Origin of the sequence: Albirhodobacter sp. R86504 (assembly GCF_042466415.1) — a bacterium.
Lineage (GTDB): Bacteria > Pseudomonadota > Alphaproteobacteria > Rhodobacterales > Rhodobacteraceae > Albirhodobacter.
In genome coordinates this window covers 117,844-232,406 of the sequence record NZ_JAXHCH010000001.1, presented here as the reverse complement: position 1 = coordinate 232,406, position 114,563 = coordinate 117,844, and the positions used below count along the sequence as shown (strand labels likewise).

Genomic DNA, 114,563 nt, shown 5'->3' with positions numbered 1-114,563 from the left:
CAAGAGAAGCCCGAACTCACCTTGGCTGATATCGGTGCGCAGGTCGAACGGGCCGTGCAGGTCAACCAACCCTATGCCGCGCAATTCGATGTGACCTATACAATCAACGGCGATCTTCCATCGGCAAATGTTCTGATTGAAGAAAACCGTTTCCAACAGGTTATGACAAATCTCCTTTCCAATGGCGCGAAATTCTCTCCCGTTGGTGGGGTCGTCTCTGTCGAGGTCGTCCAAGAGGGCGAGCAGATCGTGATCCGTGTCACCGATAACGGCGAAGGCATTCCGCCGCAGTTCCACGACAAGATTTTCAAACCATTCTCCCAAGTCGATAGCACTTCTATCCGCAAACGTGAGGGCACGGGCCTCGGGCTGCACATCGCCAAACGCACCATCGATCAAATGGGCGGTGAAATCGGCTTCGACTCCGAGCCGGGCGTAAAGACGACATTCTGGATCAAGGTGCCGCTGCAATCTGGAACGGTTCCCGCGCCCGCCGACCCCGATCTGGCGCCCGATACCTCGGATCTCGAGACGCTCCGCATTTTGCATGTTGAGGCGGATCATGACGTGGCGGAGGTGCTTGCCGCCGCCTTTGCGCCCTCTGCGGAACTTGTCCACGCGCATAACGATGAAGCGGCGCGCTACATGCTCTCGCTGGAACCCTACGCGATGGTGATTTTGGGGCGCGATACCGGACGTCCTGCCGAACAGGCGTTGCTGGATCAAATCATCACCTTGCAGCCCAACGCGAAAATCGTCGCGCTGACCTCGAACGAGGGGCCGCGCCCTGACCCAAGGCTTGTGGTGCATTTCACAAAATCCAAGATACAACTTGAGGATGTGGCGAAGCAATGCCTTGAAATCATATGGAAAAATAAAGATACGTGATGGCGGTCGGGTTGAATATCCGGCTGCCCGCATACCGTCGTTATCGTGCCATACATTTTCCTTATAGCTAAATCATACAATCCATATGTCCCGTTTTAAGGCGCCGAATTATAGGCGCTTTCGGCCCGCTTTTCTCTCATGAGAACGGCGAAATGTGTTGTACGAGGAAGTTCGATGTTTGATTTAGTGACTTATGCGCGGCTTATTATGCCCGATAGTGAAACATCAACCGACGTTGCGTCGGTCTTGGTGGCGTCTATGGTTTTGATGTCGTTGATCGCCTTTGAACGTCGAAAGACGCTTTCGCCGGCGGGCCGACGGGCGTATCAAGCCCCCATGCTCACGGCGCCCAGTCCAACCGACACAGTCGACACATATCCGCACCCGCAGCAAGACCCTGCCTACGGCATTCTGGCTGCGCTGCCCGACGAGGTCTACGTTATTGACGCGGCCTCGTTAGAAATTGCCTATCTCAATCCGGCGGCCTCCATGTCGAGTGGTCTTCGCATGGAAGACGCTGTCGGCAAGCCGCTGAATGCGGTTTTCGACGGATTCGATTTGCCCTCAATTCAAACGCGGATCGGGCGCTTGGTCGCGGGCGCGTCGCAAACCGAGCTATGTGAGGTGTCTCACGGAGATCGTCCGTTCGAGGTGAAGCTCGCGCTCCAACCCTTCCCGAATGCGCAGCCAAGGATTATCGCGGCGATGCGCGATATATCCGAGCGCAAGCGTGCAGAGCAGGAAATGGCGGATTTCGTCAGCACCGTCAGCCATGAGCTGCGCTCGCCAATGACCTCTGTAAAGGGCGCGCTCAATCTGATCAGCTCCGGCGTGGCGGGCCCGATCACCGACCGTGCCGAAGCGATGGTTGATATGGCGCAGCGTAACGTGGATCGTTTGCTACGACTGATCAATGATGTGCTTGATTTGCAAAAGCTGGATGCGGGCATGATGGATATGTCCTTGGAACGCGTTGATGTTTTGGCGTTTTGCCAAGATGTGATTGTGGCGAATGCGGGATATGGCCACGAGTTTGGTGTCGGCCTGTCTTGCTCCGGCCCGCGCGAGCCGATCTACGCCGCAATTCACCGTGACGGGATGACGCAAGTTTTGACGAATTTGCTCTCGAACGCGGTCAAGTTTTCGCCGCAGGGACAATCGGTTGAACTGATCGTCGCGCGGCACGAAACGGGTGTGCGTTTGTCCGTCACGGATCACGGCATCGGGATTCCGCCCGAGGCGCATGACAAGCTCTTTGCTCGGTTTGTTCAAGCCCACACGAAAATCGATCGCCAGCGGGTGGGGACGGGCCTTGGCCTGAATATCGCCAAGACACTTGTTGAAAAACATGGCGGAAATATCGGCTTCACAAGCGAAATCGGGGTGGGGACCACTTTCTTCATCGACTTGCCGACCGAAGATGTAACACTGTCACCTGCATCGCCATAGCTGGCCTGCGCGGAGCGGGCGTTCAAGACCTTGAGGAGGGATCATGAGCAATAATCCGAAGGTCGTCCATGTGGACGACGATCCTGATATCCGCGAGATCGCGCGCATCGCGTTAGAGCTCGTGGGCGGGTTGGAAGTTGTTCAGTTCGTCTCCGGACAAGATGCGATAGAGGGGGCCCGTGAGGCGGCGCCTGATATTTTGCTGCTCGATGTGATGATGCCAGGGATGAACGGCGAGCAAACGCTCGCGGCGCTGCGCGCCTACCCTGAATTTGCCGAAACGCCAGCGATCTTCATGACCGCGAAGGCGCAGAATTCGGATGTTGATAAGCTGATCGAGGCTGGTGCAGTCGCTGTGATCGTGAAGCCGTTTGACCCGATGACGTTGGCTGGCGAATTGCTCGGCATATGGACCCGTCTGAAAGCAGGTCAAGCGGCGCAAAGCACCGCTTGACCTTTGTTTCGCGCCTCACTCCGCCCGATCCGCAGGGCGGCGTGTCAGATGCTCCGATCCGCCCAGCCTGCGAAGGTTTTTTCCAGCGCAACGACGATATAGTAGAGCACGATCCCCAAAAACGCTAAGGCGATGAGCACGGCGAACATCAGCGGGTAATCCGAATTGGTTTTGCCGCTGTCAAACAACGCCCCCAGTCCGCGCCCATGCGGCGAGACGATTTCCATCAGGTTGGTCCCGATAAAGGCGAGGGTCACGGAGACTTTCAACGCGCCGAAGAACTCCGGCAAAGTCTTGGGAAGGGCGATTTTCCAGAAAGTCGTCGCCTGTGACGCGCCCAGTGAGCGCAAAATGTCGCGGTATTCTGGCTCCAAGGTCGACAGGCCCAGTGATATCGACACCGCAATCGGGAAGAAGCTGATCATGAAGGCGATCAGAACGGTGTTGAAATCGTGCCATCCGACAAACATCAAGGCAACGATCGGGACGACGGTCGCCTTCGGGATCGCGTTAAAGCCAACCAGCAATGGATAGAGCGCGTCGCGCATCGTTCGCGAAAAGCCCATGACCATTCCGAGCGCGGTGCCGAACACAACCGCGAGCAGTAGCCCCGCAATGGTGCGCCACAAAGTTTGCCACCCCATAATCAGGAACAACGACCAATGTTTTTCATAAGCGGGCAGAAGGTCACTCGGGGAGGCCATCTTGTAATTTGGCCAGCCCATGACCCAAACGAGCGCCTCCCAAAGGAGTAAAAACACAATCACCGCGGCGGTGGGCACCAGAACTTTCTGGGCATTCATCTTTGCGCTCATGCTGCCGCCCCTTGCGGCGCACGGCCTTGCGCGATTTCGATCTGGTGTCGCAGCGTGTTGAGCATGGTCGAAGCTTCCGGCGTGTAGAGATGGTTGAGCGTGCGCACCCCTGTATCCGGAATGTCGAGGGTGAACTGCGTGCGCGCAGGGCGGCCCGACAGCACAACAACCTGATCCGCGAGGAAAATTGACTCCCGCAGATCGTGGGTGATCAACACGCCCGTGAAGGGCTCCTCGGCTTTGATCCGGTGCATAATTTGCCACAGATCCTCGCGGGTGAAGGCGTCCAGCGCGCCGAAAGGTTCATCCAGAATAAGCACTTCGGGCGAATGGATCAGCGCGCGGCACAGCGAGGCACGTTGCTTCATCCCGCCCGAAAGTTCGGAGGGGCGTTTGGATTCGAAACCTTCCAAACCGACCAGCGCCAAAAGTTTGCGCGCGCGCTCCTCGGCTTGGGATTTGGTCAGGGAATGCGGCACGATTTCCAACGGCAAGAGCACGTTTTGCAGGATCGTCCGCCATTCCAGCAAAACCGGATTTTGAAAGGCCATCCCGACATTCGAGCGTGGGCGTGTGACGCGTTCGCCGTGAACGCGCACTTCGCCCTCATCTGGGATCAGCAGCCCTGCGACCAATCGGGTCAGGGTGGATTTGCCGCAACCCGATGGGCCAACCACCGCGACAAACCCGCCTTCGGGAACGGCGAGTTCCAGCCCACCCAAAACGGGCAGCGGGCCGGAGGCCGTGCGGTAGGAATGCCGCACGGCTTTGAGTTCAATCAGGTTTTCCACACTCATTCCGCCAGTTTGAAGCCGCCATCGGGCAGATAGGCATCCGTGAAATAGGTGGCGGCATCTGGTGTGGTCGCGAAGTCATAGGTGGTGGCGATTTGGGTCAAGGCCGTCTCCATCCGATCTGCGTCAATAATGCCGAAGCCATTGGCTTTTACCCAATCCGTGGCGACGTTATCCTCGATCGAGAGTTCCAAGCGGCGCTGTTCCAACTCGGCATCTGCGGCGGGGTTGCGCTCGATCAGCATTGGGATGACGGATGCCGGATCGGCGATCGAGGCTTTCCAGCCTTCGGCGACACCTGCGAGGAAGCCTTTGATTTCCTCGGGGTTCTCGGCCGCGTATTCGGTGTTGACGATGATGACGTTGCTATAGAGCTCGACGCCATAATCGGCCATCAGGAGGGTGACGAGGTCTTCTTCCGGTACGCCAAGGCGCGCGGCGTTGAGATACGAGGTAAACGAGAAGCCGGTGATCGCATCCACCGCACCCTCCGCGAGCATCGGTTCACGCGTTGGGAAGCCAACGGGCTCGACAGTGATTTTGGAGACATCGAGGTCGTTCTCGGCGGCGAAGATCGGGAATTGCGCCCATGCGCCATCCGGCGGCGGGGCGCCCAGCTTTTTGCCTTCCAAGCTCTTGGGAGTATCGATGCCTTGCGATTTCCGACCAATGATCGCGAAGGGAGGCTTGTCATAGACCATCATCGCCCCGATCACGGGCGCGCCTGGGTTTTGATCGAGGAATTTGATGAGGCTGTTGATATCGGCCATCCCCACGGGGAAGGCGCCGGTCGCCACTTTCGGGATCGCGTCGAGCGACCCGTTGCCGGCTTCAACGGTGACGTTCAAATCATGCGCTTTGAAATAGCCGTTGTCGATTGCGGCGAAGTAAGGCGCGGCAGGGCCCTCGAATTTCCAATCCAGCGCGAAGGGCATTTGCGTCTCCGCGTAGGCGGCGGAGGTGCCGAGTAAGGCAATCGAAAGCAGTGAACGGTAGAACATAAAAGGGCCCCCTGTGAGCATCGTGATATCGGTCTGCCTCAATCATAGGCATTGCGGGGCGGCGTGAACCAAGGGGAAGTGGCGGCAAAACAAGGGGGATGTCGAAAGCTGTAATCGTTTGGTCAAAAAATAGACAAGAGGCATAAAAATGATGCGGCGAAAGGTTTGACGCCCCCAGATTAGCCCCGAAAATAGCGCAACAAACTCATGCCGGCATCCGAGAGATCCGCCACACGGGCGAGGATATGTTCTGGCGCGAGGCCTGCGGTGTCGCCTTGCGTGAGGGCAAGCCGATCAAGGAGTTTCATCAGGCGTCGGCGGTGAATCCCGAGCACGGCTTGTACCGGATCCGCGAGGAGCCCCGCGAATGTCGTGATGAGCGACGCAATCATGGCGAGTATGACGCCGGTCAGCACAACGAAAGAGACGGGCATTGAGACGGGAAATATGCCGTACCAAATGCCGCCAAGCCACGACCCCAAGGGAAATCCTGTGACGGCGGAGGCGTGCCCGACGTAGGTCGACACGGTGGGCGCGAGAGACGCGATCCCCGGTGTTGGGGTCCCGAAGAGGGCGTAGCCTGTCAGGAGCACGATGAGTGATGTCGTGATTTCGGCCACTGCGGAGCGGACGGCGGTATAATCGTCGATCAGCTTGCGGCTACGCTCGGTCAAGGGTGCGCCTTGCAATAGGTCCTGCGCGATCTCGGCCTCAAGGCGTTGCGCAACACTCGTTTTTAAAAACAGGCGCCGCCCGAGCAACCAAGCGCCAAATCGTTTGAGCTTGGCGAGACGCGCGAGCAATGCCACCAAAGCCATCAGCAAAAAGACCGGCGCTAGAAGCACGTTTACCGGGGCGCGCAGCAGATCCCAGCCGATCGCCGCTCGGTGCAAGTCAAACGCGCCGCGCGGGTAAAAGTGTCGGCGGACGAACGCGTCCACCTTGTGCTTCACGGCTTGAGCCGCATCGGTATGAGACGTGTCCATGGTCACTGCCAGTTAGGGACGAGGATCGCAGTATCGTTCATTCGCACGGCTACGAAAAGGGCCCGCCATGCCAAGACATGGCGGCGCCGGATTTTATTGTGCGGGATGCATGTTTTGGCGGCGGTTGCGCAGCGCAATGACGAGTTCCACCAGCGCGAGCAAGATCATGCTGAGCCCGACGAGCGGGAAGAACACGCCCGCGACAACCGACATGACCAGCAATGTGCGTGGAATCCGCCAATCAGATGGCATCGTCGGTGTGCCGAGCGCGCCGGCGGGGCGGCGTTTCCACCACATCAGCCCGCCCGCAACCGACATCGCCACCATCGCGATGCAGGCAAGTGTGAGGATGATCTGGTTGGCGAGGCCGAAAGCTTGGCCCATATGCAAGCTGATGCCCCATTCGGCGGCTTTGCCGAAGGTCCCCAAACCGTCCAACCCGACATCGAACAAGATCTCGCCGCTGTATTGATCGATGTGGATCACACGCTCAAACGAGATATCGTCGGGGTAAACCGAGGCTGTGAAAACGCCCTCGGGGGAGGATGGCACATTGAGGGCGTAACCCGGATGGATGCCAGCGTCCTCGACGATCCGGACGACTTGATCCAACCCCGCCGGAACGCCTTCGGATGTGGTCGAATTCAGCATCGGCTGTTTTTCCATGATCCACGCTGTTTTATCCAGCGCCTCGCCCAGCGGGACGGTCGAGGATGGGTATTTCCCCCAATACCCGTCTGGCATCCCCATGCCCATCGCGTAGGTAATATCGTAGAATTTCCCGCCCCAAACCGAGGACCATGGCAGGCCCGTCAGCGCGAGGAACACGATGAAGCCTGCGGTGTAGATGCCGGTGACGGCGTGGAGATCGCGCCAGAAGCCGCGCCCCGTTTTGCGTTTGATCGTGGTTGTGCCAACATTGCGTCCGCGCGGCCACCAAAGGTAGACGCCCGATGCAACGAGCAGGATCATCCACCCAGCGGCGGCCTCAATGAGGCGGTTGCCGAACCAGCCGATATATTCAAGGCTATGCAGCTTGCGTACGATATACATGAATTTGGAGCCGGAAGGCCCGGCATCCCACAGCGTCCCCAGCACCTCCGCAGTGTAGGGGTTCACGTAAACGATGTCCTTGCCGCCGTCCGAATTGACGATTTTGACTTGGGCGGAGGCGTCAGGCGCGGCGGGGGGGAGGTAGCTGTGCAGGCGGCCTTCATGCGCGGCGAGCGCGGCGGCGGTGAGGGTGGAGGGGGCTTGCGTGCCGCCGTCTTGCGGCGTGACGATGCGCAGTTCCGGTTGGAAAACGGCATTCACCTCGTCTTTGTAGAGGTAGATGCCGCCCGTTACGGCAAGCAAGATCATGAACGGCAGGACGATGAGCCCTGCGATAAAGTGCCAGCGCCAGACGGCGCGGTACAGCGCAGAGCTTGGCGCTGCGCGGGTTGGGGTGGTGGTCATTGTGACTCCGAAAACAGAAAGTGAGCCGCTGGTCGCACCCCTATTGAGCCCGGTCATCGGACCACGGAAGCCTCAGGCAGGGGAGCAGCGGGCAAACATCGCGCGGCGCTCGGCGCCACCGCGACAGGACATCGGGAGATCAGATCACAATGGGGGGAGCGCGCGCGAAGCCGGTGGAGCGGGCAACCTGCCAGCGAAGTAGCAGATCGCGTTGCAATATCGGCGTTGCATGGAGCGCCAGTCGTGAGATGCCTTCAGGAACTTTCGCCGTTTGGGTGGCGGGAAGCTGATGACAAAACGGGCAGCGATGCTCGTGGTGCGGATCAATCTGGCCGCACAGCTCAAGTTCGGTGCTGCCAAATACGCTGAGAACGACGGCGCGCGCTTCGCGGTCTCTGTCCGGTGTCATCGACACGGTGGACACAACGCTGGACGCCGCGAGGAGAATCGCGAGTGTTAGAGTTGCTAAAAAGGGTGCGATGCGCCGAAACATGGCGGCATGTAGCCCAATGTTAACGCCGTTGTGAAGGGGGATTGGCGCGCAATGCTTCCCCGCGGGGAAGGCCGGTCAGCCTTTTTTCCGGCGGACGTAGAGCTCCATCCGGTGGTGCACGATTTCATAGCCGAGTTCGGCGGCGATTTCCATTTGTAGGCGCTCGATCTTGTCGGAGCAAAACTCGACGACCTTGCCCGTTTCAATGTCGATCATATGATCATGGTGATCGGATTCGGCATGTTCGAACCGCGCGGAGGCACCGTCGAACTGATGGCGGTGGATCACGCCTTGCGTCTCGAGTTCCGTCAGCGTGCGATAGACCGTCGACAGGGAAATTCCCGGCGCTTCGATTTGCGCGCGGCGTTGCAGCTCGTGGGCGTCGGGGTGATCGTTCGACTCGGCCAGCACCGCGAGCAGCGCCGCGCGTTGCCGCGTGATGCGAACGCCCGCCGTCTTCAGCGCGCCTACGAGTTGGTCAATGCGATGTGTGTCTTGCGTCATCCCTCTGATCTAGCGCGATCCGAGGCGGGCGATCAAGTCGCTTTATGCAAATCATTCGCAAGTGGCTTGACAGTTGCAAATCATTCCTAGATGCATGTGACGAGATATCCATGCATCCTTTCAGGAGACCGCAATGTATAGCCGCCGTCAAAGCCTCTCGCAGATCGCCGCCGTCGTGACAGGCGCCTTTGCCGCCCTCGCATTGCAGGCCGCGCCTGCCTTTGCGCAAGACAAGATCAAGGTCGTCACCAGTTTCACCATCATCGCAGATATGGCGCAAAATGTGGCTGGCGAGGCCGCTGACGTGGTATCGATCACCAAGCCGGGGGCGGAAATCCACGGCTATCAGCCGACGCCGCGTGATCTGGTGCGGGCGCAGGGGGCGGATCTGATTTTGTGGAACGGATTGAATCTGGAGCGCTGGTTCGAGCAGTTCTTCGGCAATCTGCGCGACGTTCCTGCGGTCGTTGTGAGTGACGGGATCGTGCCGATGGCGATTGCGGGGGGCGAGTATGATGGCAAGCCCAACCCGCACGGGTGGATGGCGTTGAGTTCGGCGGTGATCTATGTGGATAATATCCGCGATGCGTTGAGCGCGGCCGATCCTGCCAATGCGCAGACCTACGCCGCCAATGCCGCGCGGTATAAAGACGAGATCGCACAGGTGATCGCGCCGTTGGTTGAGGAGGCGAAAGCCTTGCCGGACAATCGCCGCTGGCTGGTGACGTCGGAGGGTGCGTTCTCCTATCTGGCGCGGGATTTCGGGCTGAGCGAAGTCTACCTCTGGCCAATCAACGCCGATGCGCAAGGCACGCCGCAGCAGGTGAAGGCGGTTATCGATGCGGTGCGGGAGAATGACATTCCCGCGGTATTCTCGGAATCGACGGTCTCGGATAAGCCTGCGAAACAAGTCGTTCGAGAGACTGGCGCGCGCTACGGCGGCGTGCTCTATGTGGATAGCTTGAGCGCGCAAGACGGGCCGGTTCCAACCTATCTCGATTTGCTGCGCGTCACATCGGAGACGATCGTAAAGGGTCTGCAAGAATGATGGATAAACCGCGCGAAGACGGCGTCACGGGTCAGCAAGATGAGGGCGCAGGGATCCGCGCGCGCGGCCTCACTGTCACCTATCGCAACGGCCATACCGCTTTGCGCGACGCGTCTTTTGAAATCCCGACCGGAACAATCGCGGGGCTTGTCGGCGTTAACGGGGCCGGAAAGTCGACCCTGTTCAAGGCCCTCATGGGGTTTGTTCCGGCATCGCGGGGCGAGATCGAAATTCTCGGGAAGCCAGTTAAAGAAGTCTTGAAGGCGCAATCTGTCGCCTACGTCCCGCAGGCGGAGGAGGTCGATTGGTCTTTCCCTGTGTTGGTCGAAGATGTCGTGATGATGGGGCGCTACGGGCATATGGGCTTTTTGCGGCGCGCGCGCGCGGCGGATCATGAGGCCGTGACCTCTGCTCTGGCGCGGGTGAGCATGTTGGAGTTTCGCAAGCGGCAGATTGGTGAGCTTTCGGGGGGGCAGAAGAAGCGCGTCTTCCTCGCGCGGGCCCTCGCGCAAAACGCGCAAGTGATCTTACTTGATGAGCCGTTCACGGGCGTGGATGTGAAAACGGAGGATCAAATTATCGACCTGTTGCGGGATCTGCGCGACGAGGGACGAGTGATGCTTGTGGCGACGCATAATCTGGGGTCGGTGCCCGAATTTTGTGACCGCGTCGTTTTAGTGAACGGGACGGTGCTGGCTTACGGGCCCACGAGCGAGGTGTTCACCGCCGAAAATCTGCGCGAAACGTTCGGCGGCGTGTTGCGGCATTTCATGTTGGAAGGTGCGCAGCTGCATGATGATGAGGATCCCCGCAAGCTCGAAGTCTACACCGATGACGAGCGCGCCTTGGTCATCTACGATGATCGCACCCATACAGCAGAGGCGCGAAAATGATCCTGCTGGAACCCTTTCAATACGGCTATATGACGAATGCGATATGGGTATCGGCGTTGGTCGGGGCCGTTTGCGCGTTCCTGTCCGCCTATTTGATGCTGAAGGGGTGGTCGTTGATCGGAGACGCTTTGTCTCACGCGATCGTACCTGGCGTGGCCGGTGCCTATATGTTGGGCCTGCCGTTTGCGTTCGGGGCCTTTTTGTCTGGCGGATTGGCGGCGATGGCGATGCTGTTTTTGCGGCAACGCACGGGGTTGAAAGAAGATGCGGTGATCGGATTGATCTTCACCTCCTTCTTTGGATTGGGGCTGTTTATGGTCTCGCTCAATCCGATGGCCGTTTCGATCCAGACGATCACGATGGGCAATATTCTGGCGATCTCGCCCGGTGATACGTTGCAGCTTGCGATTATTGGCGGGGTGTCCGGTGTCATCTTACTGGCCAAATGGCGCGATCTGTTGGCGGTCTTTTTTGACGAGGCACATGCGCGCACGATTGGTTTGAATGTGGGCGGGCTGCGGATCATGTTCTTCACCTTGCTATCGGCGTGCACCGTTGCGGCGATGCAAACTGTCGGCGCGTTTCTTGTCATCGCGCTTGTGGTGACGCCGGGGGCGACGGCCTATCTGCTCACCGACCGGTTTCCGCTCCTTATCGCGCTCTCCGTTGCCATCGGCGCCGGCACCTCTGCGCTCGGCGCTTATCTAAGCTATTTTCTGGATGGCGCGACCGGCGGGATCATCGTGTGTATGCAAACGGGATTGTTCTTGTTGGCCTTCATCTTCGCGCCCAATCACGGCACTTTGGCGGCGCGGCGCAGGACACGGGCGGCGATGGCGGAGCAGGGGGGGAAAGGCTGATGGAGACTCTTCTGCTGCCGCTGCAATTTCCGTTTATGCAGAACGCCTTTTTGATCGTCGCGCTGATTGCGCCAGCGGCGGCGATGCTGAGCTGCTTTCTTGTCCTCAAAGGCTGGTCTTTGATGGGTGACGCGACGAGCCACGCAGTGCTCCCGGGCGTGGTCTTGGCCTACCTGGCAGGTATCCCCTTGATTATAGGCGCATTTCTGGCGGGGCTTTTATGCGCGCTGTCCACGGGGTTTATCAAGGATCATTCGCGGGTGAAGCAGGATACGGTGATGGGGGTGATTTTCTCGGGCATGTTTGGCTTCGGGATTGTCATCTATACGCAGATCGAGAGCGCGCTTCATCTCGATCATATCTTGTTTGGAAATATGCTCGGCGTGCAACGCGCGGATTTGTGGACGACGGGCCTTATCGCGGGGTTGGTCACGATTATCCTTGGGCTGAAATGGCGCGATATTCTGGCGCATGCGTTTGATCCTGTGCAGGCAGAGATGATCGGCCTACCGGTTAAGGTCATCCATTACGGCCTGCTAGCAATTCTCTCGGCGGTGATTGTGGCGATGTTATCGTCTGTGGGCATCATCCTATCGATCGCGTATCTCATCGCGCCTGGGGCGATCGCGTTTCTTGTGACGCGACGTTTCGCGGCAATGATGACGGTGTCAGTGCTTGTCGCCCTCTCCGCTGGCGTGCTTGGGACCTATGCCAGTTTCTGGTTGGATAGTGATACGGCCCCGACAATTGTCCTCGTGCTCACGGCTATGTTTTTGATTGCGCTTGGATTTAAAACCATCAAGCAAAACGCACCGCGCTCTGCGTAACGGTGCCACCCAACTGATAGGTGAAAATTCGCGTAATTCGATCACGCCGCCTCACAATTGCGCATGATCCATTTGACACCCCCGCAATGAGACACTAGCCTTTACCTATTCTCAGGGCGGGGTGAAATTCCCCACCGGCGGTGATAGCCCGCGAGCGCCTGTCCTTTCGGTGAAAGGCAGGGTCAGCAGATTTCGGTGGAATTCCGGAGCCGACGGTTAAAGTCCGGATGGTAGAGAATGTGACGGACGGGAGTATTCCGTGCGTTGCTTGCGCTCTGGGGATCTTGTCATTTTGAAAGGATCACGAGCTATGACAAAATCCCTCAAATTCGCCTTCATTAAGGCACGTTGGCATGCCGATATCGTCGATCAGGCGTATCTCGGTTTTAAACAGCGGATCGCCGAATTGGATCCGACGGCAGTTGTGGAAGCCTTTGATGTTCCCGGCGCCTTCGAGATGCCTTTGGTGGCACAAAAACTCGCAAAAACTGGAAAATATGCTGGTATTGCGGCCTCGGCTTTGGTGGTTGATGGCGGTATCTATCGCCATGACTTCGTCGCGGCAGCCGTCGTCACAGGGTTGATGGATGTTCAGCTGAAGACGGAAGTTCCGGTCTTCTCCGTGTCGTTGACGCCGCACCATTTCCAGCCGAAATCGGAGCATGAAACCTTCTACTTCAATCACTTCCTTGGCAAAGGCCGCGAAGCCGCAGACGCTGCGATGCAAATCGTCGAGCTGAACGCCAGCATGGAAGATGAGGGTGTCATCACCCGCGCGGCCTAATCGCGCCAGCCCTGAACGGGCCGATTGATATGTTTTAAGCCCCGCCGGTTTGGCGGGGCTTTTTCTATGTGTTCATCGGCCTTAAATATATATCCACCTTGCAGATTTACGACGCTTGACGTTAGGGTATGGCCTAGATGTTCGTCCCGCATTTTCGGGCGGCGGGAGATGAAGATGGATGAATTCGACCGGAAGATTCTCAATTTAATGCAGCGCGATTGCACATTGCGCGCCGAATTCATTGCGGATCAGATCGGTCTCTCAGCCTCGGCGGTACAACGACGTATCCGCAATCTACGTCACGAACAGATTATTACGGCGGAAGTCGCGGTGGTGGATGCCGAGAGGCTTGGCCCAACAATGACGTTCATCGCGGGATTGGAAATCGCGCGAGAGTTGCCCGACGCCGTCGGAAGCTTGCGTGCTTGGGCGAAGGAATGTGAAAACATCCAACAATTATACTATGTTACCGGATCGGTTGACCTGATTGCGGTAATTAAGGCGCGCGATGTCGTCGCCTATGACGCGCTCGCAACGCGGTTGATGGCGGAGAACCCGCAAATCCGGCGGATCAATACAAATGTTGTGCTTGATCCGGTCAAGACGGGGCTCGTCGTCCCGACCGGAGCGTAGGCACTCAAGCCCAGTTCAGAACGACCTTGCCCGATTTTCCGGATTTCATCGCCGCGAACCCGTCTTGGAAATCGGCAACGTCGAAGCGATGCGTGATCACGCGCGAAACATCGAGGCCGTTTTGCAACATGGCGATCATCTTATACCACGTCTCAAACATCTCGCGCCCGTAGACACCTTTCAGGGTGATGGCCTTGAACACGATGCGGCTCCAATCGACGGGTGATTTGCCGGGAGGAATACCGAGAAGCGCGATTTTGCCGCCCATCACCAGCGCTTCGATCATTTGATCGAGGGCCGCCTGACTGCCTGACATTTCCAAGCCGACGTCGAAGCCTTGCTTCATCCCCAAGGAGTGGATCACATCGCGCAGATCTTCTTGGGCGACGTTCACGGTGCGGACTGTTGGCGCAACTTGCGCGGCGAGTTCCAGTCGATCGGCATTCAGGTCCGTGAGCACGACATTGCGCGCGCCAGCGTGCCGAGCGACGGCGGCTGCCATGATGCCGATCGGGCCTGCGCCGGTGATCAACACGTCTTCGCCCAAGAGATTGAAGCTTAGCGCCGTGTGGACGGCGTTGCCCAAAGGATCAAGGATCGCGCCGATGTCATCCGTGATATCTTCGGGCAAGGGGATCACGTTGAATGCCGGCAGGCGCAGATATTCCGCGAAGGCGCCTTGCACATTCACGCCAATGCCGCGCGTGCCGGGATCGAGATGGAACTTGCCCGCCCGCGATTGCCGGCTTGCCGAGCCGATCAGATGCCCCTCGCCGGAGCAACGCTGCCCAATCTCCAACCCCGTGACATTGCGCCCGATCTCGACGATCTCGCCCGCAAATTCGTGACCTGTGATCATCGGCGTCGGCACCGTATGAGCCGCCCAATCATCCCAATTCCAGATGTGAATATCCGTGCCGCAGATCCCCGTTTTTTTGACGCGGATCAGCACATCATCGGGGCCTATCTCGGGCGCAGGGGCTTGAACGGCCCACAGCCCTTCTTCGGGGCGGGATTTTTCCAAGGCGCGCATGGTGTTTCGAGGGCTGGTCATTTGATCACTCCCAATTCGCGTCCTGCGAGCGCGAAAGCGTTGAGCGCGGCGTCGAGATCATCGCGCGTGAGGGCGGCACTCATCTGCGTGCGGATGCGGGCTTGGCCTTTTGGAACAACGGGGAAGAAGAACCCCGCGACGAAAACACCCAATTCGTCAAGGCGGGCGGCCATGTCTTGCGCGAGCTTGGCATCATAAAGCATGACCGGAACAATCGCATGCTCGCCCGCCAGCAAATCGAAGCCAAGCGCCGTCAGACCTGCGCGCCAGTAGGTGGTATTCTCGACGAGCTGCGCGCGTAAATCGTCGCCTTCGCGAACCAGACGCAGCGCCTCAAGCCCCGCCGCCGTGATCGCAGGCGGGAGCGCGTTTGAGAACAGATAGGGGCGGGCGCGTTGCCGGAGAAGATCAATGACCGATTGCGGACCAGCGACGTAGCCCCCTAAAGCGCCCCCCAAGGCCTTTCCCAAAGTTCCCGTCAAAATATCGACATCGACCCCGAAATAGGCGGGGGTTCCGGCGCCGTGCGGCCCCATAAACCCTGTCGAATGGCAATCATCCACCATCACGACAGCGTCAAATTCCTGCGCGAGCGCGGTGATCTCGGGGAGATTGGCAAGATAGCCATCCATCGAGAACACGCCGTCGGTTGCGATCATGATATGACGCGCGCCATCCGCCCGTGCGGCCATAAGCTGCGCCCGCAGATCGTCCATATCGGAGTTGGCATAGCGGTAGCGTTTCGCCTTGCACAGCCGGATACCGTCAATGATCGACGCGTGATTCAGCGCATCCGAAATGATCGCATCCTCAGGCCCGAGGAGGGGTTCAAACAGGCCGCCGTTCGCGTCGAAGCAGGCCGCGAACAAGATGGAATCGTCTTTCCCGAGGAAGTCCGCGAGCGATTTTTCCAAAGATCGGTGCAACTCTTGTGTCCCGCAGATAAAGCGGACAGAGGCCATGCCAAATCCGTTATCTTGCATGGCTTGCGTGGCCGCGCGGATCAAATCGGGATGATCCGCCAATCCGAGATAGTTATTCGCACATAAATTGATCATCGGACGGTCTTGCGCCCCGACCGTTATCCGCCCCGATTGGGGCGAGGTGATCATTCGTTCGCGTTTGTAGAGCCCGTCTTGCTCGATCTCGTTGAGCGTTGCGGTGAGATGGGTCAGGAACGCGGTCGACATGATAGCCCTCACTTCGCGCGGGATGCGCCTCAGATTGGAGCGCGGAGTTTGCGCCGGTAAGGATGCGGCAGAACGCCGTGCATCCGGTTTAGCGGCACATTAATCCGTTATATTGTCATGCGTCAAGAGATGCTTTTACGATCAGTAACGCGCGCGAAGGGGCGAGCGCGCGGATCGTATGCGCGAGATCGGCGCGATACCGGATCGTGTCGCCGAGGGATGCGGTCACGGTTTGGTCCGCGGAGGTGACAAGCAAGCTGCCCTCGAGCACGGTCAGATGCTCGATCGTGCCCGTTTCATGCGGCGCACTATCCAATGTGGCGTCCTGGCCAAAGCGGATATCGTAGACTTCCGTCTCGCCCACAGCATCGACACTGCTCAAAATGCGGATCTCGCAATCGGCTTCGTGATTGCGGATCACGGGCGTATTATGCGCGGTCAGGACCTCAAGGATAGGTTGCGAAGATTGCGCGCTCTGATCCAAGAGGGTGGAAAAATCAATATTCAGGGCGCGCGTGAGGTTCCACAAAATCGCGACAGTCGGGCTGGATTCGCCGCGCTCAATCTGGCTCAGCATGGATCGCGAGACACCGGAGAGTTTCGAGAGGGCATCAAGGCTCAGCCCTTTTGACGCGCGCTCGTCTTTAAGGCGCGTGGCAAGTCTTTCCGCGAGTTCAGCCCGATCTTTCATGGTGTAACCTCTCTATCCGCCCGCAACCGCTATAAGTGAAACGAGACACGGCGGCCAGAACATGTGCCGATCGCAGAGATCACGACCCTGCCTGCGCGGCACGATACCAGCGGATGATCGCGAGACGCTCCTCGGCCTCCATGAAGCTGGCATTTGCAGGAGGCATCGCATTAGTCACACCCGCCTGAAGGTAGATCACCTTAGCAGCTCGCGCGATATCGGCGGGTGTTTCCAGCAACACACCGCGCGGCGCGCGGTGGATGCCGTCGAAGGCAGGTTCACGCGCGTGGCACATTGAACACCGCCCCATAGTGATATCGGCAACGGTTTCGAACCCCTCCGCCTGCGCGAAGAGTTGCTCTTGTGTGGACAGGGCGCGGGCCTCCGAGGCCTCCAAACTTTCATAGTTGAGGGGTGCGGTCGAGATCCACATCACAGCGATGAGCAAGAAAGCGGCGATGGCCAGAGCCCAATGCGGCGCGGGTTTTCCGGCGTGTTTGGTGTTGAAGAAATGTCGGATGCTCACCCCCATGAGGAACACCAGACCTGCAATCACCCAATTATAGGGGGAAGAAAACGCGAGCGGCGCGTGGTTTGACAGCATCAGAAACACGACCGGCAGCGTGAGGTAATTGTTATGCGTCGAGCGCAGTTTGGCGATTTTGCCGTATTTGGCATCGGGCGTGCGGCCCGCTTGTAGATCCGCGACCACGATCCGTTGGTTCGGCATGATGATGAAAAACACGTTGCCAGTCATGATCGTCGCGGTGAATGCGCCGAGGTGCAAGAGTGTCGCACGCCCCGAGAAGATCTGATCATACCCGTAGCCCATCGCGAGCAGCAGGATGAACAGCAAGATCATCAGGGCGGTGGGGTGGTTCCCGAGGCGGGATTTGCACAGCCTGTCATAGATCAGCCAGCCAAGCGTCAGCGAGCCCGCCGAAAGTGCAACGCCCTGCCACAGCGCGAGATCGGCCTTCGCCGGATCCAGTAGGAACAGATCCCCCCCCAGCCAATAAACCACCATCAACAGCGCGGCGCCGGACAGCCATGTGCTGTAGCTTTCCCATTTGAACCAAATCAGATGCTCGGGCATTGCGGCGGGGGCCACGTTGTATTTACGGATGTGGTAGAACCCGCCGCCATGAACTTGCCATTCCTCGCCCTGCGCACCGGCGGGAAGGTCAGGCGCTTTACGCAGTCCGAGATCGAGAGCGATGAAGTAAAACGACGAGCCGATCCACGCCATCGCCGTGATGACATGAAGCCAGCGGATCGCGAAACCAATCCAATCCCAAATCAGTGGAAAATCTTGCATCGGTCCTCCTGATGCGCGGAATGTTTAAGGGGGCGGATCAACTGCCGCGGTAGGTGGAATATCCGAACGGCGAGAGCAACAGCGGCACATGATAATGCTGGTTTTCCGACAACCCGAAGCGGATCGGTATGAGATCGAGGAAGGGGATCTCCGAGGGGGCGCCGTGCCGCGCGAGATACGCGCCCGCGTGGAAGACAAGCTCATAAGTGCCGCGCGCGAAAGCCTCAGCAGGTAGAATTGGTGTATCGGTGCGGCCGTCGGCATTCGTCCGGACGCGGCAGATATCCTCACGTGTTTCGCCCGTAATACGGACGAGGGTGATCTCAAGCCCGTCCGCAGGACAACCGCGAGCAGTATCAAGGACATGCGTGGTAAGGTAACCGGTCAATTTATGTCTCCGTTGCGCTTGAAAGCGTCTCTTGGCCGCCAGTCTATGCACCATTCCCGCGGTATGAAAAGCCCTTGCGCGGCAATCACGTAGGGTGACACGCGCAGTTTAGGGGCTCTGTGGGCGATTGGCCTCGCGCAGACGCAAAAGCGCCGAAAAACGCGGCTATTTGCGGAGAACTCCGCGCGCGCCGCCCGCAATCAGCAGCGCGACATCCGTCATTGCCACCATAGGTGAGACCGAGGGCGGCAGCGCGATGTAGCGGGGGCGCCAATCGGGCCGGAATTTCTGTTTGAAAGCGCGTAGCCCTGCGAAGTTGTAGAACGCGCCGCCGTGGCGGAACATCAGATGCCCGAAACGATCCCATATCGCGGCGGTTTTGCGTTCGCTCAACCCTGCCAACGGGGCGATGCCGAGGCTGAACTCTGCTGCGCCTTTGCTCTTATAGTGCTCGATCAGCGCGAGGAATAGAAACTCCATCACGCCAGAGGCTTGCGCGGGTTGGTACCGCATGAGGTCGATGGCGACACGTGAGCCGTCGCCGGGCGCAAGGATATTGGCGAAGGCGATGATCGGGCCTTTGTTCTGGCGCAGAACCGCAATCGGGAAGTGCGCAAGATAGGCGGGATCAAAGCGCCCGACCGAGAACCCCTTTTCCGCACCTGCCTTGCCTGTCAGCCACGCGTCTGAAACCGTTTGCAACTGGGCGATCAGATCGGGCGAATGGGGTGGCGATAGAATCTCCATCGCCATGCCTTCGCGCTCTGATTTGTTAAAGGCCGCGCGCATTGACTTGAATTTGGCCCCTGCCAGAGAAAACGCGCGCAAAGGAACGACCGCCTCCTCGCCTACTTTGTGCAAAATCAGGCCCATTTCGATCCATAGCGGGAGATGGGCCGCGCTGACTTCGTAAAAGATTGGCCTGCCGCCCGCGCGCAATGCTTCTTCTTGAAACCCCCATGCGAGATCGGGAACAGCTGACGGCGCGCCGACAGGATCGCCCAATGCGACCCAATTCGCCCGCTGGCGGCCATACATGATGAAGGCATCGTCTTTTCCTGCCAGCATCACTTGCTTGTCGCCTGACAGGGCCACGCAGGCTTGTGGATCGTTCTGGGCGCCGATGATCCGTGCGGCTTGCTCCAAGCTTTCGGCGGCAGGGGTGCTGGGTTTGCGCCGTGCGGGTAGCAAAGCGAGGTATATTGAGAAGGCTAAGAAAATCGCGGAGCCAAGCAGCCCCGCACGGAAAGCGCGGGGGGTGTTGGCGTCATGCGTGAACTCCGTCCAGAACGCTTGTGAATAGGGCGTTGCCTCGTGAACGAAGAAGAAAAAGCTGGCCGTTGCAAGGATGACAGCGGAGATCGTTGCAAACCACGAGGCGCTAAAGACACCTTCGGTTATTTTCGCGTGGCGATGGAACTCAGGCCGGAAGGGCAGTAGGGCGACAGCGGCGACACTCAGGAGAGCTGCGCTGCTGAGATCGAGATCGTTGAGCAGGGCCGCAATTGCGCCCCCGCCGAGGGCGGCGACCGTTAGCCAAAACGCGCCCTCGATCCGGCGGATCAGGCCGTGTGACAAAATCAAAAGAACGATCCCCATCACGGCTGAGACCATCGTCCCACCCTCCAGCAAAATCGCGCGGATCAAGTCGGCGTCGGTGTCATCGGGCGCTGCAGAAGGGATCATCGCGAGGAGAAGGAGATAGCCCCCAAAGCCAAGCGCCCAAAGCGCGGCGAGCCACGGCACGGCGCCGCCCAGAGCGCTAATCGCGGGTCGCATCGGCTCGGAGATATCGCCGAACACCCGCGCGACCCACCCTCCGGCGAGACGCGCCTCGTTGAGAGAAACGATCAAGAACGCGATGCCGAAGGGCAGCAGGAAATACACCATGCGGAACATCAAAAGTGCAGCGGCGAGCTCGGTTACGGGGATGTCTTTGGGCATCGCCGCGAGCACGACGCTTTCAAATACACCGACCCCGCCCGGGACATGCGAGAGAACCCCGACCATCGTTGCGGCGGCGTAGATTGCGAGGAACGACCCAAAATCAGGCGCGCCTGCGGGCAGCAAGATCCAAAGGGCGAGTGCGGCCATCGTGGAATTGACAAGGGCGACAAACAATTGCCCTGCGAGGATTTGCGGCGAGGGCATCGTGATTTTTCGGGCGCCGAGTGTCAGGCTGCGTTTGCTGATCGAAAGGGCGAGAAGCCCGCCCATCGTCGTAAAGGCGCCAACCAATGCGCCCCAACGGATCATCGTCTCGGGTAAGGGCAAAACCGCAGCAAGCGCCGCGGGGTGCACGCCAAGCGCGAGCAGGCCGACAAGGGTAAGGCCCGTTCCCATGGCGAGGGCGATGTAGGAGGACAGCGTCGCAACATCAAAGGCGTTGAGGCCGAAGGCGGAGTAAATCCGGTAGCGCACCGCGCCCCCCGAAATCACGCTGATCCCGATGGTGTTGCCGAATGCGTAACCGAGAAAGCCGCCCAAGACGACGGTGCGCGGGGGGAGCTTTTTGTCCAGATAGCGGAGCGCCCACCAATCGTAGCCAATCAATGCGAGGTAGGCGAGGGCGGTCGCGGCAATCGCAATTAGCATCACGGAGAGCGGCAAGGCCCGGATTTGCGCGATGACATCTTGCGCATCCACGGGCCGCAAAAGCCGGTACATTGCCCAAAGGCCAGCCCCGAATAGCGCGAGGCCAAGAACGATCGGGGCGAAGCCGCGCAATCGAGACAAACCGGCACGGCTCATATGGCCACCTTCATTCTAACCACGGAACACGCCCGCTGAGGCGTCCTATATCTGAGGGTGAACGCGCGTCACAGCGAAACGTTGCGGCCAAGCGCGTGGATGAAGCCCAAGCCGCAAGAAGCCGTGTCGAAACGCGAGTGCGCCCCCGATCCCCGAATGGAGGGGGGAGCGAGGGCGCATAGCGAGCGTGATGGATTAGACGCCGAGGCGGTCGCGCAGCTCATACCACCACGAGCCGATGACCGAGTAAGGCACGCGCAGCGTCCGGCCACCAGGGAACGGATACCATGGCAGGGCGGCGAATGTATCGAAGCGGGTCAGATCCCCGTTGATCGCCTCGGACAAAATGCGCCCGAATGTATGCGACCCCGTGACGCCGTGGCCGGAATAGCCATGCGCGAAATAGGTATTTGCGCCGATCCGGCCCATCTGCGGGACACGCGAGAAGGAGAGCGCGAAGTTGCCGCTCCAAGCGTGGTCGATTTTGACATTACCGAGCTGCGGATACACTTTGATCATGTTCTTCCAAAGCTTGGCCTTGATATCTTTCGGGTCCGCCCCGCCGTAAACAGTGCCGCCGCCAAACAGCAGGCGATTGTCGGCAGACAGGCGGAAGTAATCGAGGATATAGCGCACGTCTTCGACGCAGACATCATTCGGGATCAACTCGCGCGCGAGGCGCGGGCCGAGCGGCTCCGTCGCCATCATCTGCGTCGAGACAGGCATAACGCGTGAGGTCAGCGTGGGGACGACATTCCCGAGATAGGCATTGCCGCAAAGCACGAGAACCCGCGCGTTAATCTCGCCTTGCGCCGTTTTGACCACAGGGCGCGCGGCTTCGGTATCGACCGAAAGCACGGGCGACATCTCGAAGATTGTCCCGCCGAGGCTTTCAAACGCATCCGCCTCGCCAAGCGCAAGATTGAGCGGGTGCATATGGCCGCCGAGATGATCAATCATACCGCCGACATAGAGCGGCGAGTTGACTTGCCCGCGCATTTTTTCGGCGTCGAGCATATCCATATTCGTCATGCCGAAGCGCGCCCAAAGATCGCGTTTGGCTTCCAGATCTTTCATATGCTTCGGCGTGAGGGCCGCGAAGACATTGCCCTCTTTCAGATCGCATTGAATATTATAGGTTTTCACGCGCTCACGGATAATGTGACCGCCTTCCAGCACGAGCCCCGCGACGAAGGTTGCGGTATCGTGGCCGTAGCGACGCTCGATCGTGTCGAGGCCGGCGTTGAGGCCGTTGACGATTTGTCCGCCGTTCCGGCCAGAGGCGCCCCAACCGATCCGTGCGCCCTCAATCAAGGTGACGGTATAGCCTTTCTCAACCAGATGTAGCGCGGTTGATAGGCCCGAATACCCTGCGCCGACGACGCAGATATCTGTCTCGTGAATGCCCGAGAGTGACGGGCGCAACGGGGCGGGATTGGCGGAGGCGGCGTAGTAACTGGTCGTGTGCTCGCCATTGCCTGCGTAAGGGTGTGACATCAGACGGACTCCAGATAGCTGTGATATTCGAAATCGGTGACATGGCGCGTAAAGCGGCGCAGCTCTTGTTGTTTGCATTGCACAAACATCCGCTGAAGACGACGGGAGAAGATCTGGCTCACATGCGCGCCCTTTGCGAAAGCATCGATTGCCGAGGCCCAGTCGAGAGGCAACTGATCGAGCTGCAAGGAATAGGCATCCCCCTCGATTGGGGGGGGCGGCGTGAGTTTATTCTCGATTCCCACGAGCGCGCCGCCCAAGATCGATCCAAGCACGAGATATGGATTAGCATCGGCGCCCGCAACGCGGTGTTCGATCCGGCGGGCTTTATGGCTGCCGCCGGGAATCCGGATGGCGGCTGTGCGGTTCTCATAGCCCCACGCCACGGAGGACGGCGCATGCGCACCGGGAAGCAATCGGCGGAACGAGTTCTCATGCGGTGCGAAGACGAGCGCGTTTTCTTGCATCGTGGTGAGCAAACCCGCGACCGCATGGCGCAGCAAATCCGTGCCCATCTCGCCGCCATCGTCAAAGACATTGTTCCCGTCTTTATCGATGAGCGAGAAATGGACATGCATCCCCGATCCGGCGCGGTCGCCGTAGGGTTTGGCCATGAACGTCGCGGCAAACCCGTGTTTACGCGCGATGCCGCGCACAAGCATCTTGAACAAAAGCGCATCGTCGGCGGCTTCGAGCGGGTCAGCCACATGCAGCAAGTTGATTTCGAATTGACCCGCGCCGTTTTCCGAGATCGCGGCATCGGCGGGGATGCCTTGCGCGCGGCAACCGTCGTAAACCTCGTTCAGGAACGCGTCGAAGTGTTGCAACTCGTCAAGCGATAGCGCGCCATCGGAATCGAGGCGCTTCCCTGTGACGGGCGAACAGGGCGGTTGCGGTTGCGATTGCGACGGATCAACGACGTAGAATTCCATCTCGGTGGCCACGACGGGCGTCAGGCCAAGCGCCTTGAAGCGGTCGACGATATTGGCCAAGGCGCGGCGCGGATCACCGGGGAACGCTTCGCCATTCTCTTGACGCATCCAGAGCTGCGCGAAGGCGGCAGGGCGGGATGTCCAGCTGATGGGCGAGAGCGAACGGCCGGTAAAATCACAAAGACCGTCGGCATCGCCGGTATCGAAGACGAGTTCGTTGCCCTCAATATCCTCGCCCCAGATATCCATTCCCAAAAGCGACAACGGCATACGCAGCCCGCCCTCGACGATCTTCTCAAGCTGGTCGACGGGGACGCGCTTGCCGCGCATCACGCCGTTGAGGTCGCAGATGCAGGCGAAAATCTTATCAATTTCGGGCCGTTCCGCGATCCATTGTGTCGCTTGGTCTTGATCCATCTTACGGCCCTCTTTTTGTGATACCATTTACTGATATGTGATATATTTTTCGCTTGTGTCAACTCCGTTTGCACGGCAAGTTGAGCGCTACCCGATTATGAGCCAGCCTTGCGCCCTATGAATAGCCATCACCTTCCAGAAATTGAGCGTTCCGATGCGATGACAACGCAGGACTACGCCTATGCGCGGCTCCGGAATGCGATCATGTTGGGCGCGATCGCGCCGGGCACGGCACTGACGTTCCGCGGCTTGGCGCAGGATCTGGACCTCAGCCCGACACCGATCCGCGAGGCGGTGCGGCGGCTGAGTTCGGAGAATGCGATCGAGGTTCTCGGCAATCGCAGGCTGATGGTGCCGCAGATGTCGGCGGGTCGGTTTGAAGAACTTGTGCAGTTGCGCATCGTATTGGAAACCTTCGCGGCGGAGCGTGCATTCCCGTATATATCTGAAGTTCATATAGAAACGATGACGGCGTTGGATGACCGGATGGATGCGGCTATCGACGCGTCCGATCTCGATGCGCTGACATGGATGAATCAGGAATTTCACACGCTGCTCTATCGCCTCAACCCCGATCAGGCGGTCATGCCGTTGATTGAAAGCGTTTGGCTGCAACTCGGCCCGTTCCGGCGTCAGGTTCTGGAAGATCTGGAAACCATCACGACCGTTGACCGCCATAAGGAGATGCTGGCGGCCTTGCGCGCGCGTGATGTCTTGGCGCTGTGCACGGCGATTGAAAGCGACATTCGCGACGGATCGATCCGGTCGGGGCGGAAAATGCTGCGTGAGTCGCGCCTCGGCCCTCAATGATCCGCTTTTGCAGACCCGGCCCGCTTGTCAAAATGTGATAGAGTTTTGCCGGATGCGCCGTCTGCGCAAGGGGTTGAACGTGGGCGCTTCGCGGCCTAACGCTTTGGAATGTTGATTTTAGAGAATATCATTTCCGACCGTGGTTCGAAATACGCGGTCAGTGGTGCGCCTTGCGCGCATGAGGCCGATGCGAAGGCCCTCGTCAAATCCCTCAAACGGGATAAGAAATTCGCCAAGGCGACACATAATACTTGGGCGATGATTTCGCCCGACGGGCCGATCAAAAATGATGATGGCGAAGCCGGTGCGGGGATGGTGATTGTTCGGATGCTGGAGCGCGCGGAGCTTCATGGGCACCTGATCGTTGTCACACGATGGTTCGGCGGCAAGCATTTGGGTGGCGACAGGTTTCGTCACGTGCAGGATGCTGTGCGAATTTATTTAGACGCGCTGGACGCCTCGCCCAAGTGAAAAGGCCGCCCGATTTGGGCGGCCAATCTCGATTTTGGGGAGCTTACTTCGCGTCCCATGCAGTCCTGTCGATGTTCAGATCTTTGAAGTCATCTGGGTTGAACACCGGCATATCGTTGCCCGCCTTCAGCTGCTTGCGGAAGTCATCGACGACGCGCATCGCGACAGGGAACAGCATGAGCACGGCAATGAGATTGACCACCGCAAGGAGGCCCATCATTGGGTCCGCGAAGAAGAAGACCGAGGTCGCATCTGGCGCGACCGCGCCAAGGAACACCACACCAATCACCGCCGCGCGAAGGACATAGATCGCCTTCGGGGATTTTGTGATGGCCGCGAGTGCATTCTCGCCCAAGTAATAGTTGTAGATCACCGAGGAGAACGCAAACAGTAAGATCGCGAGCGTCAGAACGTATTTGGTCCAATCGCCCAGATGGCTCGCGAGGGCTTGCTGGGTGAGGACCACGCCATCTACGCCTTCCGCGCCGGGCACATACACATCCGACAGCAAAATGATGAAAGCGGTGCAAGAGCAAATGATCATCGTGTCGATGAACACCGAGAGCGACTGCGTGATGCCTTGGCTCACCGGATGACGGACATAGGCCGTCGCCGCGACATTCGGCGCAGAGCCAAGTCCCGCCTCATTTGAAAACAACCCGCGACGCAAGCCCTGCGCGATCGCCGCGCCCATGCCCCCTGCGATGGCCTCGTTAAAGCCGAAAGCGGAGGAGACGATGTCGGAGATCAATGCCGGAATTTCCGTAATGTGAAGGATAATGACAAGGCCGGCGGCACCGAGGTACAAGAAGGCCATCACCGGCACGACGACATCCGCCGCTTTCGCGATCCGGCGGATCCCGCCGAAAATGACAAGCGCGGTGATGATGGTGACGACGACACCCGTCACCATCCGGTCAACGCCCAAGGATTCCTGGACAGCGCCGGCCATCGTGTTGCCTTGGAATGCGTTAAAGCCAAGGCCGAACGCAGCAAGCAAGCAAATGCCATACACAATCGCGAGCCAGTTGTAGCGCGCGCCCAAGCCGCGACGGATGTAATCGGCAGGACCGCCGCGGAACGTGCCATCTGCGGCAGGGCGCTTATACACCTGCGCAAGCGTACATTCGATGAGCGAGGTCGCCATGCCCACCAGAGCGATGAGCCACATCCAAAACACAGCGCCCGGACCACCCAGAGAAATGGCAACCGCCACACCCGCGATGTTACCGCCGCCGACACGCCCGCCGACCGACACAAGCAGCGCCTCACGCGCCGAAATTGTGTTGGGGTCGTTGCTTTCATCCGTGCCCGTCAGAACGCGAAACATCCGCCGGAAGAAGGTGAATTGAACGAAACCGGACATAACCGTCATAAAAACGCCGAAAATAACGAGGATCGGGATCAACGCCCATCCCCATGTCAGGCTTTCCATCAGCCCGAAGAATGATTTGATAAATTCCATTCGTCCCTCCTAGAATCGCGGCGGATGCCGCATGACGGCCCGCCGCGCCAGATGCGCGCGAGCTCTTATCAAGTGTCGAGCTTGGTGCACGACTGTGTACCAATTGATCCTTTATGGCCGTTGCAAAAGTCCAATGCGGAAAATGCATGAGCGATGCAGAATTTGCATCCCCTTAACCGAACACGGACCACCCTGTAAACTTGATAAGGCGCTCGGCGGCATATGTTCCGACCTGTGAATTGCCGTATGCATTTAACCCGGGCGACCAGATCGCGATGGAGGCGCGGCCCGGTGCGATGACGAGAATACCGCCGCCAACGCCGCTTTTTCCCGGCAAGCCGACACGAAAAGCGAAATCCCCCGATCCGTCGTAGTGACCGCATGTCATCATCAACGCGTTGAGGCGTCGTGCTTTGGCGCGGGTCATCACGTATGGCGCCTGCGGTAGCTGCGCGATGGCGCGGCCCGCCATGGCGAGCTGATCGGTGGTCATCTCGATCGCGCATTGATGGAAATAAGTGCCCAATGTCAGGGCAGGATCGTTGCGCATATTGCCGTAGGATTGCAGGTAATTCGCGAGCGCGATATTGCGAAAGCCTGTGCGTTCTTCGGATTGTGCCACGTCGCGGTCGATATGGATATCGTCATCCTCGCAGGCCGCGCAGATGAAGCCGATAATCTCGCTCAGCGCGTCTTTGGGCGCACGATGTTCAAGTAGCGCATCGGTTGTCACCAAGGCGCCTGCGTTGATGAACGGGTTGCGCGGGCGGCCATGCTCTTGTTCCAGCAGGAGGATCGAATCGAACCGCGTGCCTGAAGGCTCTCGCCCGACGCGCGTCCAGATTTGTTCCCCGACGCGCCCCAAGACGCAGGCCAATGTGAAGACCTTGGACACACTTTGGATCGAGAAGCGCTTGTGATGGGCGCCCGCCGCGACTTTGGTGCCATCTGCCAGCACGATTGAAATGGCGAATTGTGCGGGATCGACCTGCGCCAGTTCGGGGATGTAATCGGCCACCTTGCCCCAGTCGGCCTGCGCGTGGATCTCTTGCGTGAGGGTATCGACGAAGGCTTGCAACTTTTGCGGATCGACGGGCTTGGGATCAACGAACATGGGCGGCCTCAAGCTGCAAGGCCGACCAGACGGCATCAAGATCGGGGCTTATGCTGCGAGCGGGGCGAAAGACGCAGATATCGAGATCCAGCCCCCAATGGGCCTCGTCAATCGGGCCGATGCTTTGCGCACTCATCGCATCGACCGCGCTTTGGGGCAACCAGCCGACCCCGTATCCGGCGGCGATCACCTCCTTGATGACGTCCGACATGTCGCATTGCACCTTTACCTTATAGCTGGGGCGGATTTCGGCGCGCTCCAACACATGCTCGAACAACCCGCCGAAATAGGCGCGGTGTGAATATGCAACGAGGGGAAAGGGCGCGCGCGGGCTGCCGGGAAAGCCGAACGCGGCGCGTTTTTCGGGGTTAAGCGTCGCATAGGGCATGAATCTGTCATGCCGCAGCTTAAGCCGCTCATGGCCCGCGAGGCTGGTGTTCATCGGCAAGGCCGGTGAATCATGCGCAAACAAGATATCCGCATCCCCTGCGAGATAGCGCGCGATGACGTCGTTCGTTGTGCCAACCGTGACCGAAAAAGAGGATTTCACCTGTCCTTCGAGCACCTCCAATATGCGCCGGAATTCCGACCGTGCGAGGACATTCGGCATCGCGATGCGCACCTGCGACATGACCTCAAACTGGTTGCCGCGAATGGAGGAGCGCGCCTCAAGGAGCTTGGCGACCGAAGCGGCGGCGCTCTCGATAAACTGTTCGCCCGCATCCGTGAGCCGGACGGGCACCGCGCCTTTCACGATCAGCGCAGTGCCGAGCCAATGCTCCAATGACTGGATCCGGCGACTGAAGGCCGCTTGTGATACGTTTCGAAACTCCGCCGCACGGGTAAAGTTTCGCAACTCAACCAATGCGAGGAAATCCTCCAGCCATTTGATATCCATAGTACCGCGCTTTCAAAGTCCGATCGCGCGATAATATTCTGCTATGCGCGCGATGGAAACGGCATAAGCTGCGGTGCGAAGGCTGGCCTCGGGGAGCGTGGCGTGACGAGCGAGAATATCGTCAAGCGCGCGCACCATGATTTCTTCCAGACCGGAACGAACGAGATCAAGCTCACTCGTCTCGCGCGTGATTTCCAATCGCATCGCATCGGTCAGCGGGCGGCCGGAGACCTGTTCCAACGCGGCGGCGAAAACACCCCCCGTGTGCGCTTTTTGTCGTTTATCCATAAGGCCGAATGGCAGATGGGTGATGTTTTTGACCCATTCGAAATAGCTCACCACCACACCACCCGCATTGATAAACAGATCAGGTAGAACGGTGATGCCGCGCTGTGTGAGGATCTGCTCCGCGCCCGCCGACACAGGCCCGTTCGCGGCCTCGACGATCAGCGCGTAATTCACCAAATCGCAATTTGCTTCGGTGATCGCATTCTCCTTTGCCGCCGGAATCAGAATGTCAGCCGCCATGTATGTGAGGCCTTCGTCCGCGGTGCGCGTCTCGGCTTGCGCGAAGTTCATGATCGAGCCTGTCGCACGGCGGTGTGCTGCCACGGCCTCAACATCGAGGCCCGCGGGCGCGAAAATCGCGCAGTCATGCTCAACGATGCCGATGATTTTCGCGCCGTCTTCGCGCAGAAATTTCGCGGCGTGGTAGCCGACATTGCCAAAGCCCTGCACGACGACCGTCATATCTTTCAAACTCTTGCGACCTGCGATCATCGGTGTCGCCGGATGGGCGAGATAGGCGCGCAACGCATATTGCAGACCGCGCCCCGTCGCCTCGACGCGGCCCTCAATTCCCCCGCGCGACACCGGTTTTCCGGTCACACAGGCAAGCGAGTTGAGCGCATCGGCATGGCCCATCTTGCGGTATTCATCCGCCATCCATGCCATTTCGCGCTCGCCCGTCCCCATATCGGGCGCGGGGACGTTGCGGCCGGGATGGATGAGGGCGCGGCGTGCGAGCTCTTGGGTAAAGCGACGGGTGATCCGCTCGAGCTCGTCTTCCGTCCACTCTGATGGATCAATTTTTAAAGCGCCTTTGGAGCCGCCAAAGGGCACGTTGACCAAGGCGCATTTCAAACTCATCAATGCGGCGAGGGCTTCAACCTCCTGCAGGTTCGCATCGGGGGCGTAGCGGATGCCGCCTTTTGCCGGCTCGATATGTTCGGAATGAACCGATCGCCAGCCCTCAAAGCTAAAGATCCGGCCGCGCAATTTCACACCAAATCGCACGGTGTAGGTCGAGTTGCACTGCGTGATGCGCTCGGCCAACCCCTCTGGCAGGGCGAGATACTGCGCGGCGTCCCCGATGAAGGTTTCGACACTTTGGGAAAATTGATGGTGGGCCATGCGGCGTTCCTATGCTGTCGCGGTTGGTTCGATCTTCCTTGATGGTGATGCGCGGGGGGGAAAGTCCAATGCGTTTCTCGCATGGGCGATGCGGGCTTTGATGTTACCGCAAACAATCGGGCGGGCGCATAAGGGGGGCAGGAAAGATGCCTGTTTCATGGTGCAAAGGATCAGGCTATCGTCGCGAAGTTAGCGCGTAGCCCTTGATATTCCGGCGGTATTTCCTTGATCAAACTCTTACACACAGCCGATCTTCACCTCGATTCTCCGTTGCGATCATTGGCCCTGCGGGATGATGTTCTGCGCGAACAGGTCCAGACCGCGAGCCGGATCGCCCTCGCGCGGATGGTGCAATTCGCACTTGATGAGGAAGTTGCCGCGTTTTTGATCTCGGGCGATCTGTTTGACGGGCAAGAGCGCAGCGCCAAGACGGCAGCTTATCTCGCCACGCAAATGGAGCGGTTGTCGGCGGCGGGGATTGCCGTGTTCTATATCAAAGGCAATCACGATGCCGAAAATCCCGTGACGGGGGACATTTCTCTGCCCGCGAATGTTCATATTTTTGATGGGCGGGGTGGTAAGGTGCAGCTTGGCGAGCATGATATCTGGATTCACGGCGTTAGTTTCCGTGGCAAGCATGCCCCCGAAAGCCTGTTGCCGAAATTCGACGCGCCCGTTCGCGGCGCAGTGAATATCGCGATGCTGCATAGCTCTCTCATGGGGGCGGCAGGGCACGATCCCTATGCGCCGTGCTCCGTTGCCGATCTGAAGGCGATGGGCTTTGACTATTGGGCGTTGGGGCATGTTCACAAGCGGCAAGTCCATAGCGATGCGCCCTTTGTCGTGATGCCGGGCATGCCGCAAGGGCGCGATATTGGCGAAGCGGGCCCTAAATCCGCAACATTGTTGAGGATTGACGCAGGGCAGATCAACATCAGCGAGGTGCCGACATCGGCGGTAGAGTTCCGGCTGAGTGCGTTAGACGTAACGGAGCTTGCCGACACGGACGCGCTGCGGCGGGCGCTTCAAAGCCATGTCGATGCGGAAGCGCGCGCGACCGTGTCTGACGCGGGGATTTTGCGCCTCACGCTGCGCGGCCTTCATGATCAGGCTTGGCAGATCCGGCGCGACGCCGATATGTGGGCCGAAACCGCGCAAAGTTGCGCCGCGCAAACGGGCCGACTGTGGATCGAGAAATTCAGCATAGAAATTGAGCCACCGCGGGCGTCGGTTGGCCGCACGGATGCGGTGGCGGAATTGGCGCAGCTGATGGACGAGCTGCGCACCGATGAGGGCTTCGTCGCGGTTGCGCGCGCCGAGGTCGAGCAAATGATGAACCTGCTGCCGCCCGATCGCAAGCGCGAAATCATTCCCGACGAGCACGCGTTTAATGCCCTGACGCAAGACCTCCTAAGGCAGGCGGCTCTTAAAATGATCGCGGCGATGAAGGGGGTGTCTATATGATGCGCCTTCGCCGCCTTGATCTGGATTTTTTCGGTCATTTCACAGAAAAATCATATGATTTCGGGCCTTCATCGCCTGAAATGTCTGATTTTCATATCATCTACGGCCAAAATGAAGCCGGCAAAACCACGACGATGGAGGCTTTCTTACGCCTTCTTTACGGTTTTCCCAATCGCGAGCCCTACGCTTTCAAACACACGCGCTCGAATTTGCGTGTCACGGGTTTGTTGGAGATTGACGGCCGCGCGGAACAGTTCACGCGGATCTCCACCCGTGCCAATAGTTTGCTGAACGCGCAGGGCGATGCCGTGCCCGAGGCCGCTCTGCAATCGGTTTTGGGTGGGCTTGGCGTTGAGGATTACCGCAAGCTTTTATGCCTTGACGATGAAACGATCGAAAGAGGCGGCGAAGAGATCGCGCAGAGCAAGGGCGATATCGGGCGGTTGCTTTTTTCGGCCGCCGCGGGGGTCAGTGACCTCAGCGCGGTGCTAGAGACGTTTGACGCGCGCGCGGGCGAGTTTTACAAAAAAGGCGGAAGCAAATCACAGTTTGCGCATTTGAAACGTCAGCTCGAGGCGATCGGCACCGCCATCAAGGAGGGCGATGTATCCGCCAGCGATTATCGCAAACTCAAACAGGATTTCGAGACCGCCGCGCAACAAGAGGCTGGGCTGCGCGAAACGCGTCGCGCGACCTTGCAGCATCAGTCGCGCCTCAATGCGATTGCGTCGGCGTTGCCGAAGCTGCGCCGGCTCGACGAACTTGCACCCGACATCGAGCGTTTGCGAGACTATCCCCCCCAATTGGAGATCGACCCCGAAGACCTCGTGAGGCTTGCGACCGATCGCGCGCAATGGGCGGCGCGGGCGCGCGGACATGAGGAGAAAATCGCCGCCTATGAGCAAACGATGGCTCAATTGCCGCGCCAACCGGCCTTGGTTGAGGCGCTCAACCGTCTTGAGAGGCTGAATGCCGCCAGGATGCGTTTTGAGACGGCGCAGATTGATCTGCCAAAACGTATCGATGCGCGGAATGCGGCGCGCGACGAGATGCGCCAGCGCCTCAAAGACATTGGCTTGCCGCATGACGCGCCCGAAACCTTCGTCCTCGCGGAGCCTGATTTGGCGGCTTTAGAGGCAGCCATATCCTCGTTGCAAAGGTCCGAGCTGGCCGCGATCACCGCGCAGGGAGAAGCGTTGGAGGCTTCGGAAAAACACAAACGGGTTCTTAATGAGGCGCAGAGCAAAACCTCGGATGATGTCGGGTCGGATCTTAAATCGGTGATGGTCCGTTTGGACGCGGCACGGGTTTATGAGGCATATTCGGGCGCTATGAGCGCGCTTAAACTCGCGCGGCGGGCAGCGGCAGAGGCGCTTTTGGCAACGGAGTTCAAAGGCCAACGCTTTGAACAGATACCAGAAGTCGGCGTGTCTGTTGCCACGGCGACAAAGATCGCGGCGGCGTTGGAAGGGGCGCGTAAACAGGTTGAGATTTGTGCCGCGCGCCACGACGAGGCAGGCGATTTCGTTGCCGCTATCGAGCGAAAGATTGCGGTGTTGCGAGGGGCCGGCGATCTCGTGAGTGACGCGCAGGCGCAAGACCTCCGCGCGGAACGTGAGGCGGGCTGGCAGTCGCATCTCAACGCGTTGGACCGTCAATCGGCAGATCATTTCGAGGCGTTGTTGCGGGCGGATGACGCCGCTGGGGCCGCGCGTTTGCGCAACGCAAAAGACCTTGGCGAGCTGCGCCAGATGCAACTCAGCGCCGCCGAAGCAAGTGTAACGTATGAGAGCGCCTTGCGAGCATCAAAGGCCGCGGCCCTCGCACTTGCGGATCAAGAGGCGGCGTTTGCACAGCTTGTGGCGCAAGCGGGGCTTGAGACCAATCCCGACGCAGAGGAATTTGCGGAGTGGCTGCGCCATGTTGAAATCGCGCGTAAAGCGGGTGGGGCGCTGCGGCTGGCGCAAGACGAGGCCGCCCCTGCTTTGGCCGCAGGGGCGGTGTTGCAGGCAGAGCTGGCTGACGCATTGAGGGCGGATGCCCAACAGGCCTTACCGCAAGACCTTGCCGCGCTGATGGAATTGGCGCGTGCAAAAGCGGAGGCGCAATCGCAAGCGGCGCATGAGGCGGCCTCGCTTCAACATCTCGTTGGACTGGCCGAGCAAGAACGAACCATGCGCCACGCACGCGCGCTTGCGGCGGATGAGACGCTTGCGCAGGCACAAGATGTCTGGCGTCGCTGCGTCACGGAATGTTTCGGGGGGGCGGTGCCATCCGACCGCGTGCGCGGTGCGCTGCCGCATTTGCACAAGCTGCGCGAGTTGGACGGCGCGCGCGCAGCGGCCGAGCGGCAAATCAGGGGTATGGAGGCTGACCTCAGTCTGTTCTCCGAGCAACTTCACGATATTTGCGACTATATTCGACAAGCGGGCGAAGCCGTTGATTGCGAGACGACCCCAGCGGCGCAGCTCGCGTGGATTGAAACACAGGGGCGTATTGCGCGGGCAGCGGAGACGCGTTCGGCCGATGTCACCGTAGAGTTGGGAGCCGCGCGCTCCGCGCTGGAGGAGGCTACAGGCGCGCTGAAGGATCTTGATTTGAAGGTCCAGCAGATCGCAGCTTTGTTTCCCGCGCAGATCGCCACGCAGGATATCGAGGCCTTGCGCGCCGCTGTGCGTGAGGCGAAACGCGCGATCAGCCTACGAGCGGAGGCTGATTTGCTCGTTCGGGAGATTGTGACGGGGCTTGGTTGTGAGGATATGACGGCCGCACGTCTTCTTTTGGCCGACAACTCAATTGAGGGGGTGGATGCCGCGCTAGCGGAGGCGGCGCATGATCTTGCGCCCATCGATGCCGCGTTGACCCTCGCGATTGAGACACGCACCCGCAGCGAGACGGCGCTCAACACCGTGACGGGGGGAGATGATATCGCGGCTTTGGTCGCGCGCCGCCGCAGTGTTGAGGCCGAAGTAGAAGCCGGATCAATGAGTTATCTGGAAGATAAGCTCGGTCACCTTCTCGCAGAGCGCGCGATCCGCCGATACCGTGATACGCATCGCAGCGGGATGATGACGGGAGCGGAGGGCGCTTTCGCGAAAATCACATCGGGGGCGTATAACCGCCTGACCACGCAGCCTGACGGCGCGGCCGAGAGCCTGATTGCGATTACGGCTGATGGGTCATCCAAGCTGGCCGAGGCGATGTCGAAGGGCACTCGTTTTCAACTGTATCTGGCGCTGCGTGCGGCGGCCTATGCGCAGATGGCAGAAAATGGAACGGTGCTACCGTTCTTTTGCGACGATATCTTCGAGACATTTGATGATCGCCGTACCCGCGCCGCCTGTAGCGTAATGCAAGATTTGGGGCGCTACGGGCAGGCCATCTACCTCACGCATCACAGACACGTGGTTGAGATCGCTCAGGAGATGTGCGGCGAAAACGTTACCGTCCATATGGTTTAACGCAGTGCGCGCCCTGCGTTGCGGGGTGCTTGCGTTCGTTACTGGGGGCGCGCTCCGGTCTGTGCCAGCCGCTCCAGATCGCGCGCAATATCTTCTGCCAAAGCTTCGATTTTATCTTGCGAGTCCGTGCGTTGCGCATAGGCCCGCATCCCGAAAATCGCCGCTTGCAGACGGCAGGCGAGGCGCTCTGGATCGGCATCGGCGGCGATTTCGCCCGCAGATTGCGCGGCCCGGAAAGCGGCGGCGAACTCGCGTTCGATGCCTTGCATCATTTCTTCTGTTTGGCGGCGCAAAACCGGATCATTGTCCGGCGTCTCCAGCAAGGTTTTCACCAACATGCAGGCGCGGGATGGCGCGGGATCGGCCGGTGTGCACCCGAAGGCGCGCACCTGTGCGGCCAAGCCAGCGAGTGGCGAGGGGGCTTCCTTCTGAAACTGCTGTAACAGCGCGAGAGAGCGTTCGCCGTAGCGTTGCAATGTTTCAGCAAAAAGCGCTTCTTTCGATCCAAATGCGGCGTAAATCGACCCCGGTCGCATATCGAGCGCAGACTCCAGATCTTTGAGGGAGGTCGCGTGATATCCCTTCGCCCAGAACAACGCCTGCGCCTTTGCGAGAACATCGTCCCGATTGTAATTGGCTTGTCTCGCCATGGGGTCTCGCGCCTCTGTGTCTTGAAATCTTGAGCGGATGGTGGTCTGGATATAAGTTGAACGGTTGCTCAAGTAAAGCTTTGCGCGGGGCAAACGGGGTTGAGGGGGGTATTTAAAAGGAAAGGCGCCCCGAATAGGGCGCCGTGATGGTCTAGCGGGAAAGGGGCGAGCTTAGCTGCCGATGGCTTTTGAAGCCCCTTTGACGGCGAGCTTGCCAGCGCCATATGCGCCTTTGACGGCCGTTTTCGCCACGAAGCCGGTAGCATCAGCCGTGTTGCCTGCGACTTGATCGGTCGAGCAAGCGGAAAGGGCAACGGTTGCGCCCAACAGGATCGCGGCGATTTTTTTGTTAAGCTTCATCATAGTTACACTCCTTTTACACATTGCGCGGTGACCGGAGGGGAAGGCTTTATCAAGGGGCGCGACGCCCTCCGACCTTCGATGGACACGCGTTGGTGTCTCATCCCGTTGAAAGCGTTATAGCGCTTGCGTAGCCAACAGAAAAACGAATAGCATTAATATTTGATACGAGTTTTGCGAATGGATAGAAGATGGACATCACACTGATCAAGACGTTTCTCGAAGTCTCCAATACAGGATCGTTTGTCGCGGCCTGTGACCGTCTGTTTGTCACGCAATCGGCGGTAAGCCTTCGCATCCAACGCTTGGAAGACAGTCTCGGCCATCCTTTATTCATCCGCTCGAAAGCCGGCGCGATTTTGACGGCGGAGGGGCGCCAGTTTGAGCCTTACGCGTTGAGCATGCTGAAACTCTGGCAAGAAGCGAAGCAGCAGATCGCGATTCCCGACGGGTATAGCCGTGCGATCTCGATCGGGGCGCAAAACTCGCTTTGGCCGCGTCTCGGGTTCCGGTGGCTGGATAAGATGCAAACGGCTATGCCGGAACTCAGCGTGCATTGCGAACTGGGGATGAGCGACCGGATCATGCGCTACCTTGTGGAAGGGGTGATTCACGCGGGGCTTTTATATACCCCCCAATTGCGCCCGGGATTGATCGCGGAACATGCTCTCGATGATGAGCTGATTCTTGTTGCCTCATTTCCCGATGCGACCCTCGATCTGAAAGACACTTACGTCGCGGTGGATTGGGGGCCCGAATTTACCCATGCCCTCACCGTGTCTGTTCCGCATCTCACGGATGCGGGGCGCTCTATGGCCCTTGGTGCACTGGCGATGGAGTATATCGTGAACCGACATGCGGCCGCTTACCTGCCCGCTAGGGCCGTTCAACGCTATGTCAATATCGGCAAGCTGCACATTGTTGCGGATGCGCCACGGTTTCATTACCCGTCGTGGGTTGTTTGGCGCGAAGACCTTGATCCGGAACTAAGGGCGCTCGCGCGGAGTTGTCTTTTCGATGTCGTGAAAGACGCTGAAATAGAACAAAAAATTCTGACAGCGCCCCTCAATCCGATGGAAAATAGCGCCGCTGATCACGACTTGAACACATATAAGTGAGAAATACTCACGATATCTACAACTAAAACGAACTTCACTCATCTGTTCGAAGGTTCTATACCAAACTCACAACGACGGCTTCTGATCGATGGCAAAGTGCCGGATGACAGACCTCTCAAATGAGAAAGGTTCAAACGATGAACACATTCATGAAACTGGCGACCGCTTCAGCACTCGCAATCGTTGCAGGCGCTCCGCTCTACGCTCAGCAACGCGCTTTGGGCATCGAAGACCTGAACGACCAAATCGACGACATCGCAGAAATCGCGACCGACGACATCGCTGATGGCCAAGACGCAGAGCGCTACGGCGCAAACGGTGTAGAACAAGGCTGGGGCGGTTCGTTCGCTCTCTCCGCGTCGGGCACCAACGGCAACACCGACAACGGTGAGCTTTCGGGCGCTGGTCGTCTGACCTACGGCATGGGTGACTGGAGCCACCTCGTTGGTTTCGCAGTTGAGTACGGCGAAGCAAACGGCGAAAAGAACGAAGAAAAATTCTTCGGTACATACGAAGGTAGCCGCTATTTCACGCCTGAACTCTACGCGTTCGGCTTGGCGCGTTACCAGTATGATGGCTACCTGACCGATTCCGATGGCAATGGCATCGACGGTTCGGAAACAGACGCCTTCCTCGGCTTCGGTCCTGGTTACCGCGTGTTGAACCAGCCTAACCAAACATGGCGCGTGCAAGCGGGCCCAGGCGCACGTTACTTCAAAGACGCAACTGGCGCTTCGGATACCGAACTCGGCTTCATCGCGTCGTCGCGCTACTTCTACGCGTTCAACGAAACTGTTTCGTTCACGATGGATACCGATATCGTCGGCTCGAAAGTTAACACCGTTGTGTCGAACGACGCTGGCTTCAACATGAAGCTCTCCGATAGCCTTTCGACCCGCGTAAGCTACACGACAGACTACAACACCGATCCGTCCGAAGGCCTGAAGTCCTCGGATAACACGCTCGGCCTGTCGCTGGTGCTCGGCTTCTAATCAAACGTGCCGGTCTCGGGGTGCAGATCTTGAGACCGGCGCATTTAGATAAAGTCAAAATCGTAAATACGGGCATGTTTTGACATCGTGTGTCGTGCTTGGATTACGGGAAAGGAGGAGGGGCAACCTTCCTCCTTTTTCTATGTCGCGCGTCACGGCAAGAAGCGCACGCGCCTTCACAATACCGCACGAACCGCGTCATGCTCGGGGACATCACCTTAAGATCGCGACGTTTCTGGCGCGCCATCTTCGGCGGTTGTCCATGACGTGCCGCCGCAGATATCGCACCGTTCCGGCAGCGCGGTCCCCCCGCTGAGGGTGGAGCCGCATCCGCAACAGCACATTTGCCCTAACGCTGTTACGTCATCGCCATGATAATAAAATGGGGGCGGGGCGACATCCCAAGCCGGCTCAAACCGCAGGCCAGCGCGGGGCGGTTCCGCGCGAAAGACGCTGAACTGTCCTGATGTCTCGATATAGGCGCTGCGTACCTCGCCCAGATTTGTGACTCCGTGGGTGCGCAGGCTCATGAATAGCTCGCTTTTGCCAATACTGCTATTGCCGAGGGTTTTCATCACGATAACCCCGTCGCGCACAATTTCGGCCGTTGCGCCATCGATCGCTTTCTCGACGAGGTCATAGCGTTGGATCAACCAGTCCAGACATTTGTTGATGATCACGACGATGGTGATGACCAGCATCGCGTGGAGTATCGGCACCTCGGGGTAGAACATCGCGTCCCCTACGGCCGAGCCAAGCGCGATGACCAGCAAAAATTCCACGGTCGACATCTGGGCGATCCCGCGGCCGCCGACCCAGCGTATCAACGCCAAGGCATAGGCATAGACGAGGCATGTTCGGAACACGATTTCCAAATAGAACAGGTTGGGGTCATCCCCCAAAAACATGCGCGCCCAGTCGAATGGGACAATTGGATCTTCCATGTTGGAATTCTCTATAATTCAGGAATTTTCGAAAAAAGGGCGCGGCCGGCGCCGCACCCTCTCCTGTTCACTGCAGTTTAGGACTTGGTCGAAGACGCCGTGTCTGACTCGTCGTCGTCCTCATCGTATTCGGATGCCGCCTCGTTAATGGATCCGTCGGCCAGATCGTCCAGCTTGGTATGGGCCGAGGATTCTTGATCCAGAATCTCTTTGAGCATATCGCGAACCTTATCCAAGCCCAATGCGTCGGCAAAACCGACCATGCTGGTGTAGCGTGCGATCTCGTAATGCTCGACTGCTTGGCACGAGAAGATGATCGCCGCATCGCCGGCGAAGGTGCCGCCAAAATCATCGAGGATGGAGTCGGATTCGGCCAAGATCCCGTCGATGGCTTCACATTTCTCGCCCTTGGCTTTGAGGCCCATCTCTTCAAAGACTTTTTCTAAGGTCTCGATCTGCCCCGAGGTTTCCTCGCGATGCTCGGTCAATGCCTCCACGAGCTGCTCGTCATCCGCAGCTTTGATCATCTTGGGCAGGGCGCGGTAGATCTTCTTTTCCGCGTAGTAGATATCTTTCACGCCGTGCTCCAAGAGATCTGCGAGGCCTTTCTCCTCGGATTTGTTCGCTTTGGCGGATGATTTGGCCTTTGTGGAGGTTTTGCGCGCGACGGTATTCGCCCGTTTTGAACGTGCTGTCGCATCGGGCTTGGATTTGCTGACGGTGCGGGTTTTCCCGCCGCGGCTCGTCTTGGATTTCGCAGCAGGTTTCGACTTGGTATCGTCAGTTTTCGCGGTGCTTTTAGCTGAGTTTGAAGTTGCCATAATACTCTCTCAATGTTGGGGTGCAAAACTTGGATATGCCCCCCGAAAGGGGGCATCCGAAAATTCTGATATCGATCCGAAATATTACGAAAAAATAACGAGTTACCTCCAAGATCTAGCTTGGCTTAGCGGCTCGAAATCACGTGACAGTAACGCCGTGAAACGTCATTGGGTTCCCGAAATTCGCGCAGCTCCGCAGCCGAAAATTTCACTGACACGTCGGGAACTTTTCATCCGAATGCGGGTTGAGAAAACCTAACTTGCATTGAGGATTTTGACATGCCCGATTGCCCAGAACGACGCGCTAATAAAGATCGAGCCGGCAAAGATTTGTCGCCTGACGATATGCGCCATCCCGAACCGCATGTGATTGATCAGCGCCAGCAGCGTATTGATCCGGCCAACGAGCACACGCGTGACCCGAATGATCGGCCAACGCCCAACTCCAAACAGCCCGGCACACCGAAAGATGATCCAGACCCGTAAGGGGTCAGCCGTTCTTCGCATCACTTTCTTCGGTCGATTTTTGCCATAGCCCATCCCGCCGTGAACCCGTGCAGGATGGTTGATCCGAAGATTGTGAGCCCTGTGATGATCCACAAGTCGGACGCGTCGGCCAGATTTGCATGTGCGCCTGCGAAGGCGAGATAGTAAATCGATCCGATCCCGCGTACTCCGTAGACGGCCACAAACATTCTGCGATCGGAGGTGAGTGTCGTCCCATACAGCGATAGCCAACCCGCCACAGGCCGCACGAAAACTAACGCGATGAGCGCCGTTCCGAGATGGAACCATTCCATGTCCGCCATCAAGCGAGGCAGTATGCCGCCCAGTAAGATGAGCAGGATAGCCGTCAGAGCGTGTTCGATTGCTTGAGAGAAATCATGCAAGTGGCGGTGGTACGCGTGATTGCTTTCGACACGGCGCAAGGAGAGGCCCATCACCGCAACCGCGATGAAGCCGTACCCCTCGAGTAATTCGGTTGAACCATAACACAAAAAGACACCGGCGAGTGCGATGACGCCAAACTCAGTATCCGCGAGGCGCGTGGCTTTGGGCAAGTTGAACAGGATTTGCCCCAAAAGCCATCCGCCAACCCACCCCATCAAGCAGCCAATGCCGATGCGGTAGATAATGTCTTGAAACACCCAGCTCAGCCCCCAATCGGTAACCGATAGGCCCTGCGCCGCGATGATTAAACCCAGATAGACAAAGGGAAATGCCAATCCGTCGTTCAGCGCGGCCTCGGTCGTGAGTGCAAATCGGACGGGATGTTCGTCGCCCTCTTGCGGCGGTGCAATTTGCACATCGGCGGCCAGTACAGGATCGGTAGGCGCCAGCACGGCCGCCAGTAAAACTGCACCAGCCGCCGTCAAACCAGCCATTGTGATCCCGAGGAAAAAGATCGCCAAAATCGTCAACGGCATAGCCACCAACAAAAGCCGTATTGTTGGCACCCATTTTTTGAAGGGTCCAATTTTATCAACGCGCATTCCTGTGCCGAACAGCGCGACGATCACCGTAATCTCGGCAACGATTTCCCATAGTTTCGGCTCGATCCGGGGATCAGGAAGGGCGGGAAGCGATGGAAAGAACATCACCGCAAGGGCACCAAATCCGATCATTAAAGGCGCGGCGGCGGGTTCGTGTGACGAGATCAGCCGCGGAAACCAACGGGACAGAATGACGATCACGCCGACGACGGCGAGCGTCATATGATAGGGGGCGAAATGGTAAAACGTATCGTCTGTCATGCAACTCTCTGATGAAAATATGAAGTATTAGACGCGGGTGACACCTCGGAGCAGGCGATCTTCCAAGGTCTGACCATGTAACACCGAAAGGTTGCCTGTGGTTTCCAACACCACGGCGCGCACGCTCGCAAAATGATGCACATTCGCCTCACGCAGTTTGGAGATCAAATCTTCTTCTGACACACGCGTTTTTGCCAATGCTTCGTGCAGAATATGCCCGTCTTTCATCAAAAGAACTGGCGTATTTTGCACCAGTTGATCAAAGGCTTCCGATTTTCGGCGCAGGGCCGATACAAAATATTGCACAGCAAAGAGACAGCCCATCGCCGTGAGGGTTTGAAGAAAACCAATCCAGTTTTCAGATTGTGAGGCGCCGGCGAGCAGGGACCCCATTGCAATCGTTATCACGAAATCAAATTTGGTCATTTTCGAGAAAGACCTGAGCCCGACGACACGAACAAGCATGATGACCCATGCTAAGGCGAGGCCACTTAACATAACGCCTTTGGCCAAGGCGTCGACGACAGGTTGATCAAAGAACATATTCTTTCCCCAGTTTCGTATCGTCAAAAGGTCGGGTCGCGACGGAGTTGTCAGACCCTTCGTCAAGAATATGGGGCAGAAATTTCAGAGTGACACCCGCGCGAACGGCAAACTGACAAGTCGTAGCTTGAGGGAGCACATCATATTCACGGCAAGAAGGAACCTTTCTGAGCTTGGCGCGTTAAGGAAGCGGGCTTCCGGATCGCGTAAAACATATAGGAATGTAACTGTATGTAATTGCTAGGTCTTTTGTCGCCAGCGTTTTTGCCAGATCGCCTTTGTGAGAGGTGTTATGAACGAGATAAAAAAATTTCCGACAGCGGGAGGCGCGATGGATGACTATGACATGTGCGCAAGCGACGTTTGCGCCCCTGCAGGGCAGCTACCTGACGCCAATTGCGGAGACTGGCGCCAAGCCGACAGTCGGCGTTGTTCATGATCGGGTTTCGACAGGCTTTAAGATACGCGCTACGTAAACCTTTACATATATATGAGAGTTCACCAAGACTTGGGGACTTAACGATATTCACCCCCTCATTCGGCATAAAAGTATGAAAATAGATATCGACACGCTTTTTGCGAGAGTGCCTTCAGCCTATGTGCTGCTCGATCCAGAGCTGAGAATAGTCTGGGTGAATGATGCCTATTTGAAGACGGTTGGCCGAGCACGCGAGACGCTTATCGGTCGTTTTCTGCTCGAAGAATTTCCCGCCGATGAGGATACAGTTTCCGATCAGATGCTGCGCGCGTCTTTCAATCGGGTTTTAACCACCGCGCAGACAGATCATCTGCCGCTTATTCCTTACCCGATCCGCGATCAGGACGGAAATCTCGAAGATCGTTTTTGGAGCGCAACCCATACGCCGTTGCTCGATTCCGGCGGCGCCATTGAATATATTTTGCAAAACACGATGGACGTCACTGATCTCTACCAAAGTGACCTGCCGGTGGGGGCCGACCGCTTGCCGAAACATGCGGCACTTCTACAGCGCGCTGAAGCCGTCGCGAGCGAGAACCTTGAGCTTGAAGCTATGAGCGCGTTCTTCAAATCAGCCTTCGATCAAGCGCCGAGCTTTATGGCGATTGTGGACGGGCCGTCGCATATCTTCAAAATTATAAACCAAGCTTATTATGACCTCGTTGGAGATCGTGATCTCATCGGGCGCGCCGTGCGCGAAGGGCTGCCGGATCTCGAAGGTCAGGGGTTTTTCGAGCTGTTAGATCAGGTCTACGAGACCGGAGAGCCGATTTCGATCACGGGCATGCGTGCGACACTTAAAGCCCCCGCTGACGGTAGCCCCGCGCAGCGCTACATCGATTTTATCTACCATCCGCTAAAAGACGATAGCGGGAAATGCACCGGCATCTTTGTTCAGGGGCATGACGTCACAGGCCAGAAGCTTGCGGAAGACGAGCTTAACGTAACGCGTGAGAAATTCCGCACCATGGCGCAGACGATGCCAAACCACGTTTGGACGGCCCAACCCGATGGAAAGCTCGACTGGCTGAGCGACCAATTGTATGACTTCACGGGGATGCAGGAGGGGGATCTTTACGGCGATGCTTGGGGGCGCGCCGTGCATCCGGACGATTTATCCGAGGCCGCTGCGAGCTGGACTGATGCGATAGCGAATGCGCGCACCTATGCCACAGAATTTCGCCTCCGCAAGGCCGACGGCAGCTACCATTGGCATCTCGTCCGTGCCACCCCGTTGCGATCCGCGGACGGCGTGTTGATTGGGTGGGTCGGCACAAATACCGATATTCAGGAGCGCAAAACCGCTGAGGACCAGATCGCGGAGTTAAACGAGACCTTGGAGCGGCGTGTCGAGGCCCGGAACCGAGAGCTTGAAGATGTGCATAACACCCTGAGGCAAAGCCAGAAGATGGAAGCGATTGGCAGCCTCGCTGGCGGGATTGCGCATGACTTTAACAATCTGTTGCAAGTCATCACGGGCAACTTGCAGATGGCGATGCGCACGATCGAGGCGGGATCGCCCGCCCAATCACGGATCGCTCTCGCGATGAAAAGCGTTGGGCGGGGCGCGAAGCTTTCATCCCAACTCCTGTCCTTCGCGCGCAAGCAACCGCTTGAGCCCATCGTGGTGGATCTGACGTCTGTGATTGGGCAGATGGTGGGTATCTTGCAAAGCGCCGTTGGGGAAGGCGTGGAGCTGAAAACCCAGTTTGCGCCGGATCTGTGGAATTGCAGCGTTGATGTCAACAGTTTGGAAAATGCGATCCTCAATCTGTCCATCAACGCGCGAGATGCGATGGATCGCCTTGGGACCCTTTCGATCGAGGTCGAGAATACAGACCTGTCGCAGTCCCGTTCACGAACATACCGTAGCGTGCCGCCCGGAAAGTATGTGGTGATCAAAATCACCGACACAGGAAGCGGTATGGCGCCTGATGTGATCGACCGGATTTTCGAACCCTTCTTCACCACGAAGCTCGACGGCAATGGAACCGGCCTTGGTCTGTCCATGGTGTACGGGTTTGCAAAACAATCCGGCGGCCACATCACCATCGAAAGCGAAGTTGGGACGGGGACAACGATCGCGATGTTCCTGCCGCGCTCGCTCAAAGAACCCGCGTCCAGCCGTATCATCTCTGTCGGTGGAATGCCCCGCGGGACGGAAGATATTCTCTTGGTCGAGGACGATGACGACGTGCGGGACACGGCGTATGAGTTGCTCACCGATTTAGGGTACCATGTTTTGGTGGCGGAAAATGGTGACGCGGCGCTCAAGCTCCTCGAGGGGGGCGCAAATGTCGATCTTTTATTCACCGATGTCATCATGCCTGGCGGAATAAATGGCCACCAGCTTTCAGAAAAAGCACGCCTCCTGCGACCGGATTTGCCTGTGCTGTTTAGCTCTGGCTATGTGCAGGACGCGATTGTCCATGAGGGACGCTTGGATGAGGGCGTGCACCTGTTGAGCAAGCCCTACACGCAATCTGCAATGGCCCAAAAAATTCGCGGCATCCTGTGTCGAGAGACAATTCTCTCGGATGGCGAGAGCCGTGCGGACGCGTTCGTGCCAGCGCAAACCCCGCCCGATCCTATGCGTGATACGGCGCCGCGCTCCGATCACGCGGTTCGGAAAGTGGTTATTTGCGAGGATGATGTTTTGATCCGGACAGATATCGCTTTCGGATTGAAGGATGACGGGTGGGACGTCTTGCAATGCGGATCGATCACGGAGGCGATAACGCTTTTGCACTCGGAGACACCGGACCTCTTGCTCACTGATCTGGGCCTGCCGGACGGATCGGGGTTAGATCTGGCGAAGCAGGCGCGTCTCATGCGGCCCGGATTGCCAATCATTTTCGCAACGGGCGGGCCAGAAATTTCCGGGGAAGACCGGCTGATAAACAGCGTGACGTTGAGCAAGCCTTTCCTCAGCGAGGATCTATCGGCGGCGGTAAAAGAGGTGATGGGGGCTTAGGCTCTTTCGCCGCCGTGTGATCCTCTTCGCGCTTGACCCAATTACTGTCGAACAGCGCGATGATTTCGTTGGCCCCGCCGACCGCGCGACGACAACGTATGTCTCGGATGACGCGTTGGAGCGGGCGCGGACAGGTGATCTGACAGACGTGTTGGAGGGGGCTGTCTTGGTATTGGTCGAGGCCGCATTTCCGCAGGCACAAGGTACGGTACAGCCCGACGACGCGGGGGCGGTCGGTATTGACCTGCCCCCCGCAAAATCCCTCACTTTAGTGTAGAGCCTGCCCAAGATTGAAGGAACCGACGAACGCAGCAACCCCTCCCTTCATATCTGTGCTTCCACGACCGAACAGCTTTCCGTCGCGGATCTCACCGGAGAAGGGATTTGTGCGCCACGGTTGGTTTCCCAAAGGGAAAGTGTCGAGATGGCCGGTAAAGGCGAGCGGTTCGCCGGTACCACTCCCGAGGTGTGCGATCAGGTTCGCACGGCCATCGGGCATTGGGTATGATCGTGCCTCAAAACCGGCGGTTAAGAGAAAATCGCATAGAATGGCCGCGCATGGCGTCTCATTGCCCGGTGGGATTGATCGTATCGAACGCCATTAGGCGCTGTGTCAGAGCAATCACGTCCATCGGCGCGGCCTCCCTATATGGTGGGTAGATATCGTTTGCGGCCCACGCGACCATATTGCCGAAGAGTTTATCGTACCCGTCCCACGCCAAGAATGCCGGCGGTAGCCAACGCTCGCTCATATAAGATGTCGCTGCGACCGTGCGACCTTTTTCGTAAGATCCCGTCGCCAAGAGCGGGAGTCCGCGCTGATCCTCGGGGAACGACAGGATCAAGTCGACATTCGCCTCATTTTTCAACACAACCTCGTTCACGCCGAGCAGGTAAGGCCAATCACCAGTGATCCCGCCCAAGATGGGATGGTCGGCCGCATTCACCGTGGGAACGCAACCTTCTGGAATTTCCAAACGGTCATCGCACGTCAGGCAGGTCACGGGACGTGCGTCCTCGACGCGGGTGTTATGCCTCCGCGCCTTGCTATCGATCCCTTGGAACGAGAAGTAGCCGCCGATCATGATCAACCCGCCCCCATTGCGGGTCCATTTTGCAAGCAGATTGATGCGATTTGCGACACGCTCACCGCGCAGCCAGACATCGGGATGCACCAGCAAGGTGTTCGCGGAGATGTCTGAAAGGATCGCACCATCAAACCTTGGGTTCAAACACCTAGCTCCGAAAATTAGGATTTAATCGCATTTGGGACGTCAATCATTACAAATCCTCACATTTCTGGGAACTAATATTGAAGGCCCGTGTTGAATACCCATACGGCCCAAGCGGCTGCTTCAAATAAATGAAAGAGGTGTTCCATGCACAGTGTTATTTATCTCGTCGGACTCGTGGTCGTCGTTATGGCAGTGTTGTCGTTCGTTGGTCTTGCTTGAAACGTTTTAATAAGGAACGATAAGTATGGATTATTCAACAACCCAAACATCCTCTGATTTCGCAGTACGTGAAACCGATCTGCGTTACGTAGACTGGCCCGCGATTTTTGCCGGCACATTTTTGGCGACGGCCTTGACGGTCGTGCTTCTATCGTTTGGCGCTGCCTTCGGTTTATCGATGTCCAGCCCAATGGAAGGCGAGGGTGTGTCCTTGCGCTGGATTACGATCGCCGGTGGCATTTGGTTGATCTGGACGGCTGTTACGAGCTTCTCCGCGGGGGGCTATCTCACAGGCCGCTTGCGTCGCAGACTCGGCGACAGCAGTGCCGATGAGATCGAGGCCCGCGACGGGGCGCACGGTGTGGTGGTCTGGGCTGTCGGGGCCGTTTTAGGGGCATTCATGGCCGTCAGCGGTGTCACCGGCACACTCGGGGCCGTCGGAGGCGGTGCGAGCGCAGCTTTGGAGGCCGCTGATGAGCAATTGGCAGAGGCAACCGATTATGCGAGCTCGGCGTTGCTGCGCGGCGACGCGACGCAAGGATCGGCAGAAGCGAAAGCCGATGTCGCAGCAATTTTGGCGCGCTCGATCGCGACTGGTGAATTCTCGCAGGAGGATCAGCAATACGTTGCAAATGTCGTCGCTGCGGAAACACAGCTGGATCCTGCCACCGCACAAGCACGCGTCGAAACCGCGTTCGCTGACGGGCTCGCAGCTCGTGAGGAAGCGATTGAGGCTGTGGACCAAACGCGGATCGCTGGGATGATCGCAGCCTTCGTTTTGGCCGCAACGATGTTGATTAGCGCTGCTGCCGCCTATTTCGCATCGGTTAAAGGCGGGATGCACCGCGATTCAAATCTCGGATTCCGTAAATATGGACATTAACCCTAAACATTAAGGAGTTGGCTATGCCTGTTCTTATCGCTTGGTTGCTCGGCGCGCCTTTATCGGTCTTGCTGATCATACTTCTACTAATGTAATTCTTATTTACCCTCCCGCCGATAAAAACCGGCAGGAGGGTTTTTAATTGGATCGACGATTTTTAAAATACCCTGGCCTGATCAACGTTACTCCCGAGCAGGCTCTGACACGCGCCACTCCCCCTCTATCCTCGCGCTGAAGCCACTGATGACTTGAAGGAAAAGGGGGCGCCATCAAGCAGCGGATTGTTATGACACGCGTTGTCACCGATGATGATGCCCATGAGGCAATCATCGCAAGAATTCGGGATGCTGGGGCGGCGGGATGGCTAAGGGGTTGAGGATGGGATCGCTGCATCGAACCGCTAGGCGATGCAGATGCTAAGCTTCATGAGCTCGACCGCTCGCCTCGGTTTAGGGAAATGACATGCCGCCTCCCCATGCCGGGCTCAATAAAATCGGTAATTGTTGATCGCCCTGCTGCCTTTACTCAAAACCCGAGGAGTGTACGTATGTGCGCGAAGGCACTCTGGTGAGATCAATCAACCGCAAACAAACGCGGTCTTCATGCCGAAGCGCGGCAATCTGTATGGCGTGGCAAGAACGTCGGTTTCTGTGTTCGAGGCGGATACCTATCCTCCAATCTCCGCGAGCCGAAGTAGGATTTAGTGGGAAATGGTCGTATTCCGCGTTGCACGTTCGCGATTTGGACGCCACCTGCACGCGCTTAGCGGTCCGCCCGCCGCCTTAAGAGTCACCTGCCGCACGATTTTGAGAGTGTGCATCGCGATATTTATGATTATGATTTAGAAGCTCCGTTTGGGCTTGTTTACATAAGAGGATTAATCGATGCCTGACACGCCCTATTCGCCGGACATTGCAATTGTTCATGACTGGTTGCCGGTTATTGGTGGCGGAGAGCGGGTTGTGCAGCAGATGGTGAAGACCTTCCCGAACTCGACGATCTACACATTATTCAACTTTCTTTCTCCTTCTGAAATATCTGAAATTACGAACGGCCGCCCGATCCATACCAGCCATTTGAATACGTGGCCGGGCGTGAAGCGCTATTATCGATACCTAATTCTACATTGCACACGCGCCATCGAAGCCTTTGACGTGACACATCATGAGGTTGTGTTGAGTTCTTCGGCTGCGCTCGCGAAGGGGGTTATTACGACCCCCGATCAGACGCATGTCTCCTATATTCATAGCCCAGTCCGATATGCTTGGGATATGACGCATGAATACGTGAACTCGATCGATGGCGTTGGGGCTTGGCTGAAACGAAAAGTCGCGCATGAGATGATGCACAGGCTTCGCATTTGGGATATGCGGACGGTCGCGCAGGTTGACTATATGGTCGCCAACTCCAACTTCATCAAAAAGCGAATTTGGAAAACATATAGGCGTGAGGCGGACGTGATCTATCCGCCCGTCGATGCGGAAGCTTTCACCATCTCCGATCAACCTCGCGGCGACTACTTTTTTACCGCCTCGCGAATGGTGCCCTATAAGAATATCGATCTGATCGTATCTGCCTTCGGCCAGCGCCCCGATTTGAAATTGATCGTGTGCGGTGATGGGCCCGAGATGGCACGGATCAAGGCACTGGCGCAGCCGAACGTCACATTCCTAGGCCACGCGCCTTTCGATGTAATGCGCAAGCACATGCAACATGCACGCGCCTTTGTCTTTGCTGCGAAAGAAGATTTCGGCATCGTCCCAGTGGAGGCGCAGGCCTGCGGGACCCCAGTCTTGGCTTTGAGCCAAGGCGGAACGGCGGAGACGGTGCGGGGCTTGGAGACGTCGCATCCGACGGGTGTCCATTTCGATATGCCGAGCGTGCCAGATTTGCTGTCAGCAATCTCGCGTTTTGAGGCGGTCGAGAGCCAGTTTGATCGGCAAGCAATCCGCGAACATGCGAAGGGGTTTTCATCGGAAAGGTTCCGGCAAGAACTCCGCGATTACGTCCGCGCGGTGGCATGAAGCGCCGCCAGCCATCATCCCAATATTGGTTTAAAGGCGCGATCATATGGGCAAGATCGCGCCTTAAATTATAAACTGCCTTGCGGGAATATCTCAATCCGCGAGAGGCGCGCGGATAGGGCCGTGAATGTCCAACCTTGCGATAGTAAGACGGATTTGCGAACTTCCGTGATACCAGCATCAAAATACAACATGAGGTCGTATAGGCCGGATCGCGGCGGTAAAGTGAGCACATCTTGTTGCCGTGTGGCCCGCGCCCCGTCGGTCACAATATGGCTGGAGGTGCTGTTCCCTTTTTCACGTTGCGCCCCCCACACATTGATACTGCCGCTGCCATTCCCCGGATAGCTATCGCCCCCACTTGCATCCAGCAACCGTACTTGCAGGTATTGGGCCGTACTTGTTTGATCGAGTGTCGTTGTCAGAGCCAGCCGCCACCAACCATTGCCGACGTCTTCGCAGCGGTGCGACGTCACGCGCGTGCCAACAGCCTCGACGGCGCCCGATATAAGATTGACAGTGATTGATTCCGCAGAATCAGATCTGCCGCACCGAAAACGGACGCGGCTGCGCGTCCCTTGTTTGACGTAGATCGAGGCGGAATATGCCTCTCCCGCTTGGCCACTGCCAAAATTATATTCGATGTCGTGACGACCGTTGGAGCTATCTTCGACGATCATTTCGGACAAGACGCCCGCCATCGGTGAGGTGGCATTAGGGCCGCCGACGCTCACACCATTGCGACGCCACGACGTGGTTGAATATCCGGTACTGCGATCCACAAGGTTCGTCGCGGCAGCCTCTAACAGAAGCCCGCGCGGGAGGCCGCCGATGGGCGCGTAATCGAAACGTGGCGTTGCCGTCGGAGCGAGCACGAGCGCCCCGTCGACCTGCGTATAGCTTCCAACACTTGCGCGCGCGAATGTCAGACCTGACGGCAGTTGTCCGCTGATGAAGGTGTAGGTCTCGACCGGATTACGATAAGAGGTCCGCTGGAGAGCTATTGGTGTGAAAGCACGCGACAGCCCCAACATTTAGGATACCGTGAAAGCGTGAATTCCCGCCGCGGTCGTCCCCGTAGACAGGACACGCGTCACGCCGACCGGCAGGATCGAGAAGTTTCCGACGCTGACAAGACGCTGTTGCCCAACAACAGTCACAAATGCGACCCGCCCACCGGTTTCGACATAAAGCGCAACCGCAGTGCTGGGAAGATTCTGCGCGTCATTTGGCACAACGGGGGCGAGGTCCCGGCTTGGGTCGGACAGGGCGCTCTCTCGGCCTTTGAACGGATTTGTCATCTTGAGTTCCTTTCACTCACAAACTGCGCCTTACGCGCTCTGTGCGAGTCATAGAACTCAAGGATTTACAGCTTCGAAACGCAGCGTACGGTGGTCTCAAGCCACGAGGTGTGAAAACCCTCGCTCACTCAACCTCTGAATATTCACGGATCCGTCCGCCTGATAAAAATCAATTCCAAACGCATCGATTATGCGCTGAATTTCTGCTCGTTCCGTGTCTTCCAAGCGCTTTGCCCCTGATCCCTTATCGCTACTTGAGGTTGTCCGACTGCGCTGTCTCAGTGTTTCGATGGTGGGCTGATGCACCACGGGAAGACCGAGAGCTTGAGCAATCTTCAAGAAATTATTGGGGTTATCCACGAGTGACTCGTAAACTGCAAAAGTATAACTTTGACGTAATTCGGCGTCAGATATTGACGACAAAAGATCTAGGCATGCAGTCACGGCAAGCTTCCTTGCGGGGCTTAGGTCCCATGATAAAATATCGTTGATCTGAGGAAATTTGGACAAGTCTTCATCGCTGTAGATTGGGTGCACACGGCTAATCACCTCAACGGTCCATTCCGGATGCTGATTTGCATGACCCGCTTTATGGTAGGGATGGTGCAATTGCGATGCGACCACGGCAGAGGGGTGTCTCAGGATTATGCATCCTTTCGCGGAACTATTGTTTTTCAGCCACCGAAGAGCTCGCTGTGCGTATACAAACTTGATGATCGTTCTACCCGCGGTGAGCAGCCGCATCATATTTTTAAACTGCGAAAGCTCGGATATTCTTGCCATCGCGGGCCTGCGCGGCGCAGAACCCGATAGTGTCCTTCGAAATTCCGAGGCGTAGTCATCGTCGCCTGCCAATATTTCAGCGTCAGGTCGCATCCAGTTTTGATCGCCGGAAAGCCGATCATGATCCAATTCGTAAAGATACCAGTTAATTGGTTCCCAATGGACCCGAGCGTAAGAGATGCGCGCAAGGACTTCCATTATCCAAGTAGTTCCCGATCTTGGTGAGCCAGAAATAAAACACGGATGTTCACTTTTTCCGAGACGCCACAATCTCCTGCTCTAGAGAGGTGTCATCGACGTGACCAAGATATTACTGAAAATATAGAAGGGTCGACCCCGACTTTCTTGATAACCATATGGCGGCTTGCGAGACCTAAATAGCACATGGCCATTAGATTTGCATAGGCGCACCCCATGACACCAAAATTTGGAATAAGGACCAAATCAAGTACAAACTGTATGGCGATGGAACCCATTAATATGCGAGATGCCACGCCTTCTTGTGCGCTAAAGGATAGTGTAGCGTCACCTGGGCCCAAGATAAGAGTGACCAGCACCCCCAAGACGTAGATGCGCATTGCCCATGCGCCTTCTACGAATTCCGGCCCAAAGACGCCCATTACCTGTTCCGCGAAAATCCAAAGCGTCACGGTAATGGGTATTCCGGTTATCACGAACATTTTTACCATCGACTTCACATGCGCTTGCAGGAGTGCGGTGTCGCTCTTCCCATGTGCCTCCGCAAGCAATGGTTTGAATTGCAGCATGATAATCGCGCGCATAAGCCCAGCCATTTCGGCGACCCGAGAGGCAATGCGGACGAGTGTGACGTCTCCGGGGCCTGAAAGAACGCCTGTCAAAAGAACATCGATATGCTGCCCCAACACAAAGCCGAGTGACACGAGCGAGAAGTGGATCCCGCTCATTAATATCGCGCGCGTGCCCGGGCTTGCACCATCTTCGACAGAGGTGTCAGAGCTGGTGCGTCGCATGTCCGCCAACGCTCCTCGAATGAGTAGCAACGAGGCCATCATGCTCCCGAGGCCCGCAAAAACGTAGGTGTAGGTGATTGCGGCCGCCGATGTCTCGACCGCGCCAAGCCAGATAACACCACCGCCAAGGATCATCAGCACAGGATAGACGATCTGGCTCCCAAAGATCGATCGCACGACCTTCTTCGTGCCGAGCGAGATTCCTTCCGCGTATTTACGCACAAGGAAGGCGGGCAGTATGATAAAGCTGCCGAGAAGCGTGATCTGATAGGGCCCACCAATATCTGTCGTCAGCATCAATAGCGCCCCGCCCGCGGAGACGATGAGGGTAACGGGCGTCACGAGATAGCGAACCAATCGCCAGATCGCCGTCCATCGCCCTGTACGCGGCGCTATCGAGGCCCCAAAACGCGCAATGTCGCGCATCAGGATCTGATCCAATCCCGCAGAAAGGATCAGGATCGCGAAAGCCGAAATTGACAAAGCGAATGAAAGGAGGCCGAAGACTTCGCTCCCGAAAACGCGTGTCATGACAATCGTCTGCACGAACGTGAGGCCAATCGCGAGCAAGCGAACGCTCATCAGTTTGCCAAGCTTTTTAAGTAGGGGCATCATGGCCGGTGTTCTTTCGACGGCGCGAGGAGCGATGTGTAGAAGGCGGTTGTTTTGTCGGCAATCACGTCCCAATCGAAGGCCGACAGGTCAGGGCGCTGACCCGAGGCCTTTAATCCCTGCGCGTGTGTGAGTGCGGCGGCCAATTGGGGCGCGTCCAATTCGGCGTCAATCAACCTCACCCAATCGCCGCCCACCTGCGCCTGTAGTTCGCGAAAGAGCGCGTTATTGCTGGCTAGGATCGGTCGACCGACCGAAAGCGCAAAGATCGCGGCGCCGGAATTCAAAACATCCGAATAGGGGAAAACGACAAGATCGGTCCCACTGATGGCGTCAACCAACTCGCTATCGTCGAGAAAGCGATCCTCAAACAGCACATTTTTAGCCTGTTCAGGGGAAAGAGATTTGAGCATCGATTCAAGCTTGAGGTCGGGCTCGGTCTTGCTCATTTTTCCGCGAATTGCGAGACGAGTGCCCTCCGAAGGCATGCTCAAAAACGCGTCCAAAACTTGATAGGCATTCTTGTACCGCGTGATAGACCCGAAAAATAGGATGTCACTGGCTGGGGCAGGACGGGCAGTCGATTCAGCCGCGAGTGCGTCGATGATCGGTCTATAATGGCCGTGCGGGATCACGGCACTTTTGATAGTTTTCCAATTCGGGAAGGCCTGCTCTGCTTCGGCCTTGGAAACGGTGGTCATATAAATAACAGCGTCGATACGGTCCGCGAACCAGGGCCAAAACCACCGCTCCATCTTAGCTTGGTTTTTCTGTCCGGCGCGCTTGAGGTTATGGGCGGTCCAAACCACCGGTATATTTCGCATTCCGGCAATGATGAACAGGCATCGCAACAAACCCAGCTTGACCCAAAACCTCGCTCCCTTTGCATTGGCGAGATATACATCTGGCCAATGAATATGAAGAAGTCGCTGGTCGCTACCTTTGAAGATTTCTAGGATCGTAAACTCGATGACCGAAAAACGATGATTTTTCTCTACCGCGGAGTATAACAACTTCTGGAAGGGGTTCGCATGGGCGTTCTTCTCTTTCGGCCACGCTAGCACATCAGTTTGCATAATATTCTCCCAAATCCGAGTTGGAGAAAGTAGCCTTATTTCCAATCCAAAGCCTAGTTGGCGCCGAAGCCGAAACTAGATTGGCAACTAACGTATTGTTATAGCGTGCAGCAAGGTGATCCGGGAAACCCGGTAGCAAGGCTTTGCCGATTGGCGCCGTAAAGAGCAGCGCCGAGATCGCGATATCGTCATAAGAAATCTTGGTTTTCATAGTTGAGAGCGCCACATCGATTTTACCGCTTGAGTTGAATACTGCGCGGCGACTTGCTGCGCGCCGCGCAGGCGGGTGAGGTTTTCGCGATCAATACGTATAGTGCGTAACAAGGTAAGCACGGACTGGCTATCCTTCTCATCGAATAGTCCGACAGTCTCACCCTCGCCTAAAATGCCCACTGGTCCGATGTGATCGGTCGCGATGACGGCGCAGCCTGCGGCAATCGCTTCGACGATGACGATGCCGAACAGTTCTTCCCAAGTTTTCGTCCGTTGGGAAAGGAGCATTAGAATATCATGTGACGCCATCGTCTCGGCAAGTTTTGTGCGATCGTAAATCGGGCCGAGGTAGGTCACTTTACCGCCCGCCGCTTTCACCTCATCCACAAGCGGCCCGTTCCCGACAACGCTGAGAACAACGTCCTCCGCGGAAAGCGCCTGCATGATGGTAAGCAGTTGCCTGATACCCTTTTTCTCCGAAATCTCGCCAACATAAAGAAGCTTTAGCGGCCCAGTGCTACTCGGTCCCCGAGCCCTTCCTGCTTCAAAGAAAACTTCGGGCACGGCATGGGGTATGACGGTCGCGGCCACGTTGGTTTCCGCAAGCACCGTCTTTGCCACGGTGGGCGTAACTGCAATGACACGAACATTGGGGTGAGCGACAAAGCGATGCCACTGTTTTTGGAGATATAGCTTAAGCCAGAGTGGCTTGGGTTGTCTTGGCGTCGCTTCAAGCCGCCAATCGTGCCACGACGTCTGATACAATATCCGGTTTCGTGCCGCGAGATGCCGATAGATGAGCAGTCGCCAATCCCAAGGCGCAAAGCCGATGACGATCGTCTCGCCTGAAATGAAAGGGATACGGGCGCGCAGCGCAAGATCGCCTAGGGCGTTCTGAGTTCGAGTCAATAAGGGCGTCCGGTCACGCAGCCATGCACGCAGCCACTCTTTGCACACGCTATAACGATGCGCCCCCACCAGTTTCACATCTTCGGATTCTGCCAATTCATAGAGCGCCGGAAAATACTTTTTGGGGTTCGTCTCGTGGATGATCCGAAGCTTTACAAAGCTCATCGTGCAACTCCACTCAATCGCAGTAAGGAATTGGTTTGACCCGCCCAGGAATAGGTCGCCGCTTTCGAGCGGCCTGCGGCGCTAAGCGTTTCCCACAGGTCGGGCGAGGTCATCAGGCGATCGATTGCATCAGATATGCTCGTTTGATCATGCGGCTGACAATAAAGTGCGGCCTCTCCACATCTTTCTGTCAGGCTCGGAATTGACGATGCGATCACCGGGCAGCCGAATGTCATCGCCTCAACGACGGGCATCGGGCTTGCTTCATAAAATGATGGAAATAACAAAAACCGTGCTTGTGCGAAGGCGGCATAGATCTGGGTTGGATCATTGATCTGACCGCGCAGCTCCAGCCTGTCTTTCACGGCATCAGGGATATCGATCTCGAAACTGTCGAAGACGGCGGAGCCGGCGCCAATCACGACAAATCGCATCTCGGGGTAACTCTCCAGAAACCGGATCGCGGCCTTCAAGACACCTTCCGCGTTTTTACGTTTGCTCAGCGAGCCCACATAGATGCCATAGCCGCGCGCCTCCATCGGGGGAAACTCCTCGGCATGCGCCTTCAGTGCAACATCGTCGGGCACACCGCCGTTTTGCACCGCATGGAACGTCTCGGCGTTTCGTAGGAAAGGGTAGTGTTCGGAAATTGCGGCTTTTTCCGAATTCGACACGGTCACGACGACATCGCTCTTCCGAAAGGCGATAGGGATGAGGGCGGAATAAAAGGCGCGGAACTTCCAGCTATAGGCTTCGGGAACGTATTTGTAGGAAAGGTCATGCACCATCGTCAAAACACGCGTATCGCGTGACATGAGGCTCACGATTGGCGCCGTATTCCCCAAACACCAAAGCATCTTTCCGCGCGCATACTGGGGAAGGTCGATTTGCTCCCAAAGGTGTCCGGTTCGTGTCCCGACACGCGTCAATTTCAGTGACTTGAGATCAGGAGGCGCAATGATTTCGCCCACAGCTGGCAACACGATCTCCGGTGCTTCGATCTCGCCGGCCGCTGTCATCTGATCGAGTGCGCCGAGGATTTCGCGTTCAACCCGTTGAACGCCTGTCACATTCTAAAGCAGAAAGCGGCCGTTCAGAATGATTTTAGGATTGGGTGAAGTCATTTTCCGACTTTCTTTCAGAGATATTTGCCAGACCGGTGTAGAGTGCCGGCGACTGTCAGTCTTTGCCAAACAAATCGCGCGTGAACACGATATCCTCGACATCCCGCAGATCATCGGTCAGGCGATTTGATATGATGATATCAGAGTCTGCCTTGAATGTTGCCAAGTCTTTCACCACACGAGACCCGAAGAAGCTGGTCTCCGTCATCGCAGGCTCATAGACGATTACCTCGATACCCTTGGCCTTGATACGTTTCATAATGCCTTGGATCGAGGATTGCCGGAAATTGTCGCTTCCTGCTTTCATGACCAAGCGGTGCACCCCAACGATGCGCGGGGCTTTGGCAATGATCTGATCGGCAAGAAAATCCTTCCGTGTCCGGTTCGCGTCGACGATCGCACGGATCAAGTTTTGCGGGACTTCGGAATAGTTCGCGAGAAGCTGCTTAGTGTCTTTGGGCAGGCAGTATCCGCCATACCCAAATGACGGATTATTGTAATGGGCGCCGATCCGTGGATCGAGGCCAATTCCTCCGATGATCTCGCGGCTATCCATCCCGCCGGCCATCGCATAGCTGTCGAGCTCGTTAAAAAATGCGACGCGCATTGCTAAATAGGTGTTGGCGAACAGCTTGATGGCTTCGGCTTCTCGATTGCCGGTAAATAGAACGGGCGCATTCTTGTCGACCGCGCCTTCTAGCAAAAGCTCGGCAAAGCGTTTCGCACGTTCAGATGTTTCGCCCACGATGATGCGAGAGGGGTGCAAGTTATCGTAGAGGGCTCGCCCTTCGCGCAGGAATTCCGGCGAGAACATAATCCGGTCACAGCCCGTGGCCTTACGTAGATCACTGATGAAGCCCACAGGTACGGTAGATTTTACAACGATCGTCGCGTGATCGTTGATTGCAATCACCTCGGAGACCACCTGCTCAACGCTGGATGTGTCGAAGAAATTGGTGACAGGATCGTAATTCGTCGGGGTCGCGACGATTACAAATTCCGCGTCCGCATATGCGAGTTTCGGATCGGTGGTGGCCACCAGCGAAAGTGACCTATTCGCGAGAAAATCCTCAAGGTCGGGATCCGAGATTGGGCATTGGCGCGCGTTCAACATCTCCACGCGCGCGGGCGACACGTCAACCGCGATCACATCATGATTTTGCGCTAAGAGGACGGCATTCGAAAGCCCGACATACCCAATCCCGGCGACTGCGATTTTCATGAGTTACCCTTTCGCACCCTGACCGCGCGAATAAATATCCTCATAGCGGATGATATCGTCTTCACCGACGTAAGAACCGGTTTGCACTTCGATCAGAACCATCGGCACTTTGCCAGGGTTTTCCATGCGGTGGATTGCGCCAAGGGGAATGTAGACGGATTGGTTCTCTGTGACCAAACGCACTTCGTCATCGACCGTGACACGTGCTGTTCCCTCAACCACAATCCAATGCTCAGAACGATGAACGTGGCTTTGCAGTGAAAGCGCCGCACCAGGATGAACGTGAATACGCTTAACTTGGAACCGGTTGCCGACGACAAGGCTTTCGAACCATCCCCAAGGACGGTGGTCTTTGGGGAAATTCGTCGCTTGGGGCGCTCCTTTTGCCTTCAGCGCGGCTACCGCCTTTTTGACATCCTGCGCGCGCGACATGTCCGCGATGAGTACCGCGTCATTCATGGCAATCGCCATGATGTTGGTCAGCCCAATGCCGACGACTTCGACGCGGTCACTATCAGAGCGCAACAATGTGTCGTGGCAATCGATGGCGGTTGCCTCGCCGGACGTCACGACGCCTTCGCTATCCGGACCTGCTTCGCGCCAGACGGCATCCCATCCGCCGAGATCAGACCAACCTCCGGTGAATGGCACAACCGCAAGGTTTTGAGCGCGCTCCATAACGGCGTAGTCGATCGAGATATCCTCGGCCTTGTCCCACGCTGGCGGATCGAGGCGCAAGAAGCCTAGATCGGTCTTCGCGTCTTTAACGGATGCACCAACCGGGCCGGCTAGTGCGGGCGCATGGGCGGTAAATGCCTCAATGATATCCTTCGCTTTGAACAGGAAGATGCCCGCGTTCCACATGAATGTGCCAGCATCCAACATCGTTTGAGCGGTCGCCTCATCGGGCTTTTCCACGAAGGCCTTGAGGTCAATCGCATCGCCGCTCCCGTCGGGGCGGCTGGCGAGTTCGAGATAGCCGTAGCCGGTCTCGGCATGCGTTGGTTGAATTCCGAACGTGACAAGCTTGCCACGTTCAACCGCCTGCATCCCGCGCGCGATGGCTGCGTGGAAGGCGGCCGTATCGGGCACCACGTGATCGGAAGGGGCGACGAGCATGACGGCTTCTGCGTCCGCAGCATATAGATAGAGCGCGGCCGCCAAAATGGCAGGGGCAGTGTTGCGCGCCTCGGGCTCGATAATGATCGCACCGGGGTCGATGCCAATCTCGTTGAGTTGCTCTGTGACGATGAACCTGAAATCGGAACCTGTCAGCACAACCGGAGCCGCAAAGCCAAGACCAGCGGAACTGGTCAGCCGTTCAGCAGATGACTGAAACAAGGTTTTGCCACCTAAAAGCGGAACAAATTGCTTTGGATAGCTTTTGCGCGAGAGTGGCCAAAGGCGCGTACCGGACCCGCCGCATAAAATTACTGGAGTGATCATTTGCCCGCCCAAAATAGACTTCAATGTTATTAAGGTGATAGAACGTGCTCAGTGAACTCTCAATGACAAAGCTTGAATAAAAGCCAAAAATTTTGGCATGAGCACTTCGGGTGCGATTTGGATCATTAATTGTGCACGTTGCCTATTTAAGGGCGGGTACAAGAGGCGCTCGTTTTAACTAATATTTCTTGTGCAAACGCAGCATTATTTGATATGATGGGTTATCTTCATAAGGATAAAACCATCATGAAACTTTCTGTCCTCCCTATCGCAGCCCTCTCGATTTTCGCGACGGTTGCGAGCGCTTCAGCTCAAAATGCTCCTGCAGTTACTCCTGCTCCGGCTCCTGCTGTCGGTCTCCCTGGTGCGGGGATTGGCGCCGGTCTCGGCGCAACCAACTTCGTGTTCTTGGTTCCGCTCATCGCCGCGCCACTCGCGATCGGCGCGATTGCATCAGGCGGTGGCTCAACCAATTCGACCACCTCGACAACCGATTAAGTATTGGTTTCGCACGCATAAATAAGGGGCGCCATTTCGGCGCCCCTTATTTATGTCTTTTTGTCCCCGATCACTCAGCGGCAGCATTGACCGACGATATCAAGAGAGACGGCGTAATGGCATTAACAACATTGCTCCAATGGGTGACAGGTTGAGCCGCCACGAAGATCACATCGTTCGCGTGCAATTCAAAACGCGTCGCCAGTAACAGAGCGGCCGCATTGCGGCTGTCGAGATGCCATGCACTGATCGAATCATATTCGAGCGGATTATCCGAGCCGCGCAAAACATAGATCTCTTTGGGATCCGATTTCGCAGTCACGATCCCGCCGCTGCTATATAGCGCATCTGCCAATGACGCGGGCCGATTGAACGGGAGATCGAAGCGCGATTGTTTGGCGACTTCGCCCGTGAGGTAGACGTGATCGGCCAACTCCGCACCAAGTTCTAGGCGTTGTGTAAAGTTGGACCGAGCTTCCTCAAGCTCGCTGCGACGAAGATTTACCTCAGTTTGCAACGCAGAGAGGCGCGCCTGTCGTTCAGTTTGCTTGAAGCCGGCCAGTTTCAATTGTTCGTCGAAATACGAAACAGCCTTATCAAGTTGATACGCGCTGTCGACAAAGACGCTGTCTCCGGCGGTGAGCTGGACACGCCCCGAGCCTGTGCTCTGATATACCTCATCAAGCGGGATCTGATAAAGATTACCATCGCGGTAAAGGCGAACGATCGTTGTATCAGGATCTGCGGCCTGTGCGCCGCCAGTCGCGGCAAGCGCTTCATCCAGATAAACCGGTGTCAGGGTTACCGGTACGACACCAGGGCTCCCGACTGCGCCACCAACAGCAATTTTCTTTGAATTGAACTCAGCAATTTCGAGCGAGAAGGATGGGTCTACGTTTTTATCTAGGAAGCGCTGGAACAAAGTTGCTTCCGCATCTTCAACACTTTGTCCCGCAATAGCAACGCGGCCGACAGAGGGCACAGAAATTGTTCCATCATCCTGAACCGTATACCCTTGCCGTGATGTTTGCGCGGCAAGGATGCCGGTCAATTGCTCTACCGTAGAACCTGCTTGCGGGGTTGCAAGCAACACGACGTCTCCCGCACCAATGCGGTAGCTTCCGCCTTGCGGTTCGGGCGGGAGGCGTGTCTCGACATCGCTTGGCCGGCTGATCCGGTCAAAAGCCGCAGCAGGCGGGGCGATTGGAGTGGACAGCGAACCGCTCAGCCCTGCCGTCTGCGAGAAATACGCGGGCAACTGTTGCGGTTGATAGCTGGACGCATTCGCCGTCATCACCGATTCAGCTGTAATGGGAAGCACCCGAACTTTGCCGAAATCCGAAATACCGGCGGATACGGACGTCTTGTGATAGATCACGCCGCAACTCGCAAGTGTGCTTGTGATAAGGGCTATCGTTAGTAGTCGCACAAGATTCTCCAGTTTATTCTTAAGCCGCGAGGGTTAATACGTCGGCGTGAGACGGAATGACATTTTGTCGGTCGTAAGGCCCGCCCATTGACTTGATTGTATTATTTCGCCGGATTGTGGGACAACCCAGTAGAAGTTATCGAACGATATGCCCTTGCTCCGGCAGGTTTCGGTGACGGTACGCGCCATGATCGCGCCGTCGCCCCGTGGCACAGGCTGCATCTCGCCCGGTGCGATTGCGCAACGGAAGGCCCGCGTGACTGCATGATTGCCGCCATCCATGACGGTCATCAAACGCGTGACATATCCCGATCCGAAGGAGCGGATAAGTGTTGAACTTGGCCCTACCTCTGCGGCCATGACGTCTGCGCCAAACCCGCGCGTCCCGACAAGTATACCATCATTCATCATGACTTGAATGCCGCCTGGGCCGATCCACGTTTCAACACCGCTCGCATCCGACCTCGTTTGTAGGAAGAAGGAGGAGATGAGGTCGGGGCGGCTTTCAATTGATGCGATCATTCCCAGTGAGCCGGATGAAGCGGATTTTTCATACGCCGCTGCAAATGCCGGATCGGTCTTCGGTTGCCCTTGGAATACCGGTACAATGGCTCGGTAGGCCGCAACTTGGTCGGAATTGGACGAACACGCCGACAGGCCCGTCAAAGCCACGAGCATTACCAATATTTTGGGGAGGCACAGAGTAATTTTCATCGCCAGAATTTACCCCATCCATGCTGCATCTCGTTCGCGTTTCCGTGCTGGACCACCTCGTAAAGTCGGTTTGAGACAGACACGCGGGCGCCACCATCCCGCAAAACCGGCCTGATCGTTTGGGAGAAGCCGCTGCGCCCTGATTGACCTGTCAGCCAGTCGATGGGGAAGGTAAAGCGAATGCCTTTATCGAAGCTACCCTCTCCGAAGGTTTCGAAAGGCACATCGGTTAGGGTGAAGAAAGCGCCGATTGTGACGCCATTATCGAATTTGCGATCAAGTGAAACCGTGGAGCCCCAATCTCCTGCGAGATAGCGTCCGACGTCGATTTGTCCGCGATAGGTGTTGCCAAAATCGTAATAGGCCGACGCGTGACCTGTCGCAACGCGGTAGTCGTTCAAGCCGAGGATCTCGTCGGGTTGGCGCTGCGCGACATAGTTAAGCTCGGCCCCAAGCGCGAGCCGGCTTTCGACGGGATACCAAAGCACCTCTGTCGAAAGGCCTGCGTATACCTGCTCAAGGTAACCAGCCGATATCCGGCCATAAAAATCCTTCGCTGGCCTGAAAATATAGTCCGCCGTCAATCGGTCAATTTGTGGGCCGGATTGGCTGTCATACAAAACCTGATCGGAGCGGACATGCGGGAGAACCGAGTTCGAGACACGGGTGCTATCGCTGAGCGTTCCGACAAGCTTTTGCCGGATCGTCGTGGCGACAGAGAAACCTGGTGTAAAGTTGTATTGCGCAGATGCCTGCACGCCGAGATCGATACGCAGAGGGCTATCGGGATCAAACAGCGAAAGACTGTAATAGGGAAGTAAAGACCAATCCAGCTTGGGATATATGCCGACATCGGGAGGTAAACGCGTCGGCGCATCCGTAATGTCGGCCCGGACGAAGCTTTGCCAGCTTCCGTCCCAAGCATGCTCCAGTTCCTCAAGATCGCTCCGACGCAATGTGGTGCGCGAAAGGGGAATGCCTTGCGACACCAGTGTGATTTCGAATGTCTCGATCTCTGCGGGCGCGGCGTTGGAAATGGCACGCGCCGCCCGCCCAAGCGCCTGCGCAGACGTCGCATACCGATTGTTGATGAGCGCAAATTCGGCGGTCGTCCCGCGCTGGTTGTAGGTTTCCAACGTCAGACCTTGCTGGTTCAGCGCAGATCTCACGCGCGCCCGGTTCGCCTCGATATCGTTCAAATCCCAACCAAGATCCGCAATGTCGCGGCGCGGAGCAATCGGCGGCATATTCCGCTCTACACCGCCAATGTATTGCGGCCGGTTCGGGTTAATCGTGTAGGACAGGCCAAAACCAACCTGCGCTCCACCGATTATAAAACCGTTCAAAGCCAGCCGTTCAGATGTCTGGTAGTTAAAACCGACATTAATGGGCGTTTTGCGTTCGAATCCTAAGCGCTGAACTTCGACGCTATACGCATCCGAAGAGTATTCGGCCGCCAGCCGAAGTTTGTCCGAAAGTTGATAATCGAACCCGCCGAAAAATGCGGCGTCACCGCGGAAGAAACGGTTAAACGACACGCGCCCTGTTTCCTCGATGCTGGTAATGACAGGGCGGTTTTGAAACTGGCTCCCAAATGGGCTCGAAAATCCACCGTAGGACGCAAACCGACCCCAGCCGATCCCCGCCGTTACCGATAGTTTTTCACCGATGTTTTTGCTCGCGACCAGATATTCCGCGCCAAATATTCCCGTGCCCCCAAAATCTTGAAGGCCGATTGCAAGGGCAGGGAATCGGCTTGTTTCCTCGCGGATTTGATACTGAAAATCGAACGAGCGATCGAACCTGTCAGGGTTTTCAGCCCCTGCGGAGAAATCCCGCAAAATTGCATACCGGAATGTGCCAGACATCCGCGGCGTAATCTGGAAGTGTAACGTATTGCGCGTATGGTCCGTCATATTTGACGTTGTGAAAGTAAGCACCCCGTCCGGCGCAGTGAACGCGCTCGGCATATCTACCAAACCAGGGCTGCCGTAGGTCGAAAAACCTTCCGAGCGCGCCTGCAATGGCGCAGCCATGGCTACAACGACAAAGAGCCCGCATGAAAAACGTGTTTGTCGCATTATGCTATTTTCTCGGGCATCAAAGGTCGGGTTAAGATACGGCTAGCAAAGGAAACACCTGCGCACAATCCTCGGTGGAGAACAGGTCGCACGAATTCATGCGCCCGTGTGCTGCACGACAACTTTCGCGGTGTTCAGAATGAGTGAAACATCGTTACTTGCGCTCAGATTCCGCGCGTATTCCTCATCAAAGCGCACGCGCGCCGCAAATGTCGTATCGTTCCGGCTACAAATTTGCCACAGTCCGGTGATGCCTGGACGAAGCGAATAATAAGCTTTGCCACCCAACGCGTCGTAAATTTCTTTTTGAGAGGGAAGGAACGGGCGCGGGCCCACGAGGCTCATATCCCCGCGCAAAACATTGACGATCTGCGGAAGCTCATCCAAGCTTGTCTTGCGGATGAATTTACCAACCTTAGTGATCCGCGGATCATCACGAAGCTTCTGATTGGCGGCCCATTCTTGCGCGATTATTGGATTGCTCGCGCACATGTCTGCCAGCACACGCTCCGCATCCGGCACCATCGAGCGAAATTTGTAGCAGTTAAAGACACGACCGTTGCGACCAACTCGTGGCTGGGTGAAGGTTGCCGCCCCGCCGTTCAGCCGGATCGCGACCCATATCGCAAGCAGAACCGGAAGCAGAACTGGCATCAACACCAAGCTGAAAGCAATATCCAAAACCCGCTTACCAAAATTATTATAAGAAAAACTCATCAACGAGCGGCCTTTTTGCGGCTTTTTACGCGAATGCGCGGATCGGATCGATTCATCGCCGTGACTGGACACTTCTTTTTTGAGCAGGATTTCTGTGTAAGACATTTTGGCCCTCAGGCTTAACGTTGAAATTTTCTTCGCCTTTGCGCGTAATGCCCAGATTCTCAAAATTGAGCACGCCACTCACCAAAGAGTGCATCCACTATGTAAGATTTCGGCAACATAGTTTATCAATCGTAAAATAATCAAGCGCTTTGTCTAGCCTTTTGGATAGATATTGCCCCCGAAATGGGCATTTGCACATTATAGCGGCGCAGTTAAAGCGCGGTATTCCGCCGATCCGCCGGCGCCCTCCAAGCTCAACCTTGTGGCGAATCGTGAGCCAGAGTGCCGAGCGTTTTAAAAGGGATTGCACTTTAAGGCGTTCGGTCTAAAGGTGGCGCAATGTGGTCTAAATTTCGTATTTTAAAGCGGTCGGAACCCCGTCAAAAGCCGGTTCCACAGCGGGAGGCGAGCTTCCCGCCGGTGCGGTTGGATGGCTGCGATCTGCTCGCGGTAATCGGGGACATACACGGCATGGACCGCGCCTTTGAGGCGATGCTTGATCGACTCACGGCGCTCAGTCCGGCAGCGCGGATCATCTGCGTGGGGGATTTGATTGATCGAGGCGAGCAGAGCGCCGAGGCTCTCCGGCGCGCCTTTGAGTTGCGCGACCAGATCGAAGTCATTCTCGGCAATCATGAAGAAATGTTGCTTCGATTCCTAGATGATCCGGAGGCGCAGGGGCCAAGGTGGCTCCGGTATGGCGGATTGCAATGCTTGGCGAGCTTCGGTGTCGGCGGAGTTTCCGCGACATCCGACGCGAGCGTCATGCCCGTCGCGCGCGATGCTTTGCGTCTTGCTATGGGGCCAGACCTCGAGAGCTGGCTGCGTGCGCGTCCCAGACTGGTGCAATGTGGCAATGTTGCCGTTGTGCATGCCGGCGCAGATCCTTGGGCGCCGATTTCTGGTCAGTCAAATCAATCCCTCACTTGGGGTCATCCTGATTTCGGGACAAGGGCGCGCACAGATGGCATGTGGGTCGTTCACGGGCACACCGTTGTTGAGAAGCCCTTGGCTGTGCGCGGCGTGGTATCTGTCGATACGGGGGCCTATGCTGGCGGCGGGCTCACAGCGGCGCTACTCTCTGCGTCAGGTGTCGAGTTTGTAACCGTATCGTTATGAAAGCATGTTTATTTTCAATTCCGGACGGATTATGACCATAGTTAGACAGCGCAAGATTGATAGGATTTCTGGCCTTTCGGGCAGATCAAAACTATTCATTAGAAACAGATAGAGCGTTTTACAAACGTCAGAGGCGAGCAAATGCAAACAGAAGATGACGTCATTGATCTCTCCAAAATCATTGTAACTTTGCGAGCAGGATGGCGCATCGTCTTGGGGTCGATGGCAGCTTTGGCGTTGATCGGTTTCGTTTACGTTCAATTCATTGCAGTCCCGATCTTTACGGCAAAATCTGTGATCGTTCTGGATACGCGCAAGGCTCAAGTCGTTGATCTCGAAGGGATCATGGGCGGTATGACGGGCGCGTCTGACGAGTTGAATACCGAGGTCGAAGTTCTAAAATCGCGCAGTCTTGCCGGTAAAGTCGTGGATGAGCTTAACCTTGTCGCCGATCCCGAATTCAACGGCGCTTTGCGGCCAAAGTCGTTTGTTCAAAAAATTCGCAGCTCACTTCGCACACCTTCTAGCCCTCCTTCCGAAAATGCTATTCGTGAGCGGGTCGTAAGCGCGCTCTTGAACGCTGTGAGCGTGCGGAATCTTTCGTCAAGCTACGTCTTTGACATCTCGGTAACCTCGACTGACCCGGAAAAAGCAGCGAAAATCGCCGACACCCTCGCGCGTCTGTATATTTTGAACCAAATCGAGGTGAAATTTGAAGCGAGTGAACAGGCGACCCAATGGCTGGCGAACCGCGTCGCGGAGCTGAAAGACGAGCTTGAAACCGCCGAGGAGCGCGCGAAGGCCTTTAACAGTCAGATCTCCTTGGTGTCGCCCGAGATGCTGGCCTCGCTTGAAGTTCAGAACAAAGATCTTCGCGACCGGATCCAACGCGCAGCGGAACAAGTGACGCTGGCGGAGGCGCGGATCGCACGCATCGAAGACGCGACCACCATCGAAGACAAAATTGCTGCGGCGAATGATGCGCAACTCACGCGCCTTGGTCAGACGGGACAAGCCTCTGACGCGTTCGATGCGCGGTTCGCACAAGTTGTCGCCCGCGCCGAACTGGATCTGGCGCGGGCAACGGATCAGCAGGCCGCCCTTATCCGCTCACAGGAATCACTTGCAGAGCAGATTGCCCGTCAGGGCGACGACCTTATTCAATTGCAACAGCTGACACGTGAAGCGGAGGCAAGCGGAACGCTTTATGAATATTTCTTGTCGCGCCTTAAGGAAACATCGGCACAACAAGGCATCCAGCAAGCCGATAGCCGCCTACTCTCCGCCGCTGTGATCCCCAATACACCGACAGCGCCCCGCAAAACGCTTGTCATGGTGATGTGTTTGGTTCTGGGCGTGATGCTGGGGGCAGGGCTCGTCCTGATCCGTGAGGCTATGAAAAACAGCTTCCGTACGGCGCGCGAGTTGGAAGACATGACGGGCGTTGTGGTGATGGGGCAGATCCCCTTGATTCCAGGCAAGGCCCGCAAAGACATCCTGACCTATATGCGCACCAAGCCAACGTCGGCCGCGATGGAAGCTATCCGCAACCTGCGCACGTCGGTTTTGCTGTCGAACGTTGATAACCCGCCGCAGGTCATTATTTCGACTTCCTCCGTTCCCGGCGAAGGGAAAACGACCAACTCCCTCGCTCTTGCCATGAACCTTGTCGGTATCGGTAAGTCGGTTCTCTTGATCGAGGGCGACATCCGGCGCAACACGCTCTCAGAATATTTTCCAAAATCCGAGAGTGGCAAGGGGCTTGTCTCCTTGCTCTCGGGCGCGGCGAAGATCGACGAGGTTCTCGTACGCCATGAAGATATCGGTCTCTCATTAATTATGGGTGAAAAGTCTTCGATCAACGCGGCCGATCTGTTCATGTCTGACTCTTATCGCCAGTTCTTGCGCGAGATGCGTGAGACGTTTGACTACATCATCATCGATACGCCACCAGTTCTCGTTGTGCCTGACGCGCGGATTATCAGTCAGACAGCAGATGCTGTGTTGTTTACCGTCAAATGGAACGACACAAGCCGCGGCCTAGTTGACGAAGCGATCCAAATGTTCTCATCGGTAAATCAAAAGGTTGCGGGCTTGATCCTGAGCCAAGTCGACGGTGAGGAAATGAAGCGCTACGGCGGAAAATATGGCGGGTATGGGTCAGGTGCTGCGTACGGCGCGAAGTATTATACGGATTAAAGTCACGCCGCCGCGCTTGCATTGTCTTGATCCCGTAGCTCCAATCGGTTCAACAAATCGATTGGAGCGAAGCCCCTTCGTGGTGAGGCCGCTGCTTTCAGAAATGATGATTACGCCCCTTTGTCGCGATATCATTGAATTTCGCGGTCCTGATGGGAAGCTTATGCGTCATGCGCTCTAAAACGGTTTCAGCTTAGGCTTGCTTAAAGGGATGGGAGTCTCCATGAAAACGCTCACCTTTGATCAAACGCGCGCCAATGTGCGTGGCAATGTTTATAAGCAATAGAGCAACACTCTCGGAACGGGCGCGACGGCCAAAGATCGATTTGAGGCTGATTTTTTCTACGTGCACTCGGCCCCGAAAACGCGATTTTCCCGCGATGCCAAAGTCTTCACCATCGGATCTTGCTTTGCTCGTAATATCGAAGCGGAATTGGTCGGGCAGGGCATCGAAATCCTGACCAAAGGTCTAAATCTACCTGCCGATTTTTACGAGACGGTAAAGCAGCCCCAAGCTGCAATGAACAAGTTTAACATTCCCTCGATTCTGGATGAGATTTCCCGCGCATTTGACGAGGGCGCAGATTTGATGGCGGGCCTCATTCCAGCGGGTGAGGCTCTATGGTTCGACCCCGCAACGACGAGTGTGCGATTGCTGACGCGCGACGAGGCGACGCTCTTGCGGACTATGGTCGCGGAAACCATGCGTAAGATCGCAGACGCAGATGTTATTATCTTCACGCTTGGCCTTGTGGAAATGTGGCGCGACCGTGTCTCAGGACTTTCGCTCAACACGCACCCGCATCCCAAGGCTGTGCGGTGGGAAATTGGTCAACGCCAAGAGGCCATGCAGAAGCTTCATCATGCGCGAAAGTCTGTGGAGGCCGCGCGGCTGCGCAAGGAAGCGCCGGATCCCGCCGATCTCGCAGTTATAGAGCAGTTGTCGGAAGCTGACCTGCAATCGCGCTATGAGTTTTTGCGCCCCAGCCATGCAGAGTTATCCGCGCAGATGCACGAAGTGGTGAAGCTTTGCCAAAAAGTCGCGCCGCAGGCAAAATTGGTTGTGACGATCTCGCCTGTTCCGCTCCAAAATACCATGACGCCAGATGACATCGTGTGTTCGTCAACCTATTCCAAGTCTGTTTTGCGGGTCATCGCAGAAGAGATGCGCGAGACATATGACTGCGTCGAGTATTTCCCATCTTATGAGATGGTGACGAATTCCCCGCGGCACCTGACATGGGAAGAGGATCAGGTCCACGTGCGCGCCGATTTGGTGCGGCAAGTCACTGCGACATTCGTTCAAGAGTGGTTTGAACCCGCGCCGTCATCGGATTAATCCTCGAGCAGGTTCCATTTGGCGGCAACGGCGATCGCCTCCGAAGTCGTCATGGCGGAAAGTTTTCGCCGTAGATTTCGGCAATGCATGTCAACGGTTGGCATCGAGATGTTGAGACTATGCGCGATCCGGTCGCGACGCTGCCCTGCTGCAGCCAGTTGCAAAACAGAGCGCTCCCGGGCGGAGAGGCTCGGAAATGTCGGCGCCGCGAGCAGCGGCACGAATAGAACAATTCGGATCAGTCGTTTTCGGAAAGGCAGCACGTTCACCTGAACAGGCGGCCCTTCGGGTCGCATATCGGCACGGATGATGCTTGGGCGCGCGTCGAAGGGCCGGCTTGCCCTGCGGAGGGCATCGGCGAAATCCTCCTTGGGCCTTACCGTTAGGAATTCAGCACCGCGGGTGATCATAAAATAGGGATGTTGTGAAAGAAACATCGCCGCGGGGGCATCCCGCGCAACAATCCGCCCCGCAGGGTCAACATCCACGCATGCGAGAGTCGCAGCGCGTGTCACGTCGCTGCACGCTTGATCGGCTTGCAGATTTCCCATTTTTCCCTCCCTTTTTGCGTCGGTTTGGGTAGGGTAGCGGGAGTAACGACGATGGTTCGCCCCCCCGTGGGGGGGAGGCTCGCAAAAAGAGATGCACAAAATCTCTATTTTCTGATCTGCCGATCACATTGAAGCCCGCTCCGTGATCGCGAGCGCAACAAGTGGAGGGAAGCGGTACGATGGCCCGATCTTCTCAATTCATTCAGACGCTGACATCCGTCATGAGCCGAGATCGCGTGATCTTGCCGCCTGAGGATGTGATTTTGATGCAGCAGGCAGAGGAAAGCCTGAGCGAGCGTTTTTTTTACCGCAATTTTTCGCGCTGTAGCTTCCCTGCCAACCTCTATGATCGTACGGGCACACGACAGATCGCAGGCCTTTTTACCGACGCGGACGAGCTGTTTCCCAAAACAATCCGCATGCCGAAACACTCCGCCAGCGGATGTGCCTATGTTGTGGCGCAAGGAAGTCTGTATTTTTTGTATGACCGAATTGATCGTTGGGACGACGCGCCAGAACATCTGTCACTCATCGCGGTGCATCTCGATCACCGCAGAATTCTCGCGCTTTGCGGTGCGGGCAACGAAGCAGGGCTGACGAAATCGGAATATCTATTGCTGGCTCATTTGCTCACTGGGCTGGATCTTAAAGCGGCGGCGGCGGCGGTGGGCGCCTCCTATGATACCAAGCGCAAGCAGGCTCAAATCATCATGGAGAAGCTGGGCGTGAACACCCAAGCGGCCTTGCTGCGGACGCTATCAGTTGAAATTACCGCACGCATTTTGGACGAAATCCTCCCCACGCAAGGCCGCAATTTTGAGACGGCCCTTGTGAAGCGTCAGTTTGGTCGGGATGTCATCGTCAATACGGTGACAATCGGTGAAGGGATTGAAATTCCGGTATGGGAGTTTGGCGCAAGGCGCGGACGGCCCGTACTTTATTTTCACAGCATGTTGGCACCCGTACTTGTCGATACGCAGATGGTCGCAACGCTCAAACGGCTCGGGTTACGGTGGATCGTTGTGCCACGCCATTTCCTCGGGTTTGACGGCAGTCTGGATGCCCAAGCGCGGCTGGAGCGCGTGACGCGCGCATTGGCCGAGACGATGGAGTATCTGACGGATCAGCCACTGATTTGTATCGGCGAAAGCGCGGGGGTGCCTTGGGCGGCACATTTCGCTCGGCATCATCCCGATCTAATCGCGCGGCTGGTGCTCGTAGCAACACCTCAGGCTGTATTGCCCATGACACCGGAGCAAACTCCGACGATCTTTGTCGAGATGACGCAAAGGCTGCGCGCCGATGCACGGGTTATCGCGGGTCTGACGAAAGTTTATAATGCCATCAGTCGCGTGCCTGACTGGGCGCAAAAAGGGCTTGCGCATCTGTTCCGTAACTCGCCCGCTGACACGGCTTCGATTGAGGCGATGTTCCAATCGCCGTTTTTGGCGGAATGGCTTGCGTTGATCGCCAACCACGCCACGCTCGCCTCCGTTGACGAGATCACGAATATGCAGCGCAACTGGCTGAACGATCTTCGCGAGGCACACTGTGATATTGCGTTTATCCACGGCGCAGAGGATCCGATCAGCCCGGTGAATGACATCCGCGCGGTCGCTTCGACGGTTCAGGCGAGCAGCTTTACCAGATTTGATGATGCGGGGCACTTGATACTCATCCAGCATTTTGAAGCGCTTATGAAAACGCTCATTGCGCCTGGTGCGGTCGTCGATGATCCTGCGCGCGCGGTGGTAACGCGTTAGAAGCGGTAGGACCATCCGATCCGGCAATCGGTCGTGTTGGAGGAGTAGAGAGAGATGTTCGAAGACTGGACCTTATAGCCGCATGAGAGCTTGGGCGTTGCATCGAACATCGTGAGGCGTTTGTCGCTGACCGAAAACCCGATGCGATAGATCTCATCACGGCGATGATAATCGACAGCTGCAAAATCCTCATCATAAACGCGCAGCGTTGCGCTCGCGTCGATGCCGGCGCGCAGATGATCTGTGACATTCCGATCATAGCCCGCGCGCACGGTTGCGCCGAAATATCGATGGTATCCTAACGAGGGGATGGAACGCTCAACGGAGGCGCTCACCGTATAGGCAGAGCCGTCTTTGTGGCGTTTTGTGTAGCCCAAGCCAAGGGTCGAATAGACGCCCGAAAGGCTATCTTTGTCGATATAGGCGCGATGCTCAATCAACCCCGATACCGTGAGCCGCGCATCCTCTTTGAGGGCACGTGACCATGCGCCGTGCAGGCCGATCGCTAGTCGGTCGGACCGGTTTTCATCCACATCAGGGTAATATGTTCGATCAAGGTGTATCCCGCCGCGCAAATCATGCGCGCCATCCCGTTGCACCAGATCGGCCGTAACGCGCCCGCGCCAATAGCGCAGCGCGGCCGTCTCATACCAGACATGGTTTAGGGCGGCTCCCAACTCGAAGGATCGCCCCCGCGCGAGAGGCAAACGGTAACGCCCCTGTATACCAAACTCCGCGCCCACGCCCGACGTCTCCTCGCCGCCGTTTTCGATCTCGAACCGTCCCAAGAGTGTCTCGAAGTTGGATTCGGAGGATACATTGTTGATGTTGGTACTTGGCAAAAGTGCAAATGACGCGGAGGTCACGAAAGGATGCCGCCGTTGTAGGATGCCGATTGCATCTGCATAGCGCGCTGCGTTCGCTCGCTGCCCAGGGCCAGTCAGGAGATAGGACATATAGGCTTCGGCGCGACGTGCTTGGCCCGCGCGCGAGAAGGACTCGGCAATCGCAAGATGTGGCCGGGGATCCAAAGGCGCGATTTTACGCGCGGCAGAGAAATACCGCAGTGCCGCGTCGGTGCGATCCGCGGAAAGGGCCGCGCGCCCCTTCACCATGAGTGCATCGTAGGGGTTGATCTGTGCCGTTGCTGGCGCGCTCAGGGGCATCATCAGGCATAGCGCAACGATCAACACATGCAGAAAGCGGGTTGAGGGTTTAAAGCGGTGTGTCACTGGCGCTGCTCCCGTTTGCGGATGTAGACGTGCCGCGAGTTGCCCCGCGACACGCACGATTTGATGACGCTTACGCGATCACTCAGTCTTCGATGGCGGCGAAACCACCTTCTACGTCCTCGCCATCAATCGTTCCCTCGATGTCGCCATAGGCGGCAAGGTCGCCCTCGTAATCGTAGAAGCTGCCGTCCATATCGAGCAGAACTTCATGATCTTCATCATCTGTCAAAGTGCCATCTGCGAAGCCCATGATGCTCGTGCCGCTGATGGTGCCGCTGACCGCAAGCGATCCTTCCAAGGTCGCCTCAATGGCTTGTGACTCGTCATAGAGAGCGAAGTTATCGGCGGAGCCGGCGTAGGTGCCGCTCGTGAAATCGGCCGTCATGCTCAGGTCTCCGAGCAATTCGAGGTCCTCATCCTCACCAAGCTCACCAACACCGAGCGCACCTGACATGGAGGCGGTGCCCGCCATCATCTCCTCCGTGGCCAGATCAAGGGTGCCGCTCTCTGCGCTCCCGACGAGGCCTTCGACGCTCTCGAACCCGTCCGGAAGATCAACATCCGCGACCGAGCTGTTGGATGAGCCGCAGGCCGCGATGGAAAGCGAAGCCACGGAAAATAGTGCCATTGTCCAATGTTTCATTTGTTCTGTCCCTATCGTTTGCAAAAGCTGCTGAGTGATCTTCAGAGATCGCAAACAAGCGTTCCATCGATGCCCGACGACGACAATCTATAGGAACTTATAGGTTTACAGGCCGCGACGAATGGCCCTTGCGCGGATCAATCGAACCAAATGGCGCTTTCCAACAGGCGGCGCACAAGGGCGGGTTGACCGCTGTCGCCAATCCGCGCGAAGATCTGTTTCGAGCAGCTTCGGGCCGTCTCGATTGTCCACCCCAACTCGTCTGCGGCAGATTGCAATGTCATCCCATCCGCCAATCGCGCGGCAAGACGTGCGGCGCTCGGGCTCAGGTTGAAAGCGGCGCAGATCCGTTCAGCCGGAATGGTTTGTGCCGTGAGATTGCGACGAAGCCGTCCGATCACGACGGGCTCACCGGCGAACTCACCGGCTTTCAGCGCGATCTGCACACGAGGTGCCTCCACGAGCGCAATGATCGAGGGCCTGTCATCTGCCGCATCGGAAATTGCTTGCCGAAAACGGGCGGCGGCGCGCGGATCACGAAGCGTGAGCCAGCCATCCTTGCCATAGACGATCCCTGCCTCCGGTAAAAGGCGCGCCGCAACTGTGGAGGACATGCGCAGAACGCGGCCAGTTGGGGCGAAGATGATCCATCCTGCACCAAGCGCGAGATTAATTTCTTGCTCGATGGCTGCGATCTCGGCGAGCTGCGATTGTCGCTGCCATGTTGTGAGGGCGGGATGAAGATAGGGCACCAGCTTGTCGAGTTGCACCCCGTCAACGGCGCGGAAATCCCCCGAGGTCCGGTGCAACACCAAGGTCACGGAGCCGATATCGGTACCGCGCAAACGGATCGCGCGGATCGCGGCAGAGGCTAACTGTGCCGCCCCCGATGGCATCGGCAAGTCAACTTGCGAGTAGACCCGTTCGGGCCGCATTCTTTCACGCGTTGCACTATCCAACCCTTCGATTTCCGTTTCGGTTGCCGAATAAACCCATGTACGCAATTGACCATCGTTGAGCTGCAGATCGAGGCGCGCATGATCGGCGCGTGTGGCTTGCGATAGCTGCGCGAGGAAATGCGCCCATCCTGTTTGCCTACCTGCTCCGGTGCCGGGCGGCGGGGCAGAGGCAGTGATAAGCGCTTTTAGGATCTCGATCTCGTTGCTCATCTCGGCCTCACGACTGACTGATTTATGATAGCACCCCCATATGGGGGGTGAATCTGGTGCGGCGCAAGGATAGGTTGGTCGAAATATTCCGATGTGACAGAGATTTGCCGATGAACACCAAAACGCTGACCCACCTGCAACGCTTGGAAGCCGAAAGCATCCACATCATGCGCGAGGTCATGGCCGAGGCCGAAAACCCCGTGATGCTCTATTCTGTCGGTAAAGACAGTGCTGTGATGCTGCATCTGGCGAAAAAGGCGTTCTACCCGTCGCCGCCGCCGTTCCCGCTTTTGCACGTGGACACCACTTGGAAGTTCCAAGAGATGTACAAGCTGCGCGACAAGGCAGCAGCCGACGCAGGGATGAAGCTGCTCGTTCACAAAAACCCGGAAGCGGTGGAGCGCGGCATCAACCCGTTCGATCACGGTGGCTTGCACACGGATATGTGGAAGACTGAAGGCCTGAAACAGGCCCTGACGAAGTATGAATTTGATGTCGCTTTTGGTGGCGCGCGTCGCGACGAGGAGAAATCCCGTGCGAAGGAACGTGTATTCTCGTTCCGCTCCGCCAACCACCGCTGGGATCCAAAAAGCCAGCGGCCAGAGCTGTGGCATCTCTATAATGCGCGCAAAGCAAAGGGCGAAAGCGTCCGCGTGTTCCCGATCTCGAATTGGACGGAGTTGGATATCTGGCAATATATCCATCTTGAGGGCATCGAAATCGTCCCTCTGTATTTCTCGGCCCCGCGTCCGACGGTTGAACGTGACGGGTTGATCATCATGGTTGATGATGAACGCTTCCCGCTGCGTGATGGCGAGACGCCGCAGATGCGCTCTGTGCGGTTCCGCACCTTGGGATGCTACCCGTTGACGGGCGCGGTTGAGAGTGAGGCAAAAACTTTGCCGGACGTCATTCAGGAAATGCTCCTGACGACCACCTCCGAACGCCAAGGCCGTGCGATCGACCACGATCAGGCCGCCTCGATGGAGAAGAAAAAGCAAGAAGGCTACTTCTAAGCCGTTCTCCCTCCTGCCCAGTATTTTGCATTCAGGTACCCCATGAGCACCGACAACCCTATCTACAAAACAGACGCCCTCATTGCTGAGAACATCGATGCCTATCTCGAGGCACATCAGCACAAAAGCATGTTGCGTTTCATCACCTGCGGTTCCGTCGATGACGGTAAATCGACCCTGATCGGGCGGCTGTTGTACGACAGCAAGATGATTTTCGAAGATCAACTCTCGGCTCTTGAGGCTGATAGCAAACGCGCCGGCACCCAAGGTCAGGAGATCGACTTCGCGTTGCTCGTCGACGGCCTCGCCGCCGAGCGCGAGCAGGGGATCACGATTGACGTGGCTTACCGTTTCTTCGCAACGGAAAAGCGCAAGTTCATCGTCGCAGATACCCCCGGCCACGAGCAATACACACGGAACATGGTGACTGGCGCGTCTACGGCAGATGTCGCGGTGATCTTGATTGATGCGCGCAAAGGTGTTCTGACGCAAACGCGCCGCCACAGCTATCTCGCGCATTTGATCGGCATTCGCCATCTCGTGCTGGCCGTGAATAAGATGGATCTCGTGGGGTATGACGAGGCCACCTTCAACCGCATCGTCGAAGAATACCGCACCTTCGCGGCAAGCATCGGCATCACCGAGTTCACGCCAATGCCGATCTCCGGCTTCAAAGGCGACAACATCACCACCCTGAGCGAAAACACCCCTTGGTACAAAGGCGAGGCTTTGCTGCCTTACCTAGAGACGCTTGAGGTCGAGAGCGGCGCCGAGCAAAACAGCCCGTTCCGGATGCAGGTTCAATGGGTTAACCGCCCCAATCTCGATTTCCGCGGGTTCGCAGGGATGATCGCGAGCGGTCAGGTTCGTCCGGGGGATGAGGTGCGTGTTTTGCCATCGGGTAAAACCTCCACCGTCGCGCGTATCGTGGCACTGGAAGGCGACCGTGATCTTGCAGTCGCCGGCGAATCTACATTGATCACCCTTGCCGACGAAATCGATTGCTCGCGCGGTCAAGTGATCGTCGCGGCGCAATCGCCGCTCGAGGTGGCTGATCAATTCGAGAGCACATTGGTTTGGATGGATGAGGCCGAGCTCGTTCCGGGTCGTGCCTATTGGTTGAAAATCGGCACGCAAACCGTGTCGGCAACGATCCATGAGCCGAAATACGAGGTCAACGTTAACACGCAAGAGCACCTCGCGTCGAAAACCTTGGATTTGAACGCAATCGGCGTCGCAAACGTCACAACCGATCGCGCAATTCCCTTCGCACCCTATGCGGAGAGCCGCGATTTGGGTGGGTTCATCCTGATCGACAAGATGACCAACCATACGGTTGCCGCGGGGATGGTCAACTTCGCGCTGCGCCGTGCGCAGAACATTCATTGGCAGGCCACCGATATTGGCCGCGACCACCACGCCGCGATGAAAAACCAGAAGCCGTCGGTTGTTTGGCTGACAGGTCTTTCGGGATCGGGGAAATCGACAATCGCGAATATCGTTGAGAAAAAGCTTGCACGGATGAACCGTCACACGTTCTTGCTGGATGGTGACAACGTCCGTCACGGTTTGAACAAGGATCTTGGCTTCACGGAGGCCGACCGCGTCGAAAACGTCCGGCGTGTGGGCGAAGTCGCGAAGCTCATGACGGACTCGGGCCTGATCGTGATCACAGCCTTCATCTCGCCGTTCCGGTCGGAGCGCGATATGGTGCGTTCGATGATGCAGCCGGGTGAGTTTATCGAGGTCTTCGTCGATACGCCGCTTGAAGTTGCCGAGCAGCGCGATGTGAAAGGCCTCTACGCCAAGGCGCGATCGGGACAGTTGAAAAACTTCACCGGCATCGACTCGCCCTATGAGCATCCAGATGCCCCAGAGGTGCATATCGACACCACGCAAATGACTGCGGAAGAAGCCGCAGATTTGATCGTGGCACGGTTGATCCCGTAAGCCTCAACTGAACGTCACGAAAACGCCCGCGGTCTGGATAGATCGCGGGCGTTCGAATTTTTAAAGACGCCGTCGTCTAGTCGAGCAGAACCCGCCCGTAGAGCGCCCGAAGTTGCGATTTGACAACTTTCCCCGTCGCGCCCAATGGTAATGCCTCCACAAAAATCACGCGGTCGGGCACCTGCCAGCTTGGCACCTTATCGCCGAAACTGGCCAAGATCTCCGCCTCCGCGAGATCAGCGCCAGCTACAGGCTGCACGATCAAGACAGGACGTTCGCCCCATTTATCATGCAGTGCGGCGATAGCAGCCGCGCTCGCAACTTTAGGGTGCGCGATCGCGATATTCTCAAGTTCCACCGTCGAAATCCATTCGCCGCCCGACTTGATAATATCTTTCGCGCGGTCGCGGATAATCATGTAGCCGTCCGGATTGATCGTTGCGATATCGCCCGTGTCAAACCAGCCATCATCCGTGAGGGCAGAGGTCAATTGGCCGAAATACCGTTGGACGATCCAATGCCCACGGATCTGCAATTCCCCTTGGGTGACGCCGTCATTGGGCAAAACCGCGTCGTCTTCATCGATGAGCCGTAGCTCTACGCCAAAGGGCGGGCGCCCCTGACCGTTCCGAATGATCTCGCGCTCACCCTCGGGCAAATCACGATGTTTTTGCAGCAGCTGGTTCAGGGTTCCCAGCGGGCTGGTCTCGGTCATGCCCCATGCGTGGATCAGATCGACGCCGTAGGAATTGCGGAATTCCGCAATCATGGAGGGAGGCAGCGCGGAGCCCCCGACCACGGTGCGCTTCAGGCTTTCTGCCTTTGACCCTGTGGATTTGAGACCTTGCAGCAGCCCCATCCAGATCGTCGGCACACCAAGCGCCAAGCTGACTTTCTGCGCATCGATCAACCGCGCGAGGCTTTCACCATCCAGTTTCGGCCCCGGCAGCACGAGCTTACATCCGACGCTTGCCGCCACATATGGCACACCCCACGCATTCACATGGAACATCGGCACAACGGGCATCACCGTATCACTCGCGGACACAGCAAGACCATCGGGCGAATTGCACGCGATTGAATGCAACACCGTTGAGCGATGCGTAAACAAGACGCCTTTGGGATTCCCCGTCGTGCCCGAGGTATAGCAAAGGGACGACGGCGTGGTTTCATCAAGGTCGGGCCAGCTAAAAGCTGGATCACCATCGGCAATGAAATCGTCGTAGAACAGCAGCCCATCAAGGGCCGCCGCGGCGCCCTCATCGGCTGCGCCCATCAGGATGATCGCCTCCACGGATGGAATTTGATCGCGAATGGCAGCGATCAGCGGCACGAAGCTGCGGTCAAGGAACAGAACTTTGTCTTGGGCATCGTTGATCACAAAAATCATTTGCTCGGGCGAAAGGCGCGGGTTGATCGTGTGACAGACCATGCCGCCGCTAGAGACGCCGAAGTAGATCTCCAGATGGCGGCGATTGTTCCACGCAATCGTCCCGCAACGATCCCCCAATTCCACCCCGCGCGCCGCGAGAACTGAGGCAAGGCGGTGCGCGTTTTCGATCACACCGGACCAATGAGATCGCTCGGTCTCGCCAGTTGTCTCGACCGAGATTACCTCCGTCTCGCCATGGTAGCGTGCGACATGATCCGCAAGCGATCCAATCACCAGCGGCATCGTCATCATCGTCGTCATCTGTCTCTCCCTATCAACGGTCTTTCCAGCGCCCGATTAGGTCCTCCCGCCGGAACTTGCCCCTATTTGGAACGGCAATAGGCGGCTTTTCCAAGCGGAAACTGGGCGCGCGCCATGACTGTGTCGTGAGGTCATTTGGCGCGCCCCGCAAACCATAGGTGTCGATGGTCTTGCGGTAGGCGGGTTGGGGGGAACAATATTCTCGCGCGCGCAGAAATTTCACCATAGCTGACTTGTCGTGCGGCGACCGCATTGAAGATCAGATGAGGGATGTTAAGTGCTGCCCAAGCAAATGGAGACCACAATGAAAAAGCTCATCGCCGCCACAATCCTCGCCCTATCGACCAGCCTCACCGCCGCCCAAGCGGATGTTTTACGCGTTGGTATGTCGGGCGGTTATTTCCCGTTTACCTTTGTAAAGCTTGATGTTTTGCAAGGCTTTGAAGTTGATTTCATGAATGCGGTCGCGGCCGAAACGGGCGACGAGGTGGAATATGTCACTATGTCGTTCTCTGGGTTGATCGGCGCGCTTGAGTCCGGCCGCATTGACACCATTGCCAACCAGATCACGATTACGCCCGAGCGTGAGGCCAAATTCGCCTTCTCAAAGCCCTATGTCTTTGATGGCGCGCAAGTTGTTGTCAAAAAGGGCAATGAGGCAACGATCAGCGGCCCAGACGATCTGAGCGGTAAGACCGTTGCCGTCAACCTCGGGTCAAATTTCGAGGAATTGCTATCTAACCTCCCCAATGCGACGGAGATCGATGTGCGGACATATGAGAGCAACATTGCCCAAGATACCGCTCTGGGCCGCGTTGATGCCTTCGTGATGGACCGCGTTTCCTCGGCGCAGCTTATTGCCGAAAGTCCCTTGCCCTTGGCGCTTGCTGGCGCACCGTTTAGCGAAATTCGCAACGCGCTCCCCTTCCGCAATGATGCGGCGGGACAGGCCCAACGAGATAAAGTCGATGCGGCGATCGCAAGATTGAAAGAAAACGGCACCTTGTCCGAGATTTCGAACAAGTGGTTTGGTGCCGATATCACGAAGGTGGATTGATCGATGCGGGGCCTAGATCTGGACTATATGTGGGGGCTTGTGCCCGTGCTTCTGGGCTATGTCCCGCTCACGCTTTTGATGGCGCTCGTCGCGATGGCATGTGCGCTGGTGCTCGCGTCGATCATGGCGGTGGAACGTGTCTTTCGGATCCCCGTTTTGGATCACTTCGTGCGCCTGTTCATCAGCTTCTTCCGTGGCACGCCGCTTTTGGTGCAGCTATTTCTGTTTTATTACGGCCTGCCGCAAATGGTCGCGTTTCTCGGGACTATCAACGGCGTAACCGCGACGATCATGGGGCTTACACTGCATTTCTCGGCCTATATGGCCGAGAGTATTCGCGCCGCGATTTTGGGCGTGGAGCGCAGCCAATGGGAGGCGGCGCAGGCAGTTGGAATGACCCAAAGCCAGATGATGCGGCAGATCATATTGCCGCAGGCAGCGCGGGTCGCGGCCCCTACTTTGGTCAATTATTTCATCGATATGATCAAGGGCACCTCGCTGGCCTTCACCTTGGGCGTGACAGAGCTGATGGGCGCGACACAAAAAGAGGCGGCGGGGAGTTTTCTCTATTTCGAAGCCTTCATCGTCGTCGCAGCGATTTACTGGATCATCGTCGAGGCGCTCGCCTTTGTGCAGCGCCGTTTGGAGACTTACTTGAATAGGGCGCACGCAAGATGACATCTGATGCCGTGATCTCAATCAAGGGGCTAAACAAGTCCTTTGGCCAAACCCATGTCCTTAACAATATCTCACTTGAAATTGGCGCGGGCGAGCGTGTCGTGGTGATCGGGCCTTCGGGCACGGGCAAATCGACATTGCTCCGCACGCTGAACTTTCTAGACAAGCCCGATAGCGGAACGATCCGCGTCGGGGATTTAACCGTGCAGGCGCAATCTGCCAGCCGCGCGGAAATCCTGGCGTTGCGGCGCCGGACGGCTTTTGTCTTCCAGAATTACGCCCTCTTTGCGAATAAGACCGCGCTTGAAAATATCACGCAGGCGTTGATCACGGTGAAGGGGCAATCAAGCGCCGCTGCCATTGCGCGCGCCGAAGACATCCTGCGCGAGACGGGTCTGATCGATAAGGCGCACTCTTATCCGGCGGCTCTTTCAGGCGGTCAGCAACAACGTGTCGGCATCGGGCGGGCGATGGCTCTGGATGCGGATTTGATGTTATTCGACGAGCCGACGTCCGCGCTTGATCCGGAATGGGTTGGGGAAGTTCTCGACCTGATGCGACGCGTCGCGCAAAAACGCCAAACGATGCTGATCGTCACGCATGAGATGCAATTCGCGCGTGAAATTGCGGACCGCATTATCTTCATGGCGGAGGGGCGGATCATCGAACAAGGAACGCCAGCGCAAGTGTTGGGCGATCCGCAAGACCCGAGGACGAAAGCCTTTTTACGCCGCGTCGGTTAATTGGATATGCTGAGGAGGGCTGAGTTATCGCCCCATGTTAAAACGGCGCGCCCTCCTGCAAGGCGCGCCGTTCTTTGTCAAAATCGCCTTTTGTGCTTAAGCATGCCTTATGTCATGCGTGCGCGGAATTCGCCCGTTTGGCGCGAGGTGAGGCTGACCACAATGATCGCGATGAACGAGGCGATGAAGCCTGGGATGATCTCATAGACCCCTGCGCCGCCCATAAAGGCCGCGTTATAGCCAAGGCTGATCCATGTGATCACCACAGCGGCGCCAACGACCAAGCCCGCAACCGCCCCCGCGCCCGTCATCCGGTTCCATGTGAGGGACAGGATGATCAACGGGCCAAAGGCCGCGCCAAAGCCTGCCCAAGCGTTGGAGACCAACCCAAGCACGTTGCTTTGCGGGTCGCTCGCGATCATGGCTGCAACCACGCCCACAAGTACCACGGAGATCCGGCCAATCATGACAATCTCGCTTTCGCGGGCGGATTTGCGCAAAAACAGGCGGTAGAAATCCTCGGCCATCGAGGAGGATGCGACGAGCAGCTGGCTCGATACCGTGGACATCACCGCCGCAAGCAGGGCCGCAAACAAGAATCCGGTCACGAGCGGATGGAACAACAAATCCGCGAGCAGGATGAATACGGTTTCCGCATCGTCGACGACAAGCCCGTTACGCTCCGCGTAGGCGCGGCCAAAGATCCCAACGCCCAAGGCGCCGAGTAGGGAAATGGCCATCCAACCCATCCCGATATTGCGCGCCGTTCCGACCGATTTGACATCCTTGATCGCCATGAACCGGACGATGATGTGAGGCTGGCCAAAATAACCAAGGCCCCAAGTGACGGCCGAAAGGAAGCCGATCGCCGTCAGGCCATGGGTGAGCGAAAGGAAGTTGGGATCAACACGCGACAGAGTTTCGCCCGCTTGTGCAAAGCCGTTCCCCTTGCCCGAATACAAGACCACCAAGGGCATGATGACCAAAGCGAGCATCATGATGCAGCCTTGCACAAAATCCGTGAGGCTGACCGCCAGGAACCCGCCGATGACGGTATAGGCCAGCACGACGCCCAACGTCAGCCATACGCCCGTCATATATCCGCCGTCGAACACGCTGATGAAAAGCTTGCCGCCAGCAACAAGGCCGGATGCGGTGTAGACCGAGAAAAACACAACGATAATGATCGCTGATACAAGACGCAGCGCTGTAGCCTTCGATGGGAACCGGTTTGCAAGAAAGGCCGGAATTGTGAGCGCATTGTCGTAACGTTCGGTTTGCTCGCGCAGGCGCGGAGCGACGACGATCCAGTTGATCAACGCGCCAACAAACAGGCCGATGCCGATCCAAGCCTCAACAAGACCGGACGCATAGAGCGCGCCGGGCAGGCCGAGCAGCAACCAGCCGCTCATATCCGAGGCCCCCGCAGAGAGCGCTGCTACGGCAGGGTGCAAATTGCGCCCGCCCAACAGGTAATCTTCTGAATCCGAACTCGACTTACGGTACGCGTAAACGCCAATCCCGAGCATCAGCGCGAAATACGCGGTGAGGCTGATCCAAACACCCAATTCCATTCCTAATCCTTATTTTGTCGCGGTGTGCCGCACAGAGGGGGCTTCCTTAACAGATGACGGCGTGAGGTAAAGTCGCCGGGGCGCGTGCCGGCCAATCGCGTGGTTCATGTCGCGCATACGCTGTAAAACCCCCGATGAAGGGGACGGAAGTGCGGCTGATTGGCATAAAACGCAATAACTTGGCCTGTAATGATTGCGACTGTGACACCAGATGGTAAGTTTAGCAAAAAGGGAGGGAGAAATAATGTCATCATTCTTGGGGCTCGCGCGCCGTATCGACGCGCTGACGGCCTTTTGCGGCAGGCATGTCTCGTGGCTCTTGCTTGCCGCCGTTCTTGTGAGCACGGGCAACGCAATCATGCGCAAAGCATTCAACCTGGCCTCCAATAGCTGGTTAGAATTGCAGTGGTACTTCTTTGGGGCGGTGTTCATGTTAACAGCTGCGGATGCGCTTCGTCGCAATGCGCATGTGCGGATCGACGTTTTGACGACCTATTTCAGCAAGCGTACGCGCGACATTATCGATCTGGTCTGTCATGTCACCTTCCTGCTGCCGTTCTGCCTGTTGATGACATGGCTGTCTTGGCCGTATTTCATGACGGCGGCGAAATCGGGGGAAGTCTCCGCGAATTACGGAGGCTTGATTTTGTGGCCGGCTAAGCTTCTCATTTTGCTCGGATTTGCGCTGCTGCTCGCGCAATCCATATCTGAAATTATCAAGCGTTGGGCCGTTTTGAAGGGCGCAATGGTTGATACCCAAGAGTCAGCGGGGCTTGATCTGACATGATTGATCTTCTCGCACACAACCTCGCCCCGATCATGTTCTGCACTGTGATGGGGATGTTGCTTCTGGGGTATCCGGTTGCATTCACCCTTGCCGCAGGCGGCTTGTTCTTCTTCGTGATCGGCGTCGAGCTCTCGCCCTATTCCGAAGAGATCAACCTCTTCTGGCCATTGCTGCAATCCCACCCAAGTCGCGTGTTCGGCATCATGTCGAACGAGACCTTGCTTGCGATTCCATTCTTCACTTTCATGGGTTTGATATTGGAACGATCTGGCATGGCGGAGGATCTCCTCGACACAATCGGCCAGTTGTTCGGACCTGTCCGCGGCGGTCTGGCGCTTGCAGTGGTGCTCGTGGGCTCACTTCTCGCGGCAACAACCGGGATTGTCGCGGCCTCCGTTATGGCGATGGGGCTTATCTCTTTGCCGATCATGTTGCGCTACGGTTATAAACCGTCCATTGCGGCGGGCACCGTGGCGGCCTCTGGGACGTTGGCGCAGATTGTTCCGCCGTCGTTGGTGTTGATCGTGATGGCCGATCAATTGGGCCGTCCTGTTGGCGATATGTATGTTGGCGCGTTCGTCCCTGCGATGCTGACGATCTTGCTATATTGCGGTTTCATCGTTTGGTTGGCCATCTTCCGGCCCAAGTCGGTTCCGGCCTTGCCGCCTGAAGCTCGCAAGTTTGACGGCGGCGTGAAGTCGCTGCTGGTAATTATCGCGCTTGCGGTCGGTCTGGCGATTGTCGCGCATCGCTGGATCTTCAGCGGCGTGAGTGACGAATACCGTCTGGTTCTGGCCATCACCTTGGCCGCGGTCTTTGCCCTCTCCGTCACGACTTTGAACCGCAAATTGTCACTCGGGCTCGTGTCGCAATTGGCGGAGGAGGTGGTTATTGTTCTAATCCCGCCGCTTGCGCTGATCTTCCTCGTATTGGGTACGATCTTCCTCGGGATCGCGACCCCGACAGAGGGTGGCGCAATGGGGGCGACGGGCGCTTTGATCCTCGCCTACATCCGCGGCAAGCTCGACTTTGGCACGATGAAATCAGCGCTGGATTCAACCGCGCGCCTTGCCGCATTCGTCATGTTCATCTTGATCGGCGCGCGTGTTTTCGGCCTGACCTTCTACGGCATCAACGGCAATGTGTGGATCGAGGAACTGCTCTTGCAGCTTCCGGGCGGCCAGACCGGCTTCTTGATCGTCGTGACGATTATCGTATTCATCCTCGGGTGCTTCCTTGATTTCTTCGAGATCGCCTTCATCATCGTGCCGCTCTTGGTCCCTGTGGCCGAGGCGTTGGGGATCGACTTGATTTGGTTCGGGGTCATTTTGGGGATCAACCTGCAAACATCGTTCCTGACACCGCCGTTCGGGTTCTCCTTGTTCTTCTTGCGATCCGTCGCGCCGGACAAAGATTGGACAGATCCTGTGACCTCGCGCCGTATGAAAGCGGTGAAAACGATCGAGATCTACAAAGGGGCACTGCCCTATATCGGCTTGCAAGCGTTGATTTTGGCGATCGTGATCGCGTTCCCAAGCTTGGTCACGCATTACAAGAATACGCCGCCTCCTGTGGCGACGACGTTCGAGCAAGGGATGCCCGGTTTGCCTGCGCTCGGGGGCCTGCCGACGCTGGACGGGGGCGGCATGGGGCTTCCTGGCTTGCCGTCGTTCGACACCGCACCCGCGCAGTAGGTAAGGCAAACTGGGCAACTTAGGCCCATCGAGACGGGGCGCCTCCATCGGAAGGCGCCCCGTTTTAATAGGCGCAAGTGCATTCGCCCGATGCTATTCAACCCTTGGAGAGACGCCATGCTGACCATCAATATTATCGGTGCGGGGGCCGTGGGGCGCACGATCGGTCGCTTGATCGTGCGCGAGGGCGTCGGAACCATTCAAGACATCCACAACAGGTCGCAAGAGACGGCCCAAAATGCGGCTTCGTTCATCCAATCGGGCAGGGTCTGCGCAACAATTAAACGGATGCGCCCGGCAGATTTATGGCTTCTTTCAGTGTCCGATGGGCAAATCGCCTCCGCCGCCCATGCGCTCGCGCAGGCGGGTCATCCCGCGGCGGCGGCTGTGCATTTCAGTGGCTTTCTCGCGTCGAGCGAGTTGGCGCCTTTGAGCGCGCAAGGCTGGAGCTGCGCGAGCTTGCACCCTGTGCTGTCCTTCGCGGAACCCGCGCGGGCACTCGAGGCCTTCAAGGGGAGCCTATGCGGAGTTGAGGGGGATGAGCCGGCGGCGGCGCTCGTTCAGAGGGTTTTCACCCCGCTCGGCGCGCGCTGTTTCCATGTTGAGACCGCCTCGAAAGGGCTCTACCACGCGGCAGCGGTTTTCACGAGCAACTTCACCACTGTGCTGCAAGCCGTTGCGCGCGAGGCTTGGGCGCAGGCTGGTGTCGAGGACGCGATCGCGAAAGATATGCAAGCGTCGCTTCTTGCGAGCACGGTCACCAATCTAGCCGCCTTGGGACCCCAAGCCGCGCTGACTGGGCCGGCCGCGCGCGGGGATGGCGACGTTGTTGCCCGCCAGTCGCAACAGGTGAGCAACTGGCACCCCGACGCGGGACGCGCCTATGATTTGCTCAGCGAAATGGCCAAGCGGTTGAAAGCAACGGGCCAAACGCTTGACGTCGAGTGAATGCGTGAATGATGCCCGATCAAAAACTGCAGTCTGGCATGTCGACCGTCGCGAACTCGCCGTTGATCACTTGGCGGCTGGTGCGCTCAATCCGGATCGGTTCGAATGGCACCGCATCCTGAGCGCTCGGGGAAAGTTGCGTCAGGTAGTGGCACGCCGCCTCAACTGTCTTGCCACCAGCACTGTCGCGCGTTTGAAGGATAACGGGAATGGCGGCCATTTCCCCGCCTGCGCCGGCATCAGAAAGTGGCGTGCCAAGCCGAACGCGAATTTGCTCGACATCTGTGTAGCCATCGCCGAACGCCTCGAACGCGGCATCCAGTTCGACCTGCGTTTCAAGGGGCGCCGCGCGCAAACCGTACGAGAATGCGCGCGCGAATTGGCCATGAGAAATTGCATTGTAATAAGAGATGACCACATCCTCCGCGCTGGAGCGGTTGTCGATGTAATCCGCATCTTTAGCGGAGGCGGGCGCTGCGGATAGGAGGGCCACAAGTGCAACGGATTTGAGCAGGCGAGACATTTTTATCCTCACTTAACTTAGGGCATTTAAGGATCGATACGCATAGCTAACGGTCATTGCGCGCGCGAATTTGTTGCGAAGGGATCTCCGCCTTGCGTTCGCGGTGCAAGAGGTAAAGTCCGGAGCCGAGCAAAATGAGCGCCCCGATAATCGTCAGCGTATCTGGCACGTCACCAAATATCCAAAAGCCCAACGCCGTTGCTCCGAGAATTTCAAGGTATTGAAATGGCGCGAGAAGGCTCGCTTGGGCGAAGCTGAACGCGCTGGCGATCAGCAGGAAGGTCACGGCCGCCAGAATACCCGACACGATGACGCTGCCTAGGACCCAAGGCGGGATTGATGTGAGGGCAACCAGCGCGTCGCCTTGCTCCTGTTGCGCGAACATCCAAACAATGGCGGCGACGGCCGCGCAAGAGGATGCGCCGACCTGAAACGTCAAAGCGGAACTTCGCTGCGTCGCCTGTTTCGACACGATCATATTGAGTGCGTAAGCGGTCGCCCCGATCAGGGGGTAAATCACCACGAGGCCAAATTCCGCAAAATTGGGCCGCAAAATCAGCAAGACGCCGAGCATCCCAACGCCGATTGCAACGTATCGTCTGGGGCCCGGCTTTTCCCGAAGAAAGACGCCTGCCAGCAACGTCAGGATAAGGGGTTCGACGAAGAAAATCGCGATCGCCGTGGCGATGGGCATCGCTTGGAACGCAGTAATCAGACTGATCGAGATGACCGCCGCGAGACACCCCGAGAGCACAGACCAATGCGTAAAAATCTTACCTCGCTGCTTTTTGCGAAAGACAAAGAACATAATTGCGAGGGCGCAGGCCTGCACGAAGCATCGCATTGCGGCGAGTTGCGCGGGGGCGAGTACCTGTGTGAGCAGCTTAACGAGCGTGTCCCCGACCGGCAGCAAAAGCATTGCAGCAACCATCATCGCCATGCCAATCGTGGGGCGAGATACGGGTATAAGCGCTGCGGCGTTCTGCGTGGTCATCGTCGTTTGTTCCTTTTGGCGCGCGAAGGGGCGACACCTGCAATGGGCTGGCAACAAACACACATTAAACGTCGAGAAATGAAATGCCCGAGACATTTAGGGGGCCGAGGCGGCGCAAGTCAATCGGGAAGCGTACGATCGGGGAAGGGGGGCGTATATGAAAGCGTGCGCCCGAACCAACGGGCGCACGCCAGAAGACTTAAGAAAAATGCATCAGGCCTTCAGCGCCGCCGCGACATCCTCAGGCCGGATCGGCAAATGACGCATCCGCACACCGACCGCATTGAAAATCGCGTTTGCGATCGCGGGCGCGATCACAGTCGTGCCGGGTTCGCCAAGGCCAACTGGCACCTCGGTGCTTTCCACAAACGCAATCTCCATTTCAGGAGTGTCGATCATTCGCAGCGGTGTGTAACTCCCGAGGTTCAGATCGACCACGTTTCCGTTCTCGATCTTGGTGCCCTCAAATAGCGCCATTGAGAGGCCCCAAAGCGCCGCGCCTTCGCATTGGGCTAGGGCGCCGTCAGGGTCCACAACCGTGCCGCAATCAAATGCGAGCCAAATCCTCTGAACATCGATCTCTCCGGTTGCGCGGTCAACATGGACCTGTACCGCCCCCGCCGTCCATGTCGGCATGGAGCGCGACTGGCCGAAGGTGGTCGCAATCCCGATCGCGGTATCGGCAGGGAGGTCGGCAGAGCCGTAGCCCGACATCTCGACCACGCGCTTCAACACAGTCGCCTGACGCGATGCACCGCCGGTTGCGTTTGGCGCAGAGCCGGCGTTGTAGCCCTCCGCTTTCAGATGATCGAGGCGGAACGCGAGCGGATCAACGCCAAGCTTATGCGCGGCCTCGTCCATAAAGCTCTCAACGGCGAAGTTCGTCCAGCCGGGGCCTACCGATCGCAACCAGCCGGGACGGAAGGTCTTGTTGGCGAGATCATTCGAAATCGCCCGCACCTTATGCGCCCCAACCGAATACCAGTGATCTGCGCCATCGATCGCAAACGGATCATAGGGCTCGTCGTTGACCCCTTTCGGCATAAACGACGGCACCATCACCTGCGTCGGCCAACCGGCGGCGGCGTGGTGTTCCATGCCGACAACGGCGTTATCTGCATCAAAGGCCATTCGCAGCTTTTGAACGCTCGGTGAGCGCACCGAGTCAAATTGTACATCATCCTCGCGGAAGAAGACAAGCTTCACCGGCTTGCCACCTATCGCCTTTGACGCGAGTGCCGCGGGCACGGCATAATCGCCATTCAGGCGGCGGCCGAACCCGCCTCCAAGCATGTAGGTGCGCATCACGATCTTATCGGCAGGCGCCTCGAGTGCGGCTGCGAGCGTTGGCAAAATGAGGGATTGCCATTGGTTGCCGGTGTGAATTTCCCAAATGCCATCTTCGTTTTGGAAAACGGTCGCGTTGAGGGGCTCCAACTGGAAGTGCAGAACGGTTTGGGTCGTGTAATCTGCCTCCAAAACATCCGCTGCCCCATCGAAGGCGGCTGTCGTATCGGGGGTTTGTGTCGGTAGGATCGACCCCGTCACCCCGTCTGCGATAAGTTCGACGGAACGCGCGTTGATATCTTCCTCGGAGACGCTGGCCGTCTCGCCTGCCGACCATTCGACCTTGATCGCCTCGGACGCCCATTTCGCGGCCATCAAGCTTTCGCCCAAGACAACAACCCACCCCGGAACGGTGCCGGAGGGATCGTCCAGCGTGATGGTTTGCAAGTAGCCCTTCACGTCCACAGCGCCGCTGTCGTCGACGGATGTCACCGATGATCCAAGACGCGTCGGCGGCAGCATCGGCACGCCGTAAACCATGCCGTCTACTTTCGCATCGAGACCGTAAATCGTCTTGCCGCTGGTTTTGTTGTCAATGTCGAGGGCTGTGACGTCTTTCCCGACGAGGCGTAATTCCGCATGAGGCTTGAGGGGCAGAGCGTTTAACTCCTCCTCCGTGAAGGTCGTGTTGATCCCTTCCGCGACGAGGTCCGCATAGCTGATCGTGTTGGTGCCATCGGTCACGCTGCCATCGCGCGCCTGACAAATGCCGGCGTCAACGCCCCACTTCTGGGCTGCGGCCGCGATCAGCGCCGTGCGGCCAGCCGCACCCGCTTGACGGTAAACCGGCCAGCTTTGCCAGACCGACCAACTCCCGCCAGTGACCATCAGGCCCCATTTCTCGGCGGTATCAACATGGGTGATGCGCACATTTTCCCAAGCCACTTCAAGCTCGTCCGCGAGAATACGGGCGATCGCGGTTCCGACGTGCTGGCCCATTTCAGCGCGGATGATATTGACGTTGACGATCCCATCCCGGTCGATCCAGTACCACATTGTCGGCTCGAACGGCGACCCGGCCGCCTCAACGGGTGTGCCATCCGGCGCGGCGGGGTCCATCGCGGCCATCCCCGCGCGCGGGAAACCGAAGGCAACGCCCGTTGCTGTCATCGAGACGAGGAAGCCACGGCGTGTCATCGCGGCGGGCTTCGTGCCGTTTGTGAGGCGCGAAATCAATTTGTTAGCCATTGTTAGTGCCCTCCGACATGGCGGTTGCGGCATCGCGCACGGCTTGGCGAATGCGCGGATAGGTCATACAGCGGCACAGATTGCCCGTCATAACAGCGTCGATATCCTCGTCCGATGGGTTCGGAATATCTTGCAACAGCGCAGCCGCCTGCATGATTTGTCCCGATTGGCAGTATCCGCATTGCGGCACACGCAGATTGCGCCATGCCTCTTGGACGGGATGGTTCGCTTGCGCATCGAGCCCCTCAATCGTGGTGATTTTGGTTCCCGCCACATCTTCCAGCGTCGTGATACACGAGCGCGTCGCCCGACCGCCGACATGCACCGTGCACGCACCGCACATCCCGATGCCACAGCCGAACTTCGTGCCTGTTAGGCCGATTTCATCGCGAATTGCCCAGAGCAAAGGCGTTTGCGGATCTGCGTCGACGCTCACTTTACGTCCGTTGATCTCAAACTCTATCATGGTGTTTTCCCTTGTGTCGTATCCTGGCAATCAATGCGCGGCGGGTCCGTTCACGCGGATATCCGCGACGGTGCCGGCAAGATCAGGCCATTCCGGTTTGCCTGCGCGTTGGTCACGCAGATAGGCAGCAATTGCCGTGATTTCCGCATCACTCAGCGCCTCGCGGAACCCCGGCATAACGACGCCGGCGATGCCCTCGGGGCCGTTGACCCCGTCAAGGATGACGTGGATCAGGTTGTTCGGAGTGTCGAGATTGGTTGACGAATTGATCCCTAAATCGGGACGCCCCTGTGCGATTTGGTCGACGTTGTAATGGCATGAGGCACAGGCGGTCGCGTAAAGACGCTCGCCCAGATCCCTGCGATAGCGCGGATCAGGCCGGTTCGCCTGCAGACTGGCGAGGACGGCTTCGCTTGAGGCCGGATCATCCTCTGTCGCGCCAACCTTATCCGCCAGATATACAGCAAGGGCGTCGAGATCATCCTCCGCGAGCTCTCGCACACCCTCATGCACAACTGGCCCCATCGGACCTGCCGCGACGCCGTGATATTGTGTCACGCCGTCGATCAGATAGGCTTTAAACTCGGGGGCTGTCCACGCGACGGCCGAAGGGTTTTGCGATGTCAAAGCGGGCGCGATCCAGCGGTCGATTTCCGCACCAGCATAGTGTTGCGAGGCGTCCTCGGCCCCGAGAGCGTTGCGCGGGGTGTGGCATGCGCCGCAATGGGTCACGCCTTCAGCGAGATAGGCGCCACGGTTCCACGCATCGGAATGATCGGCGTCGGGCTCGTATCGGCCAAGGTCGGCAAAGAGAAGCTTCCAGCCCGCTTGCAAGAAACGCTGATCCAGCGGGAAGGGCAGTTCGTTTGGTTTTTGCTCCGTCGCGACAGGGGCGATTTCGGTCATGATGAACGCGTAAATCGCATCGACATCGGCGTCGCTCATCTTGGTGAAGTGGTCATACGGGAAGGCAGGGAACAGGTGGTTTCCCTCCCGATCGACGCCCTCGTGCATCGCGCGGCGGAAAGCATCGCGCGAGTAGGCGCCAATACCTGTTTCAACATCTGGGGTGAGGTTGGTCGAGTAGATCGTCCCGAAGCCGGTCGCCATCGCATAATTGCCAGCGTAAGGCGCACCGCCCTCGGCGGTGTGGCATGTCGCACAGTACCCTGCGGATGCAAGGACACGACCTTGGTCGACGATGGCGGGATCAAAGGCTTCAAGGGAGTCCGGCGAGATCGGATCGAGGGCGGGTTTGTAAGCATAAACGCCGAAACCGACCGCACCAACGATCGCAACTGACACAATGCCTAGGGAAAGCCTTTTGAGCATAAAGCTGAATTCCTTGGGTTTTTTGATTTCAGGTGAAGGCTTGAAGCCAACCCCTAGGGAGATAAACGCCCGTGCCCCCCAAAAGTTCCGATATTTCTTCCGTATGGCGAAAGTTTTTTATCGAGAGCTCGTAGCGCTTTTGCGATCCCCCTGTCCCAACCGATTAAACCAACCTCGGTGCGCTTGTTTTGCGAGGGTTCGCCCTAGTTTCTTCGCGGGTAGCGGCCTATGAAGGCCTCCCTACGTCCTGCCCGATGATAAATGCCCCAAAAGGAGACGACACGTGACGCACCCCGTCGAGGTCGAAATCCCCCACGCCCGACCGTTGAGCACACCGCCGCAAGATGCGATTGCGGCGGTGTTGGAGACAACAGGGGATGTCACACTTGCCTTCATCATCGCGGTGAAGGGCCCCTCTTACCGGCCCGTGGGCGCAGCGATGGCGCTCTTTCCTGATGGGTCGCGCATCGGCAGCTTGTCGTCGGGCTGCGTGGAGGGTGATCTGGCCGCGCATGCGCAGCGAATTTTGACAGGTGCGCCGGAAGTGATCCGCTACGGCGAAGGTTCACCCTATTTCGACATCCAATTGCCCTGCGGCGGGGGGATGGAAGTTCTCTTGGTGCGGTCGCCTGATCGCGCGGCTTTGCAGGAGGTCCATCGCAGGCGCGGGCGCCGCGAGGCTTGCGTTTTGCGCATAGACTTACAGAGCGGCGCGATGGAGGTGGGAGCTGCCGATCCGGCCGCGCGCGCATCTTTAGGCGTGGATGGCGCGCAATTTTCCGTCTTGTTTGAGCCGGAAATCAGGTTCGTGATCTTCGGGAAGGGGCCTGAGGCGACCAGTTTCGCCAAGCTCGTGGCCTCCGTCGGCTTTCCCAATCTGCTGCTGTCGCCCGATCTTGAAACGCTGGATGCCGTAGCGGCAATGGGATGCTCTGTTCAGCATCTCACACATGCCGCGTTCCCACACACTTTGGCGGTGGACGAGCGCACTGCGATCACGTTGTTTTTTCATGACCACGATTGGGAGCCACCCGTCCTGAAAGGCGCATTGGGGACACGCGCGTTCTATATCGGCGCGCAAGGAAGCCAGCGTGCCCGCGACGCCCGCGCGCTTGCCTTATCGAATTTGGGAGTTTCGCAGGCTGCGATTGCCCGCATCCATGGGCCAATTGGTTTGATCCCTTCCGCGCGCGATGCGACGACGCTCGCGGTGTCCGTGCTGGCAGAAGTTCTTGCAACGGCCATGCCTCCCAAGGGATGATAGGCCACCCGACCGCCACGCCGCCTGAAAGGCCCGACGACGATGACTTCCCCTTCTTTCTCCAAGCAAGATACCGCTTTAGGGCGCGCGACGACCTATTTGAACGCCTTGATCGCGTATAACACGGTCTCTCACCGTTCGAACCGCGCGATTATCGAGTATCTTCAGGATCATCTGCAGGGGCTTGGCGCGGATATCGTGCTTTTGCCCGACAGAACTGGCGAGAAGCTGAATCTCATCGCGCGGTTCGGCCCTGCGGACGCCTGCGGGATCGTTTTTTCAGGTCATACGGATGTGGTGCCGGCGAATGAGGCGGGATGGCTCACCGATCCCTTTGTGATGGACACACGCAATGAGCGGCTCTATGGCCGCGGCGCGTGCGACATGAAAGGCTTCCTCGCTTGCGTTCTGGCGGTGGCCGATACGCTCGATGCGTCAAAGCTGCGCCGACCACTATACATGTGTTTTTCATATGATGAAGAAATCGGATGTCTTGGCGCACCTGATATTGCGCGCTACCTCGCGGCACTTGAGGTGCCACCGGAGCTCGCGATCATTGGTGAGCCTTCGTTGATGAAGCTCGTCACCGGTCAAAAGGGCAAAATCGCTATGCGGGGCCATGCGCGCGGCACGACGGGCCATTCCTCCTTCGCGCCGGATCATGTCAACGCCATCGAATACGCCGCGCGTGCAATCGGAATGATCGCAGATCACGCGTTGGCATACCGCGAGCATGGGCCGTTTGATCCGGAATTTACAGTTCCGCACGCCACAATGCTGACGCTCTTGGCGCAGGGCGGCGTTGCCACCAATGTCACCCCGGGGGAGTGTCAGTTCACATTTGAGTTGCGCTCCCTTAGCGGGATGGATGCGCAAGGGGATATACGCTCCCTGACCGCGAAAATTGATCGGCGCCTAGGCGCGGCGATGGCGGAGATTGCTCAAGATGCGGGGTTTACGTGGGATCAGATCTTCGCCTATCCGGCGATGGGTGATGCGCGTGCCACTGCCGGATTTGCGCGCTATGCGGGGGTGATGCCCGATTGGGGCGGAAAGGTTTCCTACGGATCGGAAGGCGGCGTATTTGAAACCATCGGCAAGATCCCGTCGGTCATTATTGGGCCGGGATCGATCGGGCAGGCCCACAAGCCGAACGAATATGTCGAGACGGCGCAACTGCACGAATGCATCAAGTTCCTGACGCGCATGACCGACGCGCTAAGCCATCCGCAGGGCTAATATTCATCCCGAACGGGGAGGGGCGGTTGACTCGCGTACCCTGAGATCGAAGTCGAGCATGACAACTTCGGGAACAATCTGCGTCTCAAGCCAACCCGCAATCGCATCCGCCGCCGCAAGCCCCATACGCGCGACGGGTAGGTGCACGGTCGTCAGCGCCGGATAGAGATGCGCCGAACCGGGGAGGTCATCGGTGCCGATAATTGATTTATCGCGGGGGATCTGAAGACCTGCGCGGTGCATCTCGTAGAGTGCGCCCGTCGCAAGCACATCCGACAGACATAGAAACGCGGTGTGCTCCCGCCCCGATTGCAGAGCTGCGCGTGCGGCAAGACCGCCCCCCGCAATCGTCAGCGGCGTCTCGAAAAACGTCATAGTCCCCTCAATCGCCGTCGCGCGCAGCGCTTCCACACGTTCCGCAGTCCGATCATTCGATGCGCTCGGCCCGTGGATCACCGCAATGTCGCAGTGCCCCAGATCCGTTAAATGGGCCAGCGCGGCCTGAGCCGCGCCCGCATTGTCATACCCGATCGTGGGCAGGCTGTAATCCGGATCAAAGACAGAGGTCGCGACCGTCGGAATTTGGCTATGTTCGATCAGCGCATGAAATTCGGGCGCGTGAGTGGTGCCCGAGATGATCAACCCCTCCGCGCCAATATCGATCAAGGCTTTGGCCTTTTGCGTCTCGATATCAGGGTCACCTTGGGTCGTGGCGACGATCAGGGAAAGGCGGTGCAGCGCGAGCTGGCTTTCCAAGCTCGCAAGGACGCGCGCGAAGATGTCGTGCTCCAATGTGGGGACAAGCGCGCCCACAAACCGTGTCCGCCCCGAATTGATCGCCCGCGCCGCAGCGCTTGGCACCCAACGCAAATCGGCCATCGCGTCCTCAACTCGCTTTCGCGTCGCCTCAGCGACAGTTTGAGGGGCGTTCATCACCCGTGAGACCGTCGCGACCGAGACGTTTGCCGCCGCCGCTACATCTCGAAGGTTCGCGCGCTTGCGCGGTGATACATTTTTCATCGCTATTGCCTTGCCGTACGGCACACTGCCGTCTCTCAAATGACATTCTTCCGGATTCTTATCCAGAGGCTTGACGGATGTAACTGGTTACATATCAGTTGTAACTAGTTACACAGAAGGAATCAAAGCGGTCCGATGCATAGTTTTTCCGTCTTGCATGAGTTCGACAATATCGGGTTCCGATCCGATGCGCGATCTTTTCCGGGTTTTCTCAAACAGCGTGCGCCGATGCCGTTTCGGCTCGCACCGCGCGAGGGGCGCCAGCTCGCGTTGAATGAGGGCGACCTCGTCTCAATTGAAATCGCGGATGAGATGACCTCGGCCAAATCATCGCCTTTGACGCTCAAGGCGCCTGCGCGCTCTCGGCGCTTGGGTTGAAGGGGGACGGCCCGCTTGCCGTCTCCGAATGCGACGTCGATGCGCTCAACGGTTGGATCAACGCGCGCGGCGGCGCGATCACTGGGATTGAGGCCTGCCGTCTGCGGCCGCTGCAGGAACCCTTGATGCTGCGCGCAACACGCGCCGTCACCGTCTGGATTTTCCGCCCTGCGCCTGTCGAGGCTTTGATCAATGGCACCTTTGGCGCGGGCATCTCTGTCGTGTTTCAACCCGCCGACAGATCTGGGCCATTGCTGCCGCCTCTCTTGGGTGACACGCGCGATGAATTCACCGTGCCGCGCGGAACCGCCCTCGCCTACGAGCTGAAGAAGGGCGAGAGTCTTCAGATTATCGATGTGGAAGGTCAGCAATGCTCTGACTTCACGGCGTTCCGTCTTGATGGTCTGGATCGCGGCGAAGAGCTGATGATCGACGGCACCGCGACACGCTCGATGGTGCGGCGGGCCTATCCGGGGCCCGGTTTGTTGGACAAGTTCTTTGATCGTGACATGCGGCCGATGCTTGCGGTTATTCAAGATACGTGCGGGCGGCATGATACATTCGGGTTGGCCTGCACCGCGCGCGGATATTCCGAGCGCGGGTTCCCCGGCCATGTCAATTGTTCGGACAATATGTCCGAAGCGTTTGCGCCATATGGCATCGCGCGCAGAGCCGCGTGGCCCGCGATCAATTTCTTCTGGAATACGTGGATAGATTTGAACACCCACCACATCATGACGGAGGAATCCCATTCGCGTGCGGGGGATTATGTCGCCATGCGCGCGCTTGAGGATCTTGTGTGCACGTCGACGGCCTGTCCCGATGACATCGACCCGATCAACGGCTGGAACCCGACAGATATTCATGTCCGGATTTATCGCCCCAATACCCCGCTGCGTCGCGCTATTGCATATCGCGAGAAAGAGGATGCGCCTATGTCCCCCCAAGAGTTGTCCGCTTTCAACGAGCGGTTGGAGCCTTTGACGAAGAACTTCGCCCCCGCACGTGCGTCGTGGGCGCCAGTCAATTTCCCTGCGACGGGGACGATTGGCGAATACTGGGCCTGCCGGAATGACGTGACCGTGCAAGATATGAGCGGGCTGCGTAAATATGACATCGTTGGCCCCGATGCGGAAACCTTGTTGCAACGCGCGACCACGCGCAATGTCGCGAAGCTGCCGGTCTGGCGCGGATCGTATACGTTGATGTGCGATGCGGCGGGGACGGTGATCGATGACGGGACGTTGTTCCGGATCGGGCCGGATTTGTTCCGCTGGTGCTGCGGATCGGAGGAAAGCGGCCGCGTGTTGGAGAGTTTGGCCAAGGAAATGGGCCTGCAAGTGCGCGTCCATCATTTGGGCAGCGCGATGCCGAACCTCGCGATCCAAGGGCCGAAATCCCGCGATCTTCTGCGCAAGCTGGTGTTCACACAGCCAACCGTGCCGGCGCTGGAGGATTTGAAATGGTTCGGCGTGACGGTCGCGCGGCTGCATGACCGCGAAGGCGCGCCGTTTATGCTGTCGCGTTCGGGCTACACTGGCGAGTTGGGATACGAGATTTTCTGTGCTCGCGCCGATGCCGTCGCGATCTGGGATGCGATCATCGCGGCGGGCGAGGAGTTCAACATCACGCCGATGGGCAATGAGGCGCTCGGGATCATCCGCATCGAGGCGGGGCTGGCCGCGGGCGGCGCCGAATTCGCGCCCGGGATTGACGCGTTCGTGGCCGGATTGGGGTTCGCCGTCGATCTGACCAAGGCCGATTTCACCGGCAAAGCCGCGCTGGCCCGCAATTCCGAGACTCCGCGGCGCGTTCTCAAAGGCATGCTGCTGGATTGCAAGGATGTGCCCCATCACGGCAGCCCCGTGTTTGACGGGGAACGGCAAGTGGGGATCGTCACCTCCGCCACCCGCTCGCCCATGTTAGAACACGCGATCGCAATCGTCCGCTTGGGCGTGGAGCATAGCGAAAACGGTCTCCGGCTGGAAATAGGCCAGTTGGATGGACGGATGAAGCGCCTGGGCGCGACCGTCACCGATATCCCCTTCATAGACCCGCAACGCAAGCGGGCGCGCGCCTGACCCCAACAGATCCAACAGGAAAGGTATAAAAACAATGGACTATCTGAAAACACTCGCAACACTCGCCGCCCTCACCATCGGCACCAGTGCCTTCGCGCAAGACAAGGTTATGGTCGGTGAGCCCAGCTGGCCCGGCGCAAAAATCATGAGCCGCGTGATCGCGCAGGTGATTGAGACGCGCTTGGGCGGGGAAACCGGCTACGCACCGGGCGCAAACGCCGTTATCTTCGCCGCGATGGACGGCGCGCGCGGCGATATCGATGTGCATCCCGATGTGTGGTTGCCGAACCAAGCCTCGTTTACCGATGAATATGTCACGCAAAAAGGCACCGTCGCCCTGTCTGAGGGCAGCTATGAGGGCCGCGCCGGTTTTTGCGTCCCGACTTATGTGGCCGAGGAACATGGCATCAAATCGATCTACGATCTCGCACCCCCGCCGCGCAGGCCCTGTTTGACAGCGATGGCGATGGCAAAGGCGAAATTTGGGTCGGCGGGTCTGGTTGGGCCTCGACCAACGTGCATAAAGTTAAGGTGCGCGACTACGGGATTGAGACCTTTCTTGAGCCGACAACAGAGGATGAGGCCGTTTTCTATGCGCGCCTGAAAGATGCAATCGACGCGAAAGAGGCCGTGGCGTTCTACTGCTACAAACCCCATTTCGTACATGCGCTCTATGATGTGACCTTTGTGGACGAGCCGCTTTACGATCCTGCCGGCTATACGATGATTCAGCCGGATCAAGATGCCGATTGGTTTGCGAAATCGAAGATTACAACGGGCGATGAAATCAAGACGGTGACCGTCGCTTATTCGAAATCGCTGGAAACCCGCGCCCCTGCCGCGGCGGCATTCTTGAGTAAGATCGCGATGAGCGCGGATGATCTGTCGCAGCTGACTTATCAAACTGTGATCCAAGGGCAGGACGTGGATAGTGCCGTGTCCGATTGGCTCGCGGCCAATGGCGATACGGTCGATGGCTGGTTGGGCCTAAAGTGATCTCTTTGGCGCGCGCGGCGCGCGTGCCAGACCGCCCTCAAGTCAGGAATAAACATGACAGATGACATCGCGATCGACGCGCGCGGCGTGTGGAAGATTTTTGGCGATCAGGCCGACAAAGCCTTGGCTGCCATTCATGCCGAAGGGCTTACCAAGGCGGAAGTGCTCAAGCGATTCAATTGTGTGCTCGGCGTGGCGGATGCCAGCTTCCAGATCAAACGCGGCGAGCTGTTTTGCGTAATGGGCCTCTCGGGGTCGGGCAAATCCACGCTGGTGCGCCATGTGAACCGGTTGCTGGAGCCGACCGACGGCCATATTTTCATCAACGGCGAAGATGTGATGACATTGGATGCGCCCGCGCTGCGCGATCTGCGCAACCGTCGTGTGGCGATGGTGTTCCAAAACTTCGGCCTCATGCCGCACCGGACTGTGCGGGATAACGTGGCGATGCCGTTGGAAATTCGCGGCACTGGCAAGGCGCGGCGCTGGGAGGAAGCGGACCGCGTGCTTGATCTCGTCGACCTCAAAGGCTGGGAAGACAAATTCGCGCATGAGCTTTCAGGCGGGATGCAGCAACGTGTCGGCCTCGCCCGCGCGATCGCATCAGACCCGGATATCTTGCTGATGGATGAGCCGTTCTCCGCGCTGGATCCATTGATCCGCAAACAATTGCAGGATCAGTTTAAAGACCTCTCGCGCAAGCTGGGCAAGACGACGATGTTCATCACCCATGATCTGGATGAGGCGATCCGCATCGGGCACCGCATCGCGATTATGAAGGACGGGCGCATCGTTCAAATCGGCACGCCGGAGGAGATTATCCTCAACCCCGCCGATGACTATGTTGCCGATTTCGTTGCCGGAATCTCGAAACTCAATCTGATCTTCGCACATTCCGTGATGACCCCGACCGCCGAATTTGAGGCCACCAACGGCCCCGTGCCAGAGGACGCCAATATCGCGCATCCGCAGATGGATTTGAACGATCTGATGGGGCTGACCGTGGAGGGGCACGGGATCGTGCGCGTCGTCGATAGCGGCGTCACAATCGGTGCCCTCAATCGCGCGATTTTGTTGCGCGCCATTCAAACAAGCCGGAGCTGACGAACGATCATGACACCCGCTTCCAACGATCAGATCCAACCCGAAACGGCCGCGCGTCTGGATGGGCTGGTCGCCGAATTTTCCGACCAGTCGCAGGCGTATTATCAACGTGTTTTCACCTATATGATGCAAGCACCGGGCTACCGTTTTACGCTGAACCCAGCGGCGGCGCTTTTGGGTGCGGTCTGGTTCGGGGCGCGGGGCCTTTGGTCTTGGTTCCTCACCGTGCTTGTGTTCGAGACCTTCGCCTTCATCCAGATCGGGATGGGCTTGTTTGGCGATCTGGGGCGCGATGCGCGGTTGCGGGCCGATCAAATCGCGCAAACATTAGATCTTCGCATGCAGCAGATCGAGGCGGCGAAAGCCTCGGCAGCGCCGTCACTCGCCGCGCTGGAAGGGGCGGCGAGTGACGGCGCTGGAACAAGCGCTCATCGGCGCGCGCGTGGCGGCCGATGCGGCGGATGCAGGCGGCACGGTCCATCTCGTGATCGGGCTTTTGCTGCTTGTGGCTGTGCGGTTCGCCGCCGCCGCTTTGGCGAATTGGACGTTGGAGGGGCAGTTCGCCCGCTGGCGATCTAACCGGCGTCTCGCGCATGGCTGGTCGTTGAGGCGGCTTGGCGTCGCGGTTGTGCTCGCGGGGGCGGTGATCGCCATGTCGACGCTACGGTTTGCGTTGCCCGATGCATTCACACTCTTGAACGCCTTCCCGACCAATCGCGATTGGCGGCTTCAATCGGGCGATGCGGTGCAAGCGGTGTTTGACTGGACCAAGACCTCCGGTCGCGGGTTCTTTGACGGGGTGACGGTCGGGATGCGGACGCTGCTCGATTGGATCGAGGTGGCCTTGGTGGGGACGCCTTGGCCCGTTGTGGCGTTGATTTTCGTGATGCTCGCCTATCTCTCTGGCGGGGCCCGCGTGGCGATCTTCACAGGCGCAGCTTTGGCGTATCTCGGATTGCTCGATTTTTGGGAAAAGGCGATGACCACCATCGCGCTTTTGGGGGCGGCGGCGATGATCTCGATCACGCTCGGCATCCCGCTTGGCATCTTTTGTGCGCGGCGACCGAAGGCATTTGCCGTTGTGCGGCCAGTGCTCGACTTCATGCAATCCATGCCGTCCTTCGTCTATCTCATTCCGGTTGTTGCGTTTATCGGATCGGGCAAACCGGCTGGCGTTGTCGCGACGATGATCTTTGGCAGCCCACCAGTGATCCGGTTCACCGTTCTGGGCCTGCAACAAGTGCCGTCCGCCGTGCGCGAGGCCGCGCTCGCCTTTGGTGCTACCCCACGGTATTTGCTTTGGCGCGTGGATTTGCCGCTGGCGCGCAAAACGATCATGGCGGGGATCAACCAGACGATTTTGCTTTCTTTGGCGATGGTCGTCGTGGCTTCGTTGATCGGCGCGAAGGGCTGGGGCGAGGACGTGCTTGAGGCGCTGCAATACGCGGCGGCGGGGCAGGGAATCTTGGCAGGGTTGGCCATTTTGTTCTGCGCGCTGATTCTCGATCGGATCGTTGCGGGACGCAAATAAGACCTCCCCAACTGGGGCGCGGCAGTCTGGACTCTGCCGCGCCTTTTTTATGCGCAAAAAGGGTGATCGAGCCGCTTGTTTTTACAATACTGCGCCTTCTTTTTCACCAGCTTCGTGAAAATGTGGGTTAATTTTTCACGAATGCTCGTGAAAATTCTTGCCATAATTTCACGACTGGGCGCAAATGATCCAACACCTGCAAGCGAGCGAGATTGCCATGACGCCCACCTCCGCCCCCACTTCTCTCGTCGGCCAAGACATCCGCGCGCTGCGCACTTCGCGGCAAATGACGCTGGCCGATGTGGCCGCGCGGATGGGGCGGTCGGTCGGTTGGGTGTCGCAAATTGAACGCGATCTCTCGACCCCGACGATGGATGATCTGCGCAAACTCTCGACGCTGTTTGACGTGCCGCTCTCGATCTTCTTTGGCAAATCCGAAGGGCCGGAGGAGGAGCGCGGCGTGGTCGTGCGCGCCGGTGCGCGGCGTGAAATCGGCGGCGGCGAAGGGGGGCTGGTGGAGACGCTGATCTCTCCCGATCTGACCGATGATTTCGAGGTGATCCATTCCACCTTCCTGCCCGGCGCGAAGCTGGATCACGCGATTTCCCGCCCGACGACCGAGGTCGCTTATCTGATGTCCGGCACGCTTGATCTGGTGATCGACGGGCAAAGTTTCACCGTGACCGCGGGCGACAGTTTTCGCGTGCGCGGATCAGCCTACAGCTGGGCCAACCCCTATCCTGCCCCGGCAATCGCGCTGTGGGTCATTTCCCCTCCCGTTTATTGAGGTCCACCATGTCTCTTCCTACCACAGCGCGTGTTGTTATCATCGGCGGCGGCGTCATCGGCGTCTCGACCTTGTATCATTTGGCGAAGGCCGGCTGGACGGATTGCGTCTTGCTCGAGAAAAACGAGCTGACCGCCGGATCGACGTGGCATGCGGCGGGCAATTGCCCGAATTTCTCCACCAATTACGGCGTGATGAATATGCAGCGCTACGGCCTCGCGCTGTACCGTGATCTGGGCAAAGAGGTCGATTATCCGATCAATTACCACGTCACCGGCGCGGTGCGTTTGGCCCATACCGATAAGCGGATGATGGAGTTTGAACGTGTGCGCGGGATGGCGGCGCATATGGGTTTGCAGATGGATATGTGTACGCCCGAAGAATTGCAGGCGCATTTCCCGTTTATGGAGACGCATGATCTGGCGGGCGGGCTTTGGGATCCGCTGGACGGCGATATTGATCCGGCGCAGGTGACGCAGGCCTTGGCGAAAGGCGCGCGCGCGCTTGGGGCCACCATCGCGCGGTTCACCCCCGCAACCGGCGTGCGCCGTGAGAATGGCGAATGGGTTGTGGAGACGGAAAAGGGCGAAATCCGTTGCGACTATGTGGTCAATGCGGCGGGCTATTATGCCGCGCGCGTGGGCGAATGGTTCGCGCCTTTCGGCGGGCGCAAAGTGCCTTTGACCGTGATGAGCCACCAATATTTCCTCACCGAAGCGATCCCCGAGGTCGAGGCATGGACCCGCAAACATGGCCGCAAATTGCCGATGGTGCGCGATGTGGACACGTCCTACTACCTGCGCCAAGATACGTTCAGCCTCAATCTCGGGCCGTATGAGCGCAATTGCCAGGCGGCGTGGATCACCCCCGATGACGCGATGCCCGAGGATTTCAGCTTCCAGCTTTATCCCGACGATCTCGACCGGTTGGAGCCCTATATCATGGACGCGATGGAGCGGGTGCCGCTGCTCGGGTCCAAAGGGGTTTCGCGCAATATCAACGGGCCGATCCCCTATGCGCCCGATGGTTTGCCGATGGTCGGCCCGATGCCGGGTGTCCCCAATGCGTTCGAGGCGCATTCCTTCACCTTCGGCATCGCGCAGGGCGGCGGCGCGGGCAAGATCATGTCCGAATGGATCATGCACGGCTATACCGAATGGGATATGTGGGCGATCGATCCGCGCCGTTATACCGATTACACCGATCCGCAGTATAATCTGGGCAAAGCGCTGGAAACCTACGGCCATGAATATGCGATGCATTTCCCGCATCACGAATGGCCGGCGGAGCGTAACCGCAAGCTCTCGCCCAACCATGATCGCCTGATTTCGGATGGCGGGCAGATGGGCGCGTATAATGGCTGGGAGCGCGCCAATTGGTTCGCAAAATCGGGGGATGATACGTCTGAGGAAGCGACCCTGACATGGGATCGCAACGGCCCTTGGGTGGACCGCGTGCGGGAAGAGGTTCTCGCCGTGCGCGACGGGGTTGGCGTGATTGATCTGTGCGGGTTCTCGCGCTTTGAGGTGTCCGGCGCGGGGGCGGCGGAGTGGCTGCGCGGCAAAATCGCGGGCGGTTTGCCGAAGATCGGGCGGATGAACCTTGTCTATTTCCCCGATGCGCGTGGCCATGTTTTGACCGAAATGTCCTGCATGCGCCAAGGCGAGGATCAGTTCACGCTGATGACGGCGGCGCTGGCGCAATGGCATGATTTTGAGGTGCTGAGCAAAGATCTGCCTTTGGGCATCTCGCTGAGTGATAAAACCAAAGACGTGACGGCGATGTTGGTCACGGGGCCGAAATCACGCGATCTTCTCGCCACGATCTGCGATGCGGATTTGACCGCGGGCTGGCTCAGCCATCAAACCGCGACGCTGGCGGGCAAAACGGTGATCTTGGCGCGGGTGTCCTTCGCGGGGGAATTGGGCTGGGAAATCCACGCCGCCACGCCGGATGCCGTGCCAGTTTATGACGCGATCCGCGGGGCAGGGGCCACGCCGTTCGGGATGTATGCGCTCAATTCGATGCGGATCGAGAAGGGTTATTTGACGTGGAAGGGCGATCTCTCCACCGATTATTCGCTGCTGGAAACCAACCTCGCGCGGTTTGTGCGGCTGGATAAACCGCAAGATTTCCCCGGCAAATCCGCGCTGCAAACCGCCACGCCGACCAAGCGCCTGATGACGCTGACGGTTGAGACGGGCGAGCAAGACGCGCCTTACATGGCGGCCGTGTTCAAAGACGGGAAGCGCGTGGGCGAGGTCACCTCCGCCGCCTATGGCTACCGCGTTGAGGCCGCGATCGCGATGGCGATGCTGAATTCGGAGGCCACCACGCCCGGAACCGCGCTGCAAATCGAGGTCTACGGCAAGCTGCTCAACGCCACCGTGCAGGGCGATGCCCCGCTGTGGGATCCCGAAAACCTGCGGCTGCGCGCCTGATTTCTGAAAAGGATATCACATGACACTCCCCCCAAAAACTGCCCGTGTTGTCATCGTCGGCGGCGGCGTGATCGGCTGCTCGGTGGCCTATCACCTGACCAAACTCGGTTGGAAAGACGTGGTTTTATTGGAGCGCAAACAGCTCACCTCCGGCACCACTTGGCACGCGGCGGGCCTGATCGCGCAGCTGCGCGCCACGCAAAACATGACCCGTTTGGCGAAATACAGCCAGGAACTCTACGGCCAGTTGGAGGAAGAAACCGGCGTGGCCACGGGCTTCCGGCGCAACGGATCGATCACGCTGGCGCTGTCGATTGAGCGGCGCGAAGAGATCCTGCGCCAAGCGTCAATGGCCCGCGCATTTGGCGTGGAGGTCGAAGAAATCAGCCCCGAGGAGGTCCTCAAACGCTATCCGCATGTGAATATCGAGGGCGTCACCGCCGCCGTTTACGTGGCCAAGGACGGGCAGGGCGATCCGGCGAATATTGCGCTGGCGATGGCGCGCGGCGCGAAAAACCGCGGCGCGGAGATTTTTGAGCGCACCAAAGTCACCGGTTTCACCAAATCGGGGCGTAAAATCACCGGTGTAAAATGGGAAAATGAAGAGGGCGCCGGCGAGATTGCCTGCGATCACGTTGTCAATTGCGCGGGGATGTGGGGCCATCAGGTCGGCCGCGAGATGGGCGTCAACGTGCCGCTGCATGCCTGCGAGCATTTCTACATCGTCACCGAACAAGTCCCCGGTTTGAGCCAGTTGCCGGTGCTGCGCGTGCCCGAGGAATGCGCGTATTATAAGGAAGATGCGGGGAAAATCCTGCTCGGCGCGTTTGAGCCGGTCGCGAAACCTTGGGGGATGGAGGGCATCTCGGAGGACTTCGAATTCGACCAACTCCCCGAGGATTTCGATCACTTCGAGCCGATCTTGGAGCAGGCCGTTAACCGGATGCCGATTTTGGCCGAGACGGGGATTCACACCTTCTTCAACGGGCCAGAAAGTTTCACGCCCGATGACGCGTATCATCTGGGCCTCGCGCCGGATATGGATAACGTCTGGGTCGCGGCGGGGTTCAATTCGATCGGAATTCAATCTGCGGGCGGCGCGGGCATGGCCTTGGCCGCGTGGATGGATACCGGCGAGGCGCCCTTCGATTTGGGCAATGTCGATATCGCGCGGATGCAGCCGTTCCAAGGCAATAAAACCTATTTGTTTGAACGCTCTAAAGAAACGCTGGGCCTGCTGTATGCCGATCATTTCCCGTTCCGCCAAAAGGCCACCGCGCGCGGAATCCGCCGCTCGCCTTTGCATGAGGCGTTGAAGGCTTCGGGCGCGGTCTTTGGCGAATTGGCGGGATGGGAGCGCGCCAACTGGTTCGCGGATGCGGGGCAGGAACGCGATTATAAATACTCGTGGAAGCGGCAAAACTGGTTTGAAAATTCCGCCCGCGAGCATCGTGCGATCCGTGAAAATGTCGGCATCTACGACATGTCGTCGTTCGGGAAACTGAAGGTCGAAGGCCGCGATGCGGAGGCCTTCCTGAACTATGTTTCGGCCAGCGATCTGTCGGTGCCTGTCGGCAAAATCGTCTACAGCCAGTTGCTCAATACGTCGGGCGGAATTGAGGCCGATGTCACGATCACGCGGCTCTCGGAGACCGAATATCTCGTCGTGACTCCCGCCGCGACGCGGGTTGCGGATCAGGCGCGGCTGCGGCGGCTGGTGGGCGATTTCAACGTGGTGATCACCGATATGACGGCCGCCGAGGCGGTGATTTGCGTGATGGGGCCCAATGCGCGCAAGCTGCTGCAAAAGGTCTCGCCCAATGATTTCTCCAATGATGTCAATCCGTTCGGCACCTGTCAGGAGATCGAGATCGGCATGGGCCTCGCCCGCGCGCACCGCGTGACCTATGTCGGCGAGCTGGGTTGGGAGATCTACGTTTCCGCCGATATGGCCGCGCATGTGTTCGAGGTTCTGCGCGAAGCGGGCCGCGAATTTGACGCTAAGCTCTGCGGTTTGCACATGATGGATAGCTGCCGGATCGAGAAGGGCTTCCGCCATTTCGGCCATGATATTTCCAGCGAAGATCACATTTTGGAAGCGGGCCTAGGCTTTGCGATCAAGAAAACCGATGTCGATTTCATCGGCCGTGACGGCATCGCGCGCAAACGCGATGCGGGGCTGAAAAAGCGGATGGTGCAATTCCTGCTCACCGATCCCGAGCCGTTGTTGTATCACGCCGAACCGGTGCTGCGGGATGGCGAAATCGTCGGCTATCTGACCTCGGGCAGCTATGGCCATACGTTGGGCGGCGCGGTTGGTCTGGGCTATGTGCCCTGCGCTGGCGAAACCGTGCAGCAACTTCTGGCGTCGCGCTATGAGATTGAAGTGGCGGGCCAGCGCTTCGCCGCGACCGCCTCCCTAAAGCCACTTTACGATCCGGCTTCGGGCCGTGTGAAACTCTAATCTCAGACCGCAAATTCAACCGTATTCGGAGTGATGCAAATGAAGGTTCTAGTCCCAGTCAAACGCGTGATTGATTATAACGTGAAGGTTCGTGTGAAAGCGGATGGGAGCGGGGTTGATCTTGCGAATGTTAAGATGTCGATGAACCCGTTCGACGAGATTGCCGTTGAGGAGGCGATCCGTTTGAAAGAGGCGGGCGCGGCGGAGGAGGTGATCGTCGTCTCGATCGGCGTGAAGCAGGCGCAGGAGACGCTGCGCACGGCGCTGGCGATGGGGGCGGACCGCGCGATTTTGGTGATCGCGGCGGAGGATGTTCACACCGATATCGAGCCGCTCGCGGTGGCGAAAATCCTTGCGAAAGTGGTCGAGGCGGAGGCGCCCGGTCTCGTGATCGCGGGCAAGCAAGCCATTGATAATGATATGAATGCGACGGGCCAGATGCTGTCGGCGTTGCTCGGTTGGTCGCAAGCGACCTTCGCATCCGAGGTTGTGATCGCGGACGGCGCGGCCAAGGTCACGCGCGAAGTTGATGGCGGGTTGCAGACGATTTCTGTCAAATTGCCGGCAATTATCACCGCCGATTTGCGCCTCAACGAGCCGCGCTACGCGTCGCTGCCCAATATCATGAAGGCCAAGAAAAAGCCGCTGGAGGAGAAAACGCCCGCCGATTACGGCGTGGATGTCGCCCCGCGCTTAACGGTTGTTAACACGGTGGAGCCTGCGGGCCGCGCGGCGGGCATCAAGGTTGGCTCGGTGGACGAGCTGGTATCGAAACTCAAAGACGCGGGGGTGCTGTGATGGCTGTTCTTCTTTTTGCGGATGTTCAGGGCGGCGAATTGTCGGTGGACGCAACGGCGAAAACCTTGGCGGCGGTGGCAAGTTTGGGCGACGTCCATGTGCTGATCGCAGGCGCGGGATGTGACGCTGCGGCGGCGGAGGCTGCGAAATTGTCCGGCGTTTCCAAGGTTTTGGTCGCAGAGTTGGCGGATTACGATCACGGCATGGCGGAGGCCACGGCGGCGCTGATCGCGGGGCTTGCGGGCGATTACGGCCACATCGTTGCGGCGGCGACGGCGGCGTCGAAGAACATCCTGCCGCGGGTTGCGGCGCTGCTTGACGTGATGATTTTGGGCGATGTGACGGCGGTGATTGACGCCGATACGTTCGAGCGGCCGATCTACGCGGGCAACGCGATCCAGACGGTGAAATCATCGGATAAGGTTAAGGTGTTAACCATTCGCACCGCGGCCTTCACCGGCGTCGAGGCAGGTGGCGCGGCCGCCGTTGAGGCGATTTCCGGCGCGACGGTGAGCGGCTTGAGCACTTGGGTTGAGGATAAAGTTGCGGCCTCGGATCGCCCTGAACTGACATCGGCGAAAATCGTCGTGTCGGGCGGGCGCGGCGTTGGATCGGAGGCCGATTTCGCGCTGATCTCCGGCCTCGCGGACAAGCTCGGCGCGGCCGTTGGCGCCTCGCGCGCGGCGGTGGATTCGGGCTATGCGCCCAACGATTGGCAGGTCGGCCAGACGGGCAAAGTCGTGGCGCCGGACCTCTACGTCGCGGTCGGGATTTCCGGCGCGATCCAGCATTTGGCGGGGATGAAAGATTCGAAAATCATCGTCGCGCTCAACAAAGACGAGGAAGCCCCGATCTTCCAAGTCGCCGATTACGGCCTCGTCGCGGATCTGTTCGATGCCGTGCCGGAATTGACGGGGAAGGTGTAACATGGCTTTGCGGGATGCTGATGTGATTGACGGCAAGGCGCTTGCGGCGGGGTTGCGGGCGGAGATGGCTTTGGCGGTCGAGCGGTTGAAGCGTGATCACGCGATCACGCCGGGTTTGGCGGTGGTGCTGGTGGGGACTGATCCCGCGTCGGAGGTTTATGTCCGATCAAAGGGCAAGCAAACCGTGGAGGCGGGGATGAATTCGTTCGAATTTCGCCTCGCGGAGCAGACGACCGAGGCGGAACTGCTCGCCTTGATCGGGCGCCTCAACGCCGATCCCGAGGTGCATGGCATCTTGATCCAGCTGCCGTTGCCGCCGCATCTTAACTCCACCTTGGCGATCAACGCGATCGATCCTTCGAAAGATGTGGACGGGTTCCACATCTCGAATGTCGGCATGGTCGGCACGGGGCAGGATGCGATTGTGCCCTGCACCCCGCGCGGCTGTATGATGATGCTGCGGCGGATTTACCCCGATTTCCGCGGCAAAACGGCGCTGGTGATCGGCCATTCCAATATCGTCGGCAAGCCCATGGCGCGGTTGCTTTTGAATGCCGATTGCACAGTGATCGTCGCGCATAAATCCTCGACGAACATCCCTGAGCTCGCGCGGATGGCCGATATTGTCGTCGTTGCCGCCGGTGTGCCGGGGCTCGTCAAAGGCGATTGGATCAAACCTGGCGCGACGGTGATTGATGTTGGCATCAACCGTGTGCCCGCGGGCGATGGCAAGACGCGGCTTGTGGGGGATGTTGATTTTGCCTCGGTCAGCAAAGTTGCGGGGGCGATTACGCCGGTGCCGGGCGGGGTCGGGCCGATGACCATCGCTTGCTTGCTCGCAAACACGCTCACCGCATGTTGCCATGCGCATAACCTTTCGGAATCCGCGCTTTCCAGCGCGTCATGAGGATGTTGAAATGACCAAATACTGCCTGACGGTGACCTGTCCTTCCCAACGCGGCATTGTCGCTGCGATCTCGTCATTCTTGGCGACGAAAGGTTGCAATATTATTGACAGCTCGCAGTTTGACGACCTCGCGACCGATATGTTTTTCATGCGGGTCGGGCTGGTGTCCGAACAGGGCGTATCGGAGGCGGAATTGCGCGACGATTTCGCGGCTGTGGCGGCGCAATTCGGGATGGATTTTGCGTTCCATGATGCGGCGAAAAAGATGAAAGTCGTGATCATGGTGTCGCGGTTCGGGCATTGTTTGAATGATCTTTTGTACCGCGTGAAGATTGGCGCTCTGCCGGTTGATATCGTGGCTGTGATCTCGAATCACATGGATTATCAAAAGGTTGTGGTGAATCAGGATATCCCGTTCCACTGCATCAAAGTGACGAAGGAAAACAAGATTGAGGCGGAGGCGATGATCATGAAGGTCGTCGAGGATGCGGGGGCGGAGCTGATCGTTCTGGCGCGGTACATGCAGATTTTGTCGGATCAGATGTGCGCGAAAATGTCGGGGCGGATCATCAACATTCACCACTCGTTCCTGCCCAGTTTCAAGGGGGCGAACCCCTATAAACAGGCGTATGAGCGCGGCGTGAAGCTGATCGGCGCGACGTCGCATTACGTGACGGCGGATCTCGATGAGGGGCCGATTATCGAGCAAGACACGATCCGCGTGACCCACGCGCAATCGCCCGAGGATTACGTGTCGCTGGGCCGCGACGTAGAGGCACAAGTCCTCGCCCGCGCCATCCACGCCCACGCCCACCACCGCGTTTTCCTCAACGGAAACAAAACGATCGTCGTCCCAGCCTCGCCAGGAAGCTACTCCTCAGAACGCATGGGGTGAACTACGGCGCGATCTCTCGCCGTAGCTAAATTTGGAATTATTCGGCCGTTGCTTTATCTGTCAGGGCGTTTAATGCGCCGTTTATCTTCGCAATGACTTCAGCATCGGCCGGAATATCCAACCCGTCGAACAGGTCTTCGGCCGGTGCCCACGTCAGCTGCGTGGCGCCTGCATCATCCTCATATGCCAAGACGCGTAGCGGTAAAACAAGTCCGGCGCGCAGATCGGATTCCATGGCAAGTGTTCCCAGCGTCGGATTGCCAAACATCAACAGGGTGGCATCAGGGATGTCCTTGCCCACGGTTTTCGCCGCTTCTGCGTGATCAATCCGCGCAAAGACCGTCGCGCCTGCGCCGGTAACGGCCGCTTCGAGCTTGTCGACCGTTTCAGCCACCGACAATGGCGAGGTTTTGACGACGTTTTCCGCAAAAGCGGGGGAGGTTGACAGCGCAATGAGAGTGGCCGCAATAACGGGTTTCATCGAAAATCTCCTGTTCAAGATGTAAGGATAACAACCTCTCCCGACACAGGTGACCAGATGAAACTTCGCGCTAGGCGAGGATCCGCCCATTTGCACGGGGCGGGCGCGGGGTCATGACGGCGGGGCTATATTTGCAGGCCGATCAACCAGTTTTTAAAGGCCTGAACGTCCTGTCGCGTGCTGAGATCATCGCGGACAACGAGCGTGAAATTCGATCCCATCGGTAGATCCATCTCAAACGGAGCGACAAGTTTGCCCTCCGCGAGATCGTTTTTCGCGAAGCTCTTGCTAATAATTGCGCAACCGTGCCCGGCGGACAAAATTTGCAGGGCGATGACAGAGGAATCCGCCTTGATCCAATGCGGCGGCCTCAGTCCATCCAGACCATATTTCTCAAACAGGCGATCCCAATCGGTCTCGGACCCTTGCACCAAAACGATCGCGGCTTCGCTCAGGGATTGAGTTGAGGCGATCGGCCCCAGCGTGTCGGCGTAGTCGGGATGGCAAACGATCGTCGCGGCCTCAACCGGGAGCGGATAGGTTTGATGTTCGGGCCAGCCGCCATCTCCGTATCGGATATCGAGATCAATGCTCGCGCCGTTCATCCGGTCATCCCAGACCGTCGTCGAGAGTTCCACCTCGATCTCGGGATGCAGTTGGCTGAAACTGTGCAGCCGCGGCGCGAGGATCATTGCCGCAAAGGAGATTGAGCAGCGCACCCTGACAACCGATTTGCGTTGCGTTCGAAACAGGCCGTCCGTCGCACTTTGCATCTCAAGGAAGGATTTGCGCACCGGAATTGCATACGCAAGCCCGACATCGGTCAAGGCCACACCCTTCGCCAAACGTTTAAACAGATGGATCCCCAGATGCTGTTCGAGCAAACGGATCTGCTGGCTGACGGCTGCGGGGGTCAGGTTCAACTCATCCGCAGCCGAGCTGAACGAGCTGTGACGCGCCGCCGCCTCGAAGGACCGAAGCCATGTAACATGGGGTAACCTGCGCATACGTGTTCCATCCGTTTTGCCAATAGTTTTGGGCGTAAGAGCAACCTGATGCAACCGGATTTGCATTAAATGCGATAGGGCTTAGCGGTCAAAGCCGTTGTTTGTCTTTGGCTCCGCAGCTTGATCTTTAAGGGGATGAAAAGGCGATGGAGGGTTTGATGCAGCCCAAAGAGTTTGATTATATCATCGTGGGCGCAGGATCTGCGGGCTGCGTACTTGCCGACCGCTTATCTGTGAGCGGCAAATATCAGGTGCTTGTCTTGGAAGCGGGCGGCAGCGACCAGCGGCTCTGGATCAAAATTCCGGTGGGCTATGCGATAAATTACGCCAACCCCACCCTGAATTGGGGCTATCACACCGACGCGGACCCTGCGCTAAACGGGCGCAAAAGCTATTGGCCGCGCGGGAAAGTCGTGGGCGGGTCGTCGTCGATCAACGCCATGGCTTACGTGCGCGGTCAGGCGCGTGACTTCGACGATTGGGCCGCCGCGGGTGCGACAGGTTGGGATTGGGACGCAGTGCGCGAGACCTATGCTGAGATGGAGAGCTCATCCGATGATGAGGCCGCGCATGGCCCAGTTTGGGTGCAAAATCTCGCGGATCAGATGAATCCGTTCTCGAAGCGGTTTCTGACGGCGG

General features: G+C 57.8%; 106 protein-coding genes and 1 riboswitch (2 of these 107 only partly in view). Of the genes, 51 read left to right on the top strand and 55 right to left on the bottom strand.

The window, feature by feature from the left end; translation table 11 throughout:
• From SJY32_RS01045 to SJY32_RS01035, 3 genes are all read left to right on the top strand, one after another.
• On the top strand, positions 1–888 hold the 3' end of the coding sequence (locus SJY32_RS01045) for a CHASE domain-containing protein (RefSeq protein WP_376870580.1). 2,577 nt of this gene lie to the left of the window's left edge; 888 of the gene's 3,465 nt are visible here — the last part of the coding sequence; the start codon falls outside the window, past its left edge; it ends in the stop codon at positions 886–888.
• A gap of 174 nt (positions 889–1,062) precedes the next feature.
• Positions 1,063–2,337 (top strand): ATP-binding protein, encoded by a 1,275-nt coding sequence (locus SJY32_RS01040; RefSeq protein ID WP_376870577.1) that lies wholly within the window; start codon positions 1,063–1,065, stop codon positions 2,335–2,337.
• A gap of 43 nt (positions 2,338–2,380) precedes the next feature.
• A complete protein-coding gene (locus SJY32_RS01035) occupies positions 2,381–2,791 on the top strand; it encodes a response regulator (protein WP_376870575.1) in 411 nt (136 codons plus the stop codon).
• Positions 2,792–2,835: 44 nt separating this feature from the next.
• On the opposite strand, the gene SJY32_RS01030 is transcribed toward SJY32_RS01035, so the two are convergent.
• From SJY32_RS01030 to SJY32_RS01000, 7 genes are all read right to left on the bottom strand, one after another.
• A complete protein-coding gene (locus tag SJY32_RS01030) occupies positions 2,836–3,594 on the bottom strand; it encodes an ABC transporter permease (RefSeq protein WP_376871029.1) in 759 nt (252 codons plus the stop codon).
• 8 nt (positions 3,595–3,602) lie between these two features.
• On the bottom strand, positions 3,603–4,403 hold the full coding sequence (locus SJY32_RS01025; protein ID WP_376870573.1) for an ABC transporter ATP-binding protein: 801 nt from the start codon (positions 4,401–4,403) through the stop codon (positions 3,603–3,605).
• Positions 4,400–5,401 carry an ABC transporter substrate-binding protein gene (locus SJY32_RS01020; RefSeq protein WP_376870570.1) on the bottom strand — a complete coding sequence of 334 codons (1,002 nt, stop codon included), beginning with the start codon at positions 5,399–5,401 and terminating at the stop codon, positions 4,400–4,402. Before SJY32_RS01020 ends, SJY32_RS01025 begins: the two co-directional genes overlap by 4 nt.
• 179 nt (positions 5,402–5,580) lie before the next feature.
• Entirely contained in the window at positions 5,581–6,387 is an 807-nt protein-coding gene (locus SJY32_RS01015; protein WP_376870568.1) for a DUF6635 family protein, read from the bottom strand.
• A gap of 93 nt (positions 6,388–6,480) precedes the next feature.
• Complete coding sequence (locus tag SJY32_RS01010; protein ID WP_376870565.1) at positions 6,481–7,845, bottom strand: PepSY-associated TM helix domain-containing protein; 1,365 nt, start codon at positions 7,843–7,845, stop codon at positions 6,481–6,483.
• 139 nt (positions 7,846–7,984) lie between these two features.
• On the bottom strand, positions 7,985–8,338 hold the full coding sequence (locus tag SJY32_RS01005; RefSeq protein ID WP_376870563.1) for a hypothetical protein: 354 nt from the start codon (positions 8,336–8,338) through the stop codon (positions 7,985–7,987).
• Positions 8,339–8,413: 75 nt separating this feature from the next.
• The gene (locus tag SJY32_RS01000; RefSeq protein WP_376870561.1) at positions 8,414–8,842 is read right to left on the bottom strand and encodes a Fur family transcriptional regulator; all 429 of its coding nucleotides are present in this window, start codon (positions 8,840–8,842) and stop codon (positions 8,414–8,416) included.
• Between the two features lie 133 nt (positions 8,843–8,975).
• On the opposite strand from SJY32_RS01000, the gene SJY32_RS00995 reads away from it, so the two are divergent.
• The 6 genes from SJY32_RS00995 to SJY32_RS00970 all read left to right on the top strand — a co-directional run bounded on the left by SJY32_RS00995 (position 8,976) and on the right by SJY32_RS00970 (position 13,887).
• Positions 8,976–9,890 carry a metal ABC transporter substrate-binding protein gene (locus SJY32_RS00995; RefSeq protein WP_376870558.1) on the top strand — a complete coding sequence of 305 codons (915 nt, stop codon included), beginning with the start codon at positions 8,976–8,978 and terminating at the stop codon, positions 9,888–9,890.
• The gene (locus tag SJY32_RS00990; RefSeq protein ID WP_376870557.1) at positions 9,887–10,783 is read left to right on the top strand and encodes a manganese/iron ABC transporter ATP-binding protein; all 897 of its coding nucleotides are present in this window, start codon (positions 9,887–9,889) and stop codon (positions 10,781–10,783) included. Before SJY32_RS00995 ends, SJY32_RS00990 begins: the two co-directional genes overlap by 4 nt.
• Entirely contained in the window at positions 10,780–11,643 is an 864-nt protein-coding gene (locus SJY32_RS00985; RefSeq protein WP_376870555.1) for a metal ABC transporter permease, read from the top strand. The genes SJY32_RS00990 and SJY32_RS00985 overlap by 4 nt, the downstream gene beginning before the upstream one ends.
• Positions 11,643–12,470 (top strand): metal ABC transporter permease, encoded by an 828-nt coding sequence (locus tag SJY32_RS00980; RefSeq protein ID WP_376870552.1) that lies wholly within the window; start codon positions 11,643–11,645, stop codon positions 12,468–12,470. The genes SJY32_RS00985 and SJY32_RS00980 overlap by 1 nt, the downstream gene beginning before the upstream one ends.
• A gap of 103 nt (positions 12,471–12,573) precedes the next feature.
• Positions 12,574–12,713, top strand: a riboswitch (FMN riboswitch).
• A 67-nt stretch (positions 12,714–12,780) separates the two neighbouring features.
• Positions 12,781–13,254: a 6,7-dimethyl-8-ribityllumazine synthase gene (locus SJY32_RS00975; RefSeq protein WP_376870550.1), complete on the top strand. Its 474-nt coding sequence runs from the start codon at positions 12,781–12,783 to the stop codon at positions 13,252–13,254.
• A gap of 174 nt (positions 13,255–13,428) precedes the next feature.
• The gene (locus SJY32_RS00970) at positions 13,429–13,887 is read left to right on the top strand and encodes an Lrp/AsnC family transcriptional regulator (RefSeq protein WP_376870548.1); all 459 of its coding nucleotides are present in this window, start codon (positions 13,429–13,431) and stop codon (positions 13,885–13,887) included.
• Positions 13,888–13,891: 4 nt separating this feature from the next.
• Here the strand turns inward: SJY32_RS00970 and tdh are convergent, their stop codons facing one another.
• The 8 genes from tdh to SJY32_RS00930 form a co-directional block, all read right to left on the bottom strand.
• Positions 13,892–14,920: an L-threonine 3-dehydrogenase gene (gene tdh / locus SJY32_RS00965; RefSeq protein ID WP_376871026.1), complete on the bottom strand. Its 1,029-nt coding sequence runs from the start codon at positions 14,918–14,920 to the stop codon at positions 13,892–13,894.
• A 17-nt stretch (positions 14,921–14,937) separates the two neighbouring features.
• Positions 14,938–16,131 carry a glycine C-acetyltransferase gene (locus tag SJY32_RS00960; RefSeq protein ID WP_376870545.1) on the bottom strand — a complete coding sequence of 398 codons (1,194 nt, stop codon included), beginning with the start codon at positions 16,129–16,131 and terminating at the stop codon, positions 14,938–14,940.
• A 115-nt stretch (positions 16,132–16,246) separates the two neighbouring features.
• Complete coding sequence (locus SJY32_RS00955) at positions 16,247–16,822, bottom strand: helix-turn-helix domain-containing protein (RefSeq protein WP_376870543.1); 576 nt, start codon at positions 16,820–16,822, stop codon at positions 16,247–16,249.
• Positions 16,823–16,901: 79 nt separating this feature from the next.
• Positions 16,902–18,140: a urate hydroxylase PuuD gene (locus SJY32_RS00950; protein WP_376870541.1), complete on the bottom strand. Its 1,239-nt coding sequence runs from the start codon at positions 18,138–18,140 to the stop codon at positions 16,902–16,904.
• Positions 18,141–18,177: 37 nt separating this feature from the next.
• A complete protein-coding gene (uraH, locus tag SJY32_RS00945; RefSeq protein ID WP_376870539.1) occupies positions 18,178–18,528 on the bottom strand; it encodes a hydroxyisourate hydrolase in 351 nt (116 codons plus the stop codon).
• A gap of 165 nt (positions 18,529–18,693) precedes the next feature.
• Entirely contained in the window at positions 18,694–21,279 is a 2,586-nt protein-coding gene (gene mprF / locus SJY32_RS00940; protein WP_376870537.1) for a bifunctional lysylphosphatidylglycerol flippase/synthetase MprF, read from the bottom strand.
• 195 nt (positions 21,280–21,474) lie between these two features.
• Positions 21,475–22,776, bottom strand: a complete 1,302-nt coding sequence (locus SJY32_RS00935) for an NAD(P)/FAD-dependent oxidoreductase (RefSeq protein WP_376870535.1) — start codon at positions 22,774–22,776, stop codon at positions 21,475–21,477.
• Positions 22,776–24,125 (bottom strand): glutamine synthetase family protein, encoded by a 1,350-nt coding sequence (locus SJY32_RS00930; RefSeq protein ID WP_376870533.1) that lies wholly within the window; start codon positions 24,123–24,125, stop codon positions 22,776–22,778. Before SJY32_RS00930 ends, SJY32_RS00935 begins: the two co-directional genes overlap by 1 nt.
• Positions 24,126–24,242: 117 nt before the next feature.
• On the opposite strand from SJY32_RS00930, the gene SJY32_RS00925 reads away from it, so the two are divergent.
• Positions 24,243–24,935, top strand: coding sequence for a GntR family transcriptional regulator (locus SJY32_RS00925; protein WP_376871023.1), 693 nt, complete (start codon positions 24,243–24,245; stop codon positions 24,933–24,935).
• A gap of 108 nt (positions 24,936–25,043) precedes the next feature.
• Positions 25,044–25,406 carry a YigZ family protein gene (locus tag SJY32_RS00920; RefSeq protein WP_376870531.1) on the top strand — a complete coding sequence of 121 codons (363 nt, stop codon included), beginning with the start codon at positions 25,044–25,046 and terminating at the stop codon, positions 25,404–25,406.
• Positions 25,407–25,449: 43 nt separating this feature from the next.
• On the opposite strand, the gene SJY32_RS00915 is transcribed toward SJY32_RS00920, so the two are convergent.
• The 4 genes from SJY32_RS00915 to SJY32_RS00900 form a co-directional block, all read right to left on the bottom strand.
• Positions 25,450–26,871 (bottom strand): alanine/glycine:cation symporter family protein, encoded by a 1,422-nt coding sequence (locus tag SJY32_RS00915; RefSeq protein WP_376870529.1) that lies wholly within the window; start codon positions 26,869–26,871, stop codon positions 25,450–25,452.
• A gap of 172 nt (positions 26,872–27,043) precedes the next feature.
• A complete protein-coding gene (locus tag SJY32_RS00910; protein WP_376870526.1) occupies positions 27,044–27,985 on the bottom strand; it encodes a glutaminase in 942 nt (313 codons plus the stop codon).
• The gene (locus SJY32_RS00905) at positions 27,975–28,883 is read right to left on the bottom strand and encodes a LysR family transcriptional regulator (RefSeq protein ID WP_376870523.1); all 909 of its coding nucleotides are present in this window, start codon (positions 28,881–28,883) and stop codon (positions 27,975–27,977) included. Before SJY32_RS00905 ends, SJY32_RS00910 begins: the two co-directional genes overlap by 11 nt.
• A gap of 12 nt (positions 28,884–28,895) precedes the next feature.
• On the bottom strand, positions 28,896–30,296 hold the full coding sequence (locus SJY32_RS00900) for a Glu/Leu/Phe/Val dehydrogenase (protein WP_376870520.1): 1,401 nt from the start codon (positions 30,294–30,296) through the stop codon (positions 28,896–28,898).
• A 225-nt stretch (positions 30,297–30,521) separates the two neighbouring features.
• On the opposite strand from SJY32_RS00900, the gene SJY32_RS00895 reads away from it, so the two are divergent.
• A complete protein-coding gene (locus tag SJY32_RS00895) occupies positions 30,522–31,760 on the top strand; it encodes an exonuclease SbcCD subunit D (protein ID WP_376870517.1) in 1,239 nt (412 codons plus the stop codon).
• Positions 31,757–35,221, top strand: a complete 3,465-nt coding sequence (locus tag SJY32_RS00890) for an AAA family ATPase (RefSeq protein WP_376870515.1) — start codon at positions 31,757–31,759, stop codon at positions 35,219–35,221. Before SJY32_RS00895 ends, SJY32_RS00890 begins: the two co-directional genes overlap by 4 nt.
• A gap of 38 nt (positions 35,222–35,259) precedes the next feature.
• Here the strand turns inward: SJY32_RS00890 and SJY32_RS00885 are convergent, their stop codons facing one another.
• On the bottom strand, positions 35,260–35,871 hold the full coding sequence (locus SJY32_RS00885) for a TetR/AcrR family transcriptional regulator (RefSeq protein ID WP_376870512.1): 612 nt from the start codon (positions 35,869–35,871) through the stop codon (positions 35,260–35,262).
• Positions 35,872–36,042: 171 nt separating this feature from the next.
• Entirely contained in the window at positions 36,043–36,234 is a 192-nt protein-coding gene (locus SJY32_RS00880; protein ID WP_376870510.1) for a hypothetical protein, read from the bottom strand.
• A 188-nt stretch (positions 36,235–36,422) separates the two neighbouring features.
• On the opposite strand from SJY32_RS00880, the gene SJY32_RS00875 reads away from it, so the two are divergent.
• Positions 36,423–37,349, top strand: coding sequence for a LysR family transcriptional regulator (locus SJY32_RS00875; protein WP_376870507.1), 927 nt, complete (start codon positions 36,423–36,425; stop codon positions 37,347–37,349).
• Positions 37,350–37,486: 137 nt separating this feature from the next.
• Positions 37,487–38,341 carry a YdiY family protein gene (locus SJY32_RS00870; RefSeq protein WP_376870505.1) on the top strand — a complete coding sequence of 285 codons (855 nt, stop codon included), beginning with the start codon at positions 37,487–37,489 and terminating at the stop codon, positions 38,339–38,341.
• Positions 38,342–38,559: 218 nt separating this feature from the next.
• Here SJY32_RS00870 and SJY32_RS00865 read toward each other — a convergent pair whose 3' ends face one another.
• Positions 38,560–39,285, bottom strand: coding sequence for a DUF421 domain-containing protein (locus SJY32_RS00865; protein ID WP_376870503.1), 726 nt, complete (start codon positions 39,283–39,285; stop codon positions 38,560–38,562).
• A gap of 77 nt (positions 39,286–39,362) precedes the next feature.
• Positions 39,363–40,106, bottom strand: a complete 744-nt coding sequence (locus SJY32_RS00860; protein ID WP_376870501.1) for a ferritin-like domain-containing protein — start codon at positions 40,104–40,106, stop codon at positions 39,363–39,365.
• Positions 40,107–40,385: 279 nt separating this feature from the next.
• Here SJY32_RS00860 and SJY32_RS00855 point away from each other — a divergent pair, with 279 nt between their 5' ends.
• On the top strand, positions 40,386–40,592 hold the full coding sequence (locus SJY32_RS00855; protein ID WP_376870499.1) for a hypothetical protein: 207 nt from the start codon (positions 40,386–40,388) through the stop codon (positions 40,590–40,592).
• 20 nt (positions 40,593–40,612) lie between these two features.
• Here the strand turns inward: SJY32_RS00855 and SJY32_RS00850 are convergent, their stop codons facing one another.
• Positions 40,613–41,860 carry a cation:proton antiporter gene (locus SJY32_RS00850; protein WP_376870496.1) on the bottom strand — a complete coding sequence of 416 codons (1,248 nt, stop codon included), beginning with the start codon at positions 41,858–41,860 and terminating at the stop codon, positions 40,613–40,615.
• Between the two features lie 27 nt (positions 41,861–41,887).
• Entirely contained in the window at positions 41,888–42,403 is a 516-nt protein-coding gene (locus SJY32_RS00845; protein WP_376870493.1) for a DUF421 domain-containing protein, read from the bottom strand.
• A 335-nt stretch (positions 42,404–42,738) separates the two neighbouring features.
• On the opposite strand from SJY32_RS00845, the gene SJY32_RS00840 reads away from it, so the two are divergent.
• The 3 genes from SJY32_RS00840 to SJY32_RS00830 all read left to right on the top strand — a co-directional run bounded on the left by SJY32_RS00840 (position 42,739) and on the right by SJY32_RS00830 (position 46,132).
• Positions 42,739–42,879, top strand: coding sequence for a hypothetical protein (locus SJY32_RS00840; RefSeq protein ID WP_376870491.1), 141 nt, complete (start codon positions 42,739–42,741; stop codon positions 42,877–42,879).
• A gap of 75 nt (positions 42,880–42,954) precedes the next feature.
• Positions 42,955–45,855, top strand: coding sequence for a PAS domain-containing protein (locus tag SJY32_RS00835; RefSeq protein ID WP_376870489.1), 2,901 nt, complete (start codon positions 42,955–42,957; stop codon positions 45,853–45,855).
• Positions 45,856–45,871: 16 nt separating this feature from the next.
• Positions 45,872–46,132, top strand: a complete 261-nt coding sequence (locus tag SJY32_RS00830; protein WP_376870487.1) for a hypothetical protein — start codon at positions 45,872–45,874, stop codon at positions 46,130–46,132.
• On the opposite strand, the gene SJY32_RS00825 is transcribed toward SJY32_RS00830, so the two are convergent.
• Both SJY32_RS00825 and SJY32_RS00820 read right to left on the bottom strand, forming a co-directional pair.
• Complete coding sequence (locus tag SJY32_RS00825; RefSeq protein ID WP_376870485.1) at positions 46,124–46,354, bottom strand: M20/M25/M40 family metallo-hydrolase; 231 nt, start codon at positions 46,352–46,354, stop codon at positions 46,124–46,126. The genes SJY32_RS00830 and SJY32_RS00825 overlap by 9 nt on opposite strands.
• 67 nt (positions 46,355–46,421) lie before the next feature.
• Entirely contained in the window at positions 46,422–47,087 is a 666-nt protein-coding gene (locus SJY32_RS00820; protein WP_376870483.1) for a glutamine amidotransferase, read from the bottom strand.
• A 247-nt stretch (positions 47,088–47,334) separates the two neighbouring features.
• Here SJY32_RS00820 and SJY32_RS00815 point away from each other — a divergent pair, with 247 nt between their 5' ends.
• A complete protein-coding gene (locus tag SJY32_RS00815) occupies positions 47,335–48,192 on the top strand; it encodes a hypothetical protein (RefSeq protein WP_376870481.1) in 858 nt (285 codons plus the stop codon).
• 884 nt (positions 48,193–49,076) lie between these two features.
• On the top strand, positions 49,077–50,216 hold the full coding sequence (locus SJY32_RS00810; protein WP_376870479.1) for a glycosyltransferase: 1,140 nt from the start codon (positions 49,077–49,079) through the stop codon (positions 50,214–50,216).
• A gap of 68 nt (positions 50,217–50,284) precedes the next feature.
• On the opposite strand, the gene SJY32_RS00805 is transcribed toward SJY32_RS00810, so the two are convergent.
• From SJY32_RS00805 to SJY32_RS00760, 10 genes are all read right to left on the bottom strand, one after another.
• Positions 50,285–51,250 (bottom strand): hypothetical protein, encoded by a 966-nt coding sequence (locus SJY32_RS00805; RefSeq protein WP_376870477.1) that lies wholly within the window; start codon positions 51,248–51,250, stop codon positions 50,285–50,287.
• Entirely contained in the window at positions 51,251–51,517 is a 267-nt protein-coding gene (locus SJY32_RS00800; RefSeq protein ID WP_376870475.1) for a hypothetical protein, read from the bottom strand.
• A gap of 96 nt (positions 51,518–51,613) precedes the next feature.
• Positions 51,614–52,570 carry a sulfotransferase domain-containing protein gene (locus tag SJY32_RS00795; RefSeq protein ID WP_376870473.1) on the bottom strand — a complete coding sequence of 319 codons (957 nt, stop codon included), beginning with the start codon at positions 52,568–52,570 and terminating at the stop codon, positions 51,614–51,616.
• A 20-nt stretch (positions 52,571–52,590) separates the two neighbouring features.
• Positions 52,591–53,907: an oligosaccharide flippase family protein gene (locus SJY32_RS00790; RefSeq protein ID WP_376870470.1), complete on the bottom strand. Its 1,317-nt coding sequence runs from the start codon at positions 53,905–53,907 to the stop codon at positions 52,591–52,593.
• Positions 53,904–54,980: a glycosyltransferase family 4 protein gene (locus SJY32_RS00785; protein ID WP_376870468.1), complete on the bottom strand. Its 1,077-nt coding sequence runs from the start codon at positions 54,978–54,980 to the stop codon at positions 53,904–53,906. Before SJY32_RS00785 ends, SJY32_RS00790 begins: the two co-directional genes overlap by 4 nt.
• On the bottom strand, positions 54,970–55,191 hold the full coding sequence (locus tag SJY32_RS00780; protein WP_376870466.1) for a hypothetical protein: 222 nt from the start codon (positions 55,189–55,191) through the stop codon (positions 54,970–54,972). The genes SJY32_RS00785 and SJY32_RS00780 overlap by 11 nt, the downstream gene beginning before the upstream one ends.
• A complete protein-coding gene (locus SJY32_RS00775; protein WP_376870463.1) occupies positions 55,188–56,267 on the bottom strand; it encodes a glycosyltransferase family 4 protein in 1,080 nt (359 codons plus the stop codon). The genes SJY32_RS00780 and SJY32_RS00775 overlap by 4 nt, the downstream gene beginning before the upstream one ends.
• A complete protein-coding gene (locus SJY32_RS00770) occupies positions 56,264–57,337 on the bottom strand; it encodes a glycosyltransferase family 4 protein (protein ID WP_376870461.1) in 1,074 nt (357 codons plus the stop codon). Before SJY32_RS00770 ends, SJY32_RS00775 begins: the two co-directional genes overlap by 4 nt.
• A gap of 109 nt (positions 57,338–57,446) precedes the next feature.
• On the bottom strand, positions 57,447–58,613 hold the full coding sequence (locus SJY32_RS00765; protein WP_376870458.1) for a nucleotide sugar dehydrogenase: 1,167 nt from the start codon (positions 58,611–58,613) through the stop codon (positions 57,447–57,449).
• A gap of 3 nt (positions 58,614–58,616) precedes the next feature.
• Complete coding sequence (locus SJY32_RS00760) at positions 58,617–60,059, bottom strand: mannose-1-phosphate guanylyltransferase/mannose-6-phosphate isomerase (protein ID WP_376870456.1); 1,443 nt, start codon at positions 60,057–60,059, stop codon at positions 58,617–58,619.
• Between the two features lie 246 nt (positions 60,060–60,305).
• Between SJY32_RS00760 and SJY32_RS00755 the strand changes: the two genes are divergently transcribed.
• Positions 60,306–60,557, top strand: a complete 252-nt coding sequence (locus SJY32_RS00755) for a hypothetical protein (protein WP_376870454.1) — start codon at positions 60,306–60,308, stop codon at positions 60,555–60,557.
• Positions 60,558–60,627: 70 nt separating this feature from the next.
• Here the strand turns inward: SJY32_RS00755 and SJY32_RS00750 are convergent, their stop codons facing one another.
• The 4 genes from SJY32_RS00750 to SJY32_RS00735 form a co-directional block, all read right to left on the bottom strand.
• Positions 60,628–61,935, bottom strand: coding sequence for a polysaccharide biosynthesis/export family protein (locus SJY32_RS00750; RefSeq protein ID WP_376870451.1), 1,308 nt, complete (start codon positions 61,933–61,935; stop codon positions 60,628–60,630).
• Between the two features lie 84 nt (positions 61,936–62,019).
• Positions 62,020–62,700: a YjbF family lipoprotein gene (locus SJY32_RS00745; protein ID WP_376870448.1), complete on the bottom strand. Its 681-nt coding sequence runs from the start codon at positions 62,698–62,700 to the stop codon at positions 62,020–62,022.
• Positions 62,697–64,781: a YjbH domain-containing protein gene (locus tag SJY32_RS00740; RefSeq protein WP_376870446.1), complete on the bottom strand. Its 2,085-nt coding sequence runs from the start codon at positions 64,779–64,781 to the stop codon at positions 62,697–62,699. Before SJY32_RS00740 ends, SJY32_RS00745 begins: the two co-directional genes overlap by 4 nt.
• 96 nt (positions 64,782–64,877) lie before the next feature.
• Positions 64,878–65,603: a sugar transferase gene (locus SJY32_RS00735; protein ID WP_376870444.1), complete on the bottom strand. Its 726-nt coding sequence runs from the start codon at positions 65,601–65,603 to the stop codon at positions 64,878–64,880.
• A 339-nt stretch (positions 65,604–65,942) separates the two neighbouring features.
• Here SJY32_RS00735 and SJY32_RS00730 point away from each other — a divergent pair, with 339 nt between their 5' ends.
• The 3 genes from SJY32_RS00730 (at position 65,943) to SJY32_RS00720 (ending at position 70,260) form a co-directional block, all read left to right on the top strand.
• Positions 65,943–66,722 carry a metallophosphoesterase gene (locus tag SJY32_RS00730; protein ID WP_376870442.1) on the top strand — a complete coding sequence of 260 codons (780 nt, stop codon included), beginning with the start codon at positions 65,943–65,945 and terminating at the stop codon, positions 66,720–66,722.
• Positions 66,723–66,863: 141 nt separating this feature from the next.
• Entirely contained in the window at positions 66,864–68,921 is a 2,058-nt protein-coding gene (locus SJY32_RS00725; RefSeq protein ID WP_376870440.1) for a GumC family protein, read from the top strand.
• A gap of 346 nt (positions 68,922–69,267) precedes the next feature.
• Entirely contained in the window at positions 69,268–70,260 is a 993-nt protein-coding gene (locus SJY32_RS00720) for a GSCFA domain-containing protein (RefSeq protein WP_376870437.1), read from the top strand.
• Here the strand turns inward: SJY32_RS00720 and SJY32_RS00715 are convergent.
• A complete protein-coding gene (locus SJY32_RS00715) occupies positions 70,257–70,811 on the bottom strand; it encodes a LuxR C-terminal-related transcriptional regulator (RefSeq protein WP_376870434.1) in 555 nt (184 codons plus the stop codon). The genes SJY32_RS00720 and SJY32_RS00715 overlap by 4 nt on opposite strands.
• A 179-nt stretch (positions 70,812–70,990) precedes the next feature.
• Between SJY32_RS00715 and SJY32_RS00710 the strand changes: the two genes are divergently transcribed.
• Positions 70,991–72,574 carry an alpha/beta fold hydrolase gene (locus SJY32_RS00710; RefSeq protein ID WP_376870432.1) on the top strand — a complete coding sequence of 528 codons (1,584 nt, stop codon included), beginning with the start codon at positions 70,991–70,993 and terminating at the stop codon, positions 72,572–72,574.
• Here the strand turns inward: SJY32_RS00710 and SJY32_RS00705 are convergent.
• From SJY32_RS00705 to SJY32_RS00695, 3 genes are all read right to left on the bottom strand, one after another.
• Positions 72,571–73,806 carry a surface lipoprotein assembly modifier gene (locus tag SJY32_RS00705; protein WP_376870430.1) on the bottom strand — a complete coding sequence of 412 codons (1,236 nt, stop codon included), beginning with the start codon at positions 73,804–73,806 and terminating at the stop codon, positions 72,571–72,573. The two genes, SJY32_RS00710 and SJY32_RS00705, sit on opposite strands and share 4 nt — an antisense overlap.
• An 82-nt stretch (positions 73,807–73,888) precedes the next feature.
• Positions 73,889–74,449 (bottom strand): hypothetical protein, encoded by a 561-nt coding sequence (locus SJY32_RS00700; RefSeq protein WP_376870427.1) that lies wholly within the window; start codon positions 74,447–74,449, stop codon positions 73,889–73,891.
• 137 nt (positions 74,450–74,586) lie between these two features.
• The gene (locus SJY32_RS00695) at positions 74,587–75,618 is read right to left on the bottom strand and encodes a helix-turn-helix transcriptional regulator (RefSeq protein ID WP_376870424.1); all 1,032 of its coding nucleotides are present in this window, start codon (positions 75,616–75,618) and stop codon (positions 74,587–74,589) included.
• 110 nt (positions 75,619–75,728) lie between these two features.
• On the opposite strand from SJY32_RS00695, the gene cysD reads away from it, so the two are divergent.
• Both cysD and cysN read left to right on the top strand, forming a co-directional pair.
• Entirely contained in the window at positions 75,729–76,634 is a 906-nt protein-coding gene (cysD, locus tag SJY32_RS00690) for a sulfate adenylyltransferase subunit CysD (protein ID WP_376870421.1), read from the top strand.
• Positions 76,635–76,676: 42 nt separating this feature from the next.
• On the top strand, positions 76,677–78,584 hold the full coding sequence (gene cysN / locus SJY32_RS00685; RefSeq protein WP_376870419.1) for a sulfate adenylyltransferase subunit CysN: 1,908 nt from the start codon (positions 76,677–76,679) through the stop codon (positions 78,582–78,584).
• A 76-nt stretch (positions 78,585–78,660) separates the two neighbouring features.
• Here the strand turns inward: cysN and SJY32_RS00680 are convergent, their stop codons facing one another.
• On the bottom strand, positions 78,661–80,277 hold the full coding sequence (locus tag SJY32_RS00680; RefSeq protein ID WP_376870418.1) for a long-chain fatty acid--CoA ligase: 1,617 nt from the start codon (positions 80,275–80,277) through the stop codon (positions 78,661–78,663).
• A 304-nt stretch (positions 80,278–80,581) separates the two neighbouring features.
• On the opposite strand from SJY32_RS00680, the gene SJY32_RS00675 reads away from it, so the two are divergent.
• Genes SJY32_RS00675 through SJY32_RS00665 form a run of 3 tightly spaced genes read left to right on the top strand, consistent with a single transcriptional unit; the run spans position 80,582 to position 82,755 of the window.
• Positions 80,582–81,334: an amino acid ABC transporter substrate-binding protein gene (locus tag SJY32_RS00675; protein WP_376870417.1), complete on the top strand. Its 753-nt coding sequence runs from the start codon at positions 80,582–80,584 to the stop codon at positions 81,332–81,334.
• Between the two features lie 3 nt (positions 81,335–81,337).
• Entirely contained in the window at positions 81,338–82,012 is a 675-nt protein-coding gene (locus SJY32_RS00670) for an amino acid ABC transporter permease (protein WP_376870414.1), read from the top strand.
• Entirely contained in the window at positions 82,009–82,755 is a 747-nt protein-coding gene (locus tag SJY32_RS00665; protein ID WP_376870412.1) for an amino acid ABC transporter ATP-binding protein, read from the top strand. Before SJY32_RS00670 ends, SJY32_RS00665 begins: the two co-directional genes overlap by 4 nt.
• Positions 82,756–82,862: 107 nt before the next feature.
• Here SJY32_RS00665 and putP read toward each other — a convergent pair whose 3' ends face one another.
• Positions 82,863–84,329, bottom strand: coding sequence for a sodium/proline symporter PutP (putP, locus tag SJY32_RS00660; protein WP_376870409.1), 1,467 nt, complete (start codon positions 84,327–84,329; stop codon positions 82,863–82,865).
• 244 nt (positions 84,330–84,573) lie between these two features.
• On the opposite strand from putP, the gene SJY32_RS00655 reads away from it, so the two are divergent.
• From SJY32_RS00655 to SJY32_RS00645, 3 genes are all read left to right on the top strand, one after another.
• Complete coding sequence (locus SJY32_RS00655; RefSeq protein ID WP_376870406.1) at positions 84,574–85,116, top strand: TRAP transporter small permease subunit; 543 nt, start codon at positions 84,574–84,576, stop codon at positions 85,114–85,116.
• Entirely contained in the window at positions 85,113–86,810 is a 1,698-nt protein-coding gene (locus SJY32_RS00650; protein WP_376870404.1) for a TRAP transporter large permease subunit, read from the top strand. Before SJY32_RS00655 ends, SJY32_RS00650 begins: the two co-directional genes overlap by 4 nt.
• 117 nt (positions 86,811–86,927) lie before the next feature.
• Positions 86,928–87,758, top strand: a complete 831-nt coding sequence (locus tag SJY32_RS00645; RefSeq protein WP_376870401.1) for a Rossmann-like and DUF2520 domain-containing protein — start codon at positions 86,928–86,930, stop codon at positions 87,756–87,758.
• A 19-nt stretch (positions 87,759–87,777) separates the two neighbouring features.
• On the opposite strand, the gene SJY32_RS00640 is transcribed toward SJY32_RS00645, so the two are convergent.
• From SJY32_RS00640 to SJY32_RS00620, 5 genes are all read right to left on the bottom strand, one after another.
• On the bottom strand, positions 87,778–88,281 hold the full coding sequence (locus SJY32_RS00640) for a hypothetical protein (RefSeq protein WP_376870399.1): 504 nt from the start codon (positions 88,279–88,281) through the stop codon (positions 87,778–87,780).
• A gap of 46 nt (positions 88,282–88,327) precedes the next feature.
• Positions 88,328–89,275, bottom strand: a complete 948-nt coding sequence (locus SJY32_RS00635) for a DMT family transporter (protein ID WP_376870397.1) — start codon at positions 89,273–89,275, stop codon at positions 88,328–88,330.
• Positions 89,276–89,488: 213 nt separating this feature from the next.
• On the bottom strand, positions 89,489–91,810 hold the full coding sequence (locus SJY32_RS00630; protein ID WP_376870395.1) for a molybdopterin cofactor-binding domain-containing protein: 2,322 nt from the start codon (positions 91,808–91,810) through the stop codon (positions 89,489–89,491).
• Positions 91,803–92,276 (bottom strand): (2Fe-2S)-binding protein, encoded by a 474-nt coding sequence (locus SJY32_RS00625; RefSeq protein WP_376870392.1) that lies wholly within the window; start codon positions 92,274–92,276, stop codon positions 91,803–91,805. The genes SJY32_RS00630 and SJY32_RS00625 overlap by 8 nt, the downstream gene beginning before the upstream one ends.
• Positions 92,277–92,306: 30 nt before the next feature.
• Positions 92,307–93,608 (bottom strand): c-type cytochrome, encoded by a 1,302-nt coding sequence (locus tag SJY32_RS00620; protein ID WP_376870390.1) that lies wholly within the window; start codon positions 93,606–93,608, stop codon positions 92,307–92,309.
• A gap of 283 nt (positions 93,609–93,891) precedes the next feature.
• On the opposite strand from SJY32_RS00620, the gene SJY32_RS00615 reads away from it, so the two are divergent.
• The gene (locus tag SJY32_RS00615; RefSeq protein ID WP_376870388.1) at positions 93,892–94,869 is read left to right on the top strand and encodes an XdhC family protein; all 978 of its coding nucleotides are present in this window, start codon (positions 93,892–93,894) and stop codon (positions 94,867–94,869) included.
• Between the two features lie 42 nt (positions 94,870–94,911).
• On the top strand, positions 94,912–96,108 hold the full coding sequence (gene argE, locus SJY32_RS00610) for an acetylornithine deacetylase (RefSeq protein ID WP_376870385.1): 1,197 nt from the start codon (positions 94,912–94,914) through the stop codon (positions 96,106–96,108).
• Between the two features lie 3 nt (positions 96,109–96,111).
• Here the strand turns inward: argE and SJY32_RS00605 are convergent, their stop codons facing one another.
• Complete coding sequence (locus SJY32_RS00605; RefSeq protein WP_376870383.1) at positions 96,112–97,128, bottom strand: substrate-binding domain-containing protein; 1,017 nt, start codon at positions 97,126–97,128, stop codon at positions 96,112–96,114.
• Positions 97,129–97,263: 135 nt separating this feature from the next.
• Here SJY32_RS00605 and SJY32_RS00600 point away from each other — a divergent pair, with 135 nt between their 5' ends.
• The 14 genes from SJY32_RS00600 (at position 97,264) to purU (ending at position 112,436) form a co-directional block, all read left to right on the top strand.
• Positions 97,264–97,506 (top strand): hypothetical protein, encoded by a 243-nt coding sequence (locus SJY32_RS00600; protein WP_376870380.1) that lies wholly within the window; start codon positions 97,264–97,266, stop codon positions 97,504–97,506.
• Positions 97,503–99,587 (top strand): DUF1989 domain-containing protein, encoded by a 2,085-nt coding sequence (locus tag SJY32_RS00595; RefSeq protein ID WP_376870377.1) that lies wholly within the window; start codon positions 97,503–97,505, stop codon positions 99,585–99,587. Before SJY32_RS00600 ends, SJY32_RS00595 begins: the two co-directional genes overlap by 4 nt.
• A gap of 34 nt (positions 99,588–99,621) precedes the next feature.
• Positions 99,622–100,191: a glycine betaine ABC transporter substrate-binding protein gene (locus SJY32_RS00590; RefSeq protein ID WP_376870375.1), complete on the top strand. Its 570-nt coding sequence runs from the start codon at positions 99,622–99,624 to the stop codon at positions 100,189–100,191.
• Positions 100,104–100,583: a glycine betaine ABC transporter substrate-binding protein gene (locus SJY32_RS00585; protein WP_376870373.1), complete on the top strand. Its 480-nt coding sequence runs from the start codon at positions 100,104–100,106 to the stop codon at positions 100,581–100,583. The genes SJY32_RS00590 and SJY32_RS00585 overlap by 88 nt, the downstream gene beginning before the upstream one ends.
• 54 nt (positions 100,584–100,637) lie before the next feature.
• The gene (locus SJY32_RS00580) at positions 100,638–101,687 is read left to right on the top strand and encodes a glycine betaine/L-proline ABC transporter ATP-binding protein (protein ID WP_376870370.1); all 1,050 of its coding nucleotides are present in this window, start codon (positions 100,638–100,640) and stop codon (positions 101,685–101,687) included.
• 9 nt (positions 101,688–101,696) lie between these two features.
• Positions 101,697–102,266, top strand: coding sequence for a hypothetical protein (locus tag SJY32_RS00575; RefSeq protein WP_376870368.1), 570 nt, complete (start codon positions 101,697–101,699; stop codon positions 102,264–102,266).
• A 73-nt stretch (positions 102,267–102,339) separates the two neighbouring features.
• The gene (locus SJY32_RS00570) at positions 102,340–103,218 is read left to right on the top strand and encodes an ABC transporter permease (RefSeq protein WP_376871020.1); all 879 of its coding nucleotides are present in this window, start codon (positions 102,340–102,342) and stop codon (positions 103,216–103,218) included.
• 217 nt (positions 103,219–103,435) lie between these two features.
• Positions 103,436–104,005 carry a helix-turn-helix domain-containing protein gene (locus tag SJY32_RS00565; protein ID WP_376871017.1) on the top strand — a complete coding sequence of 190 codons (570 nt, stop codon included), beginning with the start codon at positions 103,436–103,438 and terminating at the stop codon, positions 104,003–104,005.
• Positions 104,006–104,013: 8 nt separating this feature from the next.
• Positions 104,014–106,446, top strand: a complete 2,433-nt coding sequence (locus SJY32_RS00560) for an FAD-dependent oxidoreductase (RefSeq protein ID WP_376870365.1) — start codon at positions 104,014–104,016, stop codon at positions 106,444–106,446.
• A 19-nt stretch (positions 106,447–106,465) separates the two neighbouring features.
• Positions 106,466–108,910: an FAD-dependent oxidoreductase gene (locus SJY32_RS00555; protein WP_376870362.1), complete on the top strand. Its 2,445-nt coding sequence runs from the start codon at positions 106,466–106,468 to the stop codon at positions 108,908–108,910.
• A 39-nt stretch (positions 108,911–108,949) separates the two neighbouring features.
• On the top strand, positions 108,950–109,708 hold the full coding sequence (locus tag SJY32_RS00550; RefSeq protein ID WP_376870360.1) for an electron transfer flavoprotein subunit beta/FixA family protein: 759 nt from the start codon (positions 108,950–108,952) through the stop codon (positions 109,706–109,708).
• On the top strand, positions 109,708–110,634 hold the full coding sequence (locus SJY32_RS00545; RefSeq protein WP_376870358.1) for an electron transfer flavoprotein subunit alpha/FixB family protein: 927 nt from the start codon (positions 109,708–109,710) through the stop codon (positions 110,632–110,634). Before SJY32_RS00550 ends, SJY32_RS00545 begins: the two co-directional genes overlap by 1 nt.
• Before the next feature lies 1 nt (position 110,635).
• Entirely contained in the window at positions 110,636–111,541 is a 906-nt protein-coding gene (gene folD / locus SJY32_RS00540) for a bifunctional methylenetetrahydrofolate dehydrogenase/methenyltetrahydrofolate cyclohydrolase FolD (protein ID WP_376870356.1), read from the top strand.
• Positions 111,542–111,551: 10 nt separating this feature from the next.
• Positions 111,552–112,436 (top strand): formyltetrahydrofolate deformylase, encoded by an 885-nt coding sequence (purU, locus tag SJY32_RS00535; RefSeq protein ID WP_376870353.1) that lies wholly within the window; start codon positions 111,552–111,554, stop codon positions 112,434–112,436.
• Between the two features lie 37 nt (positions 112,437–112,473).
• Here the strand turns inward: purU and SJY32_RS00530 are convergent, their stop codons facing one another.
• Complete coding sequence (locus SJY32_RS00530; RefSeq protein WP_376870350.1) at positions 112,474–112,917, bottom strand: DUF302 domain-containing protein; 444 nt, start codon at positions 112,915–112,917, stop codon at positions 112,474–112,476.
• 125 nt (positions 112,918–113,042) lie between these two features.
• Positions 113,043–113,924, bottom strand: a complete 882-nt coding sequence (locus SJY32_RS00525; RefSeq protein ID WP_376870348.1) for a LysR substrate-binding domain-containing protein — start codon at positions 113,922–113,924, stop codon at positions 113,043–113,045.
• Between the two features lie 158 nt (positions 113,925–114,082).
• Here SJY32_RS00525 and SJY32_RS00520 point away from each other — a divergent pair, with 158 nt between their 5' ends.
• Positions 114,083–114,563, top strand: partial view of a GMC family oxidoreductase gene (locus SJY32_RS00520; RefSeq protein ID WP_376870346.1) — the 5' portion only. It continues 1,115 nt past the right edge of the window; only the first 481 of its 1,596 coding nucleotides appear in the window; the start codon lies at positions 114,083–114,085; its stop codon lies off the right edge, out of view.

What these genes read in the sequence shown, in the direction of transcription:
- SJY32_RS00860 (WP_376870501.1), bottom strand. Translation starts at nt 40,106, where the DNA reads ATGGCAACTTCAAACTCAGCTAAAAGCACCGCGAAAACTGACGATACC.
- SJY32_RS01020 (WP_376870570.1), bottom strand. Translation starts at nt 5,401, where the DNA reads ATGTTCTACCGTTCACTGCTTTCGATTGCCTTACTCGGCACCTCCGCC.
- SJY32_RS00745 (WP_376870448.1), bottom strand. Translation starts at nt 62,700, where the DNA reads ATGAAAATTACTCTGTGCCTCCCCAAAATATTGGTAATGCTCGTGGCT.
- SJY32_RS01030 (WP_376871029.1), bottom strand. Translation starts at nt 3,594, where the DNA reads ATGAATGCCCAGAAAGTTCTGGTGCCCACCGCCGCGGTGATTGTGTTT.
- SJY32_RS00850 (WP_376870496.1), bottom strand. Translation starts at nt 41,860, where the DNA reads ATGACAGACGATACGTTTTACCATTTCGCCCCCTATCATATGACGCTC.
- SJY32_RS00765 (WP_376870458.1), bottom strand. Translation starts at nt 58,613, where the DNA reads ATGAAAATCGCAGTCGCCGGGATTGGGTATGTCGGGCTTTCGAATGCC.
- SJY32_RS00920 (WP_376870531.1), top strand. Translation starts at nt 25,044, where the DNA reads ATGTTGATTTTAGAGAATATCATTTCCGACCGTGGTTCGAAATACGCG.
- SJY32_RS00645 (WP_376870401.1), top strand. Translation starts at nt 86,928, where the DNA reads ATGCTGACCATCAATATTATCGGTGCGGGGGCCGTGGGGCGCACGATC.
- SJY32_RS00635 (WP_376870397.1), bottom strand. Translation starts at nt 89,275, where the DNA reads ATGACCACGCAGAACGCCGCAGCGCTTATACCCGTATCTCGCCCCACG.
- SJY32_RS00650 (WP_376870404.1), top strand. Translation starts at nt 85,113, where the DNA reads ATGATTGATCTTCTCGCACACAACCTCGCCCCGATCATGTTCTGCACT.
- SJY32_RS00640 (WP_376870399.1), bottom strand. Translation starts at nt 88,281, where the DNA reads ATGTCTCGCCTGCTCAAATCCGTTGCACTTGTGGCCCTCCTATCCGCA.
- purU (WP_376870353.1), top strand. Translation starts at nt 111,552, where the DNA reads ATGACCAAATACTGCCTGACGGTGACCTGTCCTTCCCAACGCGGCATT.
- SJY32_RS00550 (WP_376870360.1), top strand. Translation starts at nt 108,950, where the DNA reads ATGAAGGTTCTAGTCCCAGTCAAACGCGTGATTGATTATAACGTGAAG.
- SJY32_RS00855 (WP_376870499.1), top strand. Translation starts at nt 40,386, where the DNA reads ATGCCCGATTGCCCAGAACGACGCGCTAATAAAGATCGAGCCGGCAAA.
- SJY32_RS00575 (WP_376870368.1), top strand. Translation starts at nt 101,697, where the DNA reads ATGACACCCGCTTCCAACGATCAGATCCAACCCGAAACGGCCGCGCGT.
- SJY32_RS00655 (WP_376870406.1), top strand. Translation starts at nt 84,574, where the DNA reads ATGTCATCATTCTTGGGGCTCGCGCGCCGTATCGACGCGCTGACGGCC.
- SJY32_RS00695 (WP_376870424.1), bottom strand. Translation starts at nt 75,618, where the DNA reads ATGAGCAACGAGATCGAGATCCTAAAAGCGCTTATCACTGCCTCTGCC.
- SJY32_RS00680 (WP_376870418.1), bottom strand. Translation starts at nt 80,277, where the DNA reads ATGACGACGATGATGACGATGCCGCTGGTGATTGGATCGCTTGCGGAT.
- SJY32_RS00730 (WP_376870442.1), top strand. Translation starts at nt 65,943, where the DNA reads ATGTGGTCTAAATTTCGTATTTTAAAGCGGTCGGAACCCCGTCAAAAG.
- SJY32_RS00810 (WP_376870479.1), top strand. Translation starts at nt 49,077, where the DNA reads ATGCCTGACACGCCCTATTCGCCGGACATTGCAATTGTTCATGACTGG.
- SJY32_RS00555 (WP_376870362.1), top strand. Translation starts at nt 106,466, where the DNA reads ATGACACTCCCCCCAAAAACTGCCCGTGTTGTCATCGTCGGCGGCGGC.
- SJY32_RS00980 (WP_376870552.1), top strand. Translation starts at nt 11,643, where the DNA reads ATGGAGACTCTTCTGCTGCCGCTGCAATTTCCGTTTATGCAGAACGCC.
- tdh (WP_376871026.1), bottom strand. Translation starts at nt 14,920, where the DNA reads ATGCGCGCCTTGGAAAAATCCCGCCCCGAAGAAGGGCTGTGGGCCGTT.
- SJY32_RS00865 (WP_376870503.1), bottom strand. Translation starts at nt 39,285, where the DNA reads ATGGAAGATCCAATTGTCCCATTCGACTGGGCGCGCATGTTTTTGGGG.
- cysN (WP_376870419.1), top strand. Translation starts at nt 76,677, where the DNA reads ATGAGCACCGACAACCCTATCTACAAAACAGACGCCCTCATTGCTGAG.
- SJY32_RS00900 (WP_376870520.1), bottom strand. Translation starts at nt 30,296, where the DNA reads ATGGCCCACCATCAATTTTCCCAAAGTGTCGAAACCTTCATCGGGGAC.
- SJY32_RS00590 (WP_376870375.1), top strand. Translation starts at nt 99,622, where the DNA reads ATGGACTATCTGAAAACACTCGCAACACTCGCCGCCCTCACCATCGGC.
- SJY32_RS00790 (WP_376870470.1), bottom strand. Translation starts at nt 53,907, where the DNA reads ATGATGCCCCTACTTAAAAAGCTTGGCAAACTGATGAGCGTTCGCTTG.
- SJY32_RS00930 (WP_376870533.1), bottom strand. Translation starts at nt 24,125, where the DNA reads ATGGATCAAGACCAAGCGACACAATGGATCGCGGAACGGCCCGAAATT.
- SJY32_RS00970 (WP_376870548.1), top strand. Translation starts at nt 13,429, where the DNA reads ATGGATGAATTCGACCGGAAGATTCTCAATTTAATGCAGCGCGATTGC.
- SJY32_RS00755 (WP_376870454.1), top strand. Translation starts at nt 60,306, where the DNA reads ATGAAACTTTCTGTCCTCCCTATCGCAGCCCTCTCGATTTTCGCGACG.
- SJY32_RS00580 (WP_376870370.1), top strand. Translation starts at nt 100,638, where the DNA reads ATGACAGATGACATCGCGATCGACGCGCGCGGCGTGTGGAAGATTTTT.
- SJY32_RS00675 (WP_376870417.1), top strand. Translation starts at nt 80,582, where the DNA reads ATGAAAAAGCTCATCGCCGCCACAATCCTCGCCCTATCGACCAGCCTC.
- SJY32_RS00625 (WP_376870392.1), bottom strand. Translation starts at nt 92,276, where the DNA reads ATGATAGAGTTTGAGATCAACGGACGTAAAGTGAGCGTCGACGCAGAT.
- SJY32_RS00530 (WP_376870350.1), bottom strand. Translation starts at nt 112,917, where the DNA reads ATGAAACCCGTTATTGCGGCCACTCTCATTGCGCTGTCAACCTCCCCC.
- SJY32_RS00975 (WP_376870550.1), top strand. Translation starts at nt 12,781, where the DNA reads ATGACAAAATCCCTCAAATTCGCCTTCATTAAGGCACGTTGGCATGCC.
- SJY32_RS00845 (WP_376870493.1), bottom strand. Translation starts at nt 42,403, where the DNA reads ATGTTCTTTGATCAACCTGTCGTCGACGCCTTGGCCAAAGGCGTTATG.
- SJY32_RS00885 (WP_376870512.1), bottom strand. Translation starts at nt 35,871, where the DNA reads ATGGCGAGACAAGCCAATTACAATCGGGACGATGTTCTCGCAAAGGCG.
- SJY32_RS00525 (WP_376870348.1), bottom strand. Translation starts at nt 113,924, where the DNA reads ATGCGCAGGTTACCCCATGTTACATGGCTTCGGTCCTTCGAGGCGGCG.
- SJY32_RS00905 (WP_376870523.1), bottom strand. Translation starts at nt 28,883, where the DNA reads ATGGATATCAAATGGCTGGAGGATTTCCTCGCATTGGTTGAGTTGCGA.
- SJY32_RS00835 (WP_376870489.1), top strand. Translation starts at nt 42,955, where the DNA reads ATGAAAATAGATATCGACACGCTTTTTGCGAGAGTGCCTTCAGCCTAT.
- SJY32_RS00715 (WP_376870434.1), bottom strand. Translation starts at nt 70,811, where the DNA reads ATGGGAAATCTGCAAGCCGATCAAGCGTGCAGCGACGTGACACGCGCT.
- SJY32_RS00985 (WP_376870555.1), top strand. Translation starts at nt 10,780, where the DNA reads ATGATCCTGCTGGAACCCTTTCAATACGGCTATATGACGAATGCGATA.
- SJY32_RS00560 (WP_376870365.1), top strand. Translation starts at nt 104,014, where the DNA reads ATGTCTCTTCCTACCACAGCGCGTGTTGTTATCATCGGCGGCGGCGTC.
- SJY32_RS00910 (WP_376870526.1), bottom strand. Translation starts at nt 27,985, where the DNA reads ATGTTCGTTGATCCCAAGCCCGTCGATCCGCAAAAGTTGCAAGCCTTC.
- SJY32_RS00805 (WP_376870477.1), bottom strand. Translation starts at nt 51,250, where the DNA reads ATGTTGGGGCTGTCGCGTGCTTTCACACCAATAGCTCTCCAGCGGACC.
- SJY32_RS00780 (WP_376870466.1), bottom strand. Translation starts at nt 55,191, where the DNA reads ATGAAAACCAAGATTTCTTATGACGATATCGCGATCTCGGCGCTGCTC.
- mprF (WP_376870537.1), bottom strand. Translation starts at nt 21,279, where the DNA reads ATGAGCCGTGCCGGTTTGTCTCGATTGCGCGGCTTCGCCCCGATCGTT.
- SJY32_RS00700 (WP_376870427.1), bottom strand. Translation starts at nt 74,449, where the DNA reads ATGAAACATTGGACAATGGCACTATTTTCCGTGGCTTCGCTTTCCATC.
- SJY32_RS00950 (WP_376870541.1), bottom strand. Translation starts at nt 18,140, where the DNA reads ATGCAAGATTTTCCACTGATTTGGGATTGGATTGGTTTCGCGATCCGC.
- SJY32_RS00840 (WP_376870491.1), top strand. Translation starts at nt 42,739, where the DNA reads ATGACTATGACATGTGCGCAAGCGACGTTTGCGCCCCTGCAGGGCAGC.
- SJY32_RS01035 (WP_376870575.1), top strand. Translation starts at nt 2,381, where the DNA reads ATGAGCAATAATCCGAAGGTCGTCCATGTGGACGACGATCCTGATATC.
- SJY32_RS01010 (WP_376870565.1), bottom strand. Translation starts at nt 7,845, where the DNA reads ATGACCACCACCCCAACCCGCGCAGCGCCAAGCTCTGCGCTGTACCGC.
- SJY32_RS00565 (WP_376871017.1), top strand. Translation starts at nt 103,436, where the DNA reads ATGACGCCCACCTCCGCCCCCACTTCTCTCGTCGGCCAAGACATCCGC.
- SJY32_RS00545 (WP_376870358.1), top strand. Translation starts at nt 109,708, where the DNA reads ATGGCTGTTCTTCTTTTTGCGGATGTTCAGGGCGGCGAATTGTCGGTG.
- SJY32_RS00995 (WP_376870558.1), top strand. Translation starts at nt 8,976, where the DNA reads ATGTATAGCCGCCGTCAAAGCCTCTCGCAGATCGCCGCCGTCGTGACA.
- SJY32_RS00925 (WP_376871023.1), top strand. Translation starts at nt 24,243, where the DNA reads ATGAATAGCCATCACCTTCCAGAAATTGAGCGTTCCGATGCGATGACA.
- SJY32_RS00600 (WP_376870380.1), top strand. Translation starts at nt 97,264, where the DNA reads ATGCATAGTTTTTCCGTCTTGCATGAGTTCGACAATATCGGGTTCCGA.
- SJY32_RS00890 (WP_376870515.1), top strand. Translation starts at nt 31,757, where the DNA reads ATGATGCGCCTTCGCCGCCTTGATCTGGATTTTTTCGGTCATTTCACA.
- SJY32_RS00815 (WP_376870481.1), top strand. Translation starts at nt 47,335, where the DNA reads ATGGATTATTCAACAACCCAAACATCCTCTGATTTCGCAGTACGTGAA.
- SJY32_RS00800 (WP_376870475.1), bottom strand. Translation starts at nt 51,517, where the DNA reads ATGACAAATCCGTTCAAAGGCCGAGAGAGCGCCCTGTCCGACCCAAGC.
- SJY32_RS00960 (WP_376870545.1), bottom strand. Translation starts at nt 16,131, where the DNA reads ATGTCGACCGCGTTCCTGACCCATCTCACCGCAACGCTCAACGAGATC.
- SJY32_RS00630 (WP_376870395.1), bottom strand. Translation starts at nt 91,810, where the DNA reads ATGGCTAACAAATTGATTTCGCGCCTCACAAACGGCACGAAGCCCGCC.
- SJY32_RS00775 (WP_376870463.1), bottom strand. Translation starts at nt 56,267, where the DNA reads ATGAGCTTTGTAAAGCTTCGGATCATCCACGAGACGAACCCCAAAAAG.
- SJY32_RS00670 (WP_376870414.1), top strand. Translation starts at nt 81,338, where the DNA reads ATGCGGGGCCTAGATCTGGACTATATGTGGGGGCTTGTGCCCGTGCTT.
- SJY32_RS00605 (WP_376870383.1), bottom strand. Translation starts at nt 97,128, where the DNA reads ATGAAAAATGTATCACCGCGCAAGCGCGCGAACCTTCGAGATGTAGCG.
- SJY32_RS00735 (WP_376870444.1), bottom strand. Translation starts at nt 65,603, where the DNA reads ATGTCTTACACAGAAATCCTGCTCAAAAAAGAAGTGTCCAGTCACGGC.
- SJY32_RS00825 (WP_376870485.1), bottom strand. Translation starts at nt 46,354, where the DNA reads ATGCCCGATGGCCGTGCGAACCTGATCGCACACCTCGGGAGTGGTACC.
- cysD (WP_376870421.1), top strand. Translation starts at nt 75,729, where the DNA reads ATGAACACCAAAACGCTGACCCACCTGCAACGCTTGGAAGCCGAAAGC.
- SJY32_RS00710 (WP_376870432.1), top strand. Translation starts at nt 70,991, where the DNA reads ATGGCCCGATCTTCTCAATTCATTCAGACGCTGACATCCGTCATGAGC.
- SJY32_RS00915 (WP_376870529.1), bottom strand. Translation starts at nt 26,871, where the DNA reads ATGGAATTTATCAAATCATTCTTCGGGCTGATGGAAAGCCTGACATGG.
- SJY32_RS00725 (WP_376870440.1), top strand. Translation starts at nt 66,864, where the DNA reads ATGCAAACAGAAGATGACGTCATTGATCTCTCCAAAATCATTGTAACT.
- SJY32_RS00570 (WP_376871020.1), top strand. Translation starts at nt 102,340, where the DNA reads ATGTCGACGCTACGGTTTGCGTTGCCCGATGCATTCACACTCTTGAAC.
- SJY32_RS00760 (WP_376870456.1), bottom strand. Translation starts at nt 60,059, where the DNA reads ATGATCACTCCAGTAATTTTATGCGGCGGGTCCGGTACGCGCCTTTGG.
- putP (WP_376870409.1), bottom strand. Translation starts at nt 84,329, where the DNA reads ATGGAATTGGGTGTTTGGATCAGCCTCACCGCGTATTTCGCGCTGATG.
- SJY32_RS00990 (WP_376870557.1), top strand. Translation starts at nt 9,887, where the DNA reads ATGATGGATAAACCGCGCGAAGACGGCGTCACGGGTCAGCAAGATGAG.
- argE (WP_376870385.1), top strand. Translation starts at nt 94,912, where the DNA reads ATGACTTCCCCTTCTTTCTCCAAGCAAGATACCGCTTTAGGGCGCGCG.
- SJY32_RS00740 (WP_376870446.1), bottom strand. Translation starts at nt 64,781, where the DNA reads ATGCGACAAACACGTTTTTCATGCGGGCTCTTTGTCGTTGTAGCCATG.
- SJY32_RS01005 (WP_376870563.1), bottom strand. Translation starts at nt 8,338, where the DNA reads ATGTTTCGGCGCATCGCACCCTTTTTAGCAACTCTAACACTCGCGATT.
- SJY32_RS00955 (WP_376870543.1), bottom strand. Translation starts at nt 16,822, where the DNA reads ATGAAAGATCGGGCTGAACTCGCGGAAAGACTTGCCACGCGCCTTAAA.
- SJY32_RS00665 (WP_376870412.1), top strand. Translation starts at nt 82,009, where the DNA reads ATGACATCTGATGCCGTGATCTCAATCAAGGGGCTAAACAAGTCCTTT.
- SJY32_RS01000 (WP_376870561.1), bottom strand. Translation starts at nt 8,842, where the DNA reads ATGACGCAAGACACACATCGCATTGACCAACTCGTAGGCGCGCTGAAG.
- SJY32_RS01015 (WP_376870568.1), bottom strand. Translation starts at nt 6,387, where the DNA reads ATGGACACGTCTCATACCGATGCGGCTCAAGCCGTGAAGCACAAGGTG.
- folD (WP_376870356.1), top strand. Translation starts at nt 110,636, where the DNA reads ATGGCTTTGCGGGATGCTGATGTGATTGACGGCAAGGCGCTTGCGGCG.
- SJY32_RS01025 (WP_376870573.1), bottom strand. Translation starts at nt 4,403, where the DNA reads ATGAGTGTGGAAAACCTGATTGAACTCAAAGCCGTGCGGCATTCCTAC.
- SJY32_RS00880 (WP_376870510.1), bottom strand. Translation starts at nt 36,234, where the DNA reads ATGATGAAGCTTAACAAAAAAATCGCCGCGATCCTGTTGGGCGCAACC.
- SJY32_RS01040 (WP_376870577.1), top strand. Translation starts at nt 1,063, where the DNA reads ATGTTTGATTTAGTGACTTATGCGCGGCTTATTATGCCCGATAGTGAA.
- SJY32_RS00935 (WP_376870535.1), bottom strand. Translation starts at nt 22,776, where the DNA reads ATGTCACACCCTTACGCAGGCAATGGCGAGCACACGACCAGTTACTAC.
- SJY32_RS00620 (WP_376870390.1), bottom strand. Translation starts at nt 93,608, where the DNA reads ATGCTCAAAAGGCTTTCCCTAGGCATTGTGTCAGTTGCGATCGTTGGT.
- SJY32_RS00870 (WP_376870505.1), top strand. Translation starts at nt 37,487, where the DNA reads ATGAACACATTCATGAAACTGGCGACCGCTTCAGCACTCGCAATCGTT.
- SJY32_RS00785 (WP_376870468.1), bottom strand. Translation starts at nt 54,980, where the DNA reads ATGCAAACTGATGTGCTAGCGTGGCCGAAAGAGAAGAACGCCCATGCG.
- SJY32_RS00875 (WP_376870507.1), top strand. Translation starts at nt 36,423, where the DNA reads ATGGACATCACACTGATCAAGACGTTTCTCGAAGTCTCCAATACAGGA.